The organism is Desulfofundulus sp. JL263-se (assembly GCF_056316025.1).
Map to the genome: position 1 here is coordinate 1,368,015 of NZ_CM149993.1, position 115,343 is coordinate 1,483,357.

Sequence of the window (115,343 nt, forward strand, 5' to 3'; positions counted from 1 at the left end):
CCCGGTAATCAAATTTTAATAGCCGATCCCAGGGTATCACGCTATCATGCGCGAATATATAGTAGCGGCGGGCAATACTGGGTGGAAGATTTAAATAGCCGTAACGGTACTTTTTTGAACGGCACCCGGGTGTACGGGTCTGTGTTGCTGGCTGATGGAGATAAGTTGCGAATTGGCGATGTTACATTCGCTTTTGTGAGGTGGGGGTATGAGGTGGAGCAAAATGACGCACGTGGGGTTGGTGCGCGATATTAATGAAGATTTTCTTTGTGCACGTGCCGACCTGGGTTTTTTTGCCGTGGCCGACGGAATGGGGGGGCACCAGGCAGGGGAAGTTGCCAGCAAGAAGGCTATAGAATCCCTGGAAGAAACAGTTGAGAAGATTCTCTGCAAGAAAGGGGATCCCGGTGCCACTCTGCGGGAGGCGGTTATGAAGGCAAATGAGTCAATATATGACTTGAGTTCTAAAAATCCGGCTTACAGGGGAATGGGTACCACTATTACTGCCTGCTACTTTGACGGGATGGATTTAACAGTTGTTCACGTTGGCGACAGCCGGTGTTATTTAATCCGTAATGCTTCCATTTACAGATTGACCAGGGACCATTCTCTGGTGGAAGAATTGGTCCGGCAGCAACAAATAACTGCGGAAGAAGCCATGCATCATCCATACCGAAATATTCTTACCAGGGCCCTGGGAATTTCTCCCCGGGTGGAAGTTGACGTTGCGAGGTATAAACTTGCACCGAATGATGTGATATTAATGTGTACGGACGGTGTAACTGAATATCTGACCGATGAGGAAATAATGGATTTTACCCGGAACAAGGATCCGGAAATAGCCGTGAATTTAATTGTAGAGGAAGCTCTAAGCCGCGGAGGTAATGATAATATCACGCTCATTATCGTGGCGGTGGAATAATTATGGCCTTGCCTGCTTGTTTAGAACAGAGAAATCTGGAAGCTCGCTTATTGCTTGTGGCAATAGCTTATGCATTAACGGGGGGCTTTTTAGTTTTCCTTTTATTGCCGGGTAAGTCCGGATGGCTGGCTCTTTTTGCAGGTGTGGTTTCAGTAGCGGGCTTTTTATTTGTTCACTGGATGTGGCGAGTACGAGATTTTTGTCCCGATCCGTTTTTACTGCCGGTAGTGGCAGTACTTACAGTTACAGGAGTTTTCTTTTTATTTCGCATCAATATTTTTTATGGCTTAAGGCAAGTGGCATGGCTGTTGGCAGGCCTGATAATGCTTTTGGGGGTAAGTGAATTCTATAAGAATTACTACCTTGTATTGCGGTATAAATATTTTTTCCCCGCAATTGGTGTTCTGGCCCTTCTTTTGCCCATTTATTTCGGCGTTGACGTAGGGGGGACCCGTAACTGGCTTGACTTTAAGCTTTTTTACTTGCAGCCTTCGGAATTTGTCAAAATTTTATTGGTTTTATTTTTAGCTGCTTACTTTTCGGAAAATCACGGGCTTTTAACGGCAGGCACCAGGGATAAAGGGCTTGCGGCGGTCAAGAATTGGGGCCCCCTTTGGGGCATGTGGATTATTTCGCTGGTTTTGTTATTGTTTCAAAAGGACTTGGGAATGGCCGTTATTTATTTCTTTACTTTCCTGGCCCTGGTTTATGTTGCCACCGGTAGGATAACTTATGTCGTCTTTGGATTGAGTTTGTTTTTGTTGGGTGGATTTCTGGCTTATATTACCTTTCCCCACGTATACACCCGGGTGGAAATATGGCTGAATCCGTGGCAGGAAAAATTGATTTCAGGTGCTGCCTATCAGATTATTCAATCCTTGCTTGCCATTGATGCCGGTGGAATTTTCGGCAGCGGGTTCGGTGCAGGATACCCGAATTTTATACCGGCAGTTCATACTGATTTTATCTTTGCCGCCATCTGCGAAGAAATGGGCATCGTGGGTGGCATTGGTATAATACTGCTGTATATGATCTTGGTATTTAGAGGGTTTGGAATTGCCATTAAGGCCAGGGACAATTTTTCCACTCTTTTGGCCGCTGGGCTAACGGTAATTTTGGGCTTACAAACCTTTATTATTATTGCCGGTGTTGTTAAGTTTCTACCCTTAACCGGTATTACTTTACCCTTTATAAGTTATGGGGGTAGTTCTTTGGTGGCCAATTTTATACTTTTAGGGCTGCTGATGAATGTTTCTCACCGCAGTGGTGATTTTCAGTGAATAGAAATATACGCAAGTTAGCTTATATGATCCTTGCTTCTTTCGTTTTGATCAGTCTTTACATTGGCTTGCTACCTGTTTATCTTTCCCACATTGAAAGTAAGAGCAGGCGCGGGGAGGCGGTGTGGCCCGCCGATCCTCGTACTCTTGAGCGGTGGCAGGAGGTAATTGCCGGCAATATTTATGACAAAAACGGTAAGTTACTGGCTCAAACCATTACCGGACAGGGAAGAAATCTCCGCAGCTACCCTTTTGGGGGAAACTTTGCCCACGTAATAGGTTACAGTTCCTCCAGGTACGGGCTTGCCGGGCTGGAGGCGAACATGGCCAGGGTTTTAACGGGTGAGGGGAGCTTATCCTCTTTAAGGGATTTCCTTGCTAAAATTACCGGAAAAAAGCCGGAGGGAAACAGTTTACAATTAACCCTCGATGCTTCACTGCAGGAAAAAGCGATGAAATTATTGGATGGCAAGCGGGGCGCTTTGGTTGCCATGGAACCGAAGACCGGGAAAATACTGGCTCTGGCCAGCAGTCCCACTTTTGATCCCAATAAAATAGATGCCGACATGGTTTCCCTTCGGGAGGATGATAGCTCCCCCCTTTTAAACAGGGCAACCCAAGGTTTTTACGCTCCTGGTTCAGTTTTCAAGTTGATTACCCTGGCCGCGGTCTTGAAGGAGGATCCCGGTGTTACATCAAATACCTTTGAATGTCCCGGTTATCTAACAGTGGAGGGGTTTAAGTTAACTGACAACAGGGTGCATGGTAAAATTGACCTGAAAAAGGCACTTGCTTTATCCTGTAATACTGTCTTTGGTTTTCTGGGACTGAAAATAGGTGCCCATGCCCTGGTTGATATGGCCGAGGCTTTTGGTTTTAACAAAAGTCCTGATTTTCCAATTGATTATTATCCCGGAAAGATACCCGATGCTCTTTCCATGAGCAAATCCGAACTGGCATCTACGGCCATAGGACAAGGAAATGTGGTGGCCAATCCCATGCAGATGGCCCTTGTGGCCAGTGCGGTGGCCAATGAGGGCACTATTATGCGCCCCAGATTAATAGAAAAAATTATAAATTCCGCAGGAAAGACTATAAAAGAAACCCGTCCGGAAAAGTGGTTAACCCCCATTGACCGTAAAACAGCCCGGATTATGCGGGATTATATGGCCGAGGTTGTACGCTCCGGCACGGGAGTGCAGGCCTCTATACCCGGGGTACAGGTGGCCGGAAAAACCGGGACTGCTGAAAATGCAGGGAAAGATCATGCCTGGTTTGTGGGTTTTGCACCGTTTTCCAATCCCCGGGTGGTAGTGGCTGTAATAATTGAGAACGGGGGCAGTGGCGGGGAAGTTGCAGCCCCTATAGCCCGGGAAATAATACGTAAGGTAATATATGGCTGAGTTGTGCCTGTCACCGAGGTGAAGGTAATGATAGGTAAAAAACTTGGAAATAGATATGAAATACTTGAACACCTGGGCGGAGGAGGTATGGCCGTCGTCTATAAGGCCCGGGATACCTTCCTTGACAGGGTAGTTACCGTTAAAGTATTACGTTCGGAATATGCCAGCGACGAGACCTTTGTGGCCCGCTTTCGCAGGGAGGCACAGGCAGTAGCCCGGCTATCCCACCCCAATATAGTTAACATACATGATGTTGGAACCGAGGGCGATGTCCACTACCTGGTAATGGAGTACGTAGATGGTAAAAATTTAAAAACAATAATTCGAAATGAGGCACCTCTACCACTTTACCAGGCCGTGGCTATAATCCGCCAGGTATGCGATGCCCTCCGGCACGCTCATACTAATAACATTGTCCACAGGGATGTTAAACCTCATAACATATTAATTACCAGTGACGGCAGGGTAAAACTCACCGATTTCGGAATTGCCAGGGAAACTTCGGCTGCAACCATAACCTATGCCGATACAGTTATGGGATCAGTTCACTATATTAGCCCGGAGCAAGCCCGTGGCGAACCGGCCGGGCCACGCTCAGATATTTATTCCCTGGGAATAGTGGCTTACGAAATGCTTACCGGCAAGTTGCCCTTTGAAGGGGATACGCCCATTGGCGTGGCCATGAAACACGTCCAAGAAGAACCTCCGCCGCTGCGGGAAATTAATCCTTCCATACCTGTGGCACTTTCGTCGGCGATTGCCCGGGCATTGGAGAAAAACCCGGAAAATCGTTATCAAAACCCGGAAGAAATGGCCAGGGCACTGGAAGCGGCTGTTAATGGTGAGGGGGAAGAAACTGTTATTCTGTCCCGGGATGATGACATGGTTACCCGGGTTATGAAGCCTGTCGGCAAGAATCATAAAAACAAGCTCAAGCAGAGGCAGCGTTACCTCTGGGTGGGTATTCCCCTCGTCTTTATGGTGTTGCTGGCGGGGACCATTTTGGCCCTCAGCCGGTACTTGAATACGCCCGATATCAAAGTTCCCGATGTTACCGGAAAGCCTTTGGAAGAAGCGCGGTCCATTCTTGAGGACAAAGGTTTAAAAGTTGAAGTGGCCAGTGAGGTTTTTTCGGATAAGCATAAGGAAGGGATTGTTATCAAACAAAGTATAGGCCCCGGTGATCCACCAGTTAAACCGGGCAGAATAATTAAACTTACGGTAAGCAAGGGCCCGGACCTGCGAGAAGTCCCCAATCTTATCGGCATGACTGAGGAGGAGGCAATGTCGACCCTTTTGGAAAGGGGCTTGCATCTGGCCCCTGATATAGAAAAGGAATATAATAATAAAGTGAAAGAAGGACGGATAATCGCTCAGGCCCCTTCCGGAGGGACTTTCGTAAAGAAGGGCAGCGAAGTTAAGGTAACCATAAGCCTCGGGCCCGAGCCCCGGTTGGTAATTGTTCCCGATGTGAGGGGCAAGAAGGAAGAAGAAGCAAAAGCCATACTGGCCAACAGCAGCCTGGCAGTGGAAAATATAATTTGGGAAAATAGCATTGATGTTCCGTACGGCAGGGTTGTTAAACAAATACCGGCACCAGAAACTGAAGTTAAGGAGGGTTCCAAGGTTCAACTTGTGTTGAGCAGCGGCCCGGGCCCCGGAACCCGGGAGGCCACTGTGGATATTACAGATGTTATTCCCGATGATGGTAGGGAACACAAGGTAGAAATAGTGGTAGAAGATGCCGAAGGACTTCACACGGAGTACGCCAATACCCATGTTTACGGTGACAGGCTTATCAAAACAATTTCTTATAAGGGAAGAGCAATTATAAGGATATACGTGGACGAAAAACTCATTCTTAATAAATCTTTTGATTAATATTCACAGTACAATTATAAGATATACGTAGACAAAAAACTTATTGTGGAGGAGGTTGCCGAGTAAAGGAAATTTACATGATAAGGGGAACGGTTTTTAAAACTTTAGGGGGATATTATTTTGTTTGGACTGAACAAGGTGAGTACCGGTGTTACCTGCGGGGCCGTTTTCGCCGCCATAAAAAACAGGTGCTGGTAGGAGACCGGGTAAGCATTATTCCCCAGGATGAAAATACCGGGGTAATTGAGGTACTGGAGCCCCGCCGCACGCGGCTTTTTAGGCCGCCCGTGGCCAATGTTGATCTTGCAGTTATAGTTTTCAGTCTGGCGCAGCCGGATCCTAATTTTTTATTGCTTGACCGGTTTCTGCTTCAAGCAGAGGTGGCCAGGGTAAAGCCGGTTATATGTTTTAATAAAATTGACCTGATTCAAGCCAGTGAGGAACCAGAGATCTATAAAAAGGTCGGTTATACTGTTATTGTTACAAGCGCCAAAACAGGAAAAGGCATTAACAAATTAAGTAACATTTTAAAAGATAAGGTATCGGTTTTTGCCGGGCCCTCGGGGGTAGGTAAATCAAGTCTTTTAAATGCAGTTCAGCCAGGTTTTTCCTTGAAAACAGGGGAGATAAGTGCCAAACTGAAAAGGGGAAAGCATACCACTCGACATGTGGAACTTCTTAGATTGGATAATGGCGGGCTGGTAGTGGATACGCCCGGCTTTTCAAGTCTTTACCTTCCCCCCGAATTAAGCAGTAATAACCTGGTAAGCTATTTTCCTGATTTTCAAAAGCATGCTGTTTACTGTCGTTTTTCAGGCTGCTTACATAACAAGGAGCCCGATTGCGCTGTCAAGAAAGCTGTTCAAGAGGGAAAGATAGTTCCAAAACGCTACGAGCATTACATCGTATTGTTAAATGAAGTTATCCAGCAGGAGAGGAGATATTAAATTGGTTAAAATTGCGCCTTCCATTCTTTCTGCAAACTTTGCCAACCTGGCTGCCGATATTCAACGGGTGGAAAAGGCCGGAGCGGACTACCTGCATATTGATGTGATGGACGGGCATTTTGTTCCCAATATAACCATAGGGCCCATGATCGTACAGGCCCTCAGAAAAAATTGTAAATTGGTTTTTGATGTTCATTTAATGATTGAGCATCCTGATTTATATATTGACCAATTTGCCAGGGCCGGTGCCGACATCATAACGGTTCATGCGGAAACATGCCCGCACCTGCACCGGACCTTAAACCTGATCAAGGACAGGGGAGTAAAAGCCGGCGTGGCCATCAACCCGTCTTCTCCGCCACAAATGATTGAATATGTTCTCTCCCTGGCTGACTTGGTATTGGTAATGACGGTTAATCCTGGATTCGGGGGTCAATCCTTTATAAAAGAAATGGTGCCCAAAATTACTGCGGTAAGGAATATGCTCGATGCTGCCGGGTCCAGGGCAGAAATAGAGGTGGACGGGGGTATAAATGGGGAAACGGCTTCTCTTGTTGCCGGGGCAGGGGCCAATGTCCTTGTGGCCGGGACCGCGGTTTTTGGTGTCGAGGACCCGGCGGCTGCCGTTAAATTAATTCGTGAAAAAGCGGAATCAGCGCGGAGGAGGTGATGGGGTGGCGGTTTATAAGTGCCAGGAGTGCGGGCATGTGATGGAAAACCGGTGTAAGCCCGGTAAGTGTAAATCCTGTGGAGCTGTCAGGGAGAAGCTCGAAAGGATAGATAAAAAGAAGTAAGTTCTGGTTTTGGAACCGGGAAATTAAATTCCTCCGGTTCCAACTCTTTTTTGTCCATTGGGACAGGAAAATATCTACTGAATCGCAGAGACAACTTTATAATAAAGTAATGATTGTGGGTTTAAAGGAAAAGAATAGCAATAAAAAACTGGGAAATATTTTTTACTAATAATTATTACAATTTTCGTACAGGGGGGGTACCTTTTGAAAGGACACGCCGAGCTCAGGGAAAAACTTCTTAGCATTGACGGGAAGGGTTATGGTGCTTATAAGTCAATACAAGGTTCTTATAACTTTGGTAATTACACTTTACATATTGATCATGCGCAAAGCGACCCTTTTGCTCCCCCTAGCCGCATGCGCGTTACAGTTGAACAAAAGGTGGCCGGCATACCCAGAGAATTTTTTAAAAATAAATCCAGGAAGGTTGCCCTGGAAGATTTTTTAACCCGCCAGTTTGCCCGGGCAGCCAGGGAAATGGCAGGTAAACAAAGAGGCACCGGAAAAAGCGGCATGGTTGACATAGACAGGTGTGGGCAGGAAATTCTTGAACGAACATCCATGGTTGTTAACGAAAATCACGTGGAAGCAAGGTTTGTTGTAGGACTGCCTGCCCGGGGGAGAACGGTCATGGCCCGGGAGGCCCTGGCTATTTTCTTTGACGAGCTTCCCAAGGTTGTGGAAAATTCTTTAATATATAAAAGGCTTGACCAGAAGCGCTTGAAGGAACATGTGGAAATTGCCGAGGACCAGGACTTCCTGCGACAGGAATTGCCGAAAAAAGGACTGGTGGCCTTTATTGGAAACGGGGCTATTCTGCCGAGGGAGAGCGGTGTCAGTGATAAGCCTTTAAAGGACGAAAGGGTTATTCCCTTTCAGTCTCCAAAGGAACTGGAAGTATCCTTCAACTTGCCTAATAGGGGAGAGGTTTACGGCATGGGAGTGCCGGCCGGCGTCACATTAATAGTTGGCGGTGGCTACCACGGAAAATCAACTATGTTGAGGGCCATTGAGCGGGGAATATATAATCATATTCCGGGTGATGGCAGGGAAATGGTGGTTACTGTTGGAGATGCTGTCAAGATCAGGGCCGAAGATGGCCGCAGTGTTGTAGAGGTGGATATAAGTGCCTTTATAAGCGATCTGCCTCACGGACAAGATACCTCCGCTTTCTCCACCGAAAACGCCAGCGGCAGTACTTCCCAGGCCGCTAATATTGTAGAGGCCCTGGAGGCGGGTACTCACTTGTTACTGCTTGATGAGGATACAAGTGCCACCAATTTCATGATTCGGGACGGCCGTATGCAGCTTTTAGTGGCCAAGGAAAACGAGCCTATTACTCCTTTCATTGACCGTGTTCGCGAGCTTTTTGATAATTTTAATGTATCAACAATTCTTGTTGTCGGGGGTTCAGGTGACTACTTCGACGTGGCAGACCGTGTTATTATGATGCAAAACTATGTGCCCCGGGACGTTACTGTGGAGGCGAAAAAGATCGCCGAGGTACATAAAAATGACCGCAAGCCTGAAAGGAAAAGTGCTTTTACGGGTGTAAAGGAACGGGCACCCCAGCCGCAAAGTTTTCAGCTGGGGCCGAAGGCTAAGGTTAAAGCAAAAGGCCTTAGCAATATACAGTTTGGTAAAAATAATATTGACCTGGCCTGCGTAGAGCAGTTAGTAGATAGCAGCCAGACCGCTGCCATTGCTGAAATTATAAGATATGCGGCCAGGCATTATGTGGACGGCAAATTGTCACTGTCTCGGGTAATTGATAGAGTATTGCAAGATATTGACAGGTACGGGCTGGATGTGATTTCACCATTTCGCGGGCAGCACCCGGGTAATTATGCCCTGCCCAGAAAGCAAGAAGTTGCTGCTGCCATAAATAGACTGCGTACCTTGAAAATAAAACAACTTACGTAATTTAGAGATAAGAATTAACTGTTAAAATAGACAGTAAAAGGAGACGAATAAAATGTTTGAATCTAAGAGCCCCAATCTGGCGAAATACGTTACTATTGCTGTGGACATAGCTACACGCATTGTTAGAGGAGAGTATAAAGTAGGACAAAAAATTTTGGGCCGGTCTACCCTGGCAGGCAGGTATAATGTTTCACCGGAAACAGTTCGCCGGGCCCTGACTTTACTCCAGGAGACGGGTATAGTGGATGTATTGCCGGGGGTTGGTGTTATCGTAAAATCCCCTAAAGCAGCTCAAGAATATCTGGCCCAGTACAATCAACGGCAGGTGCTGGTGGACATTCAGGACCGCCTTTCTCAATTATTGAAGGAAAGGGAGCGTTTGAATGCGGAAATCGATAAACTTACCAACCAGTTGCTGGATTATACTTTTAAGATGGCAGGTAGACTACAAAAATTAGAAGAAATAACGGTAGAACCCAATTCTCTTGTTGTTGGTAAATCCCTGGCTGAAATTGACTTTCGCGCCCGCACAGGGGCTACAGTACTGGCCGTATATCGAAATGGTGAAGAAATGGTTTCTCCCCATGCCCGCACCATTATCCAGGAGGGTGATGTGCTGCTTGTAGTGGGCCCGCCGGAGGTTAAAGATGCGGTACATAAATTATTAAAAGAACCGGAGGATAAGGATGATAACATCAATTCCACAGGAGTCAGTAACGGTGATAATGATGCCCGTAAGTGTGAAGTTAGCGGCAAATAGGGGATTTTAAGATAATATGTATATTTATGAAGGTTGCTGTCAATAATATTCAACAAAATTCAGGTATTCCACCTGTTACATTACCCGGTAAAAAGGAGGAATGATTATGGGCTTTAAGGAACTTGAAAGCCGCGCCAAAGCCCTAAATAGCAAGAAGAACCGGGAAGAGCAGGAAGCAAGGGAGCAGGAGACTCTTAGCGAAGATGTTGACAGCAATGAAAACTAAACCACGGGAGGGTATAAAAATAAAGTTACCCCTTCGATTATGTCGAAGGGGTAACTTTATTTTAACTTTTCATTTTCTTAATTGCTTCTCTAATTTCATCAACAGAAGCCTCTTCTTCGATGGTTGACAGGTCACCCAACTCCTTATTCAACCATAATGTCTTCATTACCCGGCGCATAATTTTACCGCTACGGGTCTTCGGCAGTGATTTAACAAATTGAATATCTTTCATGACAACGATTGCCCCCATTTTATTTCTGATGTGTTGAATCAATTCTTTTTTCAATTCATCAGAGGGCTCATAACCTTCTTTAAGAACGACAAATGCACTGGCCACTTCACCCTTTAATTCATCGGGAACACCTGATACACCTGCCTCAACCACGGCAGGATGGGTAATTAAGGCGCTCTCGACCTCCACGGTTCCAATTCTGTGGGCCGCAATTTTTATAACCTCATCGGATCTTCCGGCAAAGAATATATAGCCGTCTTCGTCTATGGAGGCGGCATCGCCCAAATAATATGCGCCTTTAGTTGCCGGCATACGCTCCCAGTATTCCTTGAGGTAGGTTTCAGGAGCATTCCATAGAGTTGATACCAGGCCCGGGAAGGGTCTTCTAATTACCACAATTCCTTTTTCCCCGGGGGGTACCGGTTTCCCTTCCTTATCATCAATTACCTCGGCAATTACCCCGGGTACTGGAATATGGGCCGAACCCGGTTTGATGGGAATCATACCCAGGCCATAGGGATTTGCAAATATGGGCCCTGAAGTTTCAGTTTGCCACATGTGGTCCATAACAGGTATTCTGTTTTGAAATACCTGTTCTTGTAACCAGCTCCAGGCTGCCGGGTTTAGAACTTCACCGGCACAGAAAATACGCTCTATGGAGCTAAGATCGTGCTTTTGGGCCTGTTCAATTCCAAATTTCATCATTGCCCTTACGCCCGTCGGGGAGAGCCAAAGGGCTGTAGCCTTGTTCTTGGAGGCAACCGACCACCACATATCTTTCCGGGGGTAATCAGGTGTACCTTCGTATAATATGGTGGTGCAGCCCGTTAACAGGGGGCCGTAAACGTTGTAACTGTGTCCTACAATCCAGCCGATGTCAGAAGTACAGAACCAAACATCGGTTTCTTTTAACCCGTAAATCCATTTCCCCATGGAATAAACGTAAATCTGATAGCCACCGTGTTTTTGCACGGTAACCTTTGGTTTTGCTGTCGTCCCTGAAGTAGGTAAGAGGAAAAGGGGGTCATTGGAATCCATTATTTCGTAGTCGTCACTTTGCCCTCCCCCTAATGTCAGGAATTCATCCCAGAAAATGTCACGGCCTTCCTTCATGGGGGGTGTGTTGTTTTCATTTTTCCTTAAAACGACAACCTTTTTAATTTGCTCCGGGGGACAGTTGGAAAGTGCTTCGTCTACAATAGGCTTTAAGGGTACCGGCTTGCCTCTTCGGGAACCTTCATCTTGGCAAAGGACATACTGGGCGCCAGAAATACTTATCCTATCGGCCACCGCATTAGCTGAAAAGCCTGCAAAAATTACCACGTGAATGGCTCCTATTCTGGCACAGGCGAGCATGGCGGCAACCGAATCAATGCTGGTGGGCATATAGATTGCCACCCGGTCACCTTTTTGTACACCTAAGCCACGGAGGGCAGCGGCATATTGTTTAACTAAATAAAGTAACTGGGCATAAGTGACCACCCGCGTTTCGCCGGATTCACCGGACTCTTCTACAATGGCAGCCCGGTTTGCCCTGCCGCGTACTATGTTGTAGTCGAGGCAGTTGTAACAAATGTTTGTTTTTCCGCCGACGAACCACTCAAAGTGTGGATAATCCCATTTAAATACCTTATCCCACTTTTTAAACCAGTAAATATCGTGGGCCGCTTTATTGGCAGCATCTCCCCAAAAACCTTCAGGATCTTCTTCTGCCCATTTCATAAAACTTTTTACATGGGGCGGGATTAACCCTGTGCCAGCCATTTCCTTGGCCATTCTTAAAAATCACCTCTTTTTTGAATTTTCTAAATATACAATACATTAAACCTGTACTTTTAGAAAGTTTTATCAGGTGAAGGGTAAAAATTAGGGTGTAAAAAGTTATTATTGGTTTGAGACTTATAGGCTTGTATACCGCAGTTAACTGCCTTTAATATCTTTTGGCTGCCAATTGCCATTAACGATTGTATTTTTGCATTTCACCGCGGCTAAATGTCCATTTAGGGATAAAAGCAGTTATTTGCTTCTTTGTTTTCTTTGAAAAGGGAGAGGTATAAATTACTGTTTGTATTTAAATATTATTCATATTAGGAACGATTTTTGGCATAAGTGACTTGGCGGTGAGGTATTTGTTTCAAAAGGAAAAGTTTGCCTGCTATTACTCAAAGGGAATAGAGTGGCTCTGTACTGCCCTGGATCGTCCGGTTTGTTACAAATCGCTTAAAATTTTTAAAAAGTGCCTTTTAATTCTGGTGGTGATTTTCAGTCCCTTTATTATTTGGCTTATACTATCAGTAAATCGTGAACTTATTGTAATCATGGCCAATTCCCGGTGGTTTTCCGCCAGGTTTCCTGCCCTTTTTGATGCCCTGGGCGAACATGTTAATACTTATGAATTTGCCACTGGCTTTAATGAGGCTGCCCTGGGGGGGCTGTTAACACTTTTCGGAGTAATTGTTACGGTGTGGTATTACCATATAACCCGCCTGCAGGAAGTCACCGAAAAACGTCTTTTTGTTATTGATGAACTCCTGCAAGAACTTAAGAAAAATCGCCGGGTGGTTAATGAATTGGAAAATGGTACTTATCAGAAGCGAGGGAGGGAAGAATGGCCTTTATTTTATACAGAAGCATGGCATAAACTGGGTGCGGATGTTGCACTCTTACCCCGCCCTATACATATGCGTTTAAGTGTCCTGTACGGGTGTCTGGGACGATGTCTCAACAAGAAGGATTATTACCGGCATAAGGCAACCATTGAGCGTTTACCGGGAATAATCAGTGATTTGCATAAATACCGGAGCAGCCTGAGCAAACGGGATATGATGTAAAGGCTTAGCAGAATTTTATACCTGCCGGTGACTTAATTCTCCTATTTATGTTTTCCATGTTTAATTCCTCCTTTTTTCCCGCCCCTTTCTATTTTTCAACATATATCAATAAAAAAACTAACAAATTATAAAAATCTCACGGTGAAAAAGGTTAATCCATATTTTTCTTGTTTCTTCTTGATTTTCTTTCTTTTTCATTAGGTTGCCAGATGAAAATTTTGTGATAACATAGAGACAACTGGCGATAAAATGGAAAGTTGGGAGTAAGTTTGCATAAAAAAGCTTACAGGTGGGGGGAGAAGAGAAAAAGTGACGGGGGTGAGGAAAAATGGATAGTTTAAGCAGTCTTTGGAATTTCTTTATCAGCAGGTCTGATATTATTGTTGAATTAGGAATAGAACACGGGATGCTAATCCTCGTCTCCGTAATTATTGCCATAATAGTGGGTGTTGCTGTGGGTGTTGCCATTACGTACTATGAGCCTGCTGCATACATTGTCCTTTATGTTTGCCAGGTTATGATGACAATTCCCAGCCTGGCTATTTTGGGGTTATTACTCCCTGTTTTCGGAATAGGGTTTAAAACCGGTGTGGTAGCGCTGATTCTGTATTCTCTGCTTCCCATTGTTCGAAATACCTATACAGGCATTAAGGAGATTGATCCGGCTATACTTCAGGCTGCAAGCGGAATGGGAATGGGAGAGTGGGCCATTTTAAGGAAGATTAAATTGCCCCTGGCGCTGCCGGTTATTATGGCCGGTATAAGAACGGCTACTGTTATGGTGGTGGGTATTGGTGCTATTGCTTCTTACATAGGAGCCGGTGGCTTGGGGGAATTAATCTTTCGTGGCATATCCCGCTATAACAGGGATATGATTCTGGCCGGTGCCATAATTATTTCTTTTTTGGCGATACTTGCCGACTACTTACTGCGCATAGCTGAAAATCATTACAGTACCAAGTAAGGAGTGGACGTTTGTGATAAAACTTGAAAATGTAACCAAAATATATGCCGGTCAGGATGAACCGGCTGTGGATAATCTTAGCATGGAAATTAAAAAGGGTGAAGTTTGTGTTCTTGTAGGACCTTCTGGTTGTGGCAAAACCACCACCATGAAAATGATAAACAGGCTGGAACAGCCAACTTCCGGCAGGATTTATGTTAACGGAAAGGATATTTCTGAAGTAAACCCCATTAAGCTGCGACTGGACATTGGTTATGTAATTCAGGAAATTGGTTTGTTTCCTCATATGACCATCGCCAATAATGTGGCTACGGTGCCCAGGGAGAAGAAATGGCCTGCCGATAAAATCTGCCGGCGTGTGGATGAATTGCTTGAGCTGGTGGGTTTAGACCCGGATATCTACCGTGAAAGGAAGCCCGCCGACCTCAGTGGAGGACAGCGCCAGCGTGTTGGCGTGGCCAGAGCCATGGCAGCGGATCCTCCCATTTTGCTCATGGACGAGCCTTTCGGGGCGGTTGATCCCATTACCCGGGCAAAGCTTCAAAACGAATTTCTCCGCATCCAGGAACAGATGAAAAAAACCATTGTATTTGTTACCCATGACATTGATGAAGCAATTAAAATGGGTGATAAAATTGCCGTTATGCGTAAGGGTAGATTAATTCAATATGCCAGTCCCGGTGAAATCTTAAGTTCTCCTGCAGATGAATTTGTATCCAAGTTGGTTGGAAAAAACCGTTCCATAAAACGGTTACATCTCATAAAGGTAGAAGCTGTCATAAATAACGACAATAATATAACGGTATATACAGATACACCCCTTGACCAGGTGGAAAAAGTTATTGAAGCCAGTGAAATAGGTATTTGCATAGTGTTAAATGAGAGGAACAAAATGCAAGGGGTAATTTCCCTGGCCGATATTAAGGAGACAGCAGGGGCCCAATTTGCTGCAGACGTTTACCAGCCCATTCAAAACGTAGTAGACGAGGGGGCTACTTTGAATGATGCTTTGTCGGTAATGCTTAATTACGGAGAGAGTTATGTGGTGGTCTTGAAAAAAGGTAATATCTTTTTCGGCATAGTTACTCTAGGGAGCCTGTTGGAGCTGGTGAAAAACGATGCAGCATAAAAAGCTGGTGGCCTGGTTTTTATTCCCGCTATTCTTAATAGGCTGCGGGGCCGCTGTAACTGTTTATTTCGTACAAAATCCCGGCAGTGCAATGGCAGCACGCCTGCTTACTTATCCCCAGGTTTTAACAGCTATTAAACAGCATATAATAATGGTTCTGGTATCCTCCCTTTTGGCTGCCCTTGCGGCTATACCCATAGGCATCCTTATTAGCCGGCCAAAGTTTCGCATGGTGGGAGTGATGATTGAAAATCTGGTTAATATAGCCCAGACCATTCCCAGTCTTGCTATTTTAGCTCTTTTCATGACCATTCTCGGCCTGGGGTTTAATACAGCCGTCTTTGCCTTATGGTGTTATTCCCTTTTGCCTATACTACGCAATACTTATGCGGGGATAAAAAGTGTACCTTCCGATATTATAGAAGCAGCCCGGGGTATGGGTATGACTCCCTGGCGAATTTTAACCCGCATAGAGTTGCCCTTGGCTTACCCCGTAGTTATGGCCGGCATACGTACGGCAGTGGTAATCAATGTAGGAACGGCCACTCTGGCTACCTTTATCAGTGCCGGCGGGCTGGGGGAATTAATTGTTAGCGGTATCTCGGTAAGGCGTGATACTTTGGTATTGTGTGGAGCTTTTTTAAGTGCCATTATGGCTATACTTTTTGACCACATCCTGGGCCAATTGGAGGTTATACTTACTGGAAATGATTAAATAATTGGTTGTTTTCTGGCAGCAAATAACCCTCCCGGTTGTTTAACAATTAATAACGTGTAAGGGGTGAGAGAATTTTGCTCAAGTTTCGCTGGCTGGCGATTACCATTTGTTTAAGCTTGATAACCTTCGTAGTGGCCGGCTGCGGTGGAGGAGGTTCTCCGGACGAGAATACTGCTAAAGAAGTTGTGGTAGGTTCCAAGGAATTTACCGAGCAGCTAATTCTAGGGCAAATTATCATTAAGGCATTGGAAAATGCTGGATTTGAGGTGAAGGACAGCACCGGTCTAGGCGGGACCGAGGTGGCCCGTAAGGCCCTGGAGTCCGGTGAAATTGACATGTACTGGGAATACACCGGAACAGCCTGGCTGGTGGCCCTGGGACACGAAAATGCCATAACTGATTCCGAAGAGGCGTATCAAAAGGTAAAGGAAGAAGATTTGCAAAGAAACAACCTGGTATGGTTGCCGTATGCCCTGTTTAACAATACGTATACAATTATGATGAGGAAGGCAGACGCCGAGGCCCTGGGTATCAAAACCATTAGCGATCTGGGTAAGGTTATAAATGAAAACGGTGGTGCGAAGGCCAATATCGATAAGTGGGTATTTGCAGCTGATCACGAATTTTCGGTACGTCCGGACGGGTTGCCCGAGTTGGAGGAAACTTACGGCTTTAAGTTTGACGATGTTAAGATCATGGATCTGGGAGTAACCTATGGCGCCTTAAAAGAAGGGCAGGTTGCCGCTGCCATGGGATTTGCTACCGATGGCCGAATCGGTGCCTTCAACCTGGTTAATTTAGAAGATGATAAGAAATTCTTTCCGGTGTACAATCCGGCGCCGGTTGTGCGCAAGGAAGTATTGGATAAATATCCAGAAATTGAGGAAATCCTTGCTCCCATCGCCAGGAAGCTGGATACCGAGACCATGATAGAGCTGAACGGAAAAGTTGACGTTGAGGGTATGGAGCCCGCTGAAGTGGCGGAACAATTCCTGAAGAAAAATAACTTAATTTAGTGAGACTGGCTTTTACCGGGAGAGAAGTTGGCTGCCAGTTAAGACATGGCAAATGGTGGGAACCTGAAGCGGGTTCCCACTTTTTTGAGCTCAATAACAATAAAAAAGGAGAAGGTTTGTATCCTGCTCCGGTCTCAGGAGTCCAGTAGAAGTTGTCCAGGATTTTATAAACTTCAGGCATGTCTTCCTTCAAGCCTTTTCGTGGATAGTAGCCCGGATGAATTAGGTTAATGGTATTTCAAGCAGGGAAGGTTTGAAAACCTGGAACGGGTTTCGCTATTGGCCTGTATTGACACTTTTTTTGTAAGGACCTATAATAAAAGCTAAGTAAAGCGAAATATTTGAAAACCTTCGGGGATAGGTGAAAGTCCTGACCGGCGGTAAGGATAAATGCCAAGCCCGCGAGCCCTTTAGGGGTTGATCCGGTGAAAGTCCGGAGCCGACAGTGAAAGTCTGGATGGGAGAAGGTTATCCGGGGGCATATTGTGCAACAGCAATATGCCGGATAGTTATTTATGCCCTGAAGGGAACTTCAGGGCTTTAAATATTGTAGGCGGGTTTTTTATGGACAAGCATTACATGAAAATAGCACTGGAACTGGCTACCAAGGCCCTGGGACGTACCAGTCCCAATCCAATGGTAGGTGCGGTTTTAGTAAAAGACGGTAAAATAATAGGGCGAGGCTATCATGCCCGTGCCGGGGCTCCCCATGCAGAAATTATGGCCATAAGGGATGCGGGAGATAAAGCTGAGGGTGCAACCCTTTATGTTACCTTAGAGCCCTGTTGTCATTTTGGGAGAACCGGCCCGTGTACAGAGGCAATTATCGAAGCTGGAATAAAGCGGGTTGTGGTAGCTATAACCGACCCCAATCCCCTTGTGGCAGGCAAGGGGATAAAGCGTTTAAAGGAAGCGGGGCTGGAGGTCGTTACCGGGGTAATGGAAGAAGATTCCCGGAAATTAAATGAGGTTTTTAATAAATATATTACCACAAAGCTGCCGTTTGTTGTTGCCAAGGTTGCCATGAGCCTGGACGGCAAAATAGCCACCCGAACGGGGGAGTCCCAGTGGATTACCGGCCCGGCGGCCAGGGAATTAACTCACCGGCTTCGAAACCGCTATGATGCCATTCTGGTTGGCATTGGTACGGTTTTAGCCGATAACCCGTCTTTGACCGTCAGATTGCCAGGTGAAAAAGGGCGTGACCCTGCCCGGATTGTTCTCGACAGTTATGCCCGCACTCCTCCTAAATGCAAAATGCTAACTCAGAAATCTCCTGCCCCTACTTATATAATTGTAAGTGAGGCCGCCAGTCCCGGCAGGATTAGGGAATTGGAAGAGGCCGGTGCCAATGTGGTCAGGCTTGAAAGTAGCCGGCAGGGGATTAACTTGCATGGCTTACTTAGGTGGCTTGGAGAGAATGAAATTACCAGTCTACTGGTTGAGGGCGGTGCCGGCATTCACGGGTCGTTCTTCTCGGAAGGACTTGTAGACAAGGTGGTATGGTTTATAGCACCAAAAATAATAGGCGGCGGGGAGGCCCCCGGTCCGGTGGGGGGCAGGGGTATTGAAAACCTGCAGGACGCCCTGCAGCTCCGCGGCATGGAAGTTTCCCGTTGCGGTGAAGATATATTAATAGAAGGTTACGTTATGAAGTAAGTATTCATGTTGCACGCGATAGCAAAAAAGTTATTTTACGGTAAAAACCCAATGCAGCTAGCGAGTTGGGGCCGGTAGTACTTCCTGACAAGTGAATTGCGTAGCCCCGTCGGCGCGAGGCACTTAAGCGCAAAGGGAGCACCGGCCCCCAAGGAGTGAAAAAATGTTTACGGGACTTGTTGAAGAATTGGGTACCATTCGCTCTATCCGCAAAGGTGCCAATTCCGCCCTCCTTACCATAGAGGCGGAAAAAATTCTCGACGACCTTAAAATTGGAGATAGCGTGGCGGTAAACGGTGTGTGTCTTACCGTTACCGCTTTTGAGGGAAAAGCATTTACAGCGGATGTTATGGCTGAAACCTTGGCTAAAACTAATTTAGGTGCATTAAATCCCGGAGACCGGGTAAATCTTGAAAGAGCCCTTCGCCTGGGTGACAGGCTTGGTGGCCACCTCGTCAGTGGACATATTGACGGGATAGGTATCATTATCAACAAAGAAAGGTTTGATATTGCAACTCTGGTAACCATAAAGGCTCCGGAAGGAGTAATGCGATATATCATTAAGAAGGGTTCGGTGGCCATAGATGGAACAAGTCTCACGGTAGTAAATTTTTCCAAAGATAATTTTACGGTCTCCCTGATTCCCCATACGGCACGTGCTACCACGTTAGGGTATAAAAAAGTAGGTCAAACAGTTAACCTGGAGGCCGATATAATAGGTAAATATATTGAACGTTTGATGACCACCGGGGACAAAATGATAAATAAGAACAGTCGAGGCGTGTCCATGGAACTTTTAATCGAAAACGGTTTTGTTTAAAAATATACCGCCCAAGCGGTATATTTTATCGAGCATAAAGGGGATGAGCACAAGTGAGTAAAGTAAAGTTCAACACCATTGATGAAGCAATTGAGGATATTAAAGCAGGGAAAATGGTAGTGGTGGTAGATGACGAAGACAGGGAAAATGAAGGCGACCTTGTTATGGCTGCTGAAAAAGTAACCCCGGAAGCCATTAATTTTATGGCTACTTATGGGCGGGGGCTTATATGTGTGCCTATTATAGGTGAAAGGTTAGATGAGCTGGATCTGCCGGCCATGGTTTCTCATAACACCGATCCACATGCTACTGCCTTTACGGTTTCTGTGGATCATAAGGATACAAAAACCGGAATTTCCGCCCATGAAAGGGCTGCCACTGTCAAGGCCATACTTGACCCGGCCACTGCTCCGGAAGATTTGAGGCGTCCGGGGCATATTTTCCCTTTACGTGCCAAGGAAGGCGGGGTATTGCGCCGGGCAGGGCATACGGAGGCAGCAGTGGACCTGGCCAAGCTGGCCGGAATGTATCCGGCGGGTGTTATTTGTGAAATTATGAAAGAAGACGGTACAATGGCCCGTGTTCCTGAGCTTATTAAATTTTGTGCCAGGCATAATTTGAAGATTATTACTATTGCGGATCTCATTGAATACAGACGCCGAACTGAAAAGTTAATTAGAAAGATAGATTCTGCCCAGCTTCCCACAAAGTATGGTGAGTTTGTTGCGATTGCCTACGAAAGCATTCTTGATCGTAAGGGCCATTTAGCACTGGTAAAGGGCGATTTGCAGTCCAAGGAAGCGCCCCTGGTAAGGGTGCACTCTGAATGCCTTACAGGTGATGTTTTCGGCTCTTTGCGCTGCGATTGTGGAGATCAGCTGGCCACCGCCCTTAAAATGATTGATGAAGAAGGGGTGGGGGTACTCCTTTACATGCGGCAGGAAGGCAGGGGAATTGGCCTTTTAAATAAAATCAGAGCTTATAAATTGCAAGATGAGGGCAAGGATACCGTTGAAGCCAATGAGTTACTGGGATTTCCGGCTGACCTGCGGGATTACGGCATTGGGGCACAGATTCTGGTGGACCTGGGGCTGACCAAAATACGTTTAATGACCAATAACCCGCGAAAAATAGCCGGGCTTGAGGGTCACGGGCTGAAGGTAGTAGATAGGGTACCTATTGAAGTTTCCCCAGGGGAGAAAAACCGTTTTTACTTAAGTACAAAGAAGAAAAAGTTAGGACATTTGTTAACTATCGTGGAAAAGTAATGTAAGGCCGGTATCCATGAACTATAAAATAGAGATAATAGATGTAAAAAAGTATTAAGGGAGAGATTGATTTGCCTAAAGTTTTTGAAGGTCACCTTATAGGACAGGGATTAAAATTGGCCCTGGTTGTAAGTCGTTTTAATGAGTTTATTACCAGTAAATTATTAAGCGGGGCCCTTGATTCTCTCAATCGCCACGGGGTTGCCGACGAAAATATAGAAATTGTTTGGGTTCCCGGAGCCTTTGAAATTCCTGTAATAGCAAAAAAGCTTGCCCAGTCAAATAAGTATGATGCTGTAATCTGCCTCGGTTCAGTTATCAGAGGGGCTACCCCCCATTTTGATTATGTAGCGGCTGAAGTTTCTAAGGGCATTGCTAAAGCAGGAATGGATACGGGCGTTCCGGTAATTTTTGGTATTATTACAGCCGACACCCTTGAGCAAGCCATTGAGAGGGCTGGAACCAAAGCGGGGAACAAGGGGTGGGATGCTGCAGTCACGGCCATAGAAATGGCCAACTTAATGCGAACGGTGGGATCATAAAACTATTGTCTTGCCAAGGACTGAGTTTTTATGGCAAAATTTTATGGTAATATTATTGCAAACGGCCTGCCGTTCGCGGAAAGGAGATTGCAATGTCCCAACGAAAAACTGTCCAAAATCTTAAAGAAGTTAAGGAATTTAAACCATCGCCCAAAGGAAGGCTTTTCTCTGCAAATCATGAGGAAATTCTCAGCGGGTGGACCACTGATATATATTTTGTAAAAACCCGGGAAATATTAAATAAAATAAACTTGGCTCAAACCCCTGTGGTGGCGGAAATATTTCCGGGGAAACCCGGGCTTATGGCAGGAACGGAAGAAGTGAAAAATTTATTGGCTAATCTCCCTATAGAAGTATATGCCCTTCCAGAGGGCGAGTTTTTCGACGCTAAGGAAGTGGTTATGCAAATTTCCGGCCCTTACGATGTCTTTGGCATTTATGAGACGGCAATTCTGGGGATCCTGGCCAGTTCCAGCGGCTGGGCCACTGCAGCCAGGCAGTGCAAAGACGTGGCCGGGGATAAACCTGTGTTATGTTTTGGGGCCCGTCACGTACACCCTGCCGTGGCCCCGGTAATGGAAAGGGCCGCCATTATTGGTGGGGCAGATGGCGCCAGCTGTATACTCGGGGCTAAGTTGGCAGGTATGGAGCCCCGGGGGACCATTCCTCATGCTGTTATATTAATCGTCGGTGATACTTTAAAAGCAGCGGAAGCCTATGTGGAAATTATGCCGCCGGACTCACCGGTTATCATGCTGGTTGATACCTTTAAGGATGAAGCTGAGGAATCTTTGCGCCTGGGGGAAGCTCTGCGGGAAAAACTTGAGGGAGTGAGATTGGATACCGCCAGCGAGCGCGGCGGAGTCACTCCCGGCCTGGTTAGGGAAATCAGGGCGCGCCTTGACCTGGCTGGATTTAACCACGTTAAGATTTTTGTTTCCGGCGGGGTAACCCCCGCTCGTATACCTGCACTTGTAGATGCCGGGGCCGATTCTTTTGGTGTGGGTAGCTTTATATCCGGCGCTCCTCCCATCGATATGACCATGGATATAAAGGAAGTAAAGGGGAAACCCGTGGCCAAGAGAGGGCGTGTTCCCGGAAGGACTAATGTACCGCGTTTGCAAAAATTGATATAATCAATCACCCATATCGTAAAAATCATAGAGGCAGTTTTTGGAGGGGTTGGTTTATGGGATATAATCAACTTTGCCTGGGTATTATCAGTGATACCCATGGTGGTGCCAAAGTCTGTGAGCACGTTTGGAATACATATTTTAAAAATGTTAGCTTGGTACTGCACGCAGGGGACGTACTTTACCATGGTCCGCGCAATCCTCTGCCGGAAGGATACAATCCGCAGGCTTTGGCCGAATTGTTCAATTCAAGCAAGGCGCCCATATTGTTTGCCCGGGGGAATTGTGACGCTGATGTTGATCAACTTCTTTTAAATTTTCCCCTCCAAACACCATATCTTTTTACCCAATTGGGGAGCTGCCGTATAATGGTGCATCACGGTACCGGTCTAGATAGACAGCAAATGCTCGAAATGGCAAGACGGTATAGGGTGAACCTTTTCATTTCGGGACACACCCATGAGAGGGTATTGGAAAAAAGTGATTCTGTTATATTTTTAAATCCCGGCAGCCCTTCCTTGCCAAAAGGGGATGGAATTCCAAGCGTGGCTTTATTTGAAAATGGGCGTATCAAGATTATAGATGCTTATAAAGGGGCGATTTTGGCTGAAGAGACCCTGTGAATGGCGAAAGCCGGTAGTTTCTTAAAACATACCGGCTTTCAGGCGGGAATATTTCAGGCGGGAATATAAAAAACGGCTTAAAGCCGTTTTTTAAACTTTAATGACTTTATATGGCTCTTTGAACTTTGCCGCTGCGCAGGCAACGGGTGCAAACCAGAATCCTTTTCGGCGAGCCGTTTACAATGGCTTTTACCCTTTGAAGATTGGGAGCCCACTTACGCTTGGTGCGAATGTTAGAGTGGCTGACTTTCATTCCGGTTTGTACACCTTTCCCACAAATTGTGCATCTCCTGGCCATTATTAAGCACCTCCTTTAAACACACTTTATAATTTACCAAAATAACACTTAGAGTGCAAGCAAATTAAGTCAATTTACTTTCAGGTGATTCTTTTGGGTAAAAAAAGCGTTCGAGATAAGCCAATACAATTTTTAAAAAAGGTTGGTCCCCGCCGGGCCAAACTTATGGCCAAACTTGGTATTTATACCCTTGGAGACCTTTTTTATCACTTTCCGCGGGAATATGAGGACCGCAGTAATTTTCAGCCGGCTTCCCGGTTCCAACATAATACCATTGCCACTGTAAAGGGAACAGTAATAGGGTTTCAGGATTTAAAGCTCCGTAGAAATTTGACTATAACCAAGGTGGGTATTCATGACGGGACAGGAATTTTTTACGCCGTATGGTTTAATCAATCTTATATTACCAAGCAGTTACGCCCCGGCAGCGGCATTATAGTGACCGGTAAAATGGATAAATCTTTTGGTGTACCGCAGGTACAGGTAAGTGACTTTGAAATTCTTTCCGGGGATGAACATAAATTAATACATTTTGGCCGTATTGTTCCCGTTTATCCCTTAACGGGGAAATTAGGTCAACGCACAATGCGTCAAATTATATACAGTGCCCTGGAAGAATGGTTAACTGATATCAATGAATTTCTACCCCCCTACCTGCTGGAAAAATATCATTTCCCAGGCATTCGGGAGGCCATAAAAAATATCCACTTTCCCAGAACCAAGGAAGACGCCGGTAAAGCTCGCAGGCGTTTCATATTTGAAGAACTTTTTATACTACAATTGGGACTGGCCCTTAGAAGACAAAAAAACACCTTACGCAAAAAGGGACATAAATATTCTTCTCAGTCCAAACTTACCGGCGAATTTCTTCGACAGCTGCCTTTTGAGCTCACCGGGGCACAAAAGCGGGTGTGGCAGGAAATATCCGGTGACATGGAGTCACCTTACCCCATGAATCGATTGCTTCAAGGCGATGTAGGTTCAGGAAAGACAATCATAAGCACCCTTGCCCTGTTAAAGGCTGCTGAAAGCGGCTTTCAGGGTGCGTTAATGGTGCCTACTGAAATACTGGCTGAACAGCATTATTTTAATTTAAGGGAATACATGGCCAAACTGGGGGTAAACATTGTTCTGGTTAGCGGGGGAATGACAAATAAAGAAAAAAGCAGGGTATTGGATGAAATTGCTTCCGGGCGTGCTCAAGCAGTGGTGGGAACTCACGCCATTATCCAGGAAGCAGTTCAATTTTCCCAATTATCTTTGGTTGTGGTGGATGAACAGCACAGGTTCGGCGTTCGGCAAAGGGCAATACTTCAATATAAGGGAATGAATCCCGATGTGCTGGTGATGACTGCCACTCCCATTCCCCGAACAATGGCCATGACCCTTTACGGGGATTTAGATATATCAGTGATTGACGAAATGCCACCCGGAAGGCAGTGTGTGCAAACTTATGCCGTTAAACCTTCTGCTATGGATAAAGTTTACGGCCTAGTACAAAAGGAAATTGAAGCCGGCCACCAGGTATACGTGGTTTGTCCATTGGTAGAAGAATCTGAGAAGGTTGATGTCCGGCCGGCGGTGGAAACAGCAGCTTATCTGCAAAATGAGGTTTTCCCTTGCTATAAAGTAGGGTTATTGCACGGGCGCATGGGTAGGGAAGAAAAGGAAAGGGTAATGACTTCTTTTAGGGAAGGGCACATTGATATTCTTGTTTCTACTTCGGTAATAGAGGTTGGGGTTGATGTACCCAATGCCACTGTAATGGTTGTGTTGGACGCTCACCGTTTTGGCTTGGCCCAACTTCACCAGTTGCGCGGCCGGGTAGGCCGGGGAATAAATCAGTCTTATTGTATTTTAGTGGCAGAACCGGGAACCGATGAGGCTAAGGAACGCTTGCGTGCCATGACCCTTACCACAGATGGCTTCCAATTGGCCGAAAAGGACCTGCAAATCCGCGGGCCAGGAGAATTTTTCGGAACCCGGCAGTCCGGCATGCCTGAGTTAAAAATTGCCGATTTAACTACTCATTTTCAAATAATGAATGTTGCCCGGAAAGAAGCACTGCGTCTGGTAGCTGATGACCCGGGTTTGGATAAGCCGGTTAATAAGGCACTTAAAACTGAGATTGAAAGGCGTATTGGCGATAAAGAAAATTATATTAATATAAGTTAATGGATTTAAAAAGAAGTGCAAGTGTTGCGCTTCTTTTTTTATGACGTTATTAAAAATTAAGCATAGTTAACCATAAATACCATTCCGGCGGGGTAAAATGTACCTTACATAAAGGTGCTCGACAAAAGTAATACTAAAATCAAGCTAACCAAAAAGGAGGTGAACACATTGGCGCAAGGCCAAAGGACCAACAGGAGATTGGTTCCGCAGGCCGCCCAAGCATTGGAGCAGTTTAAGTGGGAAACTGCCCAAGAGCTGGGTATCCAGATACCCCAGGGCGGATACATGGGTGACCTGCCTTCCCGGGTTAACGGCGCTATCGGCGGTAATATGGTTAGGAAAATGATTGCCGCTTACGAACAGAGCCTGGCCCAGGGGAATCAACCTCCTACTCCGCAGGTTACTAACCAACAGCCTACTCCTTAAAGCATATAGGTAACCGAGATAAGTAATAGGCTCCCTAATGGGTGGATCACTGGCCGTGTAGCTATAAATGTTACCGGTTTTGAACTTAAATGGTCCCCCATTAGGGATTTTCCATCCGCTTTAAGTTTTCTTAATTTAATGTAAATAATCGGCATAATCATCCGGGTTAACTCCCGGGTGCAGGGCCATGGAAATCCCTCCTGCAATTATTTTGGCCGTGTTATCTATTAATATATCCACTTCCTTAGGTGTAACCGTAAGATTACCGCCAAAAGGTTCCAATATTTTTTCAATAGTTTGCTGCACTTTAGGATCCGTTTGGCCCGGCTGCAAGAAATTTCCCGTTTGCTTCAGATAGGAGTCGAGGGCATCTTTACAGATGAAAGCTGCATTCACAACAGTTGGCACTCCAATTGCTATGACAGGACAGCCAAGGGTTTCCTGGTTTATGCCCATACGCTGGTTTCCTATTCCGGAGCCAGGGCTTATCCCGGTATCTGCCAGTTGAATGGTGGTGGCAATTCGCGAAACATTTCTAGCTGCCAGCGAATCTATTGCAATTACCAGTTCGGGCTTGATCCTGTCCACTACTCCTTTGATTATTTCAGCCGTTTCAATACCAGTAATGCCTAGTACCCCCGGAGCCAGTGCGCTTACCGGTCTCATACCTCCTTGCAGTTCTTGGGGGGCGTAATGGAAAAGATGCCGGGTTACCAGGCTCTGCCCGACAACCTTTGGTCCCAAGGCATCCGGAGTGGCATTCCAGTTACCCAGCCCAACTATCAATACATTTGCCTGCATGGAGATATTAAATAATTTTGTTAATTGCTTGCTGAGCACTTCAGCTACTTCTTTATGTGCCTTTTTATTGTTTTCTCGAATTACCGGTGCCTCGATGGTAATGTATTTTCCAACGGGCTTACCCATCATTGTTGCTGCCTGTTGGCTCATTATGGTAACAATTGTTACATTGGAATGATTGTATTTTTCAGTATCTACCCGGGCCCCGGGAATTTCCTGCCCAGTTTGCCCCCGGATTACTTCCCTTGCCTCTACGGCCAAATCAAGATTTAATCCCATGGATTTTAAAAAATCAATTTCCACTTATGCCACTCCTTCCTTGAACATAGGTTTACCATGAATTCAAAAATTATACTGATAAAAAAATTTAACTAAAAAATGAATAGATGTCAGATAAATCGATTTTTTGAATGTTATATGTTATAATAATTACACCTGGAATTGAAAGGAAGGACTTAATTTTAAATTGCGCGTTATATCTGGTTCTGCTAAAAAAACTAACTTAAAAGTGCCGGGCGGCAGAAAGGTTCGCCCTACTGCGGACCGTGTGAAAGAGGCATTGTTCAATATCCTTGGCCCGGTGGTAGTTGATGCTGAAATTTTGGATTTATATGCAGGCTCCGGAGCGCTCGGGATAGAAGCCCTCAGCCGGGGAGGAGCTCATTGTATTTTTGTCGAAAAAGATCGAAAGGTTATGGAAACTCTGAGGGAGAATCTCCGGATTACTAAACTTTTCCATAAGGCGGACCTGATTAATAATGATGTAAAAAGAGGCCTTAATATATTGGCCCGCAAAGGTACAAGCTTCGATATCATTTTCATGGATCCTCCTTATGGAAGGCAATTGGAATTAGCTACACTGAAAGAAATAACCCGTTTGAATTTAATTAAGACAGGCGGAGTGGTGGTTGTGGAAAGCCATAAGAACCAATCGCTCCCGGAGAAGGTTTCTTTTTTAAAGAAAAGCCGTTATGAAAAGTACGGAGATACAATTTTAACTTTTTACATAAAAACAAATGAGCAAAAAGAGGAGGAAATTTCTTGCGAGTAGCTGTCTACCCGGGAAGTTTTGATCCTGTAACTTTTGGCCATATTGACATTATCGAGCGTGCCGCCGTCCTGTTTGACCGCGTGATCGTAGCGGTATCGCGCAATCCTGGTAAAACCCCGGTGTTTTCTGTGGATGAAAGGGTGGAAATGTTACGGGAGGTTCTCAGGCCTTATTATAATGTTGAAGTTGATTCTTTTGACGGGCTAACTGTGAATTATGCTAAATCCCAGGGTGCTCAGGCTATTATAAGGGGCCTTAGGGCAATATCCGATTTTGAAAATGAATTAATGATGGCCCTGACCAATAAAAAATTAGAGGCTTCGATAGAAACCATTTTTTTAATGACCAGAGCTGAATATTCTTTCATCAGTTCCAGTGCGGTTAAAGAAATTGCATATTTTGGAGGTTGTATTCGGGATTTGGTACCTCCACTGGTGGAGGAAAAATTACGTGAAAAGTTAATATGCCCTTAAGTTACCTGGAGGGATAACGGTGGAGTTATTTAACATACTTAATGAACTGGAAGAATTAATTGAGACCAGTCCCAAGGTTCCCATGACCAACAGGATATTGGTGGATGAGGACCGGCTCTTGGATTTTTTGGACCGCATCCGCACTTCGCTTCCGGAAGAAATTCGCCAGGCGAAATGGATTGTCCAGGAAAGGGAAAGGGTCCTGGCCGATTCCAGGCAGGAGGCAATGCGTATTGTCCAAAACGCGGAAAAGGAATTGCAAAGCCGGGCGGAAGAGTCGGAGATAGTTAAAAAGGCGCAGGAGTTGTCTGAGCAATACCGGCAGCAAGCGCAGGAAATTGCAGCAAAAATTAAGCTGGGGGCTTACCAATACGCCGATGACATACTTAACGAGTTAGAAAATAATTTAACTAAAATCCTTGAAGAAGTCAGGCAGGGAAGAAATGAATTAAACCAGGTAAAAGAGAGAGCGGGCTAGTCCCGCCCTCATTCTTTTATAGCATCCACTATAGATTTCCAGTCACAATATTTTTCAACATTTTCTTGGGCTAATTTAATACTCAATTTATCATGGGGCTTAATATGCCTGGATACTTCATTAATTTTTTCAATTGTTGTATAGGTATCGTAATGGACTAAAATAACGGGCACTTCCTTTTCGGCAGCACGGGACACAACTTTAACGTCGGGATAAAGCCCTCCGGTGAGAATCAGTACTGATGTACTGGTTTCCAATGCGGCCAGGGCTAAATCAGACCTGTCGCCACCGGTGATAATCGCCTTATTAGGTGAGCGTCTTAAATATCCCAGGGCACTGTCCAAAGTCATGGCACCAATAATAACATCCTCAACCAGCCGGTTCATGTGCTCTTCACCAGTGAGAATTTCCCCGCCAAGTACTTCATGGTATTCGGCAACGGTAGGAGAGGCTATACCAGCGCGGACAGGTATAATTCCAAGAGTTTTAAGGCCCCTTTCTTCCAGAATTGATTTGTATACCCCTTCAGTTTTGGCAAGCAGAGGTCTTGGCACATTATTAAAGACATTGCCGACCGCAGTTAAGCCTTTTTTAATAAAGTACTTGTTATAGAAAATGATTTGGTCAAGGCTGAAGTCATTTTCTATGCGAATCATAAATAAAGCAACTGCATTTAATTTTTCTGCCAGAGTAGCTGAGTCCAGCCCAAAGGAAGCCAATATGTAAGGATTACCGGTTCCCCCGATAATGACCACGTCATTACCTGAAGCTACTTTCTCATAAGAGGACATTATATTATCCATGGATTCCTTTTTCTTATAGCTTGAAAGGTACGAAGGACCAGCTGTGCAGGGAACTATTACATCCAGCGGCTGTTCAATATTTAATATCCGCTGCATCAATAAAGCATCCTCGTCTTCCCTGGCAATGCCCAAAGTGCTGCCAACCGGTTTGAAGTAAGAAACCCGATACCCTTCTTCCTGCAATTTTAAGGCCAGGCCGACGGCCATGGCGGTTTTACCGCTGCCGCTGGTGCCTAAAATATAAATGTTTTTCACCAGAAACACCTCACGATATAGTTATTTTAATATCCAGGGCTGATGCCTCGTCTGGATAGGCAAACACCGGGTTAATGTCCATTTCTGTAATCTCCGGGAAATCCAGTACCAGGCGCCCTACCTGGCCAATAAGATTTATTAGGGCATTTAAATCCACCGGCTTTTCCCCCCGGTATCCCCGAAGTAGGGTGTATGCCTTGGTTTCAGTTATCATGGTCTCTATCTCTTTCCTGTTAAGGCCACGGGCCAGTCTAAAGCTTACGTCTTTAAGCAGGTTAACGTAAATGCCGCCCAATCCGAAGGCAATCAGCGGGCCGAATTGCACATCCTTGGTCATTCCTACTATTAGTTCCACGCCTTTGGACATCATTTTCTGAACTTCCACACCGTGAATCACTACCTCAGGTAGATACCTTTGGACGATTTCAATTATTTCTATAAATCCCCTGTGCACTTCTTCGGCATTTTTCAAGTTTATTTTTATCCCTCCTACATCCGTTTTGTGAATAATTTTAGGTGAAGCAATCTTTAAAACAACAGGGTATCCCATTGTTTCGGCCACGGATACCGCTTCAGCCGGGCTATTGGCCAGTTTTATCGGAGCGGTGGGAATTCCGTATGCCTCTGTTATTTGTGCTGCTTCACTACCCAATAATACCAGCCTTCCGTCACGTTTTACCGCTTCAAAAATTTCTTTTACTTTCTGCTTGTCCACCGGTATTGTGGAACGGTTCGGAGGATCTTCAACTCTCTCTCGTAAAGTGGCGTAACGGCTCATGCCGGCAAGGGCGTGAATGGCAGGCTCCGGGAAGGTAAAACAGGGAATACCTTCTTGTTTTAACAGGCTGGCGCCCTCTTCAAGCATTTCGCCGCCCATATAAGCTGCAAATACGGGTTTTCGGGGGTATTTGCGGTGAACATTTATTACCTCCCGGGCGGTATTGACGGGGTCGGTAACGGCAGTGGGGCATACCAGCACCACTGCACTGTTAACACCGCTGTCCCCGAGAACTTTTTCCAGTGAAAACCGGTAACGGTCGGCCTTGGCATCTCCCAAGACGTCAACTGGATTATAAATGCTGGCCTCAGCCGGCAGTTTTTTTCTAAGTTCGGAAATGGTTTCCCTGGTAAACCTGGCCATTGTAAGGCCTGCATTTTCAATGGTATCGGTGGCGACAATTCCCGGCCCGCCTGCATTTGTAACTACGGCAACTTTCTTTGCGGCGGGAATAGGCTGCCGGGAAAAGGCTATGGCCAAATCAAATAATTCCGGCATGCTGTGAGCCCGTATAACACCGCATTGTTTAAAAGCAGTTTCATACGCTATGTCGCTGCCGGCAAGGGCCCCGGTGTGGGATGAAGCCGCCCTGGCCCCTGACGGGCTGGTACCTGATTTTAGAATTATTACCGGTTTTTTCTTGCTGGCCTCTGACGCCGCATCTAAGAAGTGTTCCCCATTAGCCACATCTTCAATATAGCACAGAATGACCTTAGTGTTGGGATCACTGGCAGCACTTTCAATGAAGTGAGATTCGGTAAGGTCGGCTTTATTTCCTAAACTTATTACTTTACTAAATCCCAGCCCGATAGATTTACTCCAGTCAAGGATTGCCACCAGCATGGCGCCGCTTTGAGATATAAAGGCAATCTTGCCCTTTTCGGGATAGACCCCGGAAAAGGAGGCGTTAATCCTTGAATGGGTATCCATTATTCCAACACAGTTGGGCCCTAAAAGTCGCATGCCATATGTGTGACAGGTGGAAACAAGTGCCTTTTCCAGCTCCATTCCCTGCTGCCCTATCTCCTTAAACCCTGCGGAAATTACCACAAGGTGTTTAACACCCTTCTTTCCGCACTCTTCGGCCAGCTTAATGGTATGTTTTGCCGGGATGGCTACTACTGCCAGGTCCACGTTGTCATCAATATCGCTTACGGACGGGTAACACTTTAAGCCTTCAATTTCGGTCTCTTTGGGGTTAACCGGGAATATTTTCCCGGCAAAACCACTTTGAATCATATTTTTGACTATGGCATTACCAATTTTCCCGGGTTTTTTTGAGGCGCCCACTATAGCCACCCCTTGTGGCTGAAAAAAATTACCCAGCTCAACCATATTTATTCACCTTCCGGTCGGTTCGAATTAAATAAAAAAAGATATTATTAAGTTATCCAGGCATTAAAACGCAAATGCATTAAGGGTAAAATTTTTGGTGAAAAAACCGGAAGGTGTTGTTAATTAAAGGTTGTTAAAGCCACTGTCAATTGGTAAAAAAAGATAAAAGCTGCAAAAAAATGCAGGAAGTATGGGATTAGTGGCGAAATGTTCAAAACACCTGTAATTTGTTCCTTGGGTTGCAGCCGTTAAAGAGGGGGGTGAATTGGTGAGGCTCAAAAATTGCTTTTAAAGTGGGGTGGTAGTTTGCGAGTGAATATTATTCTTGCACCCGGGGAAATGAAACGACATGTTGTATTTCCGCTTGATTTTCGACGGCATTTTATCTCTCTGATCAAGAGTATGCTGGAGAATTCGCCGCTGTTTAACCGTTTTAAACAGGAAAGACCCGGCTACAGTCCCTATGTATTTTCAGTAAATTTTCAGAAGATCGTAGATATTGATACGAGGACGCAGCAGATGTGTGTGAGGCCGCCTGTATACCTTTTGTTTTCTACCGGAATATATGAAGTTATGACAGCGCTGTGTAACGGCGCAATAAGTTTGAAAGGGCAGGATACCATTCTGGGGTTAAAGCTCCGCCATATCAACTTTCTACCTTTGAAAGAGATTAACTTTTCCCCACAGGTCTTTAAAATTCGGGGACACGCAGTACTGCGCGGGCGCAATGGTTATGTAGATGCGGCTGAAAGCACAATAGAAGATTTGGAAGAAGCCATAAATACCCATCTTCTAAAACAACATGAGTTCCTTCGGCAGGAGTACGGGCAGAGTTTGAGACCCAGGATTAGGAAGATAAAGGTTATACCTTCCGCATCCAGCTATCACAAAGGTGTGTGTAGCCATTACGGCGGCAGGCTGACTACCCTGCAGGGTAGTATTGCACTGGATGGGCCTGCCGACAGCCTGCAGTTTTTATATAACTTCGGTCTGGGTGTGCGTACTGGCCAGGGCTTCGGCCTACTGGAGGTGAGATAGCAGCCGTGACAAAAAATGTGACCATATATCCTTCCACCTGGTATTACAATGCCTGCATCCAGGGTTTTTTGGAAGTGCTGGAATGGGGGCTGGGTGAGGATGCGATCAGAAGCTTTCTTCATGATGACGATGGCACGGTAAAGATACCAGGAGATCTCATGGAAGCAGTATTCAGCACACGGGATGTGGCTATGCCTGCAAAATATTCCTGCAAAAAAGAAGTACCAGATGAGGTCAAGAATTTAAAGCGGATAGTCTGGTGGTGGGTTGAAAAGAGTTACGAAATGAGATTTGTTCGTAAAGAAGACCGGAATAAAGAAATAAATGTAAGTGAACGACCATTAACAGTAATGGGCAATCTTTTTCATTTTTCTAACGGGTTATATCCTAACATTATTAATCCAAATTTGGCAGCAGAAAAAAAAGTAGAGCTACTAAGTAATTTATTTACAAGAAACTTACCAACAAAAAATCATTTAAACTGCAGTTTTTGCACGGAAAAGTTTAGCATTGATATACAGGATAGTCTTTATGAAAGCTTTTTCACTAGATCAATATCGATAAACTTAGGAAGCGCACCTAATAAAGTCCCAAATTATTTTTGGAACAACCAACCCAATTTACCAGTATGCCAGCAATGCCGTTCGTACTTTCTTTGCTTTCACTTTGTTCGCCAGAAAAAATATTTCATAAACTCTGATTCTCTAAAAGTGAACTGGCACTTGAACCGCCTGGTTTGGAAAGAAACTAGTAGCGAAGGTTCTTACCAGAAAGCCCTGCTTACTGCCATTCCTTACAATCATCAACTGAGAAGCGCTGTAGGAAGCTGGGGTCTTCAAAACATGGAAGTAATATCTTTCGGAAGGGATAAAATTGACTACTACCCGTTGTCTGGCAGGCTGGCAGAGCTTTTCTTAATTCCAACAATTGCTTCTCTTTTAGGTAAGCTAAACTATAAAAAAGTATGGGAAGCTGTATTGCAGGAAAAATTTGAGTATTTGCTTGCCATAATACACAAATTGCTATATGTTGGCCTCGCTGGTAAAAACTGGAACGAAGATCCTAAAGGTAAAGACGATATAAAAACGGTTTTTAATCTTATTAAGCTTTTTTATGAAACAAAAAAATACTTGCTAAGGAAAGGAGGCACTTTTGTGGACAAGTTTAACTTGGAGAAAATCCGTCAAGCTGCCAAAGAAAGTCCCTTTTCTTTAAGTGACAACTCAAAGAAAAATCTTATTTTTCGTCTGCTGGAACTAACAAGGCTTAACAAAAAATCTGAAGTTTACCATTTGCTGATGAGAACTTATGTAGCAAACGATAAGCCTTTTCCCCACAGTTTAGCACAGCTTTTCCAAGCAAGCGATGATGAAATATTTAAGTCCGGTATTTATGCCTACATATCAGGTCTGAACCCTTCTGAAGATAATTAACAGAAAGGAGTTGTTTAAGTATGAAAGCCAAGGGTTTTACAGCTACTGTTGTTTTTGAAAGTTCTGCAGTTAACAGGGACGAAAAGCTGGGCGAAAATATTACTTCAATAAAGAAACTATCCCGTTTTGACGGAACGTATTCATTTATGAGCAGGGCCTTTATACGGCATCATATGTTCAGCACATTAAATCAGCTTTTTGATTGGAAGCCTGCACCGGTTAAGTTAAGTAAGGAAAATGAAGATAACGAAAACAAAAAAGGCAAAAAAAATGTCATACAATTTTCTTTTCCTGATGGGAATATTATTTCTTATCCTGAACTTGACCTGTTCGGTTTTATGACTACTAGTCCCTATTCAGTTACCAGAAAAGCTCCCCTCGGTATCACAAAGGCCATTTCCCTTGAACCGTGGCAGGGTGATATGGCCTTTTATGCTAACCATGAGATGGTCAGGCGAGCTCGGGAGCAGGGGCTTAGCTGGGAAGAGAATAAAGAAGAAAAGAAACCCAACCCTAATCCTTTTTCTAAAGAAGAGCACCATTCATATTACCAGGTTTCCTTTACTCTAGATTTAACACGCGTTGGTTTGCACGATTTATATTTAAAAAAACTTCCAAAAGAACTGGAAACATGGATTAATAATTTTCCAGAAGTTTCAGTTAAAGATGTGAGTGACATGATCATGTGGAAGGAAAAGGCAGAAGATTTTAAATGGCACAAAATTGAGAATAATGGAGAGCTTCTGGGTTTTGTGGGAATAAAAGAAGAAAATGCTTTGGTTCGTTTTCTTCTGTCTTATGAAGAATACAGAAAGCGTATCAAACAGGTTCTAACAGTAATAAAAGACGGTTTAACTATGCATTCCAGTACAGAAAATTACGGTGTTAATCCTGTATTTGTTGTGGCAGCAGCTCTTAAGGTTCCGGTTCCGGTTTTCAATTCTGCTATAAAGACCAAAAACGAGGGCATCGATGCTGTGCCTATAAACAAATCTGCCGAGAACAGTTATATCATTAAAAGCTGGTATTGGAACAATAATACACTCCCGCTTATAGGAACTTTAAGTGATAAATTAAACGAATGGGCTGGAATTGAAGAAATTCTTAAAAGCGCTGGTTTAGAGACCCCAAAACAACGGTGGTGATAGCTTTTGAAAATGTTAAGGCTAAAATTTTCTGCACCGAGTGCCCATTTCCGTGTAGCGCAAAGCAGTAATCCAAGAAAAACCTATCCGCTTCCGCCATATTCCACTGCCATAGGATTATTGGCAAATATACTGGGCGATTATGAAAAAATTAAACAGATGCTAAAAGATTCATTTGCGCTGGGAATTTTATCGCAATTTGAATCAATAACCAACGAATATACATGGTTGCGGAATTTTAATCCCGATGATCATAAAAAGCGCTTCGGTAGCATCGAAAATAGAACGTGGCAGGAAAATGTAGAACACCCCGGCGGGCAGAGCCCGGTTGTCGTGCAGGTGCTGAATGAAGTAAAAGTCTTTATATACCTTCATCACCCTGCTGCAGAGGTTACAAAATATCTACGGGAAAATATTGAGCTTCCTGAAAGGTGGTTCAGCCACCTCCACCTGGGGCGCTCCGAAGACTGGGCAGCGCCCTGCGGGGCCTGTCTGATTGATTTGAAATTGAGCAAAAAGTCTGAAGACTTTTGCAATGCGCGCCAGTATTACCAGTGGATGCCTGAACCTGAGAACGCTTTTATGTTGGACGAAACAGAAATAGAAAGAAACTATAGAAGATTGTATAAAAAGATGCAGGGGAACCTTTTTCTGGTGACTTCTCTTTACGCAAAAGAAAAGGTTAACTGGTTTGATGGGAAGCGAAAACAGGTTGCAACAATTCGAAATTTTGAACATATACCGGCCCGGCTGTGCAAAAACCAAGTTCCTTTGCTCGATGCGGTTACTTTTCCCCAGATTTACTGCGATCCGGAAATTAAAACCCCTGTGTATCTGGCTAGAATCGGTGTAAAAGAAGGGAGCGCGAGCAAATATGGCACCTGATATACTGGCCAAAAGTAACGGCACCACGCTAGACGAACACACTGACCATGTTCTGCAGTGCATAGAGGCTTTAAAAAAGACAAGCCAAGATGTTTTTCCTCAAGAATGGTGGAGGGCGCTAAGCTACGCTGCCCTGTTCCATGACGTGGGAAAGGTAAATCCCGTTTTTCAGGAAAAGTTAAAATCTCCCAGTTTCAGAAAATCCGAAGATATCCCCCACAGCCTTTTTTCACTGTTTTTTATAAAACCGGAATTTATCAATTTTTATAGTAATAATGAAGAACTAAAAAGCATTGTGCTTTCTGCAGTGGCTTTTCACCACTGGCGCGAATACTTTCCGGATTTGCTTTTGGGAAGCCGTAGTACGGATGTCAGCAGCCTGGCCAATAACATAATTGAAAACAAGTCCGAGTGGCACAAGTTGTCTGATAAACTTCACAGTTCTTTGAAAGAAGTTGCAAAAGAGTACGGTTTAAATCCAGAAGCTGTCGGTCTGAACGATTTGTATGTAGAATACCTCAGTTACAATGACCTTGGAACCGCCGGTCTTCTTCTGCCACCATATACAATGAAATTTCTACCGTCCAGGATAAAGGGGATATCTGGTGAAAAGGAGTCTTATGAGAAAATAAGGGTATTTATTGCCGGCAACCTCATTCGGGCAGATCATTTTGCTTCTTATGTTGAGGACAGCAACAACAAAGTAACACTGCAGGATATTGAGATCGCTGAACACCTTGATTTTTGCCTTTTAAGAAATGCCATGGAGAAAGAATTTGGGCCGGATTCCTTCTGGCAGGAAAAATTTTTTGAGCGAAAAAAAGACCTGCAGGGAGAAAATCTTATTCTTGTAGCTCCCACCGGAGCAGGAAAAACAGAATTTGCTTATCTCTGGGGAGCAGGAAAGAAAAATTTTATAGCCCTGCCGATGAGGGCCGCGGTTAACAATATCTGGGCCCGAACCCGAGAGTTTTTTGAAAAAATCAAGAAGGGAATGAAAGAAAAAGTTGCCCTCCTCCACGGAGATGCATCATTGGAAATGTATAGCCTATATAGAGGCACTGGTATTGAAAAAGATATTGATTTTGAAGGTGAGCTGAGACATTCTATTGAACTGGCACGCCATATGTCCAAACCGTATATAATATGCACTGCTGATCAGATTGCCCCTGCGGTTTTACGGTACCCTGGTTACGAAAGAGTTTTTGCTACTCTTATGAACAGCTGCCTGGTCATAGATGAAGTCCAGGCATATGACCCCCGGGCAGCAGCAATTGTTACTCACCTAATTCAGCAAACCATCTTTTTGGGCGGTAAAATTTTGCTTATGACGGCCACCCTGCCAGCTTTTATTAAGGAAGAGGTTAAAAAGCGGGCGAAAATTTCTAATAAACAGGTTATAAACCTGCTGGATGAGTCCGAGTTCAAAGAGTTGGCTGATTCGACGAGGCACAGGATAAGGTTGAGCATGCATGATGGTAGTTATGACCCTTTTATTCCTGAGATGATTGCAGCAGCTCAAAAAGGGAAAAAGGTGCTGGTAGTGCTTAATACGGTAAGAGCAGCATTGGAGGTATTTGAAAAGATTAAAAATATGGGCGGTGAAAACAGCAATTTTAGCACCGTACTACTGCATTCAAGATTTACGCAAGAGAGAAGAAAAGAGCTAGAAGAACAGGTATATCGTTACATGCCTAACCATAAGAAGCACAGCAAAACAGGCTGCATAGTGGTTTCCACACAGATAGTGGAGGCATCCCTTGACTTGGATGCAGATATATTATTTACGGATGCCGCTCCAGCAGACAGCCTGATTCAGCGGATGGGCCGGGTGTATAGAAGATATGCTCGCAGTAGTGGGAACAATGCTCCTTCCGATGTAAATGTTGTGATAATGATTCAGAAAGCGAAAAAGGATAGTGGCAAAGGGCTTGCCCTGGGAATTGGAACCATTAAGAGAGCAGGCAGCACTGCTGTATATGATTTTGATTTAACAATGCTCACTCTTATCATTCTTCTTGCAAAAGGAAGCGGGAAAATTAAAGAGATTTCTAAAGAAAACATTATAAATCTTTTTGAATATAAAGAATGGAAAAATTGTTTTTCTCCTGCAAAAGGAAGGAAACAAAAAAAAGAAAAACTTGTAATGTCCCTGGACAAACTGATCAAAAAGTACAGCAGAGAACTTATCGTTTCCGAAAGTGAAAAATTGCAGTGGGTGGATGCATGTTATCAGCTGCTTGATGAAGCGAGGAAAAAAGGAAAAGATTTTTCTGTTGATTTGGGTAATTATCTGGACATCTACTATGAAACTTTAGATGTTCTTGATAAAGGATATTGTTCGGATCGGAAAATAGATGCTCAAAATATATTCAGAGAAGTGAGAAATATAACTATAATACCTAAAAGCATGGAAGAAAACTTTTTAAAAGAAACGGCTGATTGGGTAAGGGAATGCTGCAATAACAGTAATATGAATTATTTGGAATTTGCCAATAGAATATTGCCCAAGTATACGGTAAATTGTCCATTGAGGAGAGAAATTACTCAAAAAGAAAATTTATTTCCTGTTGTAGATAGGATCGATAAAATCATTTCTCTTAACGGCGGCAGCAGTATTCCGGCCAGGGTTCAAAATAAACTTCGCCGTTGGTTGGCAGGTATTTACGTGGTTGACATTCCGTATGATAAAGAGAAAGGCTTGATATATAATGAATGATACTGCTGCGGTAGAATTAGAATGGATAAGAATAACGGGGATCCTTGTCTCCTACTATTTTATTTGCCGGCGCAAGCTATGGTTGCATGCAAAAGGTTTGAACCTGGAAAACGTCTCAGGCAATGCCGATGTTATTAAGGGTAGGATATTACATGAAACCCGGTTCAAGCGTGAAAGCAGCCGTGACTTTAATTTTGATAATGTTAAAATTGATTTTTTTAAGTATGGAGACCAGGTATATGTACACGAAGTGAAAAAAAGCAAAAAATTTGAGGAAGCACATATATGGCAGTTGAAATACTACATTTACACCCTCCAAAACCGGAGCGTAAATTGCTCTGCCGGCGTACTCCACTATCCTGCCAGCATGAGAAAAGTAGATATACAGTTTACAGAAGAAGATAGGGATTTGCTTGAACAAGCCTTGAATGATATACAGCATATTTTACAGGAAACCCATCCACCAGCAAGGCTAGATAAAAAATTTTGTAGAAAATGTTCATATTATGACTTTTGCTACGTATGATGGGGGAATTACGGTGAGCAGGACTTACTATCTGTTTTCCGCCGGGACGCTGAAAAGGAAAGACAATACCCTGGCTTTTGAAACCGATACTTCCCGTCGTATGATTCCTGTGGAAGATGTCGATCACATTTATTGCTTCTCTGAGCTTAACTTTAATACCAAATTACTGGATTTTCTGGGACGGAACCAAATATGCCTGCATTTTTTCGATTATTATGGCAATTACACCGGAAGTTTCATTCCCCGGGAGGCCCAGCTATCCGGGTATTTGGTAGTTCAACAGGTTGAACATTATCTTGATAAAGAGAAACGGCTGGTGCTTGCCCATGCCTTTGTCGAAGGGGCTGTACATAATATACGCCGCAACCTGGAGAAGCGAGAAGATAACGAAACCTGTCAAAAAATTGATACCTACAGGAAAGCATTAAAAAATACTACAACCATAGAGGATGTAATGAGTATAGAAGCACATACCCGCAAGCTGTACTACTCCCGGTGGGAAGATATTACAGGTTGGGAATTCGGAGGTCGCAGTAAAAGGCCTCCGGGAAATGCATTAAATGCGCTGATTTCTTTCGGTAATGCGATAACCTATACCACAATACTTAAAGAAATTCACCGTACGGCGTTAAATCCGACTATAAGTTTTTTGCATGAACCTTCTGAACGTAGATTTTCCCTTGCTCTTGATGTTGCCGAGGTTTTCAAACCTGTTTTTGTAGACAGGTTGATATTTAGATTAATCAACCTTAATATGTTGAACAAAAAGCATTTTGATACCCGGGTAAATTCATCATACCTGACAGAAGAAGGCAGAAAGATTTTTGTAGCCGAATTTGAGAAGATGATGGAGAAAACTATTTTGCATCGAAATTTAAAAAGGAAAATAAAATATAAAGGTTTGGTCCGCCTGGACTTGTATAAGTTGATTAAACATATTTTAAAAGAAGATATCTACACCCCTATGAAAGTGTGGTGGTAGTATAAGGGTTATACTTGTATACGATATTAATACTGAGGATAGGGAAGGTAGGAAACGGTTAGCTAGAATTATGAAGACCTGCCGAAAGTATTTGACGCATGTTCAAAAGTCGGTATTTGAAGGAGATTTATCAGAAGGGAAAGTGGCACTTTTAAAGAGGGATTTGAAATCTATCGTTGATAGGGAACGCGATTTTGTCATAATATATACTCTAAACGATGGGAGTAAGTTACAACGTGATATTATTACAGATACTCCTGACCCAACCGATAATTTTATATAACTTATGGACTACAAAAAGCAAAACTGGGAGTTTGACGCAAAAAGTAATTTTCCTATACAATCAATCCCAAGAGAATCCGATACTTTGACTGCTGTAACCATCGTCCGTAGAGGAATTTGAACTTGCCTCCAGAACGCCGCCAATGTCCTGGATGATGGGTAACCATCGTCCGTAGAGGAATTTGAACTTCTTCGGGCGTATACCCGCCAGCTTCCCGCTGACCCTCGTAACCATCGTCCGTAGAGGAATTTGAACAGGGAATTCCCCATGCCTTGGCTACGTCTTGGATTAGTAACCATCGTCCGTAGAGGAATTTGAACGCGGCTGACATACTCATCTAGGGCAGCCTGAACATCCGTAACCATCGTCCGTAGAGGAATTTGAACCCGTGTAGATATCATCAATATCCTCATGCCTATCATAGTAACCATCGTCCGTAGAGGAATTTGAACGTATAACTGTTTGACTGTAGCCTGCCCCGGCGTTAAGTAACCATCGTCCGTAGAGGAATTTGAACGCGCCAAATACCTGAGCAGTTACTCCCGCCTCAGCAGTAACCATCGTCCGTAGAGGAATTTGAACATTTATAAAACATAAATATCAACTCCTTTATTTCAGTAACCATCGTCCGTAGAGGAATTTGAACCCATTATTGCCCCAGTAACTATATGGCCTTGCAAGCGTAACCATCGTCCGTAGAGGAATTTGAACTTCTTTGGCGTTCCATGCAGAAGTAGTCTTTATCTCGTAACCATCGTCCGTAGAGGAATTTGAACGAACTATGATGACGCCCTACGTACCATGCGAGCCATGTAACCATCGTCCGTAGAGGAATTTGAACTTCTTGAAAAACTTTGTTTAACTTTGCTTCCAGCTCAGTAACCATCGTCCGTAGAGGAATTTGAACTCAATTAGAAGAACTGCAAGGCCGCGAGTTCTCGGAGTAACCATCGTCCGTAGAGGAATTTGAACATAACTTCGGACATCATTTCGGAAAGTTTCATATCGGGTAACCATCGTCCGTAGAGGAATTTGAACTTCTCAAAAAGGAGGGAATGGGGCGGGCCTCAGCTGGTAACCATCGTCCGTAGAGGAATTTGAACTCTTTTTAACCTCCAGAGCAGATAGGCGGTAATGGAGTAACCATCGTCCGTAGAGGAATTTGAACCTAAGAATAAGTGGTGAATTCCTAACTACAAAATTTGTAACCATCGTCCGTAGAGGAATTTGAACCAATTTCTTCCCTGCGCTCGGCTATAAAATTCCGCAGTAACCATCGTCCGTAGAGGAATTTGAACTTGAGAAGGGCGTGCCCTGCTGGCACTTGGGAGCGCGTAACCATCGTCCGTAGAGGAATTTGAACGGCTTTTTTGAATGAGTTTATCCCTGGGAAGGTAGGGTAACCATCGTCCGTAGAGGAATTTGAACCCCATACCAGCATGTCAGGGTCCCAAACCCCGTATAGTAACCATCGTCCGTAGAGGAATTTGAACCATTAAATCCAAAGGTTCAGGTGGGGGTGATACCGAGTAACCATCGTCCGTAGAGGAATTTGAACAGATGCTTGTTAATGCAGGGATAGGTAAGGTTGTTTTGTAACCATCGTCCATAGAGGAATTTGAACATCCTCCAGATCTGCCACCCTCTCTTCGAGCCTCGCGTAACCATCGTCCGTAGAGGAATTTGAACCTCAATGGTAGGGGTTGATGTTGTAAAACAGGAGCGTAACCATCGTCCGTAGAGGAATTTGAACCACCATAGTCCGCACATACGAGGACCTGGGTATTTCGTAACCATCGTCCGTAGAGGAATTTGAACGCACCTTGTTTGTAGGATTAAGATTTATTGTTTTAGGTAACCATCGTCCGTAGAGGAATTTGAACGCGTGAGCATGCGCAGCCCCGGTCTATCAGAATAATGTAACCATCGTCCGTAGAGGAATTTGAACCTAAAAATAAGTGGTGAGTTGCTCACTACAAAATTTGTAACCATCGTCCGTAGAGGAATTTGAACTAAAGCTATGCGATTGTTAGCGAAATTCATGCAGGAGTAACCATCGTCCGTAGAGGAATTTGAACGTACAGAAACTTTTTCGATAAGCCCCCAGGCGGTAGTAACCATCGTCCGTAGAGGAATTTGAACCAGCCGAAAAGGGTTATTTGAACTCCATTTTGCCCCGTAACTGTTTTTGGCATAATAAAACTACAGAAAACGGCAATAAAAAATACATAGCTAAACAAAGAGGGCATTGCCATCACGCTCCCGAATAAAACCTTCTGTCGGACTAAGACAGGAGGGATGACGAGAGGTGTTAGCAATGCCACAACAACAGTATATCAAATACCTCTACGAAAAAGAAGATTGCAGCATTGCCAAAATTAGCTCAAGAGTTGGAGTCAACTGGCGGACCGCTGCCAAGTATGCCAAAAAGGACGATTGGAACGAACCGTATAAGAAACAAAAGCGCTGCCGGCCGGTTATGGAACCTTACGCGGAAATCGTTGACATGTGGCTCATGGAAGACATGCTTAAACCACACAAGGAGCGCCGCACCGCGGCCGCCATTTATCGCCAGCTTAAAGCTGAACACGACTTTGAAGGCTCAGGGAGGACCGTGCGGCATTACGTTTCCCAGCGAAAGAAAGAGCTGCGGGCAGAACAGGAAGAAAAGTATTTGAAATTGGAACACCCACCGGGACGGGCCCAGGTGGACTTTGGGACGGTCCACGTGGTTTGGAATGGGGAATTAAAAGAAATCAAGTACCTTGCCTTTTCCTTTCCCTACAGCAATGCCGGCTTCTGCGTTCCGGTACCCAGCGAGAATACCCAGTGTTTTCTCCACGCCATGATCCAGGTTTTTGAAATGATTGGCGGTGTTCCCCAGCGCATTCGCTTTGACAACCTCCCGGCGGCCGTTGTTCGAATTGGTAAGGGGGAAGAACGGGAACTAACCGAAGCCTTCACCAGGTTCATGCTCCACTACCGGTTTGAGCCGGAATTCTGCAGCAGGGGCAAGGGCAACGAAAAGGGCAATGTGGAAAATAAGGTCGGTTACACCCGCCGCAACTGGCTGGTACCCTACCGGGAAATATCAAGCTTCGAACAACTAACCCGGGAACTTTACAAAAAAGCCCTGGAAGACCTGAACCGCACCCATTACGCCAAGGGCGTACCCATAGCAGAGCTTTGGGAAGAAGAGAAAAAGGCTCTTTTGCCCCTGCCCACGGTTCCCTTTGAAGCGGTGGAGATTGAAACCGCCCGGGTGGGCAAATACGGCAAGATCACCTGTCAGGGCGAAGTTTACAACATCCCTGGTGCCCGGATTGGGGATACGGTCCTGCTAAAGCTGTGGTGGGGCCGGGTAGAGATCCTGGACCGGAACCAGCAGTGCCTGGGCACTTTTCCCCGGGAGTACACCATGAAAACCAAGCCAATTGACTGGAGGGGATACTTCAGCATCTTTATCAAAAAGCCCAGGGGGGCAAGATACGCCACCATGTACCGTTTTCTTACCGAGCCGGTACGCAACTATCTGGAACAAGGGAACCCCTCAGCATACCGGGAGCGGCTTAAGTTCATCCATACCCTGCTGGAAGAGAAATTTCTGGGGCCCTTGAGAAAGCCCAAAGCCACCGGTGGGCAGACCAGGCCTTTATCCGGCATTTACTGTACCAGGCTGCCAACCCGGACAAGCCCCTTGAGCAATTAAACGAAAACTATACACTGGACAGCGTGCGGCAATATATGCCCCAGGTCAACGTCTATGACCTGCTGGTGCCCCGGAAGGAAGGGGGTGAAACCCCATGGCCGGAGCGTCTTTGAAAGAACAGTGTAAGGCCTTGAAACTTGCTCAAGTGCCCCGGATTTACCTGGACATCCCCTACAGTGACCGGGAACAGTACCTTACCGACCTGTTTAAGGTCGAGCTGGAGACGCGCTGGGCCAACAAAATCAAGCGCCTGGTCAAGAAAGCCGGCTTCCCTGTGCATAAGACCCTGGGTGATTTTGATTGGCAGCCGGTTACCCTGCCGGAGAATACCGCCATAACTGATCTTACGGACCTCAGCTTTATTAAACGCCGCGAAAACGTATTGGCTCTGGGGGCCGTGGGCACGGGAAAAACCCATCTGGCTATCGCCTTGGGAATCAAGGCTTGCACAGAAGGGAAAACGGTTTGCTTTTATCGCTGTCTTGACCTTGCAAACACCTTGTTGGAAAGCCACCGCCAGGGCCGTTTAGGCAAAGCAATGGATGCTTTGAAAAAAGCAGATCTTGTCATAATTGACGAGCTGGGGTTTGTGCCCCTGCACCGTGACGGGGTGGAACTGTTGTTTAATGTTGTGGCCCAGGCTTACGAGCGCCAGAGCATAATCGTTACCTCTAACTTGCAATTCGGCCAGTGGAATACAGTACTGGGTGACAACCGGCTTACGGCCGCCCTGATTGACCGGCTGGTCCACCATGCTCACATACTGGCCTTTGAAGGTGAAAGCTATCGCCTGCAAAAAGCGCTGTCGGCCATGCCGGAGGAAAGAAGCCAAACAAAAAACACTTTATCTTAACTAATTCGCGGGATTTAACCTTTTTCGAAGGGAGCGGCGGCCTTGACTGATTATTGGGTGCCGACGGGGCGGCTCCGGGGAATATGTCATTATAACTAACCCCGCCGGAATCACCATTGTACCACATGCGGGGACCCCGGCCGTCAAGGCTGCCCTTCGGCGCCGCCTGCTAACATGGATTTTAGCCTCAAAGGCTCTCCAAAGAATATATTTTAAATTGCGTGATGGCAACCAAACTGTGTATTTTTTAATTGTCAAATTCGTTATTTTATACTTGCCAAACAGATACTGGCAGAAGAAATTAGCGCAAAGGTAATCCTAACGGACGGCAAAAAAGCCAGAAGGATTGAAGTAGAAAGCGGATTAGAGGTCATCGGTACTCTTGGCCTGATAGTACAGCCCGTAGAAGAAGGCGTTTTGACAAAAGAAAAAGCGCTGGCAGTAATTGAGAAGCTGAGAGCGACAAACTTTCGCCTGTCGGAAGAAGTCATTGAGCGCGCCGTTAACTTGACTAAAGGGAGCAGGAAAACTCCATAAAGCAAAAAATTAAGAGAAGCAACGCCTGGTAATTGCCATCAGGCGTTTGTTGTTTTTACGTGGAAAGCAAGGCCAGGAAAATAACCTGGCCTTTAATTTTTTCTGTAATTTTTGCAGGGATTCCACAGGGTTATCGCCAAAATCTGCATGTATGTCAAATTTTATCCGTGAAAAATATGGCGAAAGGTGAAAATTCGTCTTTATGCGGGTGAGCTACTGCAGTTTTAGTGCTTCACGGAAGACCTTCTATGTCAATAGTGTAATCTAAAAATTTTTCACGGTTGGGCAGTACAAATGTTCGTGGTCTTTTAAAAGGACGGGCTTTACCCGTTCCGCCTAGCTATGGGGCGGATCAAAAACCCGCCCTCCTCGCTGGCGGCTTAAGAACTTTGAAAACCGAATATTCAACATTATGCTGCCCGATTATGATGCTTGGCGCGGGCTGCTATAAACGTGGCTTCGTCGTAGCAGGTACGGTTTTTCCACATGGCAAAGATGAGCCGCACCCAGATATTTGCCAAAGCCCGTAAAGCTTCATGATGGGTTTTGCCCTGGCTTCTCTTGGTATCGTAATATTCCCATGCCCAGGAAACCTGCCTGATACTCTGGAAGGCGAACAGGTGCATAGCTCGTCGGGAAGGTTTCACACAGGATTTGCGCTGCCTGGCAAAGCGGTACTTACCGCTTTGAAAAAGAACCGGCGAGGTACCTGCTAAAGCCTGGACCACGGCCGCATTTTCGTAACGTTCCCGGTCGTCCCCCCCACTCCGCCAGCAGTCTTGGCGCGAGCCGCCCGGCCGCCCCTGGCAGGCTAGCGAAGATCCTGCTGTCGGAGTGCTGCTGAAAAAGGCGGTTGATCTCCTTGTCGTAAGCAGCGATTTGCTCCCGGACCACTTCCAGCTGACTCACCAGGGCGAGCATTAAGCGGCCTTTTGCCCGCACGGTGGGAGCACTGGCCCGAAGCTGCGGCTCCTGCGCCTTCTGCCAGATGGAGACGGCCGTTTGATTGGGCCGGGGATGTTTATGACTCTTAAGAAAGGCGGCTATCTCCGGAACGGTAGCTTCCCTTACCAGATCCGGGGTAGGATAGCGCTTGTAAAACTCCAGGGCTACCGGCAGGGTTGGCTTCGAAAAGAAACCTAAAGCTACCGGGTAATATTCCTTCAAGCAAGCAATGAGCTTGTTGATCAGCCGGGTAGATTCCTGGATAAGGCTGTCCTGGTCCCGGGTGAGCATCTTTAGTTCCGCGATCAGTTCCGCATCTGGCTTAAGCCTCTTTAGCTGCGCCAGGTCGGAGCGGCCGATGTTGGCCAGCAGCCGGGCATCGATTGGGTCACTCTTCGCCCCGGAGGGCTTTCGCCGGTAGTCTACAACCTTCGGGTTGAGCGGGTAAACCGGAAAGCCGGCTTCCAACAGAAACTGCACCAGAAGACCGTTTTTGGTTTCGATCAGGCAGGCGAAGTTTTCCGGTTCGGGATCGATGCTCAAGAGCCTTTTCTTTAATAACTCCATGCCTTCCCTATTGTGAGGGATGGTGAAATACTTAAGTTCTTGACCCTTTTCATCGAGCACGGCTACGTCATGATGTAAGTCAGACCAGTCAATCCCTACAAAGTACATGTTAAGAACCTCCGCAAAAGAAATTTGCTGCAGACTGGCAGTGGGCCTTATCTAACGCGGTGCTCGAAGCACAACCCTTCTATGAACCGCAGTCTGCAAATTTGATCCGGGAAAGGTGGCTCTTCCGACAGCAGTCGAACTGCCAGGAGGTGGAATCCTTTTCCCGGAAACCTTTGGCTATATTTTTGGCTAACTTAGGCTAGCTTTCCTGCTACCTAATTTGAGTTTAACAGATAAGGAGGAGTATTTGCATGAAGATATCACAATTTATGGCCCCAAAACCCGTAACACTAAAGGAAGAGCATACTATTAAACACGCTGCTGAAGTTTTTCTAAAAAACTCCATAGATGGGGTGCCGGTAGTAGATGGAAAGGGAAAAATCAAAGGTATTTTTACCAAAACTCACTTATACCGTGCTCTCGTTAATAATTATACATTAGACACTCCGGTAAGCTTTTTTATGAAAAAGAACGTCATTACAATTAATATTAGCAATTCGGTGGATGAAGCGTGGCAAGTAGCTTTAAGAGAGCGGGTTGGCAGGTTGCCGGTTGTTGATAATGATGGTAATCTTGTTGGCATGATGACCAGAACCAATCTTGTACAGGCATTTGAAAAGGAATTATTTGAAATTATTAACCGATTAAATGCTATACTCAATTCAGCCCACAACGGCATTTATGCCATAAACAGGGATGGAATTATTATTACTTATAATAAAGCTGCGGAGCGCCTTATTGGACTTAAATCTTCTAAAGTAATTGGAAAAAAAATCATCGATTTTGAATTTGATTTTGACATATTAAAGGTTCTTAAAAGCGGTAAACCACAGTTTGGAAAGAAAATGTTTTTTAACGAAAATTTCGTAATAATAAACCGAACTCCGGTTGTATCTGGTGACATTGTCATAGGAGCGGTGGCAGTTATTCAGGATATTTCTGAATTAGAATCGGTATCCAAAGAGCTTAATGAAACCATCGAGCTTTGTGAAAACCTCGACGCAGTCATAAATTCTTCTTACGACGGCATAGCCATGATAAATCAAAACGGTGATGTTATTCATTATAATAAAGCCTATAAAAAAATGGGATTGAATAATAAAATAATAAAAAATCTCAGTTTTCAAGCAATAAAAACAAGTAGGCCAGTAACACTGGTTCATCATTCTTCGGATGGCAGGGAACTTCTCCTTACAGCCAACCCGGTTCACAGAAAAAACGCCCGAAAAAAAACCAGAGTAGTCGTTAATTGCAGAGATATTACCGAATTAAACAATTTACGGCGCGAAGTTAAAACGACCAAGAAATTATCGGAAATTTATCACCTGGAGCTGGAAACACTTCGCACAAAATATATGGGCCATACAATTGTTTGTAACAGCCAGGCCATGCGTAATATTTTGGATCTGGCTATAAGGGTTGCTAAAGTCGATTCTACTATTCTCATCTTGGGAGAATCCGGAGTAGGTAAAGATGTGGTCGCCAGGCTAATTCATAAAGCCAGCAAAAGGGCCAAAGCGCCCTTTATTAGAATCAACTGCGGAGCCATTCCGGAAAATCTGCTAGAGTCAGAATTATTTGGATATGAACCCGGTGCTTTTACCGGGGCCAACCGAGGGGGTAAACCAGGCCTTTTTGAATTGGCCCATACCGGTACGCTATTTTTGGACGAGATTGCTGAGATGCCACTGCCTTTGCAGGTCAAGTTGCTAAATGTGATTCAAGAGCGCGAGGTTACTAGGCTGGGTGGAACAAAGCCTGTTAATGTGGATATACGTTTAATTGCGGCAACCAACAAGGAACTTGATTCTATGGTAAGAAACGGTAGTTTTCGCATCGATTTATATTACCGCTTAAACGTAGTTCCCATTACCATACCTCCACTTCGTGAGCGCCGTGACGACATTCCTTCTCTGGTTATTCATTTCTTAAGGAAGTTTAATGAAAAATATCATTTAAATAAAAGTATATCTCCGGATGCTATAGACTACCTGATTAATTACAACTGGCCCGGTAATGTACGTGAACTGGAAAATTTAATTGAAAGGCTAGTGGTTATAACCACGCACGATACAATAAAAGTTACAGATTTACCAAATATATTTTTCCATAAGCTAAACTCAAGAGGATTTAATTCAGAAAAAGAGCTCATTAAGGAATTATACCAGAGAATGAAAAGTACCAGGAAAGTAGCGGAAGCGTTAGGTGTTCATCAATCAACTATAGTTAGGAAAATGAAGAAGTATAATATTAAACCCATCAGCCGTTAGCCTACATCTATGCCCTAAAGAGGGTGTTTTTTTATGCGATGCGATGCATTGTGATGCAGTTATGATGCAAATCTCTTTTTTTTAGTTTTTTTACCAGTAAAATTAAATTTGATAACTGCATAAATAAGTGGCAAACTTTTTGCTAGTTTTAATATTAAATATTTTTTAAATATTTAAATAATCTTTAACTTTAGGAAATTAGTAACATTTAATGTCAATAGTAATTATGATGCATAGCGATGCGTCCAAAAAAATACAGGGGGGTGACTTTTTATCAGGGATGTAGTCATTGTAGCGGCAGCAAGAACAGCTATAGGTGATTTCGGAGGAGTCTTCAGAAACTTAATTCCCCACCAGCTGGCCGTACCGGTAATCAAGGAGGTGATTAAAAGGGCAGGAATTCAAGGACGAGATATTGATGATGTTATTTTGGGTAATTGCATCCAAAGGTCTGACGAACCCAACGTAGGGAGAACAGCAGCCTTGGTAGCAGGACTTCCTGTTGAAGTTACCGGGATGACCATTCAGCGGCAATGTGCATCGGGCATGCAGGCGATCGTGTCCGGTTACCAGCAAATTATCACCGGCGATTCCGAGGTCGTGCTTGCCGGCGGTACAGAGTGCATGAGTTCTGTTCCCTATGCTTTAAAAGGTGCTCGCTGGGGACAGAGATTGCAGCACGGTGAAATGACTGACATCCTTTGGGAAACATTGACGGATCCCATCCATAAGATTCTTATGGGAGAAACTGCAGAAAGACTAGCGGACAAGTACGGCATATCCCGGGAAGAACAGGATGAAGTGGCCTTGCGCAGTCACCAAAACGCCGCCAGGGCATCAGAAAATGGAATCTTCGCAGAAGAAATTGTTCCGGTAGAAGTACCTATGCGTAAAGGGCAAGTTAGGGTTGTTGATAAGGATGAACATCCCCGTCCTAACGTTACAATGGAACAATTGGCCAAATTACCTCCAGTCTTTCGCAAAAACGGTACGGTAACTGCCGGCAATTCTTCGGGATTGAATGATGGTGCAGCGGCGATAATCCTTATGTCCGAAGAAAAAGCCCGGGAACTGGAAATCAAACCCCTGGCACGTATTGTTAACTTTGCCAGGGCCGGGGTAGAGCCCGATCTTATGGGGTACGGTCCCGTTCCGGCCATTCGAAAGGCATTAAAAAGGGCTAACCTGACCCTTTCCGACATAGGCTTAATTGAGCTGAACGAAGCTTTCGCCGCCCAGTACCTGACCTGCGAAAAACTGTTAGAGCTTAATAGAAAAATTACCAATGTCAACGGTAGCGGAATAGGACTGGGGCACCCGGTAGGGTGCACCGGGGTCAGAATTGTGGTTACTTTGCTCCACGAAATGAAACGCCGTAATGTTTCCAAAGGGCTGGCCGCCCTTTGTGTTGGTGGCGGGATGGGTATGGCCATGATTATTGAACTTATATAAGTGATGGTGATGAAAAAATGAAAATCAAAACAATTGGCGTAATCGGTGCGGGTATCATGGGTTCCGGTATTGCCCAGGTAGCAGCTCAAGCCGGTTATAACGTGATTATCAGGGATGTTGATCAGAAATTTGTGAACAAGGGTATGACCATAATCAAGAAGAATTTGGAAAAAGATAAAAATAAGGGCAGGCGTACCGAAAAAGAGGTTGAGTCTATTTGGTCCAACCTTTCCGGAACCGTTGATATGTCCGATTTAGCATTCTGTGATTTTGTTATCGAGGCCGCAGTGGAAAAAATGAGTATCAAAAAAGAAATCTTTAAAGAATTGGATAACATTTGCGAGCCTGAGGCTATCTTTGCCACGAACACTTCAGGACTTAGCATTACAGAGATAGCTGCTGCCACCAGCCGCCCCGACAAGGTAATCGGCATGCACTTTTTTAATCCCGTACCGGTAATGAAACTGGTCGAGCTGGTTAAGGGAACCGAAACCGATGCTGCTACTGTAGAAGCTGCAGCAGCCTTAGCGCAAAATTTCGGCAAGGAAGTCATTTACGTAGAAGAAGCTCCGCTTTTTGCCGTTAACAGAATTTTGGTGCCTATGTTAAACGAGGCCATGTTCGTATTAATGGAAGGGATTGCTTCAGCAGAGGATATAGATAAAGGTATGTGTCTGGGAGCCAATCATCCCATAGGCCCGCTTGCCTTGGTCGATCTGATTGGCCTGGATACTCTTCTGTTAGTTATGGAAACTTTATACAGAGAAACAGGGGATTCCAAATACCGCCCGTGTCCTTTGTTGAGAAAGTTGGTTCGGGCCGGTCATCTCGGAAGAAAAAGCGGTCGCGGTTTTTACAATTATAGTTAAGAAATGTACACCATTGGCAATATCTTGGAGATGTCAGCCGGGAAATATCCCCGGCGACCGGCCCTGATTTACCCGGAAAAAAAACAACACTGGACCTACCGGGAATGGGATAATAATGTAAATCGCCTGGCAAATGCCCTTTTAAAACTGGGTACTGCCAAGGGAGACAGGGTTTCTACTTTTTTGACTAACACTAGTGAATTGGTATCCGTACTCTTTGCGGCAGCCAAAACCGGGGCGGTATTTAATCCCATTAATTGTAACTTGAGTCCTGCAGAACTGGCATTTATTCTGAATGATGTTGAGGCTAAAGTGCTAGTATACGGTAAAAGTGAAAAAAAGCGGGTTGAACGGGCACGCTCTAAAATTAAAACCATTAAAAGATATTTATATGTAGATGAAGATCCTCCGGAGTTCGCAATTCCTTATTATCAATTAATTAAAAGCTTTTCAGAAACCAAACCGAATACTTGCGTATCTGAAAATGACTGGTATTCAATAATTTACACCAGCGGGACCACCGGTAAGCCCAAAGGGGTAATTCACAGACACCGGGAGATTATCGATCACAGTATGTGTATGATTGAATCGCAGAAACTTACCTGTCATGACCGGGGATTATCCGTTGCACCTCTTTACCATGCTGCGGAATTGCACTGTTTCTTTATCCCGAGAGTTCACATAGCTGCTACAAACGTAATAATAAAAAACTTCGATCCTCGAGCTATATTGCAGGCTATGAAAAAAGAAAAAATTACTGTTATGTTCGCAGATCCCTCCAGATGGAGGGTTATCGTGCAACACGTTAAAGGCCGGTGCAACCTGTCCCATTTCCGCCTTCTAGCCAGCGGTGGAGCACCGATGCCTCCGGTTATAGCAAAAAAATGTAGGGATGTCTTTAGGGCAAATATCATCCATTATTATGGAATGACTGAAATGGGGCCTGCCGTATCTGTACTGTATCCGGATGAACAAATGAAAAAAGCCGGTTCAGTAGGCAAGGCGCTTCTAAATCACGAAATCAGGGTAGTACGTATTAACGATGTTTTTCCGCCTGACCCCGAAGATGTTGTGGATCCGGGTACCAAAGGGGAAATCATTGTCCGGGGGGTAGGCATGATGCAGGGGTATTACAACCGTCCGGAAATGACCGCGGAAGCCCTATATGGGGGATGGTATCATTCCGGAGATGTCGGCAGTTTAGATAGCGAAGGGTACCTGTGGATATTTGACCGTCTTGACGACATGATAATTTCCGGGGTGGATAATATTTATCCGCGGGAGATTGAAGAAGTTTTGTTGGAACACCCGGACATTCTGGAAGCAGCGGTATTCGGTGTGGAAAACGAACAAGGGGAAACAGAAATTATGGCTCTTATTGTAAGCGATAATAAATCTCTTACTGTAAGGGAGGTTGATACTTTCCTTAGGAAAAGTGATAAACTGGCAGATTTTAAAATTCCTAAGAGGTATAAGTTTGTTAATGAGTTGCCGAAATTGACAACAGGTAAAATTCCAAAACGTCATTTGGCCAAGAAATATAACAAGTGAAGAGTACTTGAGATTATTTTAACCAGCTTCAACATAACATTTAAAAATTAAGGGGTGAACTAGCGGGTAAATAAAATATCAGTAAATTTAAAATTTATTAAATATTCTTAAAAAGGGGTTTTCAAATGACCTTTTTAGCTCCTTTAAGCGAAAAGGAAAAAGAAAGGTTCAATGTTATTAATAAAGAAAATCTTGACTTTATTCGAAGTAGATATAACAAAGTAAATCGCTGGGTTATTGCCGATATGGTACGTCGAAGCGCTTATCGATACCCTGATAAACCTGCTTTAATTTTTAAAGATAAGACTTTAACGTATATCGAACTTGAGGAAGAATGTAATCGCTTCGCTAATGCTCTCTTAGATTTAGGTATACAAAAATATGACCGGGTGGCTATATTGGCCCATAATACCATCCATCATGTTATAACCTGGCTGGGCACCGCCAAAGCGGGCGGTATCTACCTGGCTGTGAATTACCTGCTCAGAGGTAAAGATATCAGTTTCTGTATCAACCATTCAGAGAGTAAAGTTTTCATAGTAGAGGACGCCTTATATGAGCTTGTAAAGGATGTATTAAACGATATGCCCACGGTTAAAACACTTATATGGTCCAATCAGGGTAAAGGAGAGGTTGCTCCTGCCGGGTTTAGGGATCTCGATTTCTGGTACCGGGATTACCCAGCCAGTGAACCTGATGTTGAGTTAAATATTGAAGACCCGGTTCAAATGACCTATACCAGCGGAACGGAAACATTGCCTAAAGGGGTTATTCTCACCAACCAGTCACTTCTCGCTGAATATACAGGTTGCATTATTGACGGGGAATATACCCCTGATGATATTAATTTAAACGCCCTGCCGATTTTTCATTGCGCCCAGCGTGATGTTTTCCTCAATCCGTGCCTCATGCTCGGAGGTACCAATATATTGCTGCTGCAAGCTGACCCCAAGCAAATAATGGAATACATTGAAAAATATAAAGTTACCATGTTTTTTTCCCCGCCCACTGTATGGATTGGCTTGTTGCGGCACCCTGATTTTGAAAAATACGATCTCAGTTCCCTTACCAAAGGATATTACGGAGCGTCCATCATGCCGGTCGAAGTCCTGAAGGAACTACAAAGAAGGTTGCCTAATTGTCAGCGGTTTTATAACTATTACGGCCAAACAGAACTTAGCCCGTATCATACCATTCTAAAGCCCGAATTTCAAGTGTCAAAGGCAGGTTCAGCAGGTAAAGGCGGACTAAATATGGAAACCCGCATTGAAAATGATGATCACAAATCTATAACTATTTCAGGAACCCCCGGAGAAATTTGCGGGCGGGGGCCGCATACAATGCTGTTTTACTTTAAAGATGCCGAAAAAACCGAGAATACTCTTGCTCACGGTTGGTTTCATAGTGGAGATATTGGTATCTTGGATGAAGATAACTTTATATCTGTCGTTGATCGTAAAAAAGATATGGTTAAAACAGGGGGCGAAAACGTGGCAAGCCGTGAAGTAGAGGAAGTAATTTATAAAGACCCGCGGGTATCTGAAGTTGCAGTAATCGGGTTGCCGCATGAAAAATGGGTGGAAGCTGTAACTGCAGTGGTGGTTCCTAAGGCGGGCCAAACCATAAAAGAAGAAGAAATTATAAATCTCTGCAAGGAAAATTTGGCCGGGTTTAAGGTGCCCAAAGGGATTGTTTTTATTGATGAACTGCCTAAGACTCCCAGCGGAAAGATATTAAAACGGAACCTGCGGCAAAAATATAAAGATTTTTATAACTAAAAAATTATATCGGCTATTTATACAGACCTAACATTATTATTATAGAACGGGGTGAGGTAATATGATGAAGTATCCTCTTCTGATACGTACCATTCTGGAACGTTCCCGTCAATTATTTCCTAGGAAAGAAATAGTTTCCCGAGATTTTTCCAGTATTTTTCGGTACACCTACGGGGATTTTTACAAGCGCGTGTGCCGTTTAGCCAATGTCTTGGGAAAAATGGGAATTAAGCAAGGAGAAAGGGTAGCTACCCTGGCATGGAATAACCACCGCCACTTAGAACTTTACTTTGCCGTTCCCTGTATCGGTGCAGTATTGCACATGTTAAATTTGCGCCTGTTTCCTGAGCAAATACTGTATATAATAAACCACGCCGAAGATAAAGTTATCTTTATTGATGAAGATCTTGTACCAATAATTGAAGGTATCCAAGACCGAATTGAAACAGTTAAATGTTTCGTAATTATGACCGATAAAGAAAATTTGCCGGATACTTCTTTAAGCCTGGTATATTCTTATGAAGAATTGTTACGGGATGCACCCCCGATTTATAAATTCCCGGATGATCTTGATGAATGGTCTCCCGCGGCTATGTGTTATACCACTGCCACCACCGGCAATCCCAAAGGGGTAATGTATTCTCACAGGGCTTTGTACCTGCACAGCTTAATGTCGGGTATGACGGATACTCTTGCCATATCTGAAGCTGATACTGTTATGCCGGTGGTTCCGATGTTTCACGTCAATGCCTGGGGTTTACCCTATACTGCTACGTTAATGGGAGCTAAACAAGTATTGCCCGGTATGCGGCCGGATCCTAAAACCTTGTGCAGCTTAATTCAATCAGAAAAAGTAACCGTTGCGGCGGGAGTGCCTACAATTTGGATAGAGTGTTTCAAATTGCTGCAGGACGGTTCTTATGATATTAGCAATTTGGATCGTATAATTGCCGGCGGTTCAGCCATACCTAAAGCGTTCATTGAAGCTTATGAAGAAAAGCTTGGGATAAGGGTGATGAACGCTTATGGCATGACAGAAACTACCCCGCTGACCCTAGCATGCCGGCCCAAGAGCTATATGAAGGAATGGCTCAAAGAACAGCTGTATAAACAAAAGGCGAAGCAGGGTTTGTTTGTGCCGGGTATAGAAATAAAAGTGGTGGATGAAGAAGGTAACGATGTACCCAGGGATGGAAGCACTATGGGCGAGCTACTGTTAAGGGGCCCCTGGATAACCGAAGAGTATTACAAGGAGCCGGAACGAACCGCGGAAGCCCTGCGTGATGGGTGGTTTAGAACACAAGATATTGTGACTATTGATGAAGAAGGTTATGTATACATTATGGACCGTTCTAAGGACTTGATTAAAAGTGGCGGCGAGTGGATTTCATCCGTTGACTTGGAGAATACCATTATGGCCCACCCCGCAGTGGTGGAAGCTGCCGTGATAGCCATTCCCCACGAGAAGTGGCAGGAAAGACCCCTTGCCTGTGTGGTTCTCAACGAAAGCGAAAAAGGAAAAGTAACTGAAAAAGATATAATAGACTTTTTAAGGGACAGGGTAGCCAAGTGGTGGTTGCCCGAAAAAATAATTTTTTTGGATGAGGTACCAAAAACCAGTGTGGGTAAATTTTCCAAGAAAAAACTACGCGAATTGTATAAAGAAGGCAAGCTGGTTAAATAATCAATAACCTATAAGAAGGAGGATTCTTTTAACCAACATGGATTTTGAATTGACGGAAGAGCAGAAGCTCTTACAGGACACGGCATATAAGTTTGCCCGGAATGAATTTGCACCCATGGCCCGGGAATATGACAGGGAGGAAAAATACCCCCGGGAAATCTGGCAAAAGGCCTGTGAAACAGGCCTGGTGGGTGTGATGTTTCCCGAGGAATACGGTGGGGCCGGAGCGGGATTTTTGGAAAACGCCCTCATTACCGAACAACTGTCCAGGGTGGACCTGGGAATGGGGCTTGTGGTGGTGGCTGCTACTTTTGGGGCAGAAAATATATTATTATATGGTACCGAAGAGCAAAAACGCAAGTATTTGCCTCCGCTGGTCAATGGTAAGGCTATTTGTGCCGGCGCTTATACGGAACCGGATGCGGGGACTGATGTCGCCGGGACTAAAACCCGCGCTGTAAAAGACGGAAATGAATATGTCATCAATGGAAGCAAGATGTTTATCACCAACGGCACTATTTGTGACTTCATGATAGTACTATGTGTTACCAACCCCGATGAAGATAAAAGACACAGGAGACACAGCTTAATCCTGGTGGAAGCAGACCGGAACGGTATTACGCGGAATAAGATAAAAGGGAAAATGGGTATTAGGGCCAGTGATACGGCAGAAATAATTTTTGAGGACGTTCGCGTCCCTTGTGAAAATCTAATTGGAGAGGAAGGAAAAGGTTTTTATCAATTGATGCACTTCTTCGATGTAACCAGGATCATGGTTGCCGCCCAAGGTGTCGGCCTGGCCCAGGGGGCCCTGGATAAAACACTGCAATACGTACAAGAGAGAAAAACTTTTGGGAAACCTCTGGCTGCCAATCAAGGCGTACAGTTTCAACTAGCAGAAATGGCAACGCGAGTCGAGCTGGCTCGTAATATTACCTATAAAGCAGCATGGAAAGTAGATAACGGCCAATTAGATCCCGCCCTTAACGCCATGGCCAAATATTATGCCGGTGAAACTGCGGTATGGATTTGTGACAAGGCCGTACAACTACATGGTGGATATGGTTATATTGATGAGTATGACGTTCAAAGATTTTATAGGGATGCAAAAATCCTTGAAATATACGAGGGTACCAAAGAAGCAGAAAAGCTGACTATTGCTCGAAGATTGTTTTGAAAAACCTTTTACCCGGGGTAACCCCCCGGGTTTTATTCAACAGATTACGTTATAAGGTTAAGTTTTAGTTATTATTTGAGGGGGGTATTGATTTGAAAACTAGAGTTGCTGAATTATTGGGAATAGAATACCCAATTATTCTTGGCGGCCTCCAGTGGCTAGGACGTGCTGAGCTGGCTGCTGCTATTTCTGATGCCGGAGGGTTTGGGCTTATTACTGCAGGTTCTTTTAGTAATAAAGAAGAAATGTTGGCGGAAATTGATAAAGCTAGAAAGCTTACAAATAAACCCATTGGTGTAAATATTACTCTTGGAACGAGGCGTAAAATGGATGAGTTTTTTCAAGGAGCCATTGAAGCGGGGGTAAAAGCTATTTTTACCTCAGGGCGTAATCCAGAACCTTTTGTTAAAGAAGTCAAGGATGCCGGAATAAAGCTCGTACATGTAGTTCCAGGAATAAGGTACGCTCAAAAGGCAGAACAAATTGGAGCAGATGCAGTGGTTATTGTTGGTTTTGAAGCTGGTGGTCATCCGGGAATGGACGATGTAACCTTGATGTCCTTGATTCCCAAAGCTGCTCGAGTATTACAAATACCGGTTATTGCTGCCGGAGCTATTGCAGATGGACAAGGATTTTTAGCAGCTCTTGCCATGGGTGCTGAAGGTGTTCAAATAGGCACCCGCTTTGTGGCTACCAAAGAATGCATAGCCCACCAAGCTGTTAAGGAGGCTATAATAAAGGCCGCTGAGACCGATACAACACTCATACTAAAATCTATAAAAGCAGCATTTAGAGTTCTGAAGACAAAGACTGCATATAAGGTTTTAAAAATGGAGAATCGATCTGCAACGGTTGAAGAATTACTTACTTATGCCGGAGGAGATGCTTATTTAAAAGTGGTACGTGACGGTGATATTGATGCAGGTTTGATTTCTATGGGGCAAGGTGTAGGTCTTATTAATGAAGTAATAAGTGCCAGAGAAGTTGTTGAGAATATAATTTCAGAAGCCAAAAATAGATTAAATATACTCAATAAAATATTTTATATGTAAATGAACTATGCCGGTAAATGGTTATTTATTCTTTAAATAAAGAAAAGTATACACAAGTTGATTTAATTATATCTCATTATTTTTTAAAAATTTTAATTAAATCTATTGACCTGATAGATGGAATGATATATTTTAAATATATAATAATGACTGAACATTCACTCATTATTATTATTATGAACCAAAAGTAAAGGAGGATTCAAAGATGAAGCGCAGCATAGATAAGGCTGCCGTACTTGGTTCTGGGGTAATGGGCGCTGCTATCGCCGCCCACCTGGCTAATGCAGGCGTACCCACTTATCTTTTGGACATAGTACCCGGAGAACTTACCCCTGAAGAGGAAAAGAAGGGGCTGACCCTGGAGAGCCCCCAGGTACGCAACAGGCTGGCCACAGAAGCCGTAAACCGGCTTAAAAAAACAAGACCCGCGCCTCTGTATGTGCCGGAAAATGCCGAGTTAATTATTCCGGGCAACCTGGAAGACCACCTGGATTACCTTTCGGAGTGCGATTGGATTATTGAAGTAGTTGTAGAAAGGCTGGATATCAAAAAAAGTTTGTTTGAAAAAGTGGAAAAATTCCGAAAACCTGGCAGCATTATTTCTTCTAACACGTCTGGCTTATCCATCAACGCCATGTGCGAAGGGCGCTCCGAGGATTTTAAGCAGCACTTCCTGGGCACCCATTTCTTTAACCCTCCCCGCTACATGAAATTATTGGAAATAATTCCTGCCAAAGAAACGTTACCTGAAGTAGTGGACTTTATGAGTCATTTCGCTGAAAGAGTTTTAGGCAAGGGGGTAGTGATATGCAAGGATACCCCCAATTTCGTCGCCAACCGCATCGGAGTTTACGGCATGTGTGTCACTATCAAGGCTATGGTGGAGTTCGGCCTTTCCGTTGAAGAGGTTGATGCTTTGACCGGGAGAGTAATGTGCCGTCCCAAGAGTGCCTCTTTCCGCACCCTGGATATGGTAGGCCTGGATGTCCTGGTGCACGTGGCTCAAAACGTTCACGAGGCCGCAAAGGATCCCGAGGAAAAGTCTGTTTTTGAACCCCCGGCCTTTTTCCAGAAAATGCTAGAAAATAAATGGTTGGGAGATAAGACCAAACAGGGATTTTATAAAAAAGTAAAGACCGAAAAAAGCAAAGAAATACTGGTCCTTGATTACAACACCATGGAATACCGGCCCTGGCAAAAGCCCCGGTTTGCATCCCTGGAAGCGGCCCAGCAGGCCGGCAAGCCGGTAAAACAACTGCAAGCACTGATAGCCGGAAAGGATAAGGGCGCGCAATTTGCCTGGCACGTATTAAAGAAAACTCTTCTTTATGCGGCCAACTTGTTGGGTGAAATTGCAGATAACATCCAGTCCATTGACAATGCCATGAGGTGGGGTTTTAATTGGGATCTCGGCCCCTTTGAAATCTGGGACGCCCTGGGTGTTAAAGATGTGGTTGAAAGGATGCGGGCCGAGGGAGAAAAGATCCCGCCGGCGGTAGAAGACCTGCTGGCCTGCGGCCGGCAAAGCTTCTATGAAAAGCGGAACGGCACCAGGTATGTATTTGACCCGGAAAGCAAGGGCACGGTTAAAGAAAGCGTACCCGAAGGAGTTATTTACCTGGCGCCCATCAAGGAGCAGGGCAAAGTCATCAAGTCCAATGCCGGCGCCAGCCTGGTTGATATCGGGGACGGCGTACTCTGCCTGGAATTCCACAGCAAGGCCAACGCCATCGGAGACGATATCATTCATATGATTAATTATTCCGTTAAGGAAGTGGAAAAAAACTGGGAAGGCCTTGTTATCGGCAATTACGGCACTCACTTTTCGGTAGGCGCAAATCTTTTCCTGATTCTCATGGAGGCCGAGGAGGAAGAATGGGATGAAATTGAGATGATGGTGGATAAATTCCAAAAGGCCAATATGAGGCTGAAATATTGTAAAAAGCCGGTTGTTGCCGCGCCCCACGGAATGACCCTGGGCGGCGGGTGCGAAGTATGCCTGCATGCCCACCGGGTAAACGCCTGTGCAGAAACTTACATGGGGCTGGTGGAAACAGCTGTGGGCCTCATTCCCGCCGGCGGCGGAACAAAGGAAATGGCCTTCAGGGCTGCGGAAATGGAAATTCCTTCTGGTCAAATAAAAACCGGCGGTACCAATACCATACAACCGGTGGTTAACCGGGTCTTTGAAAATATAGCCATGGCTAGGGTGTCCACCAGCGGTCCCGAAGCTGTTAAGTTGGGATACCTGCGTCCTACCGACCGGATTACTACCAACCGCGACCGGGTAGTAGGTGATGCCAAAAGATTCGTCCTGGAACTGACTGCCAGTGGTTTCAGACCGCCACGTCCTAAAACCGTAAAGGCCCCGGGCACCGCAGGCTATGCAGCCGTTGAGCTGGGAATTCAAACAATGTTGTGGGGCAATCAGATAACTGAACATGACGCTTTGATTGCCAAAAAGCTGGCTTATGTAATAACCGGCGGAGGGGTTACGCCTGGGACCCCATTAACAGAACAGGACTACCTTGACCTGGAACGTGAAGCATTTTTAAGCCTTTTGGGAGAACCCAAAACTATCGAGAGGATCAAGCACATGTTAAAAACCAACAAGCCGATCAGAAATTAAGGGGGTTGGAACTATGCGCGAAGCCGTAATCGTTAGCGCGGTGCGCACAGCGGTAGGCAAGGCGCCGAGGGGCACCCTGAAAAATACCCGCCCCGAGCACATGGCCGCCACCGTCGTCAAAGAAGTGCTGGCCAGAACACCGGGTCTTGACCCCGCCGAAATAGATGACCTTATTTTGGGTTGTGCATTTCCGGAAGCGGAACAGGGAATGAATGTGGCTCGCATGATAGGCTTAAAGGCTGGCCTGCCCGATACTGTTCCCGGCATAACCATAAACAGGTTTTGCTCCTCTGGCCTGGAGGCTATTGCCATAGGTGCTACCCGGGTAATGACCGGTTTTGCCGATGTTTATTTGGCCGGCGGGGTTGAAAGCATGAGCTTGGTCCCCATGGGCGGGAATAAACTGATGCCCGACCCTGAATTAATGTCCACCATTCCCGAGGCCTACATGGGCATGGGGCTTACGGCGGAAAACGTGGCGGAAAAATACGGTATCAGCCGGGAAGAACAGGATGCCTTTGCCGTAAAAAGCCACCAAAAGGCAGCCGCAGCCATTAAAGAAGGTAAGTTTAAAGAAGAAATAGTGCCCCTGGAAGTTGTTAATGCCTATCGTAAAAAAGGGAAGTTGATCAAAGATAAAATCATTTTCGATACTGATGAGGGAGTCCGGCCGGACACCAACATGGAAGTGCTGGCCCAATTGAGGCCTGTTTTTAAAGCCGGAGGTACCGTAACGGCAGGTAACTCCTCCCAAACCAGCGACGGGGCATCCTGCGTGGTGATTATGAGCAGGGAAAAAGCCGATGCCCTGGGATTGAAGCCCATGGCAGTCTTCCGCTCCTATGCCGTGGGCGGCTGCCCGCCGGAAATTATGGGCATTGGCCCTACCGTGGCCATTCCTAAGGCCCTGAGACTGGCGGGCATTACCAGGGATCAGGTGGATATCTTCGAGTTGAACGAAGCCTTTGCGGCCCAGGCCCTGGCCTGCATCAAGATACTGGAACTGAATGAATCCAAAGTTAACTTTAACGGTGGCGCTATTGCTCTGGGCCACCCCCTGGGATGCACCGGGGCCAAGCTAACCACCACCTTGCTTTACGAGATGAAGCGCCGGGGCGCCCGCTACGGGGTAGTCAGCATGTGCATTGGCGGTGGCATGGGGGCCGCGGCGGTATTTGAGAGAACTAACTAAATAAATAAAAATAAGAGAGGGTGTTAAAAATGCAAAAGGGCGGTATGTTCCTGCTGGAAACCATTGATCCGGAGAAGATTTTTACCCCTGAAGACTTTACCGATGAGCATAAAATGGTGGCCAACACCGTTGCCGACTTTGCGGAAAATGAACTCAAGCCGCGGATAGAAGAGCTGGACGCTCAAAAGGGAGGCCTGGCCCGCTCTTTACTGGAAAAAGCCGGTGAAATCGGTTTGTTATCGGCGGATATCCCGGAAGAATATGAGGGCACCGGCATGGGTAAAGTGGCTTCAGTCCTTATCGCAGAGAACATAGTTGCCGGCGGTTCCTTTACGGTAACCCATGGCGCCCACACTGGAATCGGTACTTTGCCTATTGTAATATTTGGCACTGAAGAACAAAAAAAGAAATATCTGCCGGGCCTGGCAGCGGGAAAACTGGTTGCCGCCTATGCCCTGACCGAGCCCAATGCCGGTTCCGACGCCCTGGGAGTGCGGACCAGGGCGGTTCTTTCAGAAGACGGTAAGTTTTATATTTTGAACGGCGAGAAAGTTTTCATAAGTAATGCCGGCTTTGCCGATGTATTCATAACTTATGCCAAAGTGGATGGTGATAAGTTCACGGCCTTTATCGTGGACAGGGATACTCCCGGGCTTACCGTGGGCCCCGAAGAAAAGAAAATGGGTATTAAGGGTTCTTCCACCTGCCCTCTCATTTTCGAAGATGCCAGGGTTCCTGTGGAAAACGTGCTGGGTGAAATAGGCAAGGGCCACGTTATTGCCTTTAACATTCTTAATATAGGCCGCTATAAGCTGGGGGCAGGCGCCGTGGGCTCATCAAAACTGGCCTTTGCTGCTGCTATCAGGTATGCGCTGCAGCGTTCCCAGTTTGGAAAGCCCATCGCCCAATTCGGCATGATTCAGCACAAGCTGGCCCAAATGGCTGTTAAAATTTATGCTTCCGAAAGCCTCCTCTACCGGCTGGTGGGGGAAATGGAAGAAGCCTTGGAAGGCAAAAGAGAAGGTCCTGAAATAAGTAAAGCCATCGAGGACTATGCCATTGAATGTTCCATTGTCAAAGTACACGGTTCCGAAACTCTGGACTACTGCGTGGACGAAGCCCTTCAGATCCACGGCGGCTATGGTTTTACCCAGGAATACGAAGTGGAGCGTTTTTACCGGGATAGCCGCATTAACAGGATTTTTGAAGGCACCAATGAAATAAACCGCCTGATTATCCCGGCTACTTTGCTCCGCCGCGGTATGAAGGGCCAGCTGCCCTTAATGCAGGCCGCCCAGGAGCTGCAGGAAGAAATCGCCGGTATAAGGGCAAAAGTTCCCGATGGAGATGAAGCACCTTTAGAAATTGAATTTGATATCCTGGAAAGGGCCAAGAAGCTTTTCCTTATGGTAGGCGGCACTGCAGCCCGGAAATTTATGCAGGAGATATCTGAAGAACAGGAAATAATTCAAATTCTCGCCGACATGGCCATTGAGATTTACGCCATGGAAAGTGCACTCCTGCGGGCTCAAAAGGCCTTGAACAACAATAATGATAATGCTGATTTGAAGTGTCGGCTGGCCACTGCCTACGTTTATGACTCCTTCCCCAAATTTGAAATGTGGGCCAAGGAGGCATTGGCCTATATATTCGAACCCGGCGACATGCTGCGCACCAACTTGAGCATTGCCAAGCGTCTTGGAAAATATTACCCGGCAGATGTAATTTCTGTTCGCAAGTCCATTGCCGCCCGGCTATTAGAAGAGGGCAAATATGTGGTATAATTTAGCTTAAAAGAAACCCTTAAAATGCCTTTGCCGGTATGCCGGGGTTCCCTTCCCGGGAACCCCTTATTCTTTTACCAAAGGAGATGGCTGACTTGGCCAGGCGAACAGGCGACAAATATAGGACTATAATTGAGGCTGCTATAAAAGTTATCGCAGATAACGGATTCCACAACTCCCAGGTATCCAAAATCGCCAGGGAAGCGGGAGTGGCAGACGGCACTATCTACTTGTATTTTAAGAACAAAGAAGACATATTGATTTCTTTATTTAAGGTTAAAATGGGCGAGTTCACCGCCGTCGCCCGCAGTGAGTTGGATAAAACGCCGGATCCTTTTGGACAACTGGCAAAACTCATTTCGCTGCACCTGACCCACCTGGAAGGAGACCGAAATCTAGCTATGGTACTGCAAATCCAGCTGCGCCAGTCGGATGTTTCCATCAGGAAGGCTATTGCCCCACCCCTTAAAGATTATTTTAAACTCATTGAAGAGATAGTATCCCGCGGCCAGAGCATGGGTGTTTTTCGTAATGACTTGAATATAAAGCTGGCCAGGCAGATTATATTCGGGGCCATAGACGAAGTGGCCACTTCCTGGGTTCTATCCAGTAAAAACTACAGCCTTACGGCTCAAATTGAGCCAATTTACAAGATGCTTGCCCAAGCCCTTTCGGTAAATTGTCAATATCCGCCTTATCCAGGTGATGCACTATGAACTTCACTTTCCTGGCCCCGCCGGTAATCCGCTTCGGCCGGGGCTGTATATCTGAACTTGGTAAGGAAACTGCGAAGCTGGGAAACCGGGCCCTGCTGGTTACCGGCAGGAACTTTTTAAAACAAAGCAGGATTCTGGACAAATTAATGAAAATTTTGGAGCAGGCGGCGGTGACCACTGTAATCTATGACGGGGTATCTCCCGAGCCACTGGTAGATATGGCGGAAGAGGCCCGGGAACTTTTGCGCCGGGAGAGGTGTAACGTGGTCATCGGCGTCGGGGGAGGCAGTGCCCTGGATACTGCCAAGTCGGTGGCCGCCCTGGCCGGGGCCCCGGGCCGGGTGGCAGAATACCTGGCCGGCAGGAAGGTGGACGGGGCAGCATTACCCTGGGTGGCGGTGCCCACTACTGCCGGTACGGGTTCCGAGGCCACCCCGGCAGCTGTGTTCACCGACCCGGCGCGCAGCGTTAAAACCAGCATGAGGGGCCGGGAGTTCATGGCTGCGGCCGCCCTGGTGGACCCGGAACTGGCGGTATTTGCGCCACCCCGCATTACGGCGCACAGCGGCATGGACGCCCTGACCCAGGCCATAGAAAGCTTAACTTCCCGCTTTGCCACCCCGCTCACCAAGCCTTTAAGCTTTCAGGCGGCGAAGCTGATTATAACCCACCTGCCCCGGGCAGTAGAAAACGGCCATGATATAGAAGCCAGGGAAAACCTGGCCCTGGGCAGCCTTATGGCAGGAATCGCCCTGGCCAACGCCCGGTTGGGGGCGGTACACGGGCTGGCGCACCCGGTGGGACACCGTTGTCGTAAACCCCATGGTTTGGTATGTGCCGTATTGCTCCCCCCGGTGATGGACTTTAACTTGCCGGAGGCAGCGAGGGATTACGCCATTTTAGCCCAGCGTTTGGCCCTGCCCGGCGAGAATGAAACAGAAAAAGCCCGGGCCCTGGTAAGACTGGTGCGCGATTTGAACCGGCGCCTGGGTATACCTTCCCGGCTTGGCGCCCTCGGGCTGAAGGAGGAGGACATACCGGCCCTGGCAGCCCAAGCACTGTCTTCCGGCTCAACCCGGGCCAACCCGCGCCCGGTTTCCCGGGAAGAACTGGCACATATACTACGTGATGCCTTATGAGCTAATCTGCCATGTAAAACTGCTTAGCCCGCTATTTTTAGTCATTAACATGGTTGGTTACTGGCATTATCAGGCTGGTATCTCAATAAAACTTTTTTCTTCCGTAGTAAGTTCGCATGATCCTAACGTCAGTCCTTATTCCCGGTTGTTAAAATGCGAAAATTGCTCCCTTCTCTTTTCAAACAAAGGAAAATTATATAAGTATAAACCGGGCACTGGTACTCTATGGAAACTTTCTAACGCGGTTTAAAGTAGATATCATTGCTGGCTTATCACAGATTTAGCCAAGATAAATGGTTCCAGCATTTGAATTATCTCCTAATAAAAGGTGGCGTAAATTATATGCTGCTGGATGGTCATTCCTTATGATTGCCTGCCAACGACGGCATAGCACGAACCAGGATTTTGGATAATTAGTTGATTTATTAAAAAAGCGCCTGTCGCGTCTGGCGATAGGCGCTTTTTATGTCGCTTTGCACCATTTGATAAGCCCAGTTTGTCAATAACCAGAACAGGGTGCCCACCAGCAGGTAGCCGGTAACGGCAAAAACTTTATCGACATTACCGGGAGCAAATCCCTTTTTTATACCTGTTTAAATTTTATACAGTTTTATTAATTTATTAAAATTTATAAGTTTCATAATATTTTTAAAACGGTAGAAGGGATTTAAAAATTTTTATAGAAATTTCACTAAATGAATATTCATTCATTTAGTGAATCTTTTATTAAAGGAGGTATCCAATATGAGTAAGCCTTGGCTGAAATACTATGACAAAGGGGTTAGACCAATTATAGAATATCCTGATTTAATTATGCCGGATTACGTAGAAAAATCCGCTAAAAATTTTCCTAATAAAACGGCCATTATATTTGACGGAGTAGAAATATCTTACAAGGCATTTGCCGGGATGGTGGCTAAACTTGCCACTGCACTGAGTAACCTTGGGGTTAAAAAGGGAGACCGGGTAGCTTTAATGACTCCCAATTCTCCTTATTACGCAGTTAGCTTTAACGCCATTCTAAAACTGGGTGCAATTGTGGTCCAGGTTAACCCCATGTATGTGGAACGGGAGTTAAAATATATTCTAAACGATTCTGGAGCCAGAGTTATTATAGCTTATGATGCTCTTTACCCGGTTATAAAAAATGTAAAAGATGTAACTTCTCTTAAGCATGTTATTTTATTTAGTCTGGGTAAACCCGCCGGTACCGAGGACGGGCAGTGCTTAAACGCCGGTAAGCTTATGCAAGACAGCCTGCCTTCGCCACCCCGGGTGAATATAGATGTTGTAAATGATGTGGCAGTACTCCAGTATACCGGGGGGACTACGGGAATTCCCAAAGGGGCCATGCTTACTCACCGGAACATAGTGGCAAACGCCCTGCAAATGACGGAATGGTTTAACGAATGTAAATACGGTCAGGAAAAAATCCTTTCAGTTTTACCGTTTTTCCATGTTTACGGATTAACATGTGCCCTTAACTTTCCGATAGTTAACGCTTCAACCATGATTATTTTACCGAAGTTTGAAGTTCAGCAGGTAATGGAAACTATTAAAAAATACAGGCCCACTGTGTTCCCCGGAGTACCTACCATGTACATAGCCGTAAACAATTTTCCCAATGCCAAGAATTACGGAATAGATTCCATTAAAGCTTGCATCAGCGGGTCTGCCCCCCTGCCGGTGGAGGTGCAGAAAAAATTCGAAGAACTTACCGGGGGATTTCTGGTGGAGGGGTACGGGCTGTCCGAAAGTTCGCCCATAACCCATTGTAACCCCCTTTATGGTAAACGCAGGGTTGGTAGTATAGGATTGCCTTTTCCTGATACCGAGGCAAAAGTTGTAGATTTGGAGACCGGTGAAAGGGAACTACCCCCGGGGAAAAGGGGGGAATTGATTGTAAAGGGCCCCCAGTGCATGAAGGGGTACTGGAATATGCCCAGGGAAACTGTCAAAGTTCTGCGTAACGGCTGGTTATATACCGGCGACATCGCAAAAATGGACGAGGACGGGTATTTTTATATTGTTGACCGCAAAAAGGATATGATTGTGGCCGGTGGCTTTAATATCTATCCCAGGGAAATCGAAGAGGTTCTTTTTGAACACCCGAAAGTAAAGGAAGCTGTGGTAATCGGTATTCCCGATCCCTACCGCGGTGAAACGGTAAAAGCTTATATAGTGCTTAAAGAGGGAGAAAGCTTAACCGAAGAAGAAATAATCGATTACTGCCGGGGTAGACTGGCAAAATTCAAGGTTCCCAAAAAAGTTGAATTCAGAAAACAACTTCCTAAAACTACTGTAGGAAAAGTGTTACGCCGCAAGTTGCGCGAGGAGGAAAAAGACCTGCGGTAGAATGTCAAGACAGTGAACTGGAAATTTTCTAACTTCAGATATATATAAAGTCAATAAAATACTATACCGGCGATTCGTGACATTAATCACCAGCTCTATCTCCCCGGTTTTTTACATTGCCTGCGGCATTTCCGGCGCCATCCAGCACCTGGCCGGCATGGGGTCGTCCAAGTGCATAGTGGCCATCAACAAAGACCCCGAGGCAAACATCTTTAAAGTTGCCGACTGCGGCATTGTGGGAGACTTATTTGAAATGGTGCCTTTATTGACAGAAGAGTTTAAGAAAATAATGGGTTAGGGGTTCGGGTTTATTCCGGCAGTCTCTGGAAAAAGGTTCATAAGTTAAGCTGCCGGAGTTCTCCCGGAAAGGAAGGCCTGTGCACCCTAACCCTCCTTTGACTCTTTATATACCTGCGGAGGTTCCGGCAGCTTTTATTTTACCAGGGAGGGAATACGGTGGCTGAAGCTGTAATTGTCAGTGCGGTGCGGACTGCGGTAGGTAGATCTGGTGGAGCCTTAGTCCAGAGCCCGGCAGTTGAACTGGGCAGGGAGATTATTAAGGAAGCCCTTCGCCGCGCTGGTATCAATGGCCAGTTGGTTGATGAAGTTATTATGGGTAATGTGCTGCAAGCCGGCTTAGGGCAAAACCAGGCCAGGCAATCTGCAATTAGGGCGGGAATGAGGGGTCCCGCCGGGACACCTCGCTGGAAGCACTGGCAAAGTTAAAACCTGTTTTTAAAAAGGACGGGACCGTCACTGCGGTTAATGCTTCCGGTATTAATACGGTGCTGCGGCAGTGGTGGTTGTGTCAGTTAAAAAGGCAGAAGAGCTAAAGCTAATATTTTAACATCAATTTTTTCAAAGGATTGCTTGTATATCAATTATTGCTGTGCAATTTATCAATAAGATGCGGGAGGAGAGGGATAACCTCAGCAACTTAGGAGCTATAAAAGGTACCATAAGCTATAATTTTTGAAAGGAGAGGTAGCCAGTGGGTCATTTAATAAATTCCAAGGAAGAAGTATACCGGGCGCTTGCCGAGCGTTTAAACAAAAACCCGGTGGGAGCCCCGGTAAACAAGTACTTAATAGAAATCTTACGCCGTCTTTATACCGAGACCGAAGCCATGGTGGGAAGCAAATTTCCTCTGAAACCTTTGCCACTGGATAAAATTGCTGACATTACGGGGATTAGAAAGGCAAAATTAGAAAAGACGCTGGAAGGTATGGCCGACAAGGGTTTGGTTCTGGACCTGCCCCGCCGGGAAGGCACTTATTATATGTTGGCCCCGATGGTGGTAGGTTTTTTTGAATATACCTTTATGCGGGTAAGGGAGGACATTGACCTAAAGGAACTGGCGGAACTGTTCGAAAAGTATTTTCATAGTGAGGGAGTACGGGAAGAGATTTTCGGCGGGGATACCAAAATGTTTAAAACCCTAGTTTATGAAAAACTAATCCCTGCCGCAGTGGAAACAGAGGTTTTGGATTATGAACGGGCTTCAGAAATTATTCGTCAGTCCGGTGGCGGGGCTTTAGGCATGTGCTCCTGCAGGCATAAAGCCAGTCACTTGGGCAAAACCTGTGACGCACCCATGGAAGATGTCTGTATGTCCCTTGGCAATGCCGCACGCTGGTTGGTAAGCAGAAAACTGGCGAAACCAGCGTCTACCGACGATTTACTTCGGGTGCTTGAGAAAACAGAAAAGCTGGGTTTGGTGCACCTGGGAGATAATGTGCTTAGGAAACCTGCTTACATCTGCAACTGCTGCGGTTGTTGCTGCGGGATACTAACCTCTATTAATGAGTCAGGTATATATTCTGTACACCCGAGCAATTTCATGCCAGTGAGGGATGCGGAACTTTGCAATGAATGCGGCACCTGTGCAGAAAGCTGCCATGTACGAGCAATTACAATGGATACTAACGGGAACGGGTTAGAAGTACCAGTTTTAAATGAAGAGCTTTGTATTGGCTGCGGCGTGTGTGTGTCTGCTTGTCCCACCGGGGCACTGACAATGTCCCGGCGCTCTGTTTTACACGTTCCTCCATCTAACAAGCAAGAACAGTTTGCTCGTATAGCTAAAGAAAAAGGACGGGTTTGATTCTTTTACGTAGTGGTGTTGATAACCTGTAAAGAAGTTATGGAAGAAAGGCAGGTTAACACTGAAGGAGAGGACAATCTGGGATGCTTCCCAGACCATATCCAAATAGCGGCTTTCATCTATTCCATGAACGGCAATGTCAATGTCCGAATGTTTCCAATAAACGCAGGCGGTTACGAATTACAGGGCGGTCTTTCCAGAGACCGCCCTGTAATTCATGAACCCCTTATATTCCGTAAACTCTCGTGTCCCTCCCATACACTTTTTATGGTTCACATCACCTCAAAGTAAGGCTAAATAATTCCCTGGTTGATCAAAAATCTTTTGAGCATAACCACACTCTCTGCCCGCGTGGCACTGGTTAGAGGAGCAAAGGTTTTATCTGGCCTACCACTGATGATCCCGTTTTGGATACAGGTGGCCACCCCTGCCTTCGCCCAGTTTGAAATGGATGCCTGATCGTTGAAATTGCTAAGGAGTTGTTCGGCAGCTTCCGATGTAATCGTCACATCACCCCGGTATTTTATAGCCCTGGCGATCATCACTGCCATTTCCTGCCTGCTGATTTCCTTTTCCGGAGCAAAGCGATCATCCTCCAGGCCGCTGATCAGACCGGCCCGGTAGGCTGCTTCCACTGCACCGTAGTACCACTTATCAGGGAGAACATCATTAAAGGTGGGCTCTGCGGGTTTTACTTCTTTTAGGTTTAAGGTTTTAGGCAAGGTTGTCTAGGACCCGATTTAGGTAATCACGGCCCGCCCAGACTTCGGGTAGGTCCACGGGAAACCTGGTATCCACTCTCAGGTTCACCTTTTGACTGGAGAGCGCCAGGTGGTCAATGACCTCTGCTGTCACTTGCCTAATATCGAGGCGGGCCCGTTTCAATTTGAGGTAATCCAACTTGATCCGTGACAGCGAAAGCAGGTCCTCTATCAGATTGCTTAAGTGCGATGATTTTGAGAAAATGCCTCTCCGTTTCGGGGGTGTCGACTCTCCCCTCCAGCAGAGTCTCGATGAACTCCTTGATGGTAGTGAGCGGCGTCTGCAGTTCGTAGGTCATATTGGCTACGAATTCGTTGTGCACCTGCTCCAGGCGGCGAGTCCTCGTCACGTCAACGATACTGAGCACGAGAGCTGAGACTTCACCATCCGTATCTGTCAACGATTCGATGATCGCCTTCAAAATCCGCTCTTTTGGCATGACCAGCGCCAACTCGTGATCAACCTTGCTCACTTCGTCGCGGTCGCGGACCAATTTCTCGTCCAGGTCGTAGTTGCGGGTGACTTCCAGGTGATGCTGCTCCGTTACGTCCTTTCTCTTAATTCCCAGCAGCGCCCCTGCCGGATTGACGTAGACTATGCAAATTGACCAACTGCCTAAAAAACTGTAAAAGTTAAGATGTTAATATAAAGTAGATATTCAGTAAAAGATAGCAAGAATGTCGAAAAAATAAAGTACAAGTACTTCACTCCTTGGGGATTGTTTTATTTTATATATTCGATAAATCAATAGGTGAAGTCTTTTTTATCTTCCTTCAGTTTTTGATTCCTGCTGTCTAAGAAATGTGCAATTTGCCCAAAAGCATTAAGGGTAAAATTTTTTGTAAAAAAACCGGAAGGTGTTATTAATTAAATATATAACCAGGCTGAGGGCAATGAAAGAGCCTATGAGGCCAAAAAAGGCGAATATGCTGGCCTTTATAAAGTTTAAAGTAATCAACCAGTTAGGCCAACTATAAAGAAAGCCCTTTCCAAATACGTTAACAACATTTAATCCCGGCTGTAATAAATGATAAAGGCCAACGGTATAAATGCCGGCCAGAATAGCGTGAAAAATGCGTGCTACAATAAATGGTCCCAGTCTAATGTCGGTATGGGCAATCATACTTGCCACCTGTGCGAGAACGGACAGCCCGCTCCACGCCAGTATTATTGCCACTGCAACCAGCTGCTGCAGCAGCGGGGCATCGGCTTCACTGGCCAGTTTTGCTCCCATGGTCATCTCAAATATACCGCTTGCCACCGCACCCAGGACGCCGGAATGGATACCAAATGGAATCAATATTTTACCCAGTAGTCCAGCCGTAAAGGTTATAAAGCCTAACTCCGTAAGGATCCTTATCAGTACGGCAAAAAGAATAATAAAGCCTCCTATAGTGAGCAGGTTGGTCACTGAATTTTTAACTGCATCGCCCAATATTTTCCCGAAGGGACGCTGCTCCTTCCGTAAAACAGTAACCATTTCCTTAAAGGCTTTTTCCGGTATTTCCTGCCATCGGCAATGGGAATTTAAGATTTTTTCCCGGTCACTCCTGCCGTAAAATCTTAGCAATAATCCCAAGGTCAAGTTTCCCAAGTAATGAGCTCCCGCAATAACCAGTCCCACCTTTGGGTTGTTAAACATTCCTACTGCTACGGCGACCAGCATAAACAGGGGACTGGAATTATTAGTGAAGGACATAAGGCGTTCTGCTTCTATCCTTGTACACATTCCCTGGCTGCGCAGGCGTGCTGTTACCATCGAGCCGATGGGGTACCCGCTGGTAAATCCAATGGCCATTACAAAGGAACCTGCCCCCGGAACGTTGAAAAGGGGGCGCATTATGGGTTCCAGCAAAACTCCCATAAAGTTTACAATACCGAAGCTCATTAGAAGTTCCGAAGCTATAAAAAAGGGCAGTAAAGAGGGAAAAACTATATTCCACCAGGCTTGAAGGCCGGTGACGGAACCTTCGAAAATAATTCTGGGATGAGTTATCATAACCAGGATAAAAGTTACCGCACCTATACCCAGAAAAAACTGCGGTAAAATGTCTTTATTTCGATGGAAGAAATGTTTTAAGTTATTGCGGAAGGTATAGGCCAGTCCTAAAAGTATAAGAAAAAAAATGGATGTCATGGAGATATTCATCCCTTTCCTGTTTGCTCTTTGAAATAATATGAGTCTTAGGGAGGGGAAAATGACAGGATGCTCTCCGTGATGGAGCTAAGAATTTACAATAGAGCCAGCCAATTAATATATTCCGGCCTGATACCAAAAACCCCAATATTGTATAGTTGGATCTCCTGATAAATATAAAGCCCATCCGGAGTCAATCTGTGCAGGTCCAATCCTTGACAATGGATAGACCTGTTTATATAATGGAACTTGTTATATTGGAGGGTTACTTTATGATTAAACTGGATGTTAAGGCATTGAAGGAGGAGAAAGGTAGGCAGGAACATTATGGTTTAAGTGTTCAATTGCCCGGCCTGGATGATGGTACCGGTAAAATTCCCTTTGCCGGGCCCGTAAACATTCGTATGGACCTTACCAATACCGGTCTGGGCATACTGGCCGCCGGAGAGATAGAGACTACTGTTAAGGTGAGTTGTGCCAGGTGTCTGAAACCATTTAAGTACCACATCCATACGGATTTTATAGAAACCTATTACAATAAAGAAAAAGGTGTTCCGGCAACCGGTGATACGGAAGATTTTATTCCCTTTAGAGGAGATGAGATTGATATTCAGCCCGAGGTTATAAAAGCCATATTATTGGCCATGCCTATTAAAGTGCTCTGCGAACCGGAATGCCGGGGGCTGTGTTCCCTGTGCGGCTGTAATCTAAATACCGGTACTTGTGATTGCCACCAGGAAAATATAGACCCGAGAATGGCTAAATTAAAGGAATTATTGAAATAAAAAAGGTAACATTTCAAAATGTCAAGGGGGGGAGAATAATGGGAGTTCCGCAAAGTAGGAGATCCAAAGCACGCAATCGCCGGCGCAGGGCAACTCAAAAATTAACAGCGCCGAAGTTAATTCGTTGTCCACAGTGTCACGCCATGACGGTATCCCACCGGGTTTGCCCGGAATGCGGTTATTATAAAGGTAAAGAGGTAGTGGCCAAATAACTGCAGTCCAAAATAAGTTCCGAATTTTCGGAGCTTATTTTTTATTGCTTTTTTTTTCATCTTATTTTATACTACGTCTTAGTACCTGGTACTAAAAGCTCTGGTTCAGGTGAGTTAAATTGAAAAATATGTCAAAGGTTACCAGGCAGAGACTTTTAAAAAGGTATATTTCGGGAAATCCTTTTTTAACCGATGAAGATTTGGCTCATGCCCTCGGGGTTAGCATTCAAACCATTCGCCTGGACCGGTCGGAATTGGGTATTCCTGAAATGCGCAAACGGGTAAAGAAAGTTGCTCAAGAAGTATATGAACAGGTTCGTTCCCTTGACCGGGAAGAACTTGTGGGAGAGCTGGTTGACCTGGAAATTGGAAAATACGGGATATCCATTTTGGATATCACAGAAAATATGACTTTACAAAAGACCCGGGTAGCTAGGGGGCATCTTATATTTGCCCAGGCAAACTCCCTGGCCGTGGCCCTCATCGATACTGAAGTTGCGCTGACCGGTACGGCGAAAATTAGTTTTAAGCGGCCTGTTTTTCAAGGTGAAAAAGTTGTTGCCCACGCGTCTATTACAAGAAAAAAAGGAAATAAATACATGGTAAGGGTTTCCTCGCGGGTGGGCGAGGAAACGGTTTTTGAAGGTAAATTTTTGGTTTTTGCCATAGCAGAGGAGGTCTGGCACCGGTGAAAATAGTCGTTGATGCCATGGGGGGAGATTATGCTCCCCGGGAAACCGTCCTGGGGGCGGTAAAAGCTCGCCGGGAACTGGGCATAGAAGTTATATTAGTAGGAAATGAGGGCCCGGTGAGACAAGAATTAAGGTCTCATAATGCAGAAGACCTTATACCGGTGATAAATGCCGCCGAAAATATCGGAATGGACGAATCACCTGTGGGAGCAGTCCGCCGAAAGCATAATTCTTCCCTGGTCAAAGCCGTAAAATTGGTTAAGGACGGCAAGGCTGCAGCATTTGTTTCAGCCGGGAATACAGGTGCTGTAATGGCTGCTTCACTGCTCTACTGGGGTAGAATCGAAAACATCGGGCGGCCGGCCATAGCAACTATTCTGCCAAATCGCGGTAGATGTACGTTATTATTGGACGCGGGGGCAAATACTGACTGTAAGCCGAAACACCTGCTCCAATTTGGGATAATGGGTTCGCTTTACTCCCAATTAATACTGGGCGTAAAAAATCCCACCGTGGGATTGTTAAATATTGGGGAAGAAGAAACAAAGGGAAATGACCTCACCCTGTCGGCTTATTCCTTGCTGAAGGAGTCGGTGCTTAATTTTATAGGAAACGTGGAAGGCCGGGATATATTTTCAGGAGCCGTGGATGTTATTGTGTGCGATGGTTTTGTGGGTAATGTTGTTTTAAAGACCGGGGAAGGGCTGGTAGCAGCTTTCCTGGGTATGCTTCAGGAAGAGATTTCAAAGAGTATGCTGGCCAGGCTGGGAATGGTTCTTACTATACCAGTATTGAGGGATCTAAAGCGGAAAATGGATTATACCGAATACGGCGGGGCCCCTTTGCTCGGGGTAAATGGAATTACTATAATTGCCCACGGAAGATCGAATTCAACAGCTATAAGGAATGCCATTGGGCTTGCCCGGGATTTAGCAGAAAAGGGTATTGTTAATGCCATTCGCGACGGAGTTATAAAAATGGCCGGCAAGGAGGTGAGGTGCCTCGATGCTTGAGAATACCTGTAGGGCGGGCATTACGGGCCTGGGAATTGCCATTCCCGATCGGGTATTGACGAACTTTGATTTGCAGGAAATGGTGGATACGTCAGACGAGTGGATACGTACCCGAACGGGAATCAGGGAAAGGCGAATTGCTCACCAACAGCAAGCTACTTCCGACCTTGCGGTAGAGGCCGGGCGGCAGGCCCTGGAAAATGCGGGAGTGAGCCCAAAGGACGTGGACCTGGTTATAGTTGCCACTAACACACCGGATATGCTTTTGCCGGCCACATCTTGCCTAGTGCAGGACCGGCTGGGGGCGTTAAATGCCGGGGCTTTTGATCTGCTGGCAGGTTGTACGGGCTTTTTATATGCCCTTTCCGCCGGCCAGCAGTATATCTCTACCGGTATGTTAAATACGGTGCTGGTTATCGGTGCGGAAACCCTCTCAAGGATTATTAACTGGAAAGACCGGAATACATGTGTTCTCTTTGGTGACGGGGCAGGTGCTGCTGTTTTACAAAAAGTACCCTCCGACCGTGGTATCATCGCTACCCGCCTTGGCTCGGACGGGAGCGGCGGTAAATTTTTGCACATCCCTGCGGGGGGATCCCGCCTACCGGTTTCGGAAAGTACCGTACGAGAAAATCTTCACTATGTGCACATGAACGGCAGAGAAGTTTTTAAATTTGCCGTCCGGGTTATGGGTGAGGGTGCTATGGAAGTGTTATCCATGGCCGGACTTGAGCCGGAAGAAGTTGATTACTTCATACCTCACCAGGCTAATATCAGGATAATAGAGGCCGCTGCCCGCCGGGTTGGTATAAATATGGATCGTGTACTGGTAAACGTAGAACGTTTTGGTAATACTTCCACGGCTTCCATACCACTGGTACTTTATGAGGCAGTGGAACAGAAAAAAATTAAGGACGGGCAAAACATTGTTATGGTTGGCTTCGGTGCCGGATTAACTTGGGCCGGTATGGTGATGAAGTGGTATCACAAGGATTAGGATTATTATACAGGCGAGGGAGGAGGGGTAATATCCGGACGCGAATTTGTGAGCTGTTAAATATAGAATATCCCATTGTTCAAGGTGGAATGGCCTGGGTATCCACGGCCCCCCTTGTGGCGGCAGTGAGCGAGGCGGGCGGGCTTGGAATTATCGGGTCGGGACAGGCACCTCCCGAATGGTTAAGGGAACAAATTAAACAAGTAAAAGCATTAACTTCAAAGCCTTTTGGTGTAAACGTAATGCTTATGTCTCCTTATGTGGATGACATAATTAAACTTATAATTGAGGAGCGTGTACAGGTTGTTACCACCGGAGCCGGAAACCCGGGAAAATACGTAAAAGCCCTGCAGAATGTGGGATGTAAGGTTATACCGGTTGTAGCTTCTGTAGCCCTTGCCTGCCGTTTGGTGCGTAGTGGGGTTGACGCCGTGATAGCCGAAGGAAGGGAATCAGGGGGTCACGTAGGGGAACTTGGAACTCTACCTCTGGTTCCGCAGGTTGTGGATGCCGTGGATGTGCCTGTAATTGCAGCGGGTGGTATTTTTGACGGCAGGGGATTGGTTGCCGCATTGGCCTTAGGGGCCGAAGGGGTACAAATGGGTACAAGGTTTATGTCCGCTGAAGAGTGCACCATCCACAGCAATGTAAAAGAAATGTTGATAAAGGCCAGGGACAGGGATACTGTGGTTACAGGCAGTTCAACAGGTCATCCCGTGAGAGTATTAAAAAATAAGCTTAGCAGGCAATTTGAGGAACTGGAAAGGAATTGCGCCCCTCCGGAGGAAGTGGAAAAATTGGGGGTAGGGCGACTCCGCAAGGCCATGGTAGAAGGTGATATAGAATACGGTTCAGTAATGGCGGGTCAGGTTTCTGCCATGGTAAAGAAAATACAACCTGCAGCTGAAATTATCCATGAAATTATGGAAGAGGCCCGGGAAGTTATCCGGCAGCTGGGGGAACGGACGGTGAAATTAAAATGAAGCTGGCATTTATATTTCCGGGACAGGGCTCGCAGTATGTAGGTATGGGCCAAAGGCTGTACGAAAAGTACCCGCGGGCCAGGGAAATTTTTAAGCAGGCAGATTCATATCTTGGAATGGGGTTGAGTGCTCTTTGTTTTGAGGGCCCGGAGGAAGAATTGTCAAAAACCGTTAATGCCCAGCCTGCCATTTTGACCGTCAGCGTGGCTTACCTGCAAGTGGTGGCGGATTACGGCATAAAACCGGATGGAGTAGCCGGTCATAGCCTTGGGGAGTACTCCGCACTGGTGACATCCGGCAGTCTTTCTTTTAAGGATGCCGTTCAACTGGTTCGTAAAAGAGGCCAGTTCATGCAGGATGCTGTGCCCTTGGGGCGTGGAGGAATGGCTGCAATAATGGGATTGGACATTAGCACTTTACAGGAAGTCTGTAAAGAAGCATCCACGAAGGGAGTAGTTGAGGCAGTTAATTTAAATTCGCCGGGACAAGTGGTAATTGCCGGGGAGAACGAGGCCTTGGATACAGCTTGCCAATTGGCCAGGGAAAGGGGTGCGAAGCGGTGTGTAAAGTTGCCCGTTAGTGCTCCGTTCCACAGTACCCTTATGCGTCCGGCTGGCGAGCGGCTGGCCCGGGAGCTTGAAAAGGTGAATATAAAAGATCCCGAGGTTCCTGTAATAGGAAATGTAAATGCCGATTACTTGAGATCCGGTGAGGAAATAAGAAAAGCTCTAATAGCGCAGGTTTATAACCCTGTGCGCTGGCAAGAGTGTATGGAAAGAATGTTAAATGATAACTTTAATGTGTTTTTGGAAATTGGGCCAGGCAAAGTACTAACAGGCCTTGCCCGTAAAATAAACCGCAAGTCCATTGCCTTTTATATGGAAGCAGAGGAAGAACCTGAAAAAGTTCTTGCGCGGGTTAAGGAGGTTATCTAAAATGTTACTAAGAAATAAGGTGGCGGTGGTCACCGGGTCTTCCAGGGGTATTGGCCGTGCAATAGCCATTGAGTTAGCCCGTGCAGGTGCCGATGTGGCCATTAATTGCAGTTCCAGGGTGGATGAGGCGGAAAAGGTAAGGCAGCAAATTGAGGACTTGGGGAGGCGGGCTGTTGTTATTCAGGGAGACGTTTCAAATCCTGATTTCGTAAATTTTATGGTTAAGGAAGTTAGTCAAACATTGGGAAGCGCGAGCATCCTCGTTAATAACGCAGGAATAACCCGGGATAACTTGCTTTTACGCATGAAAGATGAAGAGTGGGATGATGTGCTCAGGGTAAACCTTAAGGCCGCTTTCCTTTGCGCCAGGGCCTTTGCCCGGCCAATGTTGAAAGCCCGCTGGGGGCGCATAATTAATATATCCTCCGTGGTAGGCCTTACCGGTAATCCAGGTCAGGTAAACTATTGTGCGGCAAAGGCGGGGCTGTTGGGTATAACCAGATCTCTGGCCAGGGAACTTGGTTCCCGTAACATAACAGTTAACGCCGTAGCCCCGGGATTTATTTCAACTGATATGACGGCGCAGCTTCCGGAAGAAAAAAAGCACGAAATGTTAAAGCAAATTCCTGCAAATCGCTTTGGTACTCCGGAAGATGTTGCTTCCCTGGTTGCATTTTTAGCCAGTGAAGCGGCTGGATATATTACCGGGCAGGTTATTGCGGTAGATGGTGGTATGAGTATGTAATTTTTTTTAAATTACATTAACAAATACTAAAATTAACTGACGTGGGGGGTAAAAATGATGACTGAGTTTGAGCGTGTTAAGGAAATAATTGTGGAACAGCTTGGTGTTGATGAAAATGAGGTTACAATGGAGGCTTCCTTTGTTGAAGATTTAGGAGCCGATTCTCTGGATATAGTTGAGCTGATAATGGCCTTTGAAGAAGAGTTTGACATTCAAATTCCCGATGAGGATGCGGAAAAGATTCGTACAGTGGGAGAAGCCGTGGAGTATATTAAAGAGCACCTATAAATTTGAAAGCCTGGTTGCTTAGGAGACGGGGCGGGTTATACCTGGAGCGGATGGAGGGAGCGAAGGTATAGCCCGCCCAAAAACAGAGTAATTTTAATGATTGGAAACAGTTAATTACTCTAGAGTAAAACGGAGTGAGACGATGCATAAACGGGTTGTTATTACAGGTCTTGGCGTGGTATCTCCATTAGGTACGGGACTGGAAAAATTTTGGTCCAATCTTATCGCAGGAGTTTCAGGAGTGGGTCCCATTACCAGGTTTGATGCCACGGATTATTGTACCCGTATAGCAGCAGAGGTTAAGGACTTTAATCCCGGAGATTTCATGGACCGTAAAACAGCCAGGCGTATGGACAGATTTGCTCAATATGCACTGGCCGCAACCCGGATGGCCTTGGAAGACTCAGGGTTGAATCTGGAAAAAACGAACCGGGACAAGATAGCTGTAATTTTAGGATCGGGTATCGGCGGGATAGAAACTCTGGAACAGCAAAAGGAGACATTATTAAAGCGCGGCCCGGAAAGAATCAGCCCGTTTTTCATCCCTATGATGATTTCCAATATGGCAGCGGGACAAATTGCCATAAACTACGGCCTGCGCGGCTGTAATCTTACTACTACCAGTGCCTGTGCCTCGGCTAATAACGCCATAGGAGATTCTTTCAAATTATTGCAAAGGGGGCAGGCCGACGTGGTAATTGCCGGCGGGGCTGAGGCACCTATAACACCCCTTGCCGTTGCCGGTTTTTGTTCCATGAAAGCAATGACCACCCGTAATGATGAGCCGGAGCGGGCCAGCCGCCCGTTTGATCAAGAACGGGACGGGTTCGTTATGGGAGAAGGGGCAGCCGTGTTGATATTGGAGACCCTGGAGCATGCCCTCCGCCGGGATGCAGACATTTATGCCGAGATATGTGGCTACGGCAGCACCTGCGATGCTTACCATATATCGGCTCCGGATCCTGAAGGAAGAGGTGCTGCTCTAGCTATGGAAGCGGCCCTGCAGGATGCGGGAATACAGCCCGGGGAAGTGGATTATATTAACGCCCACGGTACTTCCACTCCCATAGGGGACAAGGCAGAAACATTATCTATACACAAGGTTTTTGGAGAACATGCCAAAAAGCTGGCCGTAAGTTCCACCAAATCCATGACCGGCCATCTTTTAGGTGCAGCCGGTGCCATTGAAGGGGTGGCCTGTGTAATGGCCATCCGGGAAGGTAAAATCCCACCGACTATAAATTACACCACCCCTGATCCTGAATGTGACCTGGATTATGTTCCCAATACCGCCAGAGAGGCTCCTGTCCGGGTAGCCATATCTAATTCCTTCGGGTTTGGTGGCCATAACGTTACTTTGGTATTTAAAAAATTTACTCAATAATTTAATCGTAGTTGTAATAGGTGAAAAAGAATGTCTGTGGAAAACTATATCGAAAATTTGTGTAAGAGGCTGGCCGTTGAATGGCGGGACCGGTCTCTTTTATTAGAAGCTTTAACTCACAGTTCTTACGCATACGAAAATAGAGGTAAGGTAAGCGTTAGAAGTAATGAACGTTTGGAGTTCCTCGGCGATGCCGTTCTTGAGCTGGTTATAAGTGAACATCTTTTTTCCGTATGTGCGGATAAACCGGAAGGGGAACTTACCAAGATGCGGGCCAAGGTGGTATGTGAACCTTCACTCGCCAGGGTTTCCCGGGAATTGGGTCTCGGACAGTGCTTATTTATGGGGAAGGGAGAAGAGCACTCCGGTGGGCGGGACAGGCCCTCAAATTTGGCGGATGCCTTTGAGGCACTGCTGGGGGCACTATATTTGGATCAGGGGTATGAGGTTGCTAGAAATTTTGTGCTACGTGAACTTTCCGGGGTTATTTCCGATGTTTTACATGGAAAACTTGAAAGGGATTATAAAACCGAGTTGCAGGAATACCTCCAGCAACGATATAACGAAGCTGCCAAATATTACATTTTAAGCGAGGAAGGGCCCGATCATAATAAAACTTTTACCGTGGCCGTAAGTCATAGGGGTAAAGTTTTAGGTAAGGGCCGGGGGCATTCTAAAAAGGAGGCTGAGCAAAAGGCTGCCCGTGTGGCCCTGGATGTGCTTAAAAAACAGTAAGCCGACCGGAGGTAAAATCAATGGGATTGTTTAAAAGGCTCAAAGAAAGTCTTACTAAAACACGTCAAGGTTTTATTGAAAAAATAGAAAACCTGATTACCCGGCATAAGAATATAGATGAAGACTTATATGAAGAATTGGAAGAGATAATGATAGGATCCGACATGGGGGCCGATGTGGCCCTTGATCTGGTGGACAGGCTGCGCCAGGAAGTTAGGCAGCGGAAAATAAAAGATGCAGAAGAGGTGAAGCCGCTGCTGCAAGAGTTAATAAAGGATATTCTGGGCAATGAGAAAGAGTCCTTGCAACTGGATGCGGCCAGGCCGGCGGTCATCATGGTTGTGGGGGTAAATGGCGTAGGCAAAACTACCACTATAGGTAAACTGGCCTATATGTATAAATCCCGGGGAAAAAAGGTAATTCTGGGAGCAGCCGATACTTTTCGTGCTGCAGCCATAGAACAACTGGAAATCTGGGGCAACCGGGTGGGGGTGGATGTAATAAAGCACCAACAAGGTGCCGACCCCGCTGCAGTGGCTTATGATTCTTTGCAGGCCGCAAAGGCCAGGAATGCCGATGTTCTAATAGTAGATACGGCAGGTAGATTGCATACCAAAAGGAATCTAATGGATGAATTGAAAAAAATACGAAGAGTTCTGGAAAGGGAACTTCCGGGAGCACCCCATGAAACGCTGCTGGTTTTGGATGCCACCACGGGTCAAAATGCTATTAGCCAGGCCCAGCTTTTTAACGAGGCCATCCAGGTAACAGGTATTGCCCTCACCAAGCTTGACGGGACTGCCAAAGGGGGAGTGGTTGTGGCCATTCGCCAGTCCTTGAATATACCGGTTAAGCTTATCGGTATCGGTGAAGGGCTGGAGGATTTACGGGAGTTTGATGCCGGAGAGTTTGTAGAAGCACTTTTTGCCGGAATCGGTGATGATGATAAGAAGGAAGAAAGCAGGGAGTAGTATACAGCCGTAGCGGCTTTTTTTATTAACCGCCATCTTTTAAAAAGATATCAAATTGTCTCCTTAAGAAAGGAAATTACGGAAGATACGGCGAATACCGGTTGTGGTTTTATAACCATGATATTTGCAGAGATTTGCAAATTGGAGGTTAAGATATGGCAATTAAGATTGGTATTATCGGGGGAACAGGGGTATATGATCCAAGTATTTTAGAGGACATAAGGGAAGAAAAGGTGGAAACCCGTTGGGGCAGTGCTAAGGTTAAAATAGGCAAATATAAAGGCAAGCAAATTGCCTTTATGGCCCGTCACGGTGAAGATCATACTGTTCCCCCTCATTTGGTGAATTACCGGGCCAACATAATGGCTCTGAAGCAGCTGGGGGTAAAAAACATCTTTGCTACTGCTGCAGTAGGTTCTCTAAACGAAAACATGAAACCAAAGGACTTTGTTTTTGTTGATCAGTTCCTTGATTTTACCAAATCCAGGCCGCAGACCTTTGTGGAGGACGGGGTGGTTCACCTTGATATGACCGATCCCTATTGTCCTCAATTACGCAAGGTGCTGGAAGAGTCGGCTAAAAGTCTGGGGCTTTCTTATCACAGCAAAGGTACGTATGTTTGTACCGAGGGGCCGAGGTTTGAGACCCCCGCTGAAGTGCGCATGTTTGCCAAACTGGGTGGGGACCTGGCCGGAATGACAAGTGTGCCCGAGGTGGTACTGGCCCGGGAGGCACAAATGTGTTATGCAACGATAGCCATGGTAACCAATTTTGGGGCCGGCATTTCACCAAACAGGCTGTCGCACCAGGAAGTACTGGACATAATGGGCGAAAACGCTGAAAACCTGCGCAAGCTGATTATGCATGCCATTGCCATTCTTGATGAAAACAGGACATGTATATGTCACGAGCCGCCTGAAGACCCTTCGGCTACAAAATAGAGGTTTTCATTTATTTTTTATAAAGGATGGAGTTGAATCTATGGAAACGATGTATTGGGAGGACGGTTGCCTGAAACTGCTGGATCAAACTAGGCTTCCTGCGAAGACGGTTTACCTTGACTGCAGGGAATATACTGATGTGGCCGAGGCAATAAAAAAGCTTAGCGTGCGCGGGGCACCGGCCATAGGTGCGGCTGCAGCCTACGGCCTGGTGCTTGGCGCTCTTGCTGTAAAGGATTTTGATAAAGCGGCATTCGTTCAAAAAGTGAAAAGTATAGCCGAAGAGCTGGCCTCCACCCGCCCCACCGCGGTAAATCTGCGTTGGGCCCTGGACCGTATGCTGGCCCGGCTTCGTTCCAGCAAGGCCGCCGACACCTCCGGGCTTATTTCGGAGATGTTGAAGGAGGCACACTCCATATTTAATGAAGATATCGAGGGGAACAAGCAAATGGGTAGATACGGCCTTAAACTTATCCCGCAGGGGGCCCGGATATTAACTCACTGTAATGCGGGGGCACTGGCCACAGCGGGTTACGGCACAGCTCTGGGCGTTATCCGTGCGGCCCACGAGAACGGGCTAGGGATCAGCGTTTATGCCGGTGAAACCAGGCCCCTTTTGCAGGGTGCCAGGCTGACGGCATGGGAAATGATGCAGGAAGGTATCCCGGTGACCTTAATCACCGACAATATGGCGGGATACCTCATGTACAAGAAGATGGTGGACTTGGTTATAGTGGGGGCGGACCGCATCGCTGCTAACGGTGATGTTGCCAATAAAATAGGTACTTACGGTTTGGCCGTTTTGGCCAGGGAGCACGGGATACCTTTTTACGTGGTTGCTCCCATGTCAACTATTGACTTTGGCTTGGATTCCGGCGACCAGATTCCCATCGAGGAAAGGGAGTGGCACGAGGTGGCCACCCTTGGCGGGCAGGTTGTGGCTCCGGAAGGCGTTAAAGTTTGGAATCCTGCCTTTGATGTTACTCCGGCCCGTTTGGTTACAGCCATAATTACCGATAAAGGAATTGCCCGTGCTCCGTACCGGAAATCCCTTAAAGCACTTAAGTAGCCGGCAATTTTTACCGCAATTCCTAAAAGGAGGAATTAAATGGCGGACTATATTATACGTGACATTAATTTAGCTGACAGCGGCAGGTTGAAAATTGACTGGGTTAAGGCCCATATGCCCGTATTGAATGCCATTCGCGAAGAATTTGAAAAGAAACTCCCCTTTAAAGGGGTGCGGGTGGCGATGAGCATTCACCTGGAGGCCAAAACCGCTTATTTGGCAGATGTTTTGAAGGCGGGAGGGGCTGATGTAGCTATTACCGGCTCGAACCCCCTGTCAACCCAGGACGACGTGGCCGCTGCCCTTGCCAGGGAAGGTATCAACGTCTATGCGTGGTACGGTGCCACCAGCGAAGAATATAACGAACACCTGCGCAGGACACTGGCTACCCGCCCAAAGATTATTATTGATGACGGCGGGGACCTCGTGCATATGCTGCATACCGAAATGAAGGACCTGGCAGAGGAGGTTATTGGCGGCAGCGAGGAGACCACTACCGGCGTGCTTCGCTTGAAGGCTATGGAGAGGGCCGGTCAATTGCGATTTCCCATGATAGCCGTTAACGATGCGTATTGCAAGTATCTTTTTGATAACCGTTACGGGACGGGAGAATCTACGTGGTCCGGTATCATGCGCACCACCAACCTTATTATCGCCGGTAAAACTGTTGTCGTAATGGGTTACGGCTGGTGCGGCAAAGGGGTGGCCATGCGGGCCAAGGGCCTTGGCGCCAAAGTTATTGTATGTGAGGTTGATCCCATTAAAGCCATCGAAGCGTACATGGACGGCTTTGAAGTAATGCGCAGTGATGAGGCTGCCGGGCGCGGCGATATTTTCATTACGGTTACCGGCTGTAAAGACTTATTGCGTTATCACCATTTCCACCGCATGAAAGACGGTGCCATTTTGTGTAATGCCGGGCACTTTGATGTGGAGATAAATATTCCGGAACTTGAGCGCGCCTCCGTCTCCCGCCGGACAGTGCGCAAAAATATTGAGGAATTTACCCTGCCCGACGGCCGTCGGATTTACCTGCTGGCGGAGGGACGTCTGGTCAACCTGGCGGCCGGAGACGGCCACCCGGCGGAAATAATGGACATGTCCTTTGCCCTGCAGGCCCTTTCCGCACGCTACATCCTTAATAACGGGGAAAAGATGGAGAAGAAGGTTTATGTAGTACCCCAAGATATCGACCGCTGCGTGGCAGAGTTAAAGCTCAAATCCCTGGGTATTGAAATTGACCGTTTAAGTGATGAACAATATGCTTACCTTAACAGTTGGGAACATGAATAAGAAGGATGATGGCCATGTCCGGAACTCTGGAACAAGTAAGCAAAGAACTTATTAAGGCTTGTAATGATATGGCCGGTGCGGGCTTGGTAGCCGGTACCTGGGGAAACGCCTCGGTACGCCTGTCCAGTGACGTTGTAATTATCACTCCCAGCGGCATGCCCTATGACAGTCTGGATCTTTCGGATATGGTGGCTATGGACCTTTCCGGCCATGTGGTGCAGGGGCACCGCCGTCCTTCCACTGAATTTCCCCTGCACTTGGAAATCTACCGCCGGAGGCCGGATGTGCATGCCATTATGCATACCCACAGCGTGTATGCTTGTGCTCTGGCTGCCGCCCGGGCGGACTTGCCGCCGGTATTGGAAGAGCAGGCCCAACTGCTGGGGGGGCGGGTGCCGGTGGCCGAATATGCTCCTGCAGGTACAGAAGAGCTGGCCCGTGCCGCTTCCCGGGCCCTTGGCCGGGGCGGGGCGGTTTTACTGGCCAATCATGGCCTGGTGGGAGTGGGGAGAAATATCGAGGAGGCTTTCTTAGTCTGCCGGATTGTTGAGAAAGCTTGCCAGGTATACATTTTAAGCCGTAGTGTGGGTTCTCCCGCCGTCCTGGAAGAGAAAGAGGTTGCATTTTTAAGAAAAGCTTTTCTTACAAATTATGGCCAGCAATGACGGGGTTAATTCACCCGCCCCGTAAAATGGGGCGGGCGATATAACATTGGAGATCTGTATATGAAAGGGGGAAATCCGGTTTTAAAGCCGGTATTTTGTTATGAATCTCCTTGTTAAAGCTGGAAACATCATTACCATGGATGAAAAGGAAATGCTGATTGAAGGCGGGGAAATTGCCGTTAAAAACGGCAGGGTTATACACATAGGACCCGCTGGCTCAACACCTGCCGATTTCAAGGCTGATAAGGTCGTTGGCGGGAATAAGATGCTGGCTATGCCCGGCTTTGTCAATTGCCACACCCATGCGTCCATGACCCTTTTACGCGGTTACGCTGATGACTTGCCTTTGATGAAATGGCTTAAGGAAAAGATATGGCCCTTTGAAGAAAATATGACACCGGACGATATTTACTGGGGAGCCATGCTGTGTTGTGTCGAGATGATTAAGTCGGGTACCACTACCTTTGCCGACATGTACATGCATATGGACCGGGTTGCCGAGGCAGTGGAAAAGACCGGAATGCGGGCGGTCTTAAGTCGCGGCTTGATTGGCATTACCCCCAGCGGTTCTCAGGCATTGGAAGAAAGTGAAGAATTTGTGCGGCAATACAACGGAACGGCGGAAGGCAGGATTACCTGCATGTTCGGGCCTCACGCCCCTTATACCTGCCCCCCGGACTACATCCAAAAGGTTATGGAATGTGCCGGGAAACTGGGCGTTGGAATTCATATTCACCTGGCGGAAACCCGCACGGAACTGGAAGATATTACGGCAAAATACGGAAAAACCCCTATTCAGCTCATGGACAGTATCGGGCTGTTTGAACTGCCCGTCTTGGCCGCCCACTGTGTGCACCTTGATGATACTGACATAGAGATTTTGGCCACCAAAAAGGTTGGTATTGCCCATAATCCGGAAAGCAATATGAAGCTGGCCAGTGGAATCGCGCCGGTGCAAAAGCTTGTTAAAGCCGGGGCCGTTGTGGGCCTGGGAACGGACGGTGCGGCAAGCAACAACAATCTGGACATGTTGGAAGAGCTGCGCAGTGCATCCCTGCTGCAAAAAGTTGCCACCGAAGACGCTACTTCTATGCCTGCATCAGCTGCTCTGGCCATGGCCACCAGGGAAGGGGCACGGGTGTTGGGGCTGCAGCAGGATGTAGGCGTATTAAAGAACGGATACAAAGCAGACGTGATTCTTTTAAATATGGATAAACCTCACCTGTACCCGCTTTACAATCCAATGGCCCAGGTAGCTTATGCTGCCTCGTCCGCCGACGTGGAAACCGTTATTATTGACGGCCGGGTGGTCATGGAAAACCGCCGCCTGTTAACGGTGGACGAAGATGAAATCTGCGCCAGGGCTGAAGAATGTGCCCTGAGGCTTTTGAAAAGAGTTAGCTGAATAAACTAGGTGCAGCCGTGGAAAAGAGGGATATCTTTGCAAGAATTGGTATATCTAAACGGTTGGCTGGGAACCTTTGAAGATGCTTTTATTTCTGTAAATGACCGGGGTTTCATTTTTGGAGACGGAATTTATGAAGTAATACGGGCCTACAACGGAATAATGTTCGGTCTGGATGACCATCTAAAACGCCTGGAATCCAGTGCCAGGGCTGTGGAAATGACTTTACCTGGCGATTTGCAAGAAATAAAATCGACCTGCCAGAATGTTCTGGGCAAGTCGGGGATAAAGGAGGCCATGATTTACATTCAGGTAACCCGGGGTACGGCTCCCAGAAATCATTTATTCGACCCGAATATGCGCCCCAATTTGCTGATAACCGTAAGGCACCTGCCGGAAATTTCACCTGTAATATATAACGAAGGAATAAATATAATCACACACCCTGATTTTAGGTGGCAGATGTGCAACGTAAAAACCATCTCCCTGCAGGCCAATGTACTGGCAAAGCATAAAGCCCGCAAGGCCGGGGCTTTGGAGGTTGTTTTTGTGCAATCTGACGGTACGGTAACGGAGTGCGGGTCCAGCAATATATTTATCTATAAAAGCGGTACTTTAAAAACACACCCGGCTAATAATAAAATACTTGCCGGCATTACCCGCAAATACATAATTGAACTGGCTAAGGTATTGTCCATAAACGTAAAGGAAGAACCCTTTACCATTTTAGAACTCATGGGGGCGGAGGAAGTTTTTTGTACTAATACCATAGAAGAAATAATACCTGTAGTTAAGGTAGATGAGAAAATTATTGGAAATGGCTGCCCCGGTCCTGTAACCAGCCGCCTTCATGAAGAGTACATTTCCCTCACACAACGTTTAAGATAGCTGTAATTCTTTAGGTATCATATAAAAAGCCCGTACCATCATCAAAGGTACGGGCTTTTTACCGTTAATTCTTATTTTGCCGGAGGGTTTTCAGAAAGGTCTTAACCCCGGAGGCGGCGACGCTGAAGAATCCCCGGTGCCGTGACAGGATTCGGTCCAGGGCGGAGCAGACGGCCTCCAGTTGTCCCATAGTAACGGTAAGGGGCGGCTCAAGCCGGATAACATTGGGATTATTAAGGGTATAGGCAGTAATAATGCCGTATTCATTGAGTAATTCAGCTGCAATAATGCTGGCCGTGTATTCATGGGAAAGTTTTCCGGTAATCCCGAAACTAATTTTATTACTCAAGCCGCCGGGTTGATCAAATTCCAGGCCAATCATGAGGCCCTTTCCGCGGACATCCTTTATCAGCGGGTATTTGTTTTTGAGCAGGTTTAATTTTTCCATAAAGAATTGGCCTTTTTTATGCGCCTCTTCCACCAGGTTTTCCTGGTAAATTACTTCCAGGGTGGCCAGCCCGGCAGCGGCTGCCCGGGCGTTCCCCCCAAAAGTGGAAGTATGTAGAGTTGCTTTATCCAGGCTGCCGTAGGCCTTTTTCCAGATATTATCCCTGGTAATGAAGGCCCCTATGGGCATGACCCCGCCGCCAAGGGATTTGGCCAGGCATAGCACGTCCGGCTCTACGCTTTCGTGCTCACAGGCAAACATTTTGCCCGTTCGGCCAAGGCCCGTTTGAATTTCATCAACAATTAAAAGGGCTCCGTACTTTTTGCATATTTTTTGCGCCCGGGCCAGGTAACCCTCGGGCGGCATTATAATGCCGCCTTCGCCTTGAATGGGCTCAACAATGAATGCTGCCGGGTTAAAAGCTTTCATTGCCTTTTCCAGCGCGTCTGTATCGCCAAAGGGGACAGGGTGACATCCCGGCAGGAGGGGCTCAAAGGGTTTTTGATATTTTTCCCGGCCGGTTACCGAAAGGGCGCCAAAGGTTTTGCCGTGAAAAGAATTTTTGCAAAATATTATATCCGTTCTGCCCGTTGCCGCCCGGGCCAATTTAAGGGCGCCTTCCACCGCCTCTGCACCGCTGTTGCAAAAAAAGGATCTCTGTAGTTCTCCCGGAGTAATTTGGGCCAGATTGTGGGCCAGGGCCCCTGCCAGGGCAGGCAAAGAAGCCTGAAGAAGGCCAGGCAAAGTTTTTACCTTGTCCAGGGCCTCAAGTAACCGGGGGTGATTATGTCCTATGTTTAACGCCCCGTATCCCCCGAGAAAATCAAGGTATTCCTTGCCATCACTGTCCCAAACATTGACTCCCGAGGCCTTAACGAAATGTTTATCAAAGTCCAGCAAACCCATAAGGGTAGCCAGGCCGGAATTGCCGTATTCTTTATGCATATTACGTACATCATTCCTATCCAGGGACATTGCATCTTCCAGGGAAAGAAGAGCTAAGCTCTCTCCGTTTTTACGTTTTAAATTCAAGCTGTTTTCACCTCACTCTGTGCAAAAAGTGTGCACAAATCTAACCATAAATCTAGCACGGTATTTACTGCCTGTCAATTTTATGCAATTGTTTTTGGCATTCCTTTTTTAATTGTACTGCTGTAAGCCTTGACAGAAATGGCCGTATTAACTACAATCTACGTGTAAAGTATTATACCTTTATAGCAGTAGGGATTGCTATGGATAAAGTGGCATGGATAACGTTGCTATTTGATTTTTACGGACAGCTACTTACTGAAAAGCAAAGAGAATTTATAGACCTCTATTATGGTAATGATTTTTCCCTGGGGGAAATTGCTGAAAATTATAACATTAGCCGCCAAGCGGTGTATGACAGTATAAAAAGAGCTGAAAATGTACTTAATGACTATGAAAAGAAGCTGGGTCTTGTAACCCGTTTTTTAAATCAGCGCAGCAAGCTTTCCGAAGTGGCAAAGTTACTTAAGGAATCTGAAAGTGAAGGAAAAACTGAGCCAGTGATAAAGGCGCGGAGAATATTGGAGGAAGTGCTGGAGATTGTGGGAGGGTGAGGATTTTACAAGTATTGTTTTTTATAAAATTTCCTTAATATAAAGGATTGCATAGGGGGATGTAAAGTGTTTTCCAGCCTGGCTGAAAGGCTTCAGGAAGCCTTTAAAAAATTAAAGGGAAAGGGAAAACTCAGCGAGGCCGATGTTGATCAGGCCCTTAAGGAAGTACGCAGGGCACTGTTATCCGCTGATGTAAACTTTCAGGTTGTTAAGGACTTTATAGGTCGCGTAAGAGAGCGGGCCCTGGGACAAGAAGTACTGGAAAGCCTGACACCGGCCCAGCAGGTCATAAAGATAGTGCGTGATGAACTGGTAAACTTAATGGGTGGCAGTGAAAGTAAGATAAATATGGCCCCAAAGCCTCCCACCGTTATTATGATGGTGGGCTTGCACGGGGCGGGTAAAACCACTACTTCAGCTAAACTGGCCAGGTTACTGAATAAACGGGGCCGAAAGCCTCTTTTAGTAGCCGCTGACGTGTATCGCCCGGCTGCCATTAAACAATTGGAAGTGCTGGGCAGCCAGCTGGACATACCGGTTTTTACCATGGGAGATAAGCAACCTCCTCCGGTAATTGCCAGGGCGGCCAGGGAAAGTGCCATCCGTAACGGTCAAGATGTAGTTATTATAGATACTGCCGGGCGCCTTCATATCGATGAAGAACTCATGGAGGAGTTGCACGCCATCAAGGCCGAGGTGCAGCCTGACGAGGTTTTACTGGTTATAGATGCCATGACCGGTCAGGATGCAGTTAATGTGGCCAAGACATTCAACGAGCGGCTTGCCCTGGGCGGTGTGATTTTGACCAAATTGGACGGGGATGCTCGGGGAGGGGCCGCGTTATCGGTTAAAGCTGTTACCGGTTGCCCCATCAAGTTTATCGGTGTTGGGGAAAAGTTGGATGCCCTGGAGCCGTTCCATCCCGACCGCATGGCCGACCGCATTTTGGGAATGGGAGACGTGCTTACTCTTATTGAGAAGGCCCAGTCCAGCTTTGACCAGGAAAAGGTGGCCAGGTTAAATAAGCGCATCCGCAGCATGGAATTTACTTTGGATGACTTTTTAGAGCAATTACAACAGGTAAGGAAACTGGGCCCCCTTGATCAGATATTGGGAATGATACCCGGCCTTGGTAATAGTAAGAAATTGAAAGATCTTAATGTAGATGAAAAAGAATTGATTTATGTAGAGGCTATCATTAATTCCATGACTCCATGGGAGAGACAAAATCCGTCTCAAATTAACGGGAGCCGTAAGCGGCGTATTGCCAAAGGCAGCGGTACCAGCGTTCAGGAGGTAAATCGCCTGCTCAAACAATTTGAGCAAACAAAGAGAATGATGAAACAGTTAATAGATGCCGAAAAGTCCATTAGAAAGGGTAAACTTAGGAAAAATCCATTTATGATTGGCAAGAAGGGAGGACCTTTTTAGGTCCGTTAAATAATATTAAGTGTAAATCCAAATCCTAACAAGGAGGTGACAAAAGTGGCCGTTAAAATCAGACTTAAAAGAATGGGAGCTAAAAAGAACCCTTTCTATAGAATTGTGGTTGCTGACTCCCGTTCACCTCGTGACGGCCGGTTTATTGAAGAATTAGGTTACTACGATCCTTTAAAGGAACCGGCGGAAATTAAGATTGACGAGGAAAAAGCAAGGGACTGGCTCAGCAAGGGAGCGCAGCTTACTGACACTGCCAGGGACTTGTTTAGCAAGGCAGGTATCATATAAAAAAGCCTGCCGGAGAATAATTGAGGAGGTCTATCCCTATGGAAGAGCTGGTGGAAGTATTAGCCAAAGCCCTGGTAGATCAGCCCGAACAAGTAGTGGTAAATTTAGTGGAAAAGGAAAAATCCAGCGTGATTCAATTAAGGGTAGCTCCGGAAGATATGGGTAAGGTGATTGGCAAAAACGGCCGTATTGCAAAGGCCATACGGACCGTTGTCAAAGCAGCTGCTATTAAAAAGCGGAAAAGGGTAACTGTTGAAATTGATAGTTTAACGATGCCCGGCTAGTTATTTTTGACTTTCATAGATTTATCGTGGTAATTGCCTCCTTTTTGGGGAGGTAATTAAGGAGGACTCCCGTTGGATGCAAAATATCCAGTATGTAACGGTGGGAAAAGTTGTTAATACCCATGGTAACCGGGGAATGTTAAGGGTTATACCTTTAACAGATTTTCCAGAACGGTTTTACGATATGGACGAGATCTTTGTTCTGCATCAAAGCACCAGGAGTATCTTGCACATTCAACGGGTATTCAGCCACAAAAAATTTATTATAATGCAATTCATGGAAATTCCGGACATGAACACGGCTGAAAAGTATAAAGGAGCCTTGCTTCAAGTACACCGGGACGACTTGGTGGAGCTGCCTAAAGATACGTTTTATATTTTTGAAATTATTGGGTCCAAGGTCTTTACCGTACAAGGGGAATTTCTCGGTGAAGTGAAGAATGTAATACAAACGGGGGCCAACGATGTATACGTGGTAGAAAAGGAGGGCCGGAAAAAAAACCTTTTAATTCCGGCACTTAAATCGGTTGTTCGCCATGTGGATGTGCAGGCAGGGCGAATAGAGGTTGTATTGCCCGAAGGTTTGGCTGATTAGGCGGGTGACGCCATGCAGATCGATATTCTTACCCTGTTTCCCGAAATGTTTCAGGGCCCCTTTGATACCAGCATGATTAAACGGGCCAGGGAACGGGGATTAGTTGGCATTAGCATTATTAATATCCGGGATTTTTCCCGGAATAAACATCGTACCGTTGATGACACTCCGTATGGCGGGGGAGCCGGCATGGTTATGAGCCCTGAGCCGGTTTTTGAGGCGGTGGATTTCGTGCGCCGGAGGTCCGGGAACTCTTCCCCTCGTATTATTCTTATGTGTCCTACGGGCAGTCCTTTTAACCAGGAATTGGCCAAGGAGCTGGCTAAAGAAGAACACCTGGTGTTAATTTGCGGGCACTACGAAGGGTTCGATGAGCGAATACGGGAAGGGGTAGCCACGGACGAAATATCCATAGGTGATTTCGTGCTTACCGGCGGTGAACTTCCTGCCATGGTGGTGGTGGACGCCGTATCCCGCCTGGTCCCCGGGGTGTTGGGAGAAAGGACTTCTGCCGAAGAAGACTCCTTTTACCACGGGCTTTTGGAATATCCCCAGTATACCCGCCCCCGTAACTTCAGGGGAATGGAAGTACCCGAGGTTCTCACCAGCGGCCACCACGAAAAAATTCGGCAGTGGCGTAGAAAGGAGTCACTAATCCGCACCCTTGTGAGAAGGCCGGACCTTTTAAAACCGGAAGTCTTAACTTCTGAGGACAGGGAATTTTTAAGGGAGTTAAAACAGGCGCTGGATAATGTTTCTTAAAGGGCTCATTGCGCCTGTAAAAAAATTGTGTTATAATTTGCCTTGTTGATCAAGGGTGGTCCGCTGCCTCCCAGTTGAGGCATGAACATCTGCAGAGAAGGGGGGTACATAAAATGAATTTGATTGATGTAATAGAGAAGGAACAGATGAAAAGCGATATCCCGGATTTTCGTCCGGGAGATACTGTAAGGGTACATGTGAAAGTTGTAGAAGGCAACAGAGAGCGTATTCAGGCCTTTGAAGGTATTGTAATCCGCCGCAGGGGATCCGGCCTGGGTGAAACATTTACTGTTAGAAGGGTTTCCTATGGCGTTGGCGTTGAGCGTACCTTTCCCTTGCATTCACCCCGTATTGCAAAAATTGAAGTAATCAGGCGCGGACGTGTACGCCGGGCCCGGCTTTACTACTTGCGCCAGCGGAAGGGTAAAGCGGCCCGTGTAAAAGAAAGAAGATAGAAATTATAATCAAGGGACTGCCTGCCAGTCCCTTTTTATAATTACCGGTAAATTTTATGGATGGGGAGAATCAGATATGGGGCAAATTGATCATGACAAAATAGATGGCGGTCAACTTCGGGAAAGGGGCAAGGGCCAGAAATCAAGTTTCATTGAAATATTGGAGTCAATTGTTATAGCTGTGGTGCTTGCCGCGTTAATCCGAATCTTTATTTTTAGTCCTTTTTACATACCTTCGGGCTCTATGGAACCTACACTGCAAATTGGTGACCGGATAATTGTCAGCAAATTGAATTACTACTTTGAAGAACCTTCCCGGGGAGACATAATGGTATTTAGATTTCCCCTGGACCCTAGCAGGGATTTCGTCAAGCGTGTTATTGCCCGTGGCGGGGAAACCGTTGCCGTTCGGAATAGTCAACTTTACATTAACGGTAAGCCCGTTGATGAAAATTATTTGCCGGATAATTTACAATTTCCCGATTTTGGCCCTGTTAAAGTACCCGAAGGCAGCTACTTTGTGATGGGGGATAACCGCAACAACAGCGATGACAGCCGAAGGTGGGGCCCGGTTCCGCAAGAATACATCGTTGGAAAAGCCATATTTATTTACTGGCCACTGAATAGAATAGAGCTTTTGCACTGATACGAGAAATTATTAAGATGTTTATGCCTTTTCCGGGACATAATTAATAAAAAAGATACCGGTCGTGAAAAAATGAACATTCAATGGTACCCCGGCCATATGGCCAAGGCGCGAAGATTGGTTGAACAAAACTTAAAACTAGTTGATGTGGTTATAGAATTGCTGGATGCCCGTGTCCCTGTCAGCAGCAGAAATCCCATGATCGATAAAATTATCGGTAACAAGCCGCGCCTTGTAATATTAAATAAAGCAGACCTTGCTGACGAAGATATTACCTCCTTTTGGATCAAAAAAATGAGCCAAAATGGAAGGGTTTTGAGAGTTGATTCCCGAACAGGACGCGGGATCAATAAGGTGCCGGCCGCTGTCGCAAAAATGGCCCGCCCTAAAATAAAGGGAAAGGTCAGGCCGGTGCGGTGTATGGTTGTGGGAATTCCTAACGTGGGTAAGTCCCTTTTTATTAATCGCTTAGTTCGGCAAAGGGTTGCCCGCACGGGAAACAAGCCCGGTATAACCAGGGGACAACAGTGGATACGGGTGAATAAGCGGGTGGAGTTGCTGGATACGCCGGGTATATTATGGCCGAAATTTGAGGATCCCGATGTAGGTTTTCGCCTTGCCGCTATCGGTGCCGTTCGAGAAGAAGTTTACCCAGTGGAAGATATAGCGGTTAAACTTATAGAGTGGTTAGAAAAAAATTATCCGGGAACTTTGAATAAGCGCTATAATCTTGATTTTTCTGGGTTACCAATGGAAATTATGGAAAAAGTGGCCAAAAAAAGAGGATTTATACTTCCAGGAGGAAAAATTGATATATATAAAACATCAATCCATATATTAAAAGAATTTAGAGACGGAAAGTTAGGCCGCTTCACCCTTGATTTGCCTCCTAAAATAAAAATAAGTTAAAAAATATTCATATTGGGGAGGGATTTAATTGCGGACCGAGAAAAAGTTAATAAGTCCACTTTTCTTTTCGGAGTAAATATATGTCGAAAAAACAGATAGTGGATTTAAAAGCCTTTACGGTATCGGAAATCAGGCGGATATATGGTAATGCCGCTGAATTGGGAGATGACTTTATTGAAGCCCTTTCTAAGGATTCAAGGGCGGGGGTTAAAAGATTATATAATCAGTTGCGGCGAAAGAAAGAGAAACAAGTGGAAGATATGTGCCGCTTGCGTAACCTTTTTAAGCCCGAAGAAAATGTTTGGAAACAGGGGTGCTCGTATGTTGCCGGGGTTGACGAGGCGGGCAGGGGCCCTTTGGCCGGACCGGTGGTGGCCGCAGCGGTTATATTACCCGGCTTCGTAGATCTCCCTGGACTTAAAGATTCTAAGAAACTGACACCTGAAGCCCGCAAAAAAATGGCATTAAAGATAAAAGAAGTAGCGGTAGATTGGTCAGTTAGCCTATCCACAGTTAGTGAAATTTTATGTTATAATATCTACTGGGCATCTTTGCTGGCTATGAAAAGGGCAGTCCGTGGTTTAAAATTTACACCTGATTATATTTTAGTTGACGGTTTTGCCATTAAAGATATTGATATCCCCCAGCAGCCGCTGGTGGGCGGAGATGAATGTTCTGCTTCCATTGCCGCGGCGTCCATAATTGCCAAGGTTACCCGTGATGAATTAATGAAAGTTTTGCATAATTTTTATCCCCAATACGGGTTTAAAAATCATAAGGGCTATGCAACCCGTGAACACTTGCAAGCGTTGGAGTTATACGGGCCGTGTCCGGTGCACCGCACGGGTTTTGGGCCGGTGAAAAAAGTATTATCCCAAAAGGATGACTATAAATAATATCTGCTATTTGTCGGTAAACAAAAAGGAAATATTAAACGTATTAGTTAACTGATAATTAAATAATTATTTACATAAAAGTTTTTTTCAATGGTGAAATTTGCCCTAGTTGTGCGCCGGGGAGTTACAAAATTCACAATCCTGTAAATCCCTGGCTGGTTTGGGGCAATTTTAAATACTTTGGAGGCAAGTATTCCTTGAGAAAGGGGGGAGATCGGTGTCTGATTGGGTAGGGGTATCCATTTTTCTTATAGTGGGAATTGTTTTCGGAGCCGGGGGAATTATCACTAGTTTTATTATTCATCCCAGGAGCAGGAGCCGGCAAAAATTTGAGACTTATGAATGTGGTATTCCCACCATCGGCCCAACCTGGGTACAGTTCCGAACAAGTTACTTTCTTTATGCATTATTATTCGTCATATTTGATGTTGAAACCATCTACCTGTACCCGTGGGCGGTAAAATTCCAAGTCCTGGGACCATTTGCCTTTATTGAAATGATAATCTTTATTTTTATTCTAATTGTTGGTTTGTGGTACGCCTGGAAGGAAGGTGCATTGGAATGGAAGTAAATAAAGATACCCAAGGCATGCCTGTACCGAGCGAGTTGAAGCGGCTTGTTCACTTTGCATCCCTGGAAAAAGTCTTGAACTTGGCCAGGGCACACTCCCTTTGGCCGCTGGGCTTTGGCCTGGCCTGCTGTGCCATCGAAGCCCTCATGGGTGCCAACGGTCCCCGTTACGATCTGTCCCGCTTCGGTTATGAGGTTATGCGTCCCACGCCGAGGCAGGCAGATGTGATGATTGTGGCCGGAACGGTCACTAAGAAAGCTGCGCCCTTTGTTTTACGCTTATGGGAGCAAATGGCGGAACCCAAGTGGTGTATTGCTGTTGGCAGCTGTGCCATTTCCGGCGGACCCTTCGTGGATTCATATTATGTTGTGCCCGGTGTAAATAAACTTATACCGGTGGACGTTTATGTGCCCGGCTGCCCACCACGTCCGGAAGCCGTTATTGACGGGTTTCTGAAACTCAGGGCCAAGATTCTGGATCCGAAGGTGGTGGAGCGGTAATATGGAAAATAAACTGTCTGCCATAGTTAAAGAATTAAAGGAAAAGTATCCACAGATTGATGTCTCCGAACAGCTGACTATTACCGTCCCTGTTTCAGATTTGCTGGCTTTTATGCAAGATTTAAAAGATAATTATGCCTTTGATTACCTTACCAACCTTACTGCAGTGGATTATCCCGGGGAAAAGAAGGGTAAGGGTGGGGAAAATGAGGCTGAAGATGATGGTGTAATGGAAGTTGTATATAATCTGAACTCTATTTCTGAAGGGTACAGTTTAATGGTTAAAACGCGGGTTAGCCGCAAAAGACCCGAACTCCCTTCGGTGTTCCCAATTTGGGGCGGTGCCAATTGGCAGGAGCGCGAAGTCTACGACCTCTTTGGCATTGTCTTTACCGGCCACCCCAATTTGAAGCGGATTTTGCTTGACGAGCGCTTTGAAGGACACCCCTTACTTAAGGATTTTCAGTGGGTGGGTGGCAGACAGTAACTCTTGATATTGAATTAAGAGGTGTAGCAAATGTTAAAGACACAAACTTATACAATAAACTTTGGCCCACAGCACCCCGCTACCCACGGCGTGTTCCAGGTAGTCCTTACCCTTGACGGGGAAAGGATTGTCAAAGCTGAGCCCGTTTGCGGCTATCTGCACCGGGGAATTGAAAAACTGGCGGAAAGCCGTACCTACCAACAGGTAATTCCTTATACTGACAGAATGGATTACCTGGCCGCCATGTTGCAAAACTTGGGTTATGTTCAAGCTGTAGAAAAATTGATGGGTATTGAGGTTCCTGAAAGGGCCGAATATTTGCGTGTCATTGTGGGAGAGCTGTCCAGGCTGGCCAGCCACTTGCTGGCTACCGGTGTTTATGCTTTGGACATTGGGGGCTTTACCGGATTTCTTTTATGCTTCCGCGAAAGGGAACGCGTAATGGACTTGCTGGAAGAATTGACGGGCTCGAGGATGACCCTGAGTTATGCCCGTATAGGCGGAGTGGCTGATGATGCTCCCGATGGGTGGCTCGATAAGGTTAAAAAGCTCATGGATGAAATGCCCGGGTATATTGACGAATACGACGGGCTCATTACCGGAAATGAAATATTCCAGGCCCGTACCAAGTATGTAGGGGTATTGTCTCCTGAAACGGCCATAAATTACAGCCTTAGCGGGCCTGTGCTCCGCGGTTCAGGGGTTAATTACGACCTGCGCAAGGCCAAGCCGTACGGGATTTATGATCGTTTCGACTTTGAAGTGCCCCTGGGCAAAAACGGTGATTGTTTTGACCGTTACTTCTGCCGGGTAAAGGAAATGCGCCAATCGGTGCGGATTATCCAGCAAGCCATCGAGCAGATTAAGGAAGTTGGCGGCCCGGTAATGGCTAAGGTGCCGAAGGTACTAAAGCCCCCGAAGGGCGAAGTGTACCACGAAATTGAAAGCGCCAAGGGAATTATCGGGTATTACGTGGTCAGCGACGGTACCAACAAGCCCTACAGGGTGCACGTCAGGCGCCCGTCATTTATAAACTTGGGTTACCTGGATGAAATGTGCAGGGGCTATCTAATTGCCGACCTGGTTGCCATTCTGGGCAGCATCGACATCGTTCTGGGTGAAGTGGACTGTTAACAAAATAGGGACTATAGGGGAGAAGAGTCATGTTAGAAAATCTTTTTACGGGTATAGCTGACTCGCTTAGAAGCACGCTGGACAGTACAGGCGTCCCTCCACTATGGAATGACGTCTCGCTGTTGGTTGTGAAGCTGGTAGCTATACTGGTATTTATTCTCCTGAATGCTCTCTGGCTGGTTTATATGGAGCGTAAGGTAGCCGCTTATATGCAGGCCCGTATTGGTCCCAACAGGGTGGGGCCCAAGGGATTGCTGCAAACAACTGCTGATATTGGAAAGCTAATTAGTAAAGAAATACCCATTCCTGAAAATGCCGATAAGATTCTTTTCCTATTGGCGCCAGTTTTGATTTTTGTGCCGCCCTTGATGATTTTTGCCGTAATTCCCTTCGGTGAAGGTATGGCAGCCCTGGACATGAATGTAGGGTTGTTCTATGCATTCGCCGTGGCCTCCCTCAGTACAGTAATTTTTTGGATAGGCGGCTGGAGTTCTAACAATAAGTACTCCCTTGTGGGTGCTATGCGTGTAGTGGCTCAAATGGTAAGTTATGAGCTTCCCCTGGTTTTATCCGTATTGGGTGTAGTTATGCTGGTGGGAAGCATGAACCTGTCTGATATCGTTAATGCTCAGAAAAGCATGTGGTTTATTATAACCCAGCCTATTGCCTTTTTGATTTATTTCATAGCGGCAGTAGCTGAATGTAACCGCACCCCCTTCGACCTGGTGGAAGGAGAGTCGGAAATTATCAACGGGCCCTATACGGAATATGGCGGAATGGCATTTGCTATGTTCTTCCTGGCCGAATATGCGAACGTTATGATTATTTCAGCCATGGCTACCGTTCTCTTTTTAGGTGGATGGCTTGCTCCTTTCGGATTGACCTTTATTCCTTCCTGGCTTTGGTTCTTTATCAAAATGTACGTAATGATTTTCGTTGTAATGTGGCTTCGCTGGACTTACCCGCGTATTCGTGTTGACCAGTTGATGGGCTTTGGTTGGAAGGTACTGGTACCCCTTTCCCTGGCCAACATCTTCGTAACCGGTATTGGCATGTATATCTACCGGGCGATAGGGTGGTGATGGCATGTTTGGAAAAGGATTATTGAAAGGTTTGGCCATTACATGGAAGGAATTCAGGTCGAAAAAATTTACAGCGCAGTATCCTGAACAGCCACATCCCAAGCCGGAGCGTTTTCACGGCCGGTTTGCACTCGATGTTAATAAATGTATTGCCTGTAATTTATGTGCCAATGCTTGTCCCAATAAGGTTATCCAAATTAGCAGTAAAAAAGTAGAAAAGAAAAAGTTCTTAACCAAGTATGTAATGAACATCCAATATTGTATGTTCTGTGGAATGTGTGTGGAAGCGTGTAACAAAGGGGCACTGCGCTTTACTACTGAACACGATATGAGCCAGTATTTTTATAATGACATTCCACTGGTATTAGTGGAGCGTGAGGCACCTAAGCCCGAGCCGAAGCCAGAAAAGGAAAAGGACGGGGTAAAAGCCGGAGCAAAAGCCAAGCAAAAGGGTGCGGGGAAAGGAAAAGAAAAAAAGGAAACCCCGGCGGCATCTGCTGATAAGCAGGCCAAGGAAGAAGTAGCTGCCGGAAAGGCCCCGGACAAGGAGGGTCAGTAATCCCATGGAAACCAGTATTTACAGCATAATTGCCTTCTATATGCTGGCCGCAATTATCCTGGGCTCTGCTATTATGGTGGTGGCGCTGCGCAATATAGTTCATTCGGTTTTATTTCTCGCCGTTTGCTTTATATCCATGGCCGGCTTATACCTTCTTCTGGATGCCGTATACTTGGCAGTCATCCAGGTTTTGGTTTATGCCGGAGCGGTATGTATTATGATTATCTTCGGTATTATGCTCATTCAAAGGACGGATATTAAGCAATCGAACCTGTTTAACAGGCAGACCAAATTGGCAGCAGGAGTAGTGGCATTGACACTGGCGGTATGCGGCGTATTGGCGGGAAATACCGCCTGGGCCGACCTGGCAACAAGCACGCCGGTACCCGAGGATTCATTGGGACTAATTGCCAAGCTGCTCTTGAGCAAGTACGTCATCCCCTTTGAAGTTGCTGCCTTGCTGTTACTGGTAGCTCTGATAGGGGCCATCGTTCTGGCCAAGGAGGTGAAGGCTAATGCCGATGATTAGCCTTACCCATTATGTGGTCCTGTCAGCAATACTTTTTAGTATAGGCCTTTTCGGAGTGCTGGTAAAAAAGAACGCCGTATCGGTGCTCATCTGCATTGAGTTAATGCTTAATGCCGTAAATATCAATCTTATTGCTTTCAGCAAATATATTACACCGACCGACTTTATTGGCCAGATATTTGCTATATTTGTGATTACCGTGGCTGCTGCGGAAGTGGGAGTAGGGTTGGCGATTATTATAGCCATCTACCGTAACAAGCTGTCGGTCAATCTCGATGAATTTGACTGGCTGAAATGGTAGTATTTATACAGATGAAGGTAGGTGCGAAAGGAAAATGTTTGTTGAATTTGCGTTGCATAATGCGTGGCTGGTACCTCTGCTACCCGCTCTCGCGTTTGTAATTATCATATTCTTAACCCGGCCGTGGCCGAAATTGAGTGCTATTGTATCTATTACGGGCATGGCCACAGCGTGCTTTTTTGCAACGCTGGCTGCTTACGGAGTATTTACTAACCATGAGTTCACCGAGCATCCCCTTGTATATGCCGTAAGGTGGTTCTCTCTCGGGCTGCCGGGAGCGCCGGAATTGCAAATTAATGTGGGCGTTCAGCTGGACCCAACCTCGGCCATGATGCTCTTTATGGTGAGCTTTATTGCCACCTTTATCCAGTTATATTCGGTGGGTTATATGGAGGGAGATCCCGGATTTTCCGTATTCTTCTCGTATCTATCCCTTTTTGCGGCATCAATGCTGCTGCTGGTTATCTCCAGTAACCTGCTGCAGATGTTTATTGCCTGGGAACTGGTGGGTCTTTGTTCTTACCTGTTGATTGGATTTTATTCCCATAAAATATCGGCAAGGGAAGCCGCCAAGAAGGCTTTTGTCACCTGCCGGATAGCAGACTTCGGGCTGCTGTTGGGTATTCTCGGCCTGGTAATTACCTTTGGTACCCTCGACTTTGTGGAGTTGAGTGAAAAAGTAGCTAATTTCGAAGAATATACCACTTTTGGCACTCTTACCTTATTGGCTGTACTGGTTTTTATAGGACCTGTCGCAAAATCAGGCCAGTTTCCGCTGCACGTGTGGTTACCCGATGCTATGGAAGGTCCCACCCCGGTCAGTGCTCTCATCCATGCTGCTACCATGGTCGTAGCCGGTGTGTATCTGGTAGGGCGCATGCTGTTCCTGTTCGATGAAGTTCCCGTGGCTACGGAACTGGTGGCCATTACGGGCGCTTTTACGGCTCTTTTTGCAGCTACCATTGCCATCACCCAAAGGGAAATCAAGCGCATACTGGCTTATTCCACGGTCAGTCAATTGGGTTACATGATGCTGGCCCTGGGTGTCGGGAGTCTTACAGCCAGTATGTTCCACTTGTGGACTCACGCCTTCTTCAAGGCCTTGATGTTCCTTGCAGCCGGTAGTGTCCTGCATGCCCTGCATCATAAGGCTGATGTGTGGGAAATGGGTGGACTGGTCAAGAAAATGCCCATTACCTCCTGGACCTTTGTGGTTGGAGGACTGGCCATTGCCGGTATTCCGCCCTTTGCAGGTTTCTGGAGCAAGGATGAAATCTTGGTGGCAACGTTACAAAGCGGCCACTACGTACTATATGCGATGGCTGCCTTTACTGCGTTCCTGACTGCATTTTACATGTGGCGCTTGATTTTCCTGGCCTTCTATGGAGAAGAAAAGCCGGAAAATCATCCCCATGAATCCCCGTGGACAATGTGTGTGCCGCTTCTTGTTCTGGCGGTGGGTGCCACCGTGGCAGGTCTTGTGGGGACTCCTTGGAACAATATTTGGGCGCACTGGATTTATTTCGGTGAAGCTCACCACGGTGGAGAGATTGCCTGGGGTGCCATGATTTCTTCGGTCATTCTGGCCGTGGCCGGAATATACCTGGCCTACGTGCTGTACCTGAAGGATGCTGAAAAAGTCAAGGTAAAAGAACTTGCCGAAAGATACAAACCCATATATACCTTGCTCTATAACAAGTATTACATCGACGAAATTTATCTCTGGTTCAACCATACCGTTATTGATGGTACTGCCAAGTTAATGTATCTCTTTGACATTTATGTGGTTGACGGCGTAGTAAACGGGCTCGGCGGGTTAGCCAAACTGTCCGGTGACGGTTTGCGGGTTCTTCAGACCGGCCGCATGCAAAATTATGCCTTGGTATTTTTCCTGGGGGTACTGGCCATTGCCGTCCTCATGGCTTTTACCGGCCCATCCGCCGCCAGCCTGGTCCTGGGAGGTGTGATGTAGATGAATTTTCCCGTACTCCCTGTGATATTGCTGGCCCCGGTGGTAGCTGCCCTCATCCTGGTTTTTGTGCCCAGGGATGAGCATAAGCTAATTAAGAGCGTGGCCGCTATAGGTACTTTTGTTTCATTGTTCTTGAGCCTGTATGTTTACTTTGCTTATGATAAAAGCGTCGGCGGTTTGCAATTTGTGGTACAGCATCCGTGGATTCAGGACCTGGGCGTTACTTTCTTCCTGGCCGTGGATGGCATAAGTTTACCCATGCTCCTGTTGACGAATTTAATTGGCTTTTCGGCTGTATTTGCATCCTGGAACATTAACAACCGCCCGCGGGAGTTCTTTATCCTGCTGATGATTCTTATAACCGGCGTGATGGGAACGTTTATTGCCCATGACCTGTTCATTTTCTTGCTCTTCTATGAAGTGGTGGTCATTCCCATTTACGTTATGGTTGTTATCTGGGGTAGCTCCAAGCGGGTTACCAAGGAATACGCCGGTATGAAGCTGACCATCTACCTGTTGATCGGTAGTGCCTTCCTTTTGGTCGGCGTGATTGCCCTGTTCATGAAGAGCCTGGGGATTTTAGGCGCGCCTGATTTCAGTTTCGCCGGCCTTGCCGCTGCCGGAAGTCAATTGTCTAGGTTTGACCAGATATGGCTGTTTGCCCTGCTGCTGTTCGGATTTGGCTCGCTTATTTCCATGTGGCCTTTCCATTCCTGGTCACCCGATGGTTACGCCGGTGCTCCCACGGCAGTCAGCATGATTCACGCCGGGGTGCTTAAAAAGATCGGTGGCTACGGTTTGGTCAAGGTAGCTGTTGTAACCCTTCCTTTGGGAGCAAAGTTTTGGGCTCCTGTGATGGCCGTGCTCGGAGTATGCGGTGTAGCCTATGCCGCTTTCGGGGCTCTGGCACAGAAGGATTTAAAATATATTGTAGGTTATTCTTCAGTTAGCCACATGGGTTATGTTGTACTTGCTGTGGCCAGCCTGGATGTTATCGGGCTGAACGGTGCCGTGGCCAATATGTTCGCCCACGGTGTAATGGCAGCACTGTTCTTCTCCATGATCGGGTTTATTTACGAAAAAACTCACACCCGTTGGATACCTGACATGGGAGGTTTGGCCCGCCAGGCTCCCAAGCTCGCCGCCGGCTTCATGTTGGCTGCCATGGCGTCTCTGGGCCTGCCGGGTCTGGTGAGTTTTATTCCTGAATTTACCATTTTCGTTTCGGCCTTCAACAACTATGGCGGCCTTGCAGTAATCGCTATCGCGGGTATCATCATTACCGCACTATATGTCCTGCGGGCCGGAGCCAATACACTGTTTGGTCCTCCCAGGCCGGAATACGATCATCTTGAAGATATTAAGGGGCCGGAGCTTGTACCTCTAGTAGTACTGGGCAGCGTGCTGGTAATTGGAGGAATACTTCCCTCCCTGTTATTCGACATGATTAACAGTGGTGTTGTTCCTCTCCATGCCGAGATAAGCAACGTGCTGCAGTTAGGGGGGAACCTGTAATGCCGTTTGATGCTTCTTTGCTTACCATTGAACTGTTAACGGTATCCCTGGGACTGGCGGTACTCATTTTAGGGATAATTACGCCGGAAAGTGCCAGAAGGGGACTTGCTTGGTTTACCTTGATGGGCCTGGCTGGCATTGTAGGAGTTGCCATAGCTACCTGGGGAACCCAAGGAAGTTTATTGTCGGGCATGTTCTTGGTGGATAATTATGCCGCATTTTGGAAAATAACATTCTTGTTGGCAGCCTTGCTGGTAGTGCTGGGTTCCATGCGCTACGTTGATAATATGGGCGGGCAAACCGAATATTATAGTACGCTGGTATTCGCTACGCTGGGCATGATGGTGATGGCTTCAGCAGGCGATTTTATAACCCTGTACATGGGCCTCGAATTAATGACCATTGCTTTTATAATATTGGTTTGCTTCCGCAAGACGGACGGTAAATCGGTGGAGGCAGGAATTAAATACATTTTATTGGCCGGAATGAGCTCTGCCGTGTTGCTCTATGGTATCAGCTTGATATACGGGCTGACCGGCAGTATTATGATTAATGAGGTTGCCCGTTTGGTGGCCATGAATCCGGTAAGCCCGGCGCTCGTACTTGGAACAGTCATGCTCGTGGCAGGGCTCGGTTTTAAAATCTCCGCCGTTCCTTTCCACATGTGGTCACCTGACGTTTATGAAGGTGCACCCACTCCCATAACTGCTTTTTTAGCAGTGGGTTCTAAAGCAGCATCCTTTGCCATTCTATTACGAATTTTCATCGGTGCCCTGCCCGGAATTTGGGAACATTGGGCCTCGGTAATGGCCATATTGGCCGCAGTAACCATCATTGTTGGTAATCTAGTGGCTATACCGCAAAATAATATTAAGCGCCTTTTAGCCTATTCCAGTATTGCCCAGGCCGGTTATATTCTGGTGGGGCTGGTTACAGCCACAGAGGCAGGCATAAAAGGTGTAATGTTCTATGCCTTCTTATACGTTTTCGCTACCGTGGGAGCTTTTACGGTAGCCACCTACTTCTATAATGTTACAGGAAGTGACAAAATCAAAGATTATGCGGGACTTAGCCAGCGTTCACCCCTTATGGCGGCCGTTATGCTAATAACCATGCTCAGCATGGCGGGCATTCCGCCGCTGGCCGGATTTGTCGGCAAGTTTTACCTGTTTAAGACCATTATCGATAATTACCTCTGGCTTGCCTTTATTGGTCTGATCATGAGCATGGTGTCAGTTTATTACTACTTGAGAGTAGCTTTGGTCATGTACCGTGATGAGCCGGCTGATCCTACTCCCATAAAGCTTTCCAGCCCGGTGGCCGTTACCCTTATCATCACTCTGGTTGCCACCATAATCATCGGTGTATATCCGGGACCGCTTTCCGAGGTAGTAAATTCGGCTGCCCATTCCTTCTTCTTGCAGTAGTTACCGGAAACTAATGAAGCCAGGTTCTACAAAAAGTAGAACCTGGCTTTATTGTTTATAGTCCCTATATGTTGCTGGCTGAGAAAATTTCGGCTTACATACCCTTAAATTTAGGTACCCGCTTGTTTAAAAATGCATCAACAGCTTCCTTATGATCTTCAGTACAGGCTGCCTCAACTATTTCTTGACGTTCACGGCGCAACTGGGCCTCTAAAATATGTAACATTGATTCGTTAAGCAATTCCTTGGACCTGGCAAGGGCCTCAAAGGGGCCATTGGCTAATTTAAGGGCCCACCTCCTTGAAACTTTTTCCAGCTCTTCATCGGAAGTAACCATATTTACTAAACCAATATCATAAGCCCTTTTAGCATCAATAACCGGGTCCATAAATATAAACTCACTTGCCCTGCCCATACCTATAGTAAGGGGGATTATAAGTGTCCAAGCTCCGTCAGGTACAAGACCTATATTGGTCCATGCCTGCCTGAAAGTGGCCGATTCTCCGGCAATCCTCAAATCGCATGCAGTAGCTATACTCATACCTGCGCCGATTGCCGCACCATTCAATGATGCTATAACAGGCTTTCTAGTATATCTAATATTTACTATAATTCGATTCAACCGGCGCGTTAGGTGCTTCCAGTATTCCGCAGGGCCGTCGGGATGTTCCCTGGAGGCTTTCAAATCACCGCCGCTGCAAAAACTTTTTCCTTTTCCGGTGATTATTACTGCACCTATATTTTCATCTTCACAGCAGTTTTCCAGGGCATTTATTAAGTCTTCTGCAAGCCCCAGGTTAAGGGCATTATGGCATTGCGGGCGATTAAGAACAATAGTACCTACACCATCAGATTTTTTTAGTTCTAAAAAATCAAAGTTCACTTTGTACACCCCCCACATTATGTAAACTGGTCTTTTTTCTACTTGAAATATTCAAAATAAATTTTTGAATTCCTTCTTTTTCTCTTCGCACCATCCCGCCATAGTGAACCACCCCTCCCTTACGGAAGGGGTTATTTTTGCGACACCAAGGTTTATCTCCTTCAGGCGTGAAGAAACCTCTGGTGTCAGCACTTTTTTCCGGTACTTCACACAGCAGACGTAGTGGAACCGAAGTAAATATACTGAGTGGCAACCTTTATCTAGCTGGTACTTCATGCTTTTATTTTAGTCAGAAGAACTAAAGATAAACAATACCCGCCTTTCATCCCCTCCCTTACGGGAGGGGACTTCCCGGCGGAAAAGTTAAAACTTCTTTTAAGCCGGGGTTTATTGCGTATAAATAAATTGATATAAAAATGTTAATCTGGTATGCTATACCTATATATGAACTCACTGTAAAAGGATTAAGCCGTGCCATCGAGAAGTTAATGGTTAAACAATGAATCCTTGAGTATCTTTTTTAGATCTCAAGAAAGTTAAAAATATTTATTGGAGGGGTTTAAATTGAAAGATAAAGCTATGGAAGCCCGTAATGTGGCCGGTGGATATTTTAAAGAGGGCTATAACTGTGCGGAATCTATTTTTAAAACTTTTAAGCCGCTGGTGGCTCCGGATATGGATGAATCAACAGTGCGCATGTTCACCGGTTTCGGCGGAGGTTTTGGACACGCCGGTTGCATATGCGGCGCACTGGCTGCATCAGTTGCCGTACTGGGAATGTTAAAGGGTAGGGTAAGTGTAAAAGAAAACCGTGACCCGGCCTATAACATTGCAAAGGAGTTTCATGACAAGTTTGAAGAAAAGTTTGGCGCCACCTGCTGCCGGGTGTTAAATGAATATCCCTTTGATTCTAAAGAACACTTGAGAAATTGTTTGAAAATAACAGGTAATACGGCAAAATTGCTATGTGAGTTTCTGGATGAAAAAGGATTACTCTAAAAATATTTGTTAATTAACTGGTCGGTACTCCTGGTTGCATTTGGGTGTTTCACAACAGCGAAAAATTAGGCTTTTATTTTTACCCATCTTGTTGATAGCCCGAAGGCGGCATGGGGTATCGTCTGTATTGAAAAGAAATTAGAGCCCGTCTTCATGGGCCTATTTCTTTTTCTCTAAAAACTTTTCCTCAATATGAGTTACCTTTGCCCGGGGTTTCTTAGGAGCCTTACGGTCAATCTGAATATCTATTTTAAGAATATCTCCTTCCCTTGTTCCGGGAGGAAGGAATTGTGCCGGTATGATAACTTTATGTTCTGTTATACCCATTTCGATAACAGCATAATCTCCCTCGATTGTTCTAACCACAGCTTTCATCCTAAGCACCTCCTTTGCAAAAGATTATCCAAACTAACCTTTCTTGAGCTAAAATAAATTAAAAATCATAAGGAGCGAATGATAGGAATGGGCTTCAGGAGGCTTGCCCTGGGTAAAAAGGGAGAAGAAGTTGCCACCAATTACCTTAGAAAGCGGGGATATCGTATTTTAAAGACGAACTACCGCTGCCGAATGGGAGAGTTGGATATTATTGCCAGAAAAAATGATACCCTTGTTTTTGTAGAGGTGCGATCCCGCAGCAGCAAACGATTCGGCCTGCCGCAGGAGAGCATCGGCCCGGCCAAGCAAAGAAAAATAAGGGCCGTTGCCTTATATTACCTACAATCATTAAATAAGCCCCTACCTAAAGTACGCTTTGATGTACTGGCATTGTATTTTTCCCCCAATGGTCAATTCCTCTCCCTGGAACATTTTAAAAATGCCTTTTGACTGGTAAACTTTTAAATTTGTCATTTTGACCACTTTTTGTTGTTTCCCGAAGCGGGTAAGGTTTATCATGCTTTAAAACTGAATTTTGGGGGAATTGCTATGAAGGATAACCGTGAGTTATGTTACGAGTGCAGGCGTTGCAGTTACTATTGGGGAAACTGTTGTCCAGGCTTGAAGGTTTATAATCGTGATGAATGCGCGCGACAGTAGCTTTATACCAAACCATCACCAGATACCGGTGATGGTGATTTTTTATGTGTTTGGCGGCATTTGGGCGTATTTTTATTATTTTACCGGTCATTTTTCCGGTAAACCATGCCTTCCGCCAAGGCAACCAACTGGCCGCTGTCATCTTTAACCTCCAGGCGGTACAAGCCGGTCTTCCTGGTTAAGTTCTCTTCCCGCGCGGTAGCGGTAAGGGTGGTACCTTCTGTAGTTGCTTTCAAAAAATGTATGTTTACATTTAAAGCTACCGCTACCGGGCCGTGAGCATTACTGGCAGCAGCAAAGGCGATATCCGCCAGGCTGAAAATAGCCCCGCCGTGGGTTACACCAATTCCGTTAAGCAATTCGGACCCCACCTTCATAACTGCCCGGGCGTAGCCGGGCTTCATTTCCAGGAGCTGTATGCCGAGGTGTTTTGCCAGGGCATCTTTTTGCAATCGAATTCTGGCTTGTTCAACGGCACTTATGCTTTTATTGTAATTCGTTTTTTATCTCCCCTTTCTGAAGAAAATTAACCAGAAACAAAGGTTGTTTACTTCATGATAACAGTTTTCTCTCGAGATTTCGGTATTGCAGTGCCTCCGCTATATGTATTGCATCTATGGTGTCACTGCCAGCTAAATCGGCAATGGTACGTGCCACTTTTAAAATTTTATTGTAGGACCTGGCAGTTAAATTTAGACGGTGAAAGGCCTCTTCAAGAAGGGTACGTCCTTCCGGAGTGGGGCAGCATATTACGTGCACCATTTGTGCTGTCATATGGGCATTACAGCTTATTCCCAGCTTGTCAAACCCATATTCCCTTAATCGCCGTTGCTGAATTTCCCTTGCCTCTCGAACTCTTCTCTTTATGGCTTGAGATGTTTCACCACCAGGAGCGGAATCCAATTCTGAAAATTTAGGTCTGGGCACTTCAATGTGAATATCCAAGCGGTCCAAAAACGGGCCCGATATTCGTCCCAAATAACGCTTGATCTGCAACGGAGTACATTTACATTCTTTTTCTTCATCTGTCAGAAAACCGCAAGGGCATGGATTCATTGCTGCCACCAGCATTATACGGGCAGGATAACTTACCGAGGCATTAACCCGTGAGATGGTTATCGTAGAATCTTCCAGGGGCTGGCGAAGGGATTCCAGGGCATCCCGGCGAAATTCCGGTAACTCGTCCATGAATAAGACGCCGTTATGAGCAAGGGAAATCTCTCCCGGCCGGGGGAATTTCCCGCCCCCTACGAGTCCCGCTGTTGATGCGGTATGGTGGGGGCTGCGGAAAGGTCTTTGGGCCACAAGGGGTTTCTTTGGAGGAATCAGGCCTGCCAGGCTGTGGATTTTTGTTACTTCCAAAGCTTCCGGCAGTGTCAGGTCAGGTAAAATTCCTGGCAGTCTCCTGGCCAGCATGGTCTTACCCGAACCCGGACTGCCCAGCATGAGAACATTATGTCCCCCGGCTGCTGCAACTTCCAGTGCCCTTTTTGCAGCTGCCTGCCCCTTAACTTCGGTCATATCGGGCTCATCTTCCCTGCCTTCTTCAAGTAGGTTTTCAACATCTTCCCGGTGGGGAGCTATGTTTTCTTCACCCTTAAGGTGGGAAACAAGCTGGGTAAGATGTGCTGTCCCGTATATATTGACTTCCTGTACCAGGGCTGCTTCCGGTGCATTTTTCCAAGGGACAACAATGTCATGCATACCATAGTCTTTTGCAGCCGATACCATGGCGAGAGTTCCGTTAACTGCCCGGATTGAGCCTTCCAAGGATAATTCTCCCAAAAAAATATAATGCTGGCAGGTCAGTTGGTCAATTTGGCCCGTAGCGGCAAGAATACCGATGGCAATTGCTAGATCGTAAACAGGCCCTTCCTTTTTTAAATCAGCAGGTGCTAAATTTACCGTTATGCGGCTGTGAGGAAATTCATAACCGGAGTTTTTAATGGCGGTTCTTACCCGGTCCCTGGCCTCTCTGACCGCGGCATCCGGCAAACCTACAATATCAAAACTTGGCAAACCGTTAGATACATCTACTTCCACCTGTACAATATGCCCTTCCAGGCCGTGCAGGGCAATACTTTTTACGATGGCCAGCATGGTCTCCTCCATGAATATTTTGTTTTACTGGTTATTTATTCCTCATAGTGATATGTATTTCCTGCATAAAGTAATTAAGACAACTTTCGCATTATATTTTGCGTTGGCCAATAAAAAACCAGAGGTTTATCTTCATTATAAGGAGTTTTTTCTTGCAGGAACAGGATTTAACTGGTATTTCCGCAGCATGGGTGAAACCCTTTTTTTATGAGCTGAAAGCTTTAATTTTTAAGGACTTTTAATTTTGCAATTCGCTTTTACTTTCTTTTTTTGAGAGCTTTGGTATTATTTTCTTTTTTATGAATATTCCGTAAAAACTTTTTGTGACTACTGTACAAATCTTATTGGCTACTTAGTTGAAAATATTGAGAATTTATTAATTGATATGAAATAGATATGATATAATTTCTTCAACCAGGAAACAGAGTTTCATATATGAAACCGAGGGCGTTGATCCCAATGTCAACAGAGAACGCCTGTTGTCACCGTGGGTAAAGGCGGTAAATTCCCAGGCATCAGATGGAAATAAGTAACATATCTGGTAAACCGATCACGCATGTACAATACTTAACTGAGCCTGTTAATACCAGTAAATATAATTTTAACAACACAGCCGGGCAACCCGGCTTTTTTGTTTTTTATTAAATACCTATTTTTCCCTATTGATAATTGCAAAAACGGAGACTATAATATGTAACAAAACACCTGTTCGGTGATTGTATGAAACGAGTAATCTTACTGGCTGACATGAACAGCTTTTTTGCAAGCTGCCACCAGGCCGTACACCCGGAACTTAAGGGTAAGAAGGTTATCGTGGCCGGGGACCCCAAGAAAAGGACAGGCATTGTATTGGCCGCGTCTTACCCGGCAAAGGCTTTGGGTGTAAAAACCGGTATGCCTTTATGGGAAGCAAAACAGCTGTGCCCGGATGGATATTACTTTAAGCCGGACTATCGATTGTACGTAGACTTTTCCAGCAAAATACTGCGTATTATGCGTGATTTTACCGACCTGGTGGAACCTTTTTCCATAGACGAGGCTTTTGCCGACCTTACAGGTGTAATTAAACTCTGGGGGCCGCCTGAAAGCATAGCAAGCATGTTAAAGGAACGCATTCGATCCGAGGTTGGAGTTTTATGCAGCATCGGCATCGGGCCCAATAAATTGATTGCAAAAATGGCGGCCGGGCTGCAAAAGCCGAACGGGCTTACCATCCTGAATAGCATAGAGGACTTTAAAAGAATTTTTTGGCCGAAGCCAGTTAGAGAATTATTCGGAATTGGTCCCGGGTACGAAAAACACCTGCGGGACTGCAACATACGTACCATTGGAGACCTGGCCGGGTTTCCCGTTGACATATTAAAAAGAAAGTGGGGAAAAAACGGGGAAATGCTCTGGCTGTGTGCCAACGGCATTGATAATAGCCCCGTGGTACCCACTTCACTTGATGTTGTTAAAAGCATCGGGCAGCAGAAGACGCTTCCCCGGGATTTACAGGGTTTCGAGAGCATCAAAGTCGTTATATTGGAATTAAGCGAGATGGTGGCACGCCGCGTGCGCCAGGGAGAATATATCGGCCGTACCGTAACCCTGACATTACGGGATCCCCAACTGCGG

111 protein-coding genes, 2 pseudogenes, 1 CRISPR repeat array and 1 riboswitch (2 of these 115 cut by a window edge) are annotated in these 115,343 nt (G+C 46.0%); of the genes and pseudogenes, 98 read left to right on the forward strand and 15 right to left on the reverse strand.

Translation table 11 applies throughout. From position 1 onward, the window contains the following. The 10 genes from ACX4JR_RS06935 to ACX4JR_RS06980 all read left to right on the forward strand — a co-directional run. A protein-coding gene (locus ACX4JR_RS06935; RefSeq protein ID WP_476060285.1) for an FHA domain-containing protein crosses the window boundary here: on the forward strand, positions 1 to 255 show its 3' portion. The gene continues 78 nt to the left of window position 1, outside the view; the window shows 255 of its 333 coding nt (coding positions 79-333); its start codon lies off the left edge, out of view; it ends in the stop codon at positions 253 to 255. Next, a complete protein-coding gene (locus ACX4JR_RS06940; protein ID WP_476060286.1) occupies positions 242 to 922 on the forward strand; it encodes a Stp1/IreP family PP2C-type Ser/Thr phosphatase in 681 nt (226 codons plus the stop codon). Before ACX4JR_RS06935 ends, ACX4JR_RS06940 begins: the two co-directional genes overlap by 14 nt. 2 nt (positions 923 to 924) lie before the next feature. Beyond that, positions 925 to 2,202 (forward strand): FtsW/RodA/SpoVE family cell cycle protein, encoded by a 1,278-nt coding sequence (locus ACX4JR_RS06945; protein ID WP_476060287.1) that lies wholly within the window; start codon positions 925 to 927, stop codon positions 2,200 to 2,202. Continuing rightward, on the forward strand, positions 2,199 to 3,605 hold the full coding sequence (locus ACX4JR_RS06950) for a peptidoglycan D,D-transpeptidase FtsI family protein (protein WP_476060288.1): 1,407 nt from the start codon (positions 2,199 to 2,201) through the stop codon (positions 3,603 to 3,605). Before ACX4JR_RS06945 ends, ACX4JR_RS06950 begins: the two co-directional genes overlap by 4 nt. Positions 3,606 to 3,608: 3 nt before the next feature. Further along, on the forward strand, positions 3,609 to 5,486 hold the full coding sequence (gene pknB, locus ACX4JR_RS06955) for a Stk1 family PASTA domain-containing Ser/Thr kinase (RefSeq protein WP_476060289.1): 1,878 nt from the start codon (positions 3,609 to 3,611) through the stop codon (positions 5,484 to 5,486). 77 nt (positions 5,487 to 5,563) lie between these two features. After that, the gene (gene rsgA / locus ACX4JR_RS06960; RefSeq protein ID WP_476060290.1) at positions 5,564 to 6,433 is read left to right on the forward strand and encodes a ribosome small subunit-dependent GTPase A; all 870 of its coding nucleotides are present in this window, start codon (positions 5,564 to 5,566) and stop codon (positions 6,431 to 6,433) included. A gap of 1 nt (position 6,434) precedes the next feature. Beyond that, complete coding sequence (rpe, locus tag ACX4JR_RS06965) at positions 6,435 to 7,103, forward strand: ribulose-phosphate 3-epimerase (RefSeq protein WP_476060291.1); 669 nt, start codon at positions 6,435 to 6,437, stop codon at positions 7,101 to 7,103. Between the two features lie 4 nt (positions 7,104 to 7,107). After that, the gene (locus ACX4JR_RS06970; protein WP_476060292.1) at positions 7,108 to 7,227 is read left to right on the forward strand and encodes an RCKP-type rubredoxin-like domain-containing protein; all 120 of its coding nucleotides are present in this window, start codon (positions 7,108 to 7,110) and stop codon (positions 7,225 to 7,227) included. A gap of 204 nt (positions 7,228 to 7,431) precedes the next feature. Continuing rightward, positions 7,432 to 9,150, forward strand: coding sequence for an ABC-ATPase domain-containing protein (locus ACX4JR_RS06975; RefSeq protein ID WP_476060293.1), 1,719 nt, complete (start codon positions 7,432 to 7,434; stop codon positions 9,148 to 9,150). Positions 9,151 to 9,202: 52 nt separating this feature from the next. Next, positions 9,203 to 9,910 carry a TrkA C-terminal domain-containing protein gene (locus tag ACX4JR_RS06980; RefSeq protein WP_476060294.1) on the forward strand — a complete coding sequence of 236 codons (708 nt, stop codon included), beginning with the start codon at positions 9,203 to 9,205 and terminating at the stop codon, positions 9,908 to 9,910. A 287-nt stretch (positions 9,911 to 10,197) separates the two neighbouring features. Here the strand turns inward: ACX4JR_RS06980 and ACX4JR_RS06985 are convergent, their stop codons facing one another. Then, on the reverse strand, positions 10,198 to 12,144 hold the full coding sequence (locus ACX4JR_RS06985; RefSeq protein WP_476060295.1) for an acetate--CoA ligase: 1,947 nt from the start codon (positions 12,142 to 12,144) through the stop codon (positions 10,198 to 10,200). Between the two features lie 353 nt (positions 12,145 to 12,497). On the opposite strand from ACX4JR_RS06985, the gene ACX4JR_RS06990 reads away from it, so the two are divergent. The 11 genes from ACX4JR_RS06990 to yfcE all read left to right on the forward strand — a co-directional run bounded on the left by ACX4JR_RS06990 (position 12,498) and on the right by yfcE (position 23,071). Beyond that, positions 12,498 to 13,199 (forward strand): hypothetical protein, encoded by a 702-nt coding sequence (locus tag ACX4JR_RS06990; protein ID WP_476060296.1) that lies wholly within the window; start codon positions 12,498 to 12,500, stop codon positions 13,197 to 13,199. A 328-nt stretch (positions 13,200 to 13,527) separates the two neighbouring features. After that, a complete protein-coding gene (locus ACX4JR_RS06995) occupies positions 13,528 to 14,163 on the forward strand; it encodes an ABC transporter permease (RefSeq protein ID WP_476060297.1) in 636 nt (211 codons plus the stop codon). Positions 14,164 to 14,176: 13 nt separating this feature from the next. After that, positions 14,177 to 15,292 (forward strand): betaine/proline/choline family ABC transporter ATP-binding protein, encoded by a 1,116-nt coding sequence (locus ACX4JR_RS07000; protein WP_476060298.1) that lies wholly within the window; start codon positions 14,177 to 14,179, stop codon positions 15,290 to 15,292. Further along, the gene (locus ACX4JR_RS07005; RefSeq protein ID WP_476060299.1) at positions 15,282 to 16,007 is read left to right on the forward strand and encodes an ABC transporter permease; all 726 of its coding nucleotides are present in this window, start codon (positions 15,282 to 15,284) and stop codon (positions 16,005 to 16,007) included. The genes ACX4JR_RS07000 and ACX4JR_RS07005 overlap by 11 nt, the downstream gene beginning before the upstream one ends. A gap of 77 nt (positions 16,008 to 16,084) precedes the next feature. After that, on the forward strand, positions 16,085 to 17,026 hold the full coding sequence (locus tag ACX4JR_RS07010) for an ABC transporter substrate-binding protein (protein ID WP_476060300.1): 942 nt from the start codon (positions 16,085 to 16,087) through the stop codon (positions 17,024 to 17,026). A 343-nt stretch (positions 17,027 to 17,369) separates the two neighbouring features. Beyond that, positions 17,370 to 17,499, forward strand: a riboswitch (FMN riboswitch). Positions 17,500 to 17,590: 91 nt separating this feature from the next. Next, on the forward strand, positions 17,591 to 18,685 hold the full coding sequence (ribD, locus tag ACX4JR_RS07015; RefSeq protein ID WP_476060301.1) for a bifunctional diaminohydroxyphosphoribosylaminopyrimidine deaminase/5-amino-6-(5-phosphoribosylamino)uracil reductase RibD: 1,095 nt from the start codon (positions 17,591 to 17,593) through the stop codon (positions 18,683 to 18,685). A 163-nt stretch (positions 18,686 to 18,848) separates the two neighbouring features. Then, positions 18,849 to 19,505, forward strand: a complete 657-nt coding sequence (locus ACX4JR_RS07020; RefSeq protein ID WP_476060302.1) for a riboflavin synthase — start codon at positions 18,849 to 18,851, stop codon at positions 19,503 to 19,505. A 53-nt stretch (positions 19,506 to 19,558) separates the two neighbouring features. Continuing rightward, complete coding sequence (locus ACX4JR_RS07025) at positions 19,559 to 20,773, forward strand: bifunctional 3,4-dihydroxy-2-butanone-4-phosphate synthase/GTP cyclohydrolase II (protein WP_476060303.1); 1,215 nt, start codon at positions 19,559 to 19,561, stop codon at positions 20,771 to 20,773. Between the two features lie 71 nt (positions 20,774 to 20,844). Beyond that, the gene (gene ribH / locus ACX4JR_RS07030) at positions 20,845 to 21,315 is read left to right on the forward strand and encodes a 6,7-dimethyl-8-ribityllumazine synthase (RefSeq protein WP_476060304.1); all 471 of its coding nucleotides are present in this window, start codon (positions 20,845 to 20,847) and stop codon (positions 21,313 to 21,315) included. A 92-nt stretch (positions 21,316 to 21,407) separates the two neighbouring features. Then, positions 21,408 to 22,451: a nicotinate phosphoribosyltransferase gene (locus ACX4JR_RS07035; protein ID WP_476060305.1), complete on the forward strand. Its 1,044-nt coding sequence runs from the start codon at positions 21,408 to 21,410 to the stop codon at positions 22,449 to 22,451. A 53-nt stretch (positions 22,452 to 22,504) separates the two neighbouring features. Continuing rightward, the gene (gene yfcE / locus ACX4JR_RS07040; protein WP_476060306.1) at positions 22,505 to 23,071 is read left to right on the forward strand and encodes a phosphodiesterase; all 567 of its coding nucleotides are present in this window, start codon (positions 22,505 to 22,507) and stop codon (positions 23,069 to 23,071) included. A gap of 106 nt (positions 23,072 to 23,177) precedes the next feature. Here the strand turns inward: yfcE and rpmB are convergent, their stop codons facing one another. Then, the gene (gene rpmB / locus ACX4JR_RS07045; RefSeq protein ID WP_476060307.1) at positions 23,178 to 23,369 is read right to left on the reverse strand and encodes a 50S ribosomal protein L28; all 192 of its coding nucleotides are present in this window, start codon (positions 23,367 to 23,369) and stop codon (positions 23,178 to 23,180) included. Positions 23,370 to 23,453: 84 nt separating this feature from the next. On the opposite strand from rpmB, the gene recG reads away from it, so the two are divergent. Continuing rightward, entirely contained in the window at positions 23,454 to 25,544 is a 2,091-nt protein-coding gene (recG, locus tag ACX4JR_RS07050; protein WP_476060308.1) for an ATP-dependent DNA helicase RecG, read from the forward strand. Positions 25,545 to 25,712: 168 nt separating this feature from the next. Further along, positions 25,713 to 25,970: a small, acid-soluble spore protein, alpha/beta type gene (locus tag ACX4JR_RS07055; protein ID WP_476060309.1), complete on the forward strand. Its 258-nt coding sequence runs from the start codon at positions 25,713 to 25,715 to the stop codon at positions 25,968 to 25,970. Positions 25,971 to 26,105: 135 nt separating this feature from the next. Here ACX4JR_RS07055 and gpr read toward each other — a convergent pair whose 3' ends face one another. After that, the gene (gpr, locus tag ACX4JR_RS07060) at positions 26,106 to 27,074 is read right to left on the reverse strand and encodes a GPR endopeptidase (protein ID WP_476060310.1); all 969 of its coding nucleotides are present in this window, start codon (positions 27,072 to 27,074) and stop codon (positions 26,106 to 26,108) included. 163 nt (positions 27,075 to 27,237) lie between these two features. Here gpr and rsmD point away from each other — a divergent pair, with 163 nt between their 5' ends. Genes rsmD through ACX4JR_RS07075 form a run of 3 tightly spaced genes read left to right on the forward strand, consistent with a single transcriptional unit; the run spans position 27,238 to position 28,773 of the window. Continuing rightward, positions 27,238 to 27,822: a 16S rRNA (guanine(966)-N(2))-methyltransferase RsmD gene (rsmD, locus tag ACX4JR_RS07065; protein ID WP_476060311.1), complete on the forward strand. Its 585-nt coding sequence runs from the start codon at positions 27,238 to 27,240 to the stop codon at positions 27,820 to 27,822. Then, a complete protein-coding gene (gene coaD / locus ACX4JR_RS07070) occupies positions 27,813 to 28,295 on the forward strand; it encodes a pantetheine-phosphate adenylyltransferase (protein ID WP_476060312.1) in 483 nt (160 codons plus the stop codon). Before rsmD ends, coaD begins: the two co-directional genes overlap by 10 nt. Before the next feature lie 19 nt (positions 28,296 to 28,314). Next, complete coding sequence (locus tag ACX4JR_RS07075) at positions 28,315 to 28,773, forward strand: ATPase (RefSeq protein WP_476060313.1); 459 nt, start codon at positions 28,315 to 28,317, stop codon at positions 28,771 to 28,773. Between the two features lie 8 nt (positions 28,774 to 28,781). Here ACX4JR_RS07075 and ACX4JR_RS07080 read toward each other — a convergent pair whose 3' ends face one another. Together ACX4JR_RS07080 and acs are read right to left on the reverse strand one after the other, a co-directional pair. Further along, positions 28,782 to 29,831: a phosphotransacetylase family protein gene (locus ACX4JR_RS07080; protein WP_476060314.1), complete on the reverse strand. Its 1,050-nt coding sequence runs from the start codon at positions 29,829 to 29,831 to the stop codon at positions 28,782 to 28,784. Between the two features lie 10 nt (positions 29,832 to 29,841). Further along, positions 29,842 to 31,944 (reverse strand): acetate--CoA ligase alpha subunit, encoded by a 2,103-nt coding sequence (gene acs / locus ACX4JR_RS07085; protein ID WP_476060315.1) that lies wholly within the window; start codon positions 31,942 to 31,944, stop codon positions 29,842 to 29,844. 312 nt (positions 31,945 to 32,256) lie between these two features. Here acs and ACX4JR_RS07090 point away from each other — a divergent pair, with 312 nt between their 5' ends. From ACX4JR_RS07090 to ACX4JR_RS07140, 11 genes are all read left to right on the forward strand, one after another. Further along, entirely contained in the window at positions 32,257 to 32,982 is a 726-nt protein-coding gene (locus tag ACX4JR_RS07090; RefSeq protein WP_476060316.1) for a CRISPR-associated endoribonuclease Cas6, read from the forward strand. Positions 32,983 to 33,056: 74 nt separating this feature from the next. Continuing rightward, a complete protein-coding gene (cas8a1, locus tag ACX4JR_RS07095; protein WP_476060492.1) occupies positions 33,057 to 34,415 on the forward strand; it encodes a type I-B CRISPR-associated protein Cas8b1/Cst1 in 1,359 nt (452 codons plus the stop codon). A 20-nt stretch (positions 34,416 to 34,435) separates the two neighbouring features. Continuing rightward, positions 34,436 to 35,560 carry a type I-B CRISPR-associated protein Cas7/Cst2/DevR gene (gene cas7i, locus ACX4JR_RS07100; RefSeq protein ID WP_476060317.1) on the forward strand — a complete coding sequence of 375 codons (1,125 nt, stop codon included), beginning with the start codon at positions 34,436 to 34,438 and terminating at the stop codon, positions 35,558 to 35,560. Positions 35,561 to 35,572: 12 nt separating this feature from the next. Continuing rightward, positions 35,573 to 36,445, forward strand: a complete 873-nt coding sequence (gene cas5b, locus ACX4JR_RS07105) for a type I-B CRISPR-associated protein Cas5b (protein WP_476060493.1) — start codon at positions 35,573 to 35,575, stop codon at positions 36,443 to 36,445. Next, positions 36,435 to 39,164: a CRISPR-associated helicase Cas3' gene (gene cas3 / locus ACX4JR_RS07110; RefSeq protein WP_476060318.1), complete on the forward strand. Its 2,730-nt coding sequence runs from the start codon at positions 36,435 to 36,437 to the stop codon at positions 39,162 to 39,164. The genes cas5b and cas3 overlap by 11 nt, the downstream gene beginning before the upstream one ends. Then, the gene (gene cas4 / locus ACX4JR_RS07115; protein ID WP_476060319.1) at positions 39,157 to 39,690 is read left to right on the forward strand and encodes a CRISPR-associated protein Cas4; all 534 of its coding nucleotides are present in this window, start codon (positions 39,157 to 39,159) and stop codon (positions 39,688 to 39,690) included. The genes cas3 and cas4 overlap by 8 nt, the downstream gene beginning before the upstream one ends. 13 nt (positions 39,691 to 39,703) lie before the next feature. Then, the gene (gene cas1b / locus ACX4JR_RS07120; protein ID WP_476060320.1) at positions 39,704 to 40,672 is read left to right on the forward strand and encodes a type I-B CRISPR-associated endonuclease Cas1b; all 969 of its coding nucleotides are present in this window, start codon (positions 39,704 to 39,706) and stop codon (positions 40,670 to 40,672) included. 10 nt (positions 40,673 to 40,682) lie between these two features. Continuing rightward, a complete protein-coding gene (gene cas2 / locus ACX4JR_RS07125; protein ID WP_476060494.1) occupies positions 40,683 to 40,955 on the forward strand; it encodes a CRISPR-associated endonuclease Cas2 in 273 nt (90 codons plus the stop codon). Between the two features lie 93 nt (positions 40,956 to 41,048). Beyond that, positions 41,049 to 43,097: a CRISPR direct-repeat array (repeat unit 29 nt; unit sequence GTAACCATCGTCCGTAGAGGAATTTGAAC). A 175-nt stretch (positions 43,098 to 43,272) separates the two neighbouring features. Next, positions 43,273 to 44,664, forward strand: coding sequence for an IS21 family transposase (gene istA, locus ACX4JR_RS07130; protein WP_476060321.1), 1,392 nt, complete (start codon positions 43,273 to 43,275; stop codon positions 44,662 to 44,664). A gap of 94 nt (positions 44,665 to 44,758) precedes the next feature. After that, positions 44,759 to 45,517 carry an IS21-like element helper ATPase IstB gene (gene istB, locus ACX4JR_RS07135; protein WP_476058518.1) on the forward strand — a complete coding sequence of 253 codons (759 nt, stop codon included), beginning with the start codon at positions 44,759 to 44,761 and terminating at the stop codon, positions 45,515 to 45,517. A gap of 288 nt (positions 45,518 to 45,805) precedes the next feature. Then, positions 45,806 to 46,054, forward strand: coding sequence for a PIN domain-containing protein (locus ACX4JR_RS07140; protein ID WP_476060495.1), 249 nt, complete (start codon positions 45,806 to 45,808; stop codon positions 46,052 to 46,054). A gap of 410 nt (positions 46,055 to 46,464) precedes the next feature. Here the strand turns inward: ACX4JR_RS07140 and ACX4JR_RS07145 are convergent. Then, positions 46,465 to 47,674 (reverse strand): annotated as a pseudogene (locus ACX4JR_RS07145) (IS110 family RNA-guided transposase). 251 nt (positions 47,675 to 47,925) lie between these two features. Between ACX4JR_RS07145 and ACX4JR_RS07150 the strand changes: the two are divergent. From ACX4JR_RS07150 to ACX4JR_RS07235, 18 genes and pseudogenes are all read left to right on the forward strand, one after another. Continuing rightward, positions 47,926 to 49,944 (forward strand): sigma 54-interacting transcriptional regulator, encoded by a 2,019-nt coding sequence (locus tag ACX4JR_RS07150; protein ID WP_476060322.1) that lies wholly within the window; start codon positions 47,926 to 47,928, stop codon positions 49,942 to 49,944. Positions 49,945 to 50,217: 273 nt separating this feature from the next. Then, positions 50,218 to 51,396 carry a thiolase family protein gene (locus tag ACX4JR_RS07155; RefSeq protein ID WP_476060496.1) on the forward strand — a complete coding sequence of 393 codons (1,179 nt, stop codon included), beginning with the start codon at positions 50,218 to 50,220 and terminating at the stop codon, positions 51,394 to 51,396. Between the two features lie 17 nt (positions 51,397 to 51,413). Next, the gene (locus tag ACX4JR_RS07160; RefSeq protein WP_476060323.1) at positions 51,414 to 52,265 is read left to right on the forward strand and encodes a 3-hydroxybutyryl-CoA dehydrogenase; all 852 of its coding nucleotides are present in this window, start codon (positions 51,414 to 51,416) and stop codon (positions 52,263 to 52,265) included. A 3-nt stretch (positions 52,266 to 52,268) separates the two neighbouring features. Beyond that, positions 52,269 to 53,816 carry a long-chain-fatty-acid--CoA ligase gene (locus tag ACX4JR_RS07165; RefSeq protein ID WP_476060324.1) on the forward strand — a complete coding sequence of 516 codons (1,548 nt, stop codon included), beginning with the start codon at positions 52,269 to 52,271 and terminating at the stop codon, positions 53,814 to 53,816. 125 nt (positions 53,817 to 53,941) lie between these two features. Continuing rightward, positions 53,942 to 55,594 (forward strand): acyl-CoA synthetase, encoded by a 1,653-nt coding sequence (locus tag ACX4JR_RS07170; protein WP_476060325.1) that lies wholly within the window; start codon positions 53,942 to 53,944, stop codon positions 55,592 to 55,594. Positions 55,595 to 55,655: 61 nt separating this feature from the next. Beyond that, on the forward strand, positions 55,656 to 57,278 hold the full coding sequence (locus ACX4JR_RS07175; RefSeq protein ID WP_476060326.1) for a long-chain fatty acid--CoA ligase: 1,623 nt from the start codon (positions 55,656 to 55,658) through the stop codon (positions 57,276 to 57,278). 37 nt (positions 57,279 to 57,315) lie between these two features. After that, a complete protein-coding gene (locus ACX4JR_RS07180) occupies positions 57,316 to 58,455 on the forward strand; it encodes an acyl-CoA dehydrogenase family protein (protein WP_476060327.1) in 1,140 nt (379 codons plus the stop codon). 92 nt (positions 58,456 to 58,547) lie between these two features. Next, positions 58,548 to 59,507, forward strand: coding sequence for an NAD(P)H-dependent flavin oxidoreductase (locus ACX4JR_RS07185; RefSeq protein ID WP_476060328.1), 960 nt, complete (start codon positions 58,548 to 58,550; stop codon positions 59,505 to 59,507). Positions 59,508 to 59,712: 205 nt separating this feature from the next. After that, the gene (locus tag ACX4JR_RS07190; RefSeq protein WP_476060329.1) at positions 59,713 to 62,136 is read left to right on the forward strand and encodes a 3-hydroxyacyl-CoA dehydrogenase/enoyl-CoA hydratase family protein; all 2,424 of its coding nucleotides are present in this window, start codon (positions 59,713 to 59,715) and stop codon (positions 62,134 to 62,136) included. A 13-nt stretch (positions 62,137 to 62,149) separates the two neighbouring features. Next, complete coding sequence (locus ACX4JR_RS07195; RefSeq protein WP_476060330.1) at positions 62,150 to 63,328, forward strand: acetyl-CoA C-acyltransferase; 1,179 nt, start codon at positions 62,150 to 62,152, stop codon at positions 63,326 to 63,328. Between the two features lie 29 nt (positions 63,329 to 63,357). Beyond that, complete coding sequence (locus ACX4JR_RS07200) at positions 63,358 to 65,112, forward strand: acyl-CoA dehydrogenase family protein (protein ID WP_476060331.1); 1,755 nt, start codon at positions 63,358 to 63,360, stop codon at positions 65,110 to 65,112. A gap of 95 nt (positions 65,113 to 65,207) precedes the next feature. Beyond that, the gene (locus tag ACX4JR_RS07205) at positions 65,208 to 65,828 is read left to right on the forward strand and encodes a TetR/AcrR family transcriptional regulator (RefSeq protein WP_476060332.1); all 621 of its coding nucleotides are present in this window, start codon (positions 65,208 to 65,210) and stop codon (positions 65,826 to 65,828) included. Beyond that, positions 65,825 to 66,967, forward strand: a complete 1,143-nt coding sequence (locus tag ACX4JR_RS07210; RefSeq protein WP_476060333.1) for an iron-containing alcohol dehydrogenase family protein — start codon at positions 65,825 to 65,827, stop codon at positions 66,965 to 66,967. The genes ACX4JR_RS07205 and ACX4JR_RS07210 overlap by 4 nt, the downstream gene beginning before the upstream one ends. A 744-nt stretch (positions 66,968 to 67,711) precedes the next feature. Continuing rightward, positions 67,712 to 69,322 (forward strand): long-chain-fatty-acid--CoA ligase, encoded by a 1,611-nt coding sequence (locus ACX4JR_RS07215; RefSeq protein ID WP_476060334.1) that lies wholly within the window; start codon positions 67,712 to 67,714, stop codon positions 69,320 to 69,322. Between the two features lie 40 nt (positions 69,323 to 69,362). Next, the gene (locus tag ACX4JR_RS07220) at positions 69,363 to 69,620 is read left to right on the forward strand and encodes an electron transfer flavoprotein subunit alpha/FixB family protein (RefSeq protein ID WP_476060497.1); all 258 of its coding nucleotides are present in this window, start codon (positions 69,363 to 69,365) and stop codon (positions 69,618 to 69,620) included. A 158-nt stretch (positions 69,621 to 69,778) separates the two neighbouring features. Further along, positions 69,779 to 70,003: pseudogene (locus tag ACX4JR_RS07225) on the forward strand (thiolase family protein); the annotation flags it as partial. Between the two features lie 32 nt (positions 70,004 to 70,035). Continuing rightward, positions 70,036 to 70,155, forward strand: a complete 120-nt coding sequence (locus tag ACX4JR_RS07230; protein ID WP_476060498.1) for a thiolase family protein — start codon at positions 70,036 to 70,038, stop codon at positions 70,153 to 70,155. 158 nt (positions 70,156 to 70,313) lie between these two features. Then, positions 70,314 to 71,426 carry a 4Fe-4S binding protein gene (locus tag ACX4JR_RS07235; RefSeq protein WP_476060335.1) on the forward strand — a complete coding sequence of 371 codons (1,113 nt, stop codon included), beginning with the start codon at positions 70,314 to 70,316 and terminating at the stop codon, positions 71,424 to 71,426. A gap of 293 nt (positions 71,427 to 71,719) precedes the next feature. Here ACX4JR_RS07235 and ACX4JR_RS07240 read toward each other — a convergent pair whose 3' ends face one another. The 3 genes from ACX4JR_RS07240 to ylbJ all read right to left on the reverse strand — a co-directional run bounded on the left by ACX4JR_RS07240 (position 71,720) and on the right by ylbJ (position 74,325). Then, the gene (locus tag ACX4JR_RS07240; RefSeq protein ID WP_476060336.1) at positions 71,720 to 72,148 is read right to left on the reverse strand and encodes an S-layer homology domain-containing protein; all 429 of its coding nucleotides are present in this window, start codon (positions 72,146 to 72,148) and stop codon (positions 71,720 to 71,722) included. Between the two features lie 137 nt (positions 72,149 to 72,285). Continuing rightward, on the reverse strand, positions 72,286 to 72,660 hold the full coding sequence (locus ACX4JR_RS07245) for a histidine kinase dimerization/phospho-acceptor domain-containing protein (RefSeq protein WP_476060337.1): 375 nt from the start codon (positions 72,658 to 72,660) through the stop codon (positions 72,286 to 72,288). 351 nt (positions 72,661 to 73,011) lie between these two features. Next, positions 73,012 to 74,325, reverse strand: coding sequence for a sporulation integral membrane protein YlbJ (gene ylbJ / locus ACX4JR_RS07250; protein WP_476060338.1), 1,314 nt, complete (start codon positions 74,323 to 74,325; stop codon positions 73,012 to 73,014). A 272-nt stretch (positions 74,326 to 74,597) separates the two neighbouring features. Between ylbJ and ACX4JR_RS07255 the strand changes: the two genes are divergently transcribed. The 18 genes from ACX4JR_RS07255 (at position 74,598) to ACX4JR_RS07340 (ending at position 90,326) form a co-directional block, all read left to right on the forward strand. Continuing rightward, a complete protein-coding gene (locus tag ACX4JR_RS07255; protein WP_476060339.1) occupies positions 74,598 to 75,110 on the forward strand; it encodes a YceD family protein in 513 nt (170 codons plus the stop codon). A 38-nt stretch (positions 75,111 to 75,148) separates the two neighbouring features. Continuing rightward, positions 75,149 to 75,322 carry a 50S ribosomal protein L32 gene (gene rpmF / locus ACX4JR_RS07260; RefSeq protein ID WP_476060340.1) on the forward strand — a complete coding sequence of 58 codons (174 nt, stop codon included), beginning with the start codon at positions 75,149 to 75,151 and terminating at the stop codon, positions 75,320 to 75,322. A 128-nt stretch (positions 75,323 to 75,450) separates the two neighbouring features. Then, on the forward strand, positions 75,451 to 76,014 hold the full coding sequence (gene fapR, locus ACX4JR_RS07265) for a transcription factor FapR (RefSeq protein ID WP_476060499.1): 564 nt from the start codon (positions 75,451 to 75,453) through the stop codon (positions 76,012 to 76,014). Next, complete coding sequence (gene plsX, locus ACX4JR_RS07270; protein ID WP_476060341.1) at positions 76,011 to 77,027, forward strand: phosphate acyltransferase PlsX; 1,017 nt, start codon at positions 76,011 to 76,013, stop codon at positions 77,025 to 77,027. The genes fapR and plsX overlap by 4 nt, the downstream gene beginning before the upstream one ends. Continuing rightward, the gene (locus ACX4JR_RS07275; RefSeq protein ID WP_476060342.1) at positions 77,020 to 78,024 is read left to right on the forward strand and encodes a beta-ketoacyl-ACP synthase III; all 1,005 of its coding nucleotides are present in this window, start codon (positions 77,020 to 77,022) and stop codon (positions 78,022 to 78,024) included. Before plsX ends, ACX4JR_RS07275 begins: the two co-directional genes overlap by 8 nt. Before the next feature lie 32 nt (positions 78,025 to 78,056). Next, complete coding sequence (fabK, locus tag ACX4JR_RS07280) at positions 78,057 to 79,007, forward strand: enoyl-[acyl-carrier-protein] reductase FabK (RefSeq protein WP_476060500.1); 951 nt, start codon at positions 78,057 to 78,059, stop codon at positions 79,005 to 79,007. Beyond that, a complete protein-coding gene (gene fabD / locus ACX4JR_RS07285; protein ID WP_476060343.1) occupies positions 79,004 to 79,942 on the forward strand; it encodes an ACP S-malonyltransferase in 939 nt (312 codons plus the stop codon). Before fabK ends, fabD begins: the two co-directional genes overlap by 4 nt. Position 79,943: 1 nt before the next feature. Continuing rightward, complete coding sequence (fabG, locus tag ACX4JR_RS07290; RefSeq protein ID WP_476060344.1) at positions 79,944 to 80,687, forward strand: 3-oxoacyl-[acyl-carrier-protein] reductase; 744 nt, start codon at positions 79,944 to 79,946, stop codon at positions 80,685 to 80,687. 57 nt (positions 80,688 to 80,744) lie between these two features. After that, the gene (locus tag ACX4JR_RS07295; protein ID WP_476060501.1) at positions 80,745 to 80,975 is read left to right on the forward strand and encodes an acyl carrier protein; all 231 of its coding nucleotides are present in this window, start codon (positions 80,745 to 80,747) and stop codon (positions 80,973 to 80,975) included. A 142-nt stretch (positions 80,976 to 81,117) separates the two neighbouring features. Further along, complete coding sequence (fabF, locus tag ACX4JR_RS07300) at positions 81,118 to 82,359, forward strand: beta-ketoacyl-ACP synthase II (RefSeq protein ID WP_476060345.1); 1,242 nt, start codon at positions 81,118 to 81,120, stop codon at positions 82,357 to 82,359. A gap of 30 nt (positions 82,360 to 82,389) precedes the next feature. Beyond that, positions 82,390 to 83,094 carry a ribonuclease III gene (gene rnc / locus ACX4JR_RS07305; RefSeq protein WP_476060346.1) on the forward strand — a complete coding sequence of 235 codons (705 nt, stop codon included), beginning with the start codon at positions 82,390 to 82,392 and terminating at the stop codon, positions 83,092 to 83,094. Between the two features lie 20 nt (positions 83,095 to 83,114). Next, positions 83,115 to 84,065: a signal recognition particle-docking protein FtsY gene (gene ftsY / locus ACX4JR_RS07310; protein ID WP_476060347.1), complete on the forward strand. Its 951-nt coding sequence runs from the start codon at positions 83,115 to 83,117 to the stop codon at positions 84,063 to 84,065. A gap of 155 nt (positions 84,066 to 84,220) precedes the next feature. After that, the gene (mtnP, locus tag ACX4JR_RS07315; RefSeq protein ID WP_476060348.1) at positions 84,221 to 85,006 is read left to right on the forward strand and encodes an S-methyl-5'-thioadenosine phosphorylase; all 786 of its coding nucleotides are present in this window, start codon (positions 84,221 to 84,223) and stop codon (positions 85,004 to 85,006) included. A 40-nt stretch (positions 85,007 to 85,046) separates the two neighbouring features. Further along, positions 85,047 to 86,075: an S-methyl-5-thioribose-1-phosphate isomerase gene (gene mtnA / locus ACX4JR_RS07320; RefSeq protein ID WP_476060349.1), complete on the forward strand. Its 1,029-nt coding sequence runs from the start codon at positions 85,047 to 85,049 to the stop codon at positions 86,073 to 86,075. A 39-nt stretch (positions 86,076 to 86,114) separates the two neighbouring features. Beyond that, complete coding sequence (locus ACX4JR_RS07325; protein ID WP_476060350.1) at positions 86,115 to 87,368, forward strand: adenosylhomocysteinase; 1,254 nt, start codon at positions 86,115 to 86,117, stop codon at positions 87,366 to 87,368. A 14-nt stretch (positions 87,369 to 87,382) separates the two neighbouring features. Continuing rightward, positions 87,383 to 88,033 carry a class II aldolase/adducin family protein gene (locus ACX4JR_RS07330; protein ID WP_476060351.1) on the forward strand — a complete coding sequence of 217 codons (651 nt, stop codon included), beginning with the start codon at positions 87,383 to 87,385 and terminating at the stop codon, positions 88,031 to 88,033. Between the two features lie 100 nt (positions 88,034 to 88,133). After that, entirely contained in the window at positions 88,134 to 89,438 is a 1,305-nt protein-coding gene (locus ACX4JR_RS07335; RefSeq protein WP_476060352.1) for an amidohydrolase, read from the forward strand. Positions 89,439 to 89,474: 36 nt separating this feature from the next. Beyond that, entirely contained in the window at positions 89,475 to 90,326 is an 852-nt protein-coding gene (locus ACX4JR_RS07340) for a D-amino acid aminotransferase (protein ID WP_476060353.1), read from the forward strand. 64 nt (positions 90,327 to 90,390) lie between these two features. Here ACX4JR_RS07340 and ACX4JR_RS07345 read toward each other — a convergent pair whose 3' ends face one another. Then, a complete protein-coding gene (locus tag ACX4JR_RS07345; RefSeq protein WP_476060502.1) occupies positions 90,391 to 91,749 on the reverse strand; it encodes an aspartate aminotransferase family protein in 1,359 nt (452 codons plus the stop codon). A 257-nt stretch (positions 91,750 to 92,006) separates the two neighbouring features. Here ACX4JR_RS07345 and ylxM point away from each other — a divergent pair, with 257 nt between their 5' ends. From ylxM to ACX4JR_RS07450, 21 genes are all read left to right on the forward strand, one after another. Then, on the forward strand, positions 92,007 to 92,357 hold the full coding sequence (gene ylxM / locus ACX4JR_RS07350) for a YlxM family DNA-binding protein (protein ID WP_476060354.1): 351 nt from the start codon (positions 92,007 to 92,009) through the stop codon (positions 92,355 to 92,357). A 66-nt stretch (positions 92,358 to 92,423) separates the two neighbouring features. Then, positions 92,424 to 93,788, forward strand: a complete 1,365-nt coding sequence (gene ffh / locus ACX4JR_RS07355) for a signal recognition particle protein (RefSeq protein ID WP_476060355.1) — start codon at positions 92,424 to 92,426, stop codon at positions 93,786 to 93,788. 54 nt (positions 93,789 to 93,842) lie between these two features. Continuing rightward, on the forward strand, positions 93,843 to 94,085 hold the full coding sequence (gene rpsP, locus ACX4JR_RS07360; protein ID WP_476060356.1) for a 30S ribosomal protein S16: 243 nt from the start codon (positions 93,843 to 93,845) through the stop codon (positions 94,083 to 94,085). A gap of 38 nt (positions 94,086 to 94,123) precedes the next feature. Beyond that, positions 94,124 to 94,369 (forward strand): KH domain-containing protein, encoded by a 246-nt coding sequence (locus ACX4JR_RS07365; protein WP_476060357.1) that lies wholly within the window; start codon positions 94,124 to 94,126, stop codon positions 94,367 to 94,369. 76 nt (positions 94,370 to 94,445) lie between these two features. Then, on the forward strand, positions 94,446 to 94,964 hold the full coding sequence (gene rimM / locus ACX4JR_RS07370) for a ribosome maturation factor RimM (protein ID WP_476060358.1): 519 nt from the start codon (positions 94,446 to 94,448) through the stop codon (positions 94,962 to 94,964). 12 nt (positions 94,965 to 94,976) lie between these two features. Then, complete coding sequence (gene trmD, locus ACX4JR_RS07375) at positions 94,977 to 95,726, forward strand: tRNA (guanosine(37)-N1)-methyltransferase TrmD (protein ID WP_476060359.1); 750 nt, start codon at positions 94,977 to 94,979, stop codon at positions 95,724 to 95,726. A 113-nt stretch (positions 95,727 to 95,839) separates the two neighbouring features. Further along, positions 95,840 to 96,181, forward strand: a complete 342-nt coding sequence (gene rplS, locus ACX4JR_RS07380; RefSeq protein WP_476060360.1) for a 50S ribosomal protein L19 — start codon at positions 95,840 to 95,842, stop codon at positions 96,179 to 96,181. A gap of 76 nt (positions 96,182 to 96,257) precedes the next feature. Beyond that, on the forward strand, positions 96,258 to 96,827 hold the full coding sequence (gene lepB / locus ACX4JR_RS07385; protein WP_476060361.1) for a signal peptidase I: 570 nt from the start codon (positions 96,258 to 96,260) through the stop codon (positions 96,825 to 96,827). 72 nt (positions 96,828 to 96,899) lie between these two features. Then, positions 96,900 to 97,736 carry a ribosome biogenesis GTPase YlqF gene (ylqF, locus tag ACX4JR_RS07390; protein ID WP_476060362.1) on the forward strand — a complete coding sequence of 279 codons (837 nt, stop codon included), beginning with the start codon at positions 96,900 to 96,902 and terminating at the stop codon, positions 97,734 to 97,736. Positions 97,737 to 97,816: 80 nt separating this feature from the next. Continuing rightward, positions 97,817 to 98,632 carry a ribonuclease HII gene (locus ACX4JR_RS07395; protein WP_476060363.1) on the forward strand — a complete coding sequence of 272 codons (816 nt, stop codon included), beginning with the start codon at positions 97,817 to 97,819 and terminating at the stop codon, positions 98,630 to 98,632. 217 nt (positions 98,633 to 98,849) lie between these two features. Beyond that, positions 98,850 to 99,203, forward strand: coding sequence for an NADH-quinone oxidoreductase subunit A (locus ACX4JR_RS07400; RefSeq protein WP_476060364.1), 354 nt, complete (start codon positions 98,850 to 98,852; stop codon positions 99,201 to 99,203). Beyond that, positions 99,194 to 99,703, forward strand: coding sequence for an NADH-quinone oxidoreductase subunit B (locus ACX4JR_RS07405; protein ID WP_476060365.1), 510 nt, complete (start codon positions 99,194 to 99,196; stop codon positions 99,701 to 99,703). The genes ACX4JR_RS07400 and ACX4JR_RS07405 overlap by 10 nt, the downstream gene beginning before the upstream one ends. 1 nt (position 99,704) lies before the next feature. Beyond that, the gene (locus ACX4JR_RS07410; RefSeq protein ID WP_476060366.1) at positions 99,705 to 100,190 is read left to right on the forward strand and encodes an NADH-quinone oxidoreductase subunit C; all 486 of its coding nucleotides are present in this window, start codon (positions 99,705 to 99,707) and stop codon (positions 100,188 to 100,190) included. Positions 100,191 to 100,220: 30 nt separating this feature from the next. Next, positions 100,221 to 101,324 (forward strand): NADH-quinone oxidoreductase subunit D, encoded by a 1,104-nt coding sequence (locus ACX4JR_RS07415; protein WP_476060367.1) that lies wholly within the window; start codon positions 100,221 to 100,223, stop codon positions 101,322 to 101,324. Positions 101,325 to 101,353: 29 nt separating this feature from the next. Further along, entirely contained in the window at positions 101,354 to 102,406 is a 1,053-nt protein-coding gene (nuoH, locus tag ACX4JR_RS07420) for an NADH-quinone oxidoreductase subunit NuoH (protein WP_476060368.1), read from the forward strand. 4 nt (positions 102,407 to 102,410) lie between these two features. Then, positions 102,411 to 102,965 carry a NuoI/complex I 23 kDa subunit family protein gene (locus tag ACX4JR_RS07425; RefSeq protein ID WP_476060369.1) on the forward strand — a complete coding sequence of 185 codons (555 nt, stop codon included), beginning with the start codon at positions 102,411 to 102,413 and terminating at the stop codon, positions 102,963 to 102,965. 4 nt (positions 102,966 to 102,969) lie between these two features. Next, positions 102,970 to 103,494 (forward strand): NADH-quinone oxidoreductase subunit J family protein, encoded by a 525-nt coding sequence (locus ACX4JR_RS07430; protein ID WP_476060370.1) that lies wholly within the window; start codon positions 102,970 to 102,972, stop codon positions 103,492 to 103,494. Then, complete coding sequence (gene nuoK, locus ACX4JR_RS07435) at positions 103,481 to 103,795, forward strand: NADH-quinone oxidoreductase subunit NuoK (protein WP_476060371.1); 315 nt, start codon at positions 103,481 to 103,483, stop codon at positions 103,793 to 103,795. The genes ACX4JR_RS07430 and nuoK overlap by 14 nt, the downstream gene beginning before the upstream one ends. 34 nt (positions 103,796 to 103,829) lie before the next feature. Beyond that, positions 103,830 to 105,767 (forward strand): NADH-quinone oxidoreductase subunit L, encoded by a 1,938-nt coding sequence (nuoL, locus tag ACX4JR_RS07440; protein ID WP_476060372.1) that lies wholly within the window; start codon positions 103,830 to 103,832, stop codon positions 105,765 to 105,767. Then, positions 105,768 to 107,282 carry a complex I subunit 4 family protein gene (locus tag ACX4JR_RS07445; protein ID WP_476060373.1) on the forward strand — a complete coding sequence of 505 codons (1,515 nt, stop codon included), beginning with the start codon at positions 105,768 to 105,770 and terminating at the stop codon, positions 107,280 to 107,282. Beyond that, complete coding sequence (locus ACX4JR_RS07450) at positions 107,282 to 108,709, forward strand: NADH-quinone oxidoreductase subunit N (RefSeq protein ID WP_476060374.1); 1,428 nt, start codon at positions 107,282 to 107,284, stop codon at positions 108,707 to 108,709. The genes ACX4JR_RS07445 and ACX4JR_RS07450 overlap by 1 nt, the downstream gene beginning before the upstream one ends. A 94-nt stretch (positions 108,710 to 108,803) precedes the next feature. On the opposite strand, the gene ACX4JR_RS07455 is transcribed toward ACX4JR_RS07450, so the two are convergent. Next, entirely contained in the window at positions 108,804 to 109,592 is a 789-nt protein-coding gene (locus ACX4JR_RS07455; protein WP_476060375.1) for an enoyl-CoA hydratase/isomerase family protein, read from the reverse strand. Between the two features lie 51 nt (positions 109,593 to 109,643). Beyond that, positions 109,644 to 109,868, reverse strand: coding sequence for a transposase (locus ACX4JR_RS07460; protein WP_476060376.1), 225 nt, complete (start codon positions 109,866 to 109,868; stop codon positions 109,644 to 109,646). 288 nt (positions 109,869 to 110,156) lie between these two features. Between ACX4JR_RS07460 and ACX4JR_RS07465 the strand changes: the two genes are divergently transcribed. Then, the gene (locus ACX4JR_RS07465) at positions 110,157 to 110,591 is read left to right on the forward strand and encodes a C-GCAxxG-C-C family (seleno)protein (protein WP_476060377.1); all 435 of its coding nucleotides are present in this window, start codon (positions 110,157 to 110,159) and stop codon (positions 110,589 to 110,591) included. Positions 110,592 to 110,750: 159 nt separating this feature from the next. On the opposite strand, the gene ACX4JR_RS07470 is transcribed toward ACX4JR_RS07465, so the two are convergent. Further along, a complete protein-coding gene (locus ACX4JR_RS07470; protein WP_476060378.1) occupies positions 110,751 to 110,966 on the reverse strand; it encodes a DUF3006 domain-containing protein in 216 nt (71 codons plus the stop codon). An 87-nt stretch (positions 110,967 to 111,053) separates the two neighbouring features. Here ACX4JR_RS07470 and ACX4JR_RS07475 point away from each other — a divergent pair, with 87 nt between their 5' ends. Continuing rightward, the gene (locus ACX4JR_RS07475) at positions 111,054 to 111,416 is read left to right on the forward strand and encodes a YraN family protein (protein ID WP_476060379.1); all 363 of its coding nucleotides are present in this window, start codon (positions 111,054 to 111,056) and stop codon (positions 111,414 to 111,416) included. A gap of 290 nt (positions 111,417 to 111,706) precedes the next feature. On the opposite strand, the gene paaI is transcribed toward ACX4JR_RS07475, so the two are convergent. Next, entirely contained in the window at positions 111,707 to 112,078 is a 372-nt protein-coding gene (paaI, locus tag ACX4JR_RS07480; RefSeq protein WP_476060380.1) for a hydroxyphenylacetyl-CoA thioesterase PaaI, read from the reverse strand. 100 nt (positions 112,079 to 112,178) lie between these two features. After that, on the reverse strand, positions 112,179 to 113,726 hold the full coding sequence (locus ACX4JR_RS07485; RefSeq protein ID WP_476060381.1) for a YifB family Mg chelatase-like AAA ATPase: 1,548 nt from the start codon (positions 113,724 to 113,726) through the stop codon (positions 112,179 to 112,181). Here ACX4JR_RS07485 and ACX4JR_RS07490 point away from each other — a divergent pair. Beyond that, the gene (locus ACX4JR_RS07490; RefSeq protein WP_476060382.1) at positions 113,716 to 113,937 is read left to right on the forward strand and encodes a hypothetical protein; all 222 of its coding nucleotides are present in this window, start codon (positions 113,716 to 113,718) and stop codon (positions 113,935 to 113,937) included. The two genes, ACX4JR_RS07485 and ACX4JR_RS07490, sit on opposite strands and share 11 nt — an antisense overlap. Before the next feature lie 509 nt (positions 113,938 to 114,446). Then, positions 114,447 to 115,343: the 5' portion of a DNA polymerase IV gene (locus tag ACX4JR_RS07495; protein WP_476060383.1), read on the forward strand. It continues 291 nt past the right edge of the window; only the first 897 of its 1,188 coding nucleotides appear in the window; its start codon is at positions 114,447 to 114,449; the stop codon falls past the right edge of the window.

Bases quoted from the DNA above. Each gene is read 5' to 3' on its own strand.
- ACX4JR_RS06945 (WP_476060287.1), top strand. From the start codon at position 925: ATGGCCTTGCCTGCTTGTTTAGAACAGAGAAATCTGGAAGCTCGCTTA.
- rsgA (WP_476060290.1), top strand. From the start codon at position 5,564: ATGATAAGGGGAACGGTTTTTAAAACTTTAGGGGGATATTATTTTGTT.
- ACX4JR_RS06980 (WP_476060294.1), top strand. From the start codon at position 9,203: ATGTTTGAATCTAAGAGCCCCAATCTGGCGAAATACGTTACTATTGCT.
- ACX4JR_RS06985 (WP_476060295.1), bottom strand. From the start codon at position 12,144: ATGGCCAAGGAAATGGCTGGCACAGGGTTAATCCCGCCCCATGTAAAA.
- ACX4JR_RS06995 (WP_476060297.1), top strand. From the start codon at position 13,528: ATGGATAGTTTAAGCAGTCTTTGGAATTTCTTTATCAGCAGGTCTGAT.
- ACX4JR_RS07005 (WP_476060299.1), top strand. From the start codon at position 15,282: ATGCAGCATAAAAAGCTGGTGGCCTGGTTTTTATTCCCGCTATTCTTA.
- ribD (WP_476060301.1), top strand. From the start codon at position 17,591: ATGGACAAGCATTACATGAAAATAGCACTGGAACTGGCTACCAAGGCC.
- ACX4JR_RS07020 (WP_476060302.1), top strand. From the start codon at position 18,849: ATGTTTACGGGACTTGTTGAAGAATTGGGTACCATTCGCTCTATCCGC.
- ACX4JR_RS07035 (WP_476060305.1), top strand. From the start codon at position 21,408: ATGTCCCAACGAAAAACTGTCCAAAATCTTAAAGAAGTTAAGGAATTT.
- yfcE (WP_476060306.1), top strand. From the start codon at position 22,505: ATGGGATATAATCAACTTTGCCTGGGTATTATCAGTGATACCCATGGT.
- rpmB (WP_476060307.1), bottom strand. From the start codon at position 23,369: ATGGCCAGGAGATGCACAATTTGTGGGAAAGGTGTACAAACCGGAATG.
- acs (WP_476060315.1), bottom strand. From the start codon at position 31,944: ATGGTTGAGCTGGGTAATTTTTTTCAGCCACAAGGGGTGGCTATAGTG.
- cas7i (WP_476060317.1), top strand. From the start codon at position 34,436: ATGAAAGCCAAGGGTTTTACAGCTACTGTTGTTTTTGAAAGTTCTGCA.
- cas5b (WP_476060493.1), top strand. From the start codon at position 35,573: ATGTTAAGGCTAAAATTTTCTGCACCGAGTGCCCATTTCCGTGTAGCG.
- cas3 (WP_476060318.1), top strand. From the start codon at position 36,435: ATGGCACCTGATATACTGGCCAAAAGTAACGGCACCACGCTAGACGAA.
- cas4 (WP_476060319.1), top strand. From the start codon at position 39,157: ATGAATGATACTGCTGCGGTAGAATTAGAATGGATAAGAATAACGGGG.
- istA (WP_476060321.1), top strand. From the start codon at position 43,273: ATGCCACAACAACAGTATATCAAATACCTCTACGAAAAAGAAGATTGC.
- istB (WP_476058518.1), top strand. From the start codon at position 44,759: ATGGCCGGAGCGTCTTTGAAAGAACAGTGTAAGGCCTTGAAACTTGCT.
- ACX4JR_RS07150 (WP_476060322.1), top strand. From the start codon at position 47,926: ATGAAGATATCACAATTTATGGCCCCAAAACCCGTAACACTAAAGGAA.
- ACX4JR_RS07160 (WP_476060323.1), top strand. From the start codon at position 51,414: ATGAAAATCAAAACAATTGGCGTAATCGGTGCGGGTATCATGGGTTCC.
- ACX4JR_RS07165 (WP_476060324.1), top strand. From the start codon at position 52,269: ATGTACACCATTGGCAATATCTTGGAGATGTCAGCCGGGAAATATCCC.
- ACX4JR_RS07170 (WP_476060325.1), top strand. From the start codon at position 53,942: ATGACCTTTTTAGCTCCTTTAAGCGAAAAGGAAAAAGAAAGGTTCAAT.
- ACX4JR_RS07175 (WP_476060326.1), top strand. From the start codon at position 55,656: ATGATGAAGTATCCTCTTCTGATACGTACCATTCTGGAACGTTCCCGT.
- ACX4JR_RS07180 (WP_476060327.1), top strand. From the start codon at position 57,316: ATGGATTTTGAATTGACGGAAGAGCAGAAGCTCTTACAGGACACGGCA.
- ACX4JR_RS07190 (WP_476060329.1), top strand. From the start codon at position 59,713: ATGAAGCGCAGCATAGATAAGGCTGCCGTACTTGGTTCTGGGGTAATG.
- ACX4JR_RS07195 (WP_476060330.1), top strand. From the start codon at position 62,150: ATGCGCGAAGCCGTAATCGTTAGCGCGGTGCGCACAGCGGTAGGCAAG.
- ACX4JR_RS07200 (WP_476060331.1), top strand. From the start codon at position 63,358: ATGCAAAAGGGCGGTATGTTCCTGCTGGAAACCATTGATCCGGAGAAG.
- ACX4JR_RS07210 (WP_476060333.1), top strand. From the start codon at position 65,825: ATGAACTTCACTTTCCTGGCCCCGCCGGTAATCCGCTTCGGCCGGGGC.
- ACX4JR_RS07215 (WP_476060334.1), top strand. From the start codon at position 67,712: ATGAGTAAGCCTTGGCTGAAATACTATGACAAAGGGGTTAGACCAATT.
- ylbJ (WP_476060338.1), bottom strand. From the start codon at position 74,325: ATGACATCCATTTTTTTTCTTATACTTTTAGGACTGGCCTATACCTTC.
- ACX4JR_RS07255 (WP_476060339.1), top strand. From the start codon at position 74,598: ATGATTAAACTGGATGTTAAGGCATTGAAGGAGGAGAAAGGTAGGCAG.
- rpmF (WP_476060340.1), top strand. From the start codon at position 75,149: ATGGGAGTTCCGCAAAGTAGGAGATCCAAAGCACGCAATCGCCGGCGC.
- fapR (WP_476060499.1), top strand. From the start codon at position 75,451: ATGTCAAAGGTTACCAGGCAGAGACTTTTAAAAAGGTATATTTCGGGA.
- ACX4JR_RS07275 (WP_476060342.1), top strand. From the start codon at position 77,020: ATGCTTGAGAATACCTGTAGGGCGGGCATTACGGGCCTGGGAATTGCC.
- fabD (WP_476060343.1), top strand. From the start codon at position 79,004: ATGAAGCTGGCATTTATATTTCCGGGACAGGGCTCGCAGTATGTAGGT.
- fabG (WP_476060344.1), top strand. From the start codon at position 79,944: ATGTTACTAAGAAATAAGGTGGCGGTGGTCACCGGGTCTTCCAGGGGT.
- ACX4JR_RS07295 (WP_476060501.1), top strand. From the start codon at position 80,745: ATGACTGAGTTTGAGCGTGTTAAGGAAATAATTGTGGAACAGCTTGGT.
- fabF (WP_476060345.1), top strand. From the start codon at position 81,118: ATGCATAAACGGGTTGTTATTACAGGTCTTGGCGTGGTATCTCCATTA.
- rnc (WP_476060346.1), top strand. From the start codon at position 82,390: ATGTCTGTGGAAAACTATATCGAAAATTTGTGTAAGAGGCTGGCCGTT.
- ftsY (WP_476060347.1), top strand. From the start codon at position 83,115: ATGGGATTGTTTAAAAGGCTCAAAGAAAGTCTTACTAAAACACGTCAA.
- mtnP (WP_476060348.1), top strand. From the start codon at position 84,221: ATGGCAATTAAGATTGGTATTATCGGGGGAACAGGGGTATATGATCCA.
- mtnA (WP_476060349.1), top strand. From the start codon at position 85,047: ATGGAAACGATGTATTGGGAGGACGGTTGCCTGAAACTGCTGGATCAA.
- ACX4JR_RS07325 (WP_476060350.1), top strand. From the start codon at position 86,115: ATGGCGGACTATATTATACGTGACATTAATTTAGCTGACAGCGGCAGG.
- ACX4JR_RS07330 (WP_476060351.1), top strand. From the start codon at position 87,383: ATGTCCGGAACTCTGGAACAAGTAAGCAAAGAACTTATTAAGGCTTGT.
- ACX4JR_RS07335 (WP_476060352.1), top strand. From the start codon at position 88,134: ATGAATCTCCTTGTTAAAGCTGGAAACATCATTACCATGGATGAAAAG.
- ACX4JR_RS07345 (WP_476060502.1), bottom strand. From the start codon at position 91,749: ATGTCCCTGGATAGGAATGATGTACGTAATATGCATAAAGAATACGGC.
- ylxM (WP_476060354.1), top strand. From the start codon at position 92,007: ATGGATAAAGTGGCATGGATAACGTTGCTATTTGATTTTTACGGACAG.
- ACX4JR_RS07365 (WP_476060357.1), top strand. From the start codon at position 94,124: ATGGAAGAGCTGGTGGAAGTATTAGCCAAAGCCCTGGTAGATCAGCCC.
- rimM (WP_476060358.1), top strand. From the start codon at position 94,446: ATGCAAAATATCCAGTATGTAACGGTGGGAAAAGTTGTTAATACCCAT.
- trmD (WP_476060359.1), top strand. From the start codon at position 94,977: ATGCAGATCGATATTCTTACCCTGTTTCCCGAAATGTTTCAGGGCCCC.
- rplS (WP_476060360.1), top strand. From the start codon at position 95,840: ATGAATTTGATTGATGTAATAGAGAAGGAACAGATGAAAAGCGATATC.
- lepB (WP_476060361.1), top strand. From the start codon at position 96,258: ATGGGGCAAATTGATCATGACAAAATAGATGGCGGTCAACTTCGGGAA.
- ylqF (WP_476060362.1), top strand. From the start codon at position 96,900: ATGAACATTCAATGGTACCCCGGCCATATGGCCAAGGCGCGAAGATTG.
- ACX4JR_RS07395 (WP_476060363.1), top strand. From the start codon at position 97,817: ATGTCGAAAAAACAGATAGTGGATTTAAAAGCCTTTACGGTATCGGAA.
- ACX4JR_RS07405 (WP_476060365.1), top strand. From the start codon at position 99,194: ATGGAAGTAAATAAAGATACCCAAGGCATGCCTGTACCGAGCGAGTTG.
- ACX4JR_RS07410 (WP_476060366.1), top strand. From the start codon at position 99,705: ATGGAAAATAAACTGTCTGCCATAGTTAAAGAATTAAAGGAAAAGTAT.
- ACX4JR_RS07415 (WP_476060367.1), top strand. From the start codon at position 100,221: ATGTTAAAGACACAAACTTATACAATAAACTTTGGCCCACAGCACCCC.
- nuoH (WP_476060368.1), top strand. From the start codon at position 101,354: ATGTTAGAAAATCTTTTTACGGGTATAGCTGACTCGCTTAGAAGCACG.
- ACX4JR_RS07425 (WP_476060369.1), top strand. From the start codon at position 102,411: ATGTTTGGAAAAGGATTATTGAAAGGTTTGGCCATTACATGGAAGGAA.
- ACX4JR_RS07430 (WP_476060370.1), top strand. From the start codon at position 102,970: ATGGAAACCAGTATTTACAGCATAATTGCCTTCTATATGCTGGCCGCA.
- nuoK (WP_476060371.1), top strand. From the start codon at position 103,481: ATGCCGATGATTAGCCTTACCCATTATGTGGTCCTGTCAGCAATACTT.
- nuoL (WP_476060372.1), top strand. From the start codon at position 103,830: ATGTTTGTTGAATTTGCGTTGCATAATGCGTGGCTGGTACCTCTGCTA.
- ACX4JR_RS07445 (WP_476060373.1), top strand. From the start codon at position 105,768: ATGAATTTTCCCGTACTCCCTGTGATATTGCTGGCCCCGGTGGTAGCT.
- ACX4JR_RS07450 (WP_476060374.1), top strand. From the start codon at position 107,282: ATGCCGTTTGATGCTTCTTTGCTTACCATTGAACTGTTAACGGTATCC.
- ACX4JR_RS07460 (WP_476060376.1), bottom strand. From the start codon at position 109,868: ATGAAGTACCAGCTAGATAAAGGTTGCCACTCAGTATATTTACTTCGG.
- ACX4JR_RS07470 (WP_476060378.1), bottom strand. From the start codon at position 110,966: ATGAAAGCTGTGGTTAGAACAATCGAGGGAGATTATGCTGTTATCGAA.
- ACX4JR_RS07475 (WP_476060379.1), top strand. From the start codon at position 111,054: ATGGGCTTCAGGAGGCTTGCCCTGGGTAAAAAGGGAGAAGAAGTTGCC.
- ACX4JR_RS07490 (WP_476060382.1), top strand. From the start codon at position 113,716: ATGGCCAGCATGGTCTCCTCCATGAATATTTTGTTTTACTGGTTATTT.
- ACX4JR_RS07485 (WP_476060381.1), bottom strand. From the start codon at position 113,726: ATGCTGGCCATCGTAAAAAGTATTGCCCTGCACGGCCTGGAAGGGCAT.